Annotated in this window: 62 protein-coding genes and 1 pseudogene (1 of these 63 only partly in view); 46 read left to right on the top strand and 17 right to left on the bottom strand. The window is 68.9% G+C overall.

All coding sequences use genetic code 11. The features are described from left to right. On the bottom strand, positions 1-599 hold the start of the coding sequence (locus AB0L97_RS18105; RefSeq protein WP_364430750.1) for a M13 family metallopeptidase. Its footprint begins 1,450 nt before the window's first position; only the first 599 of its 2,049 coding nucleotides appear in the window; it begins with the start codon at positions 597-599; its stop codon lies off the left edge, out of view. A 347-nt stretch (positions 600-946) separates the two neighbouring features. Here AB0L97_RS18105 and rplN point away from each other — a divergent pair, with 347 nt between their 5' ends. From rplN to AB0L97_RS18130, 5 genes are all read left to right on the top strand, one after another. Then, positions 947-1,315 carry a 50S ribosomal protein L14 gene (rplN, locus tag AB0L97_RS18110; RefSeq protein ID WP_039795505.1) on the top strand — a complete coding sequence of 123 codons (369 nt, stop codon included), beginning with the start codon at positions 947-949 and terminating at the stop codon, positions 1,313-1,315. Position 1,316: 1 nt separating this feature from the next. Beyond that, positions 1,317-1,634 (top strand): 50S ribosomal protein L24, encoded by a 318-nt coding sequence (gene rplX / locus AB0L97_RS18115; RefSeq protein WP_039795507.1) that lies wholly within the window; start codon positions 1,317-1,319, stop codon positions 1,632-1,634. Between the two features lies 1 nt (position 1,635). Continuing rightward, complete coding sequence (gene rplE, locus AB0L97_RS18120; RefSeq protein ID WP_355076098.1) at positions 1,636-2,199, top strand: 50S ribosomal protein L5; 564 nt, start codon at positions 1,636-1,638, stop codon at positions 2,197-2,199. 4 nt (positions 2,200-2,203) lie between these two features. Continuing rightward, positions 2,204-2,389, top strand: a complete 186-nt coding sequence (locus tag AB0L97_RS18125) for a type Z 30S ribosomal protein S14 (protein ID WP_014981705.1) — start codon at positions 2,204-2,206, stop codon at positions 2,387-2,389. 147 nt (positions 2,390-2,536) lie between these two features. Further along, a complete protein-coding gene (locus AB0L97_RS18130) occupies positions 2,537-3,094 on the top strand; it encodes a Uma2 family endonuclease (protein ID WP_364430756.1) in 558 nt (185 codons plus the stop codon). Positions 3,095-3,363: 269 nt separating this feature from the next. On the opposite strand, the gene AB0L97_RS18135 is transcribed toward AB0L97_RS18130, so the two are convergent. Beyond that, on the bottom strand, positions 3,364-4,056 hold the full coding sequence (locus AB0L97_RS18135) for an NAD(P)H oxidoreductase (protein ID WP_364430759.1): 693 nt from the start codon (positions 4,054-4,056) through the stop codon (positions 3,364-3,366). Positions 4,057-4,188: 132 nt separating this feature from the next. Between AB0L97_RS18135 and AB0L97_RS18140 the strand changes: the two genes are divergently transcribed. Then, a complete protein-coding gene (locus AB0L97_RS18140; RefSeq protein WP_364430762.1) occupies positions 4,189-5,127 on the top strand; it encodes an AraC family transcriptional regulator in 939 nt (312 codons plus the stop codon). Positions 5,128-5,219: 92 nt separating this feature from the next. Next, on the top strand, positions 5,220-5,345 hold the full coding sequence (locus tag AB0L97_RS18145) for a hypothetical protein (protein ID WP_364430765.1): 126 nt from the start codon (positions 5,220-5,222) through the stop codon (positions 5,343-5,345). A gap of 97 nt (positions 5,346-5,442) precedes the next feature. On the opposite strand, the gene AB0L97_RS18150 is transcribed toward AB0L97_RS18145, so the two are convergent. Next, positions 5,443-6,261, bottom strand: coding sequence for an alpha/beta hydrolase (locus AB0L97_RS18150; RefSeq protein WP_364430768.1), 819 nt, complete (start codon positions 6,259-6,261; stop codon positions 5,443-5,445). A gap of 116 nt (positions 6,262-6,377) precedes the next feature. On the opposite strand from AB0L97_RS18150, the pseudogene rpsN reads away from it, so the two are divergent. The 6 genes and pseudogenes from rpsN to AB0L97_RS18180 all read left to right on the top strand — a co-directional run. Next, positions 6,378-6,479: pseudogene (gene rpsN, locus AB0L97_RS18155) on the top strand (30S ribosomal protein S14); the annotation flags it as partial. Between the two features lie 218 nt (positions 6,480-6,697). Further along, on the top strand, positions 6,698-7,012 hold the full coding sequence (locus AB0L97_RS18160; RefSeq protein ID WP_356964808.1) for a WXG100 family type VII secretion target: 315 nt from the start codon (positions 6,698-6,700) through the stop codon (positions 7,010-7,012). 10 nt (positions 7,013-7,022) lie between these two features. After that, positions 7,023-7,322, top strand: a complete 300-nt coding sequence (locus tag AB0L97_RS18165; RefSeq protein ID WP_364430772.1) for a WXG100 family type VII secretion target — start codon at positions 7,023-7,025, stop codon at positions 7,320-7,322. Further along, positions 7,319-8,605, top strand: a complete 1,287-nt coding sequence (locus AB0L97_RS18170) for a hypothetical protein (RefSeq protein WP_364430775.1) — start codon at positions 7,319-7,321, stop codon at positions 8,603-8,605. The genes AB0L97_RS18165 and AB0L97_RS18170 overlap by 4 nt, the downstream gene beginning before the upstream one ends. Further along, positions 8,602-8,985: a hypothetical protein gene (locus AB0L97_RS18175; RefSeq protein ID WP_364430778.1), complete on the top strand. Its 384-nt coding sequence runs from the start codon at positions 8,602-8,604 to the stop codon at positions 8,983-8,985. Before AB0L97_RS18170 ends, AB0L97_RS18175 begins: the two co-directional genes overlap by 4 nt. Before the next feature lie 65 nt (positions 8,986-9,050). Then, positions 9,051-9,464: a hypothetical protein gene (locus AB0L97_RS18180; protein ID WP_364430781.1), complete on the top strand. Its 414-nt coding sequence runs from the start codon at positions 9,051-9,053 to the stop codon at positions 9,462-9,464. 144 nt (positions 9,465-9,608) lie between these two features. Here AB0L97_RS18180 and AB0L97_RS18185 read toward each other — a convergent pair whose 3' ends face one another. The 5 genes from AB0L97_RS18185 to AB0L97_RS18205 all read right to left on the bottom strand — a co-directional run bounded on the left by AB0L97_RS18185 (position 9,609) and on the right by AB0L97_RS18205 (position 12,616). Then, complete coding sequence (locus AB0L97_RS18185) at positions 9,609-9,815, bottom strand: DUF397 domain-containing protein (protein WP_355076118.1); 207 nt, start codon at positions 9,813-9,815, stop codon at positions 9,609-9,611. Beyond that, complete coding sequence (locus AB0L97_RS18190; protein WP_364430785.1) at positions 9,805-10,704, bottom strand: helix-turn-helix transcriptional regulator; 900 nt, start codon at positions 10,702-10,704, stop codon at positions 9,805-9,807. Before AB0L97_RS18190 ends, AB0L97_RS18185 begins: the two co-directional genes overlap by 11 nt. Before the next feature lie 450 nt (positions 10,705-11,154). After that, entirely contained in the window at positions 11,155-11,358 is a 204-nt protein-coding gene (locus tag AB0L97_RS18195) for a hypothetical protein (RefSeq protein ID WP_364430788.1), read from the bottom strand. 151 nt (positions 11,359-11,509) lie between these two features. Next, complete coding sequence (locus AB0L97_RS18200; RefSeq protein ID WP_364430791.1) at positions 11,510-11,836, bottom strand: helix-turn-helix domain-containing protein; 327 nt, start codon at positions 11,834-11,836, stop codon at positions 11,510-11,512. Positions 11,837-11,959: 123 nt separating this feature from the next. Next, positions 11,960-12,616, bottom strand: coding sequence for a Uma2 family endonuclease (locus AB0L97_RS18205; protein ID WP_364430794.1), 657 nt, complete (start codon positions 12,614-12,616; stop codon positions 11,960-11,962). 283 nt (positions 12,617-12,899) lie between these two features. Between AB0L97_RS18205 and rpsH the strand changes: the two genes are divergently transcribed. The 9 genes from rpsH (at position 12,900) to map (ending at position 18,441) form a co-directional block, all read left to right on the top strand. Beyond that, positions 12,900-13,298, top strand: coding sequence for a 30S ribosomal protein S8 (gene rpsH / locus AB0L97_RS18210; RefSeq protein ID WP_039795549.1), 399 nt, complete (start codon positions 12,900-12,902; stop codon positions 13,296-13,298). A 14-nt stretch (positions 13,299-13,312) separates the two neighbouring features. Further along, complete coding sequence (rplF, locus tag AB0L97_RS18215) at positions 13,313-13,852, top strand: 50S ribosomal protein L6 (protein WP_356964784.1); 540 nt, start codon at positions 13,313-13,315, stop codon at positions 13,850-13,852. 2 nt (positions 13,853-13,854) lie between these two features. After that, positions 13,855-14,262 (top strand): 50S ribosomal protein L18, encoded by a 408-nt coding sequence (gene rplR, locus AB0L97_RS18220; RefSeq protein WP_355076134.1) that lies wholly within the window; start codon positions 13,855-13,857, stop codon positions 14,260-14,262. Positions 14,263-14,293: 31 nt separating this feature from the next. Next, positions 14,294-14,953, top strand: a complete 660-nt coding sequence (rpsE, locus tag AB0L97_RS18225) for a 30S ribosomal protein S5 (RefSeq protein ID WP_039795557.1) — start codon at positions 14,294-14,296, stop codon at positions 14,951-14,953. Beyond that, positions 14,953-15,132, top strand: a complete 180-nt coding sequence (gene rpmD / locus AB0L97_RS18230; RefSeq protein ID WP_039795559.1) for a 50S ribosomal protein L30 — start codon at positions 14,953-14,955, stop codon at positions 15,130-15,132. Before rpsE ends, rpmD begins: the two co-directional genes overlap by 1 nt. Position 15,133: 1 nt before the next feature. Next, positions 15,134-15,577, top strand: a complete 444-nt coding sequence (gene rplO / locus AB0L97_RS18235) for a 50S ribosomal protein L15 (protein WP_039795561.1) — start codon at positions 15,134-15,136, stop codon at positions 15,575-15,577. A 172-nt stretch (positions 15,578-15,749) separates the two neighbouring features. Next, positions 15,750-17,072: a preprotein translocase subunit SecY gene (gene secY, locus AB0L97_RS18240; protein WP_355076137.1), complete on the top strand. Its 1,323-nt coding sequence runs from the start codon at positions 15,750-15,752 to the stop codon at positions 17,070-17,072. Beyond that, positions 17,069-17,614 (top strand): adenylate kinase, encoded by a 546-nt coding sequence (locus AB0L97_RS18245; protein ID WP_355076139.1) that lies wholly within the window; start codon positions 17,069-17,071, stop codon positions 17,612-17,614. The genes secY and AB0L97_RS18245 overlap by 4 nt, the downstream gene beginning before the upstream one ends. A 29-nt stretch (positions 17,615-17,643) precedes the next feature. After that, positions 17,644-18,441 carry a type I methionyl aminopeptidase gene (map, locus tag AB0L97_RS18250; protein ID WP_355076141.1) on the top strand — a complete coding sequence of 266 codons (798 nt, stop codon included), beginning with the start codon at positions 17,644-17,646 and terminating at the stop codon, positions 18,439-18,441. Positions 18,442-18,874: 433 nt separating this feature from the next. On the opposite strand, the gene AB0L97_RS18255 is transcribed toward map, so the two are convergent. From AB0L97_RS18255 to AB0L97_RS18270, 4 genes are all read right to left on the bottom strand, one after another. Continuing rightward, on the bottom strand, positions 18,875-19,672 hold the full coding sequence (locus tag AB0L97_RS18255; RefSeq protein WP_364430804.1) for a class I SAM-dependent methyltransferase: 798 nt from the start codon (positions 19,670-19,672) through the stop codon (positions 18,875-18,877). A 36-nt stretch (positions 19,673-19,708) separates the two neighbouring features. Continuing rightward, entirely contained in the window at positions 19,709-20,140 is a 432-nt protein-coding gene (locus AB0L97_RS18260) for a DUF4254 domain-containing protein (protein WP_355076145.1), read from the bottom strand. Further along, the gene (locus AB0L97_RS18265; protein ID WP_356964781.1) at positions 20,137-20,595 is read right to left on the bottom strand and encodes a DNA-directed RNA polymerase subunit beta; all 459 of its coding nucleotides are present in this window, start codon (positions 20,593-20,595) and stop codon (positions 20,137-20,139) included. Before AB0L97_RS18265 ends, AB0L97_RS18260 begins: the two co-directional genes overlap by 4 nt. A gap of 347 nt (positions 20,596-20,942) precedes the next feature. After that, complete coding sequence (locus AB0L97_RS18270) at positions 20,943-22,466, bottom strand: hypothetical protein (RefSeq protein WP_355076149.1); 1,524 nt, start codon at positions 22,464-22,466, stop codon at positions 20,943-20,945. A 166-nt stretch (positions 22,467-22,632) separates the two neighbouring features. Between AB0L97_RS18270 and dtd the strand changes: the two genes are divergently transcribed. From dtd to AB0L97_RS18365, 19 genes are all read left to right on the top strand, one after another. Next, positions 22,633-23,076 (top strand): D-aminoacyl-tRNA deacylase, encoded by a 444-nt coding sequence (gene dtd / locus AB0L97_RS18275; RefSeq protein WP_355076151.1) that lies wholly within the window; start codon positions 22,633-22,635, stop codon positions 23,074-23,076. 184 nt (positions 23,077-23,260) lie between these two features. After that, a complete protein-coding gene (locus AB0L97_RS18280) occupies positions 23,261-23,584 on the top strand; it encodes a hypothetical protein (protein WP_356964778.1) in 324 nt (107 codons plus the stop codon). An 18-nt stretch (positions 23,585-23,602) separates the two neighbouring features. Then, positions 23,603-24,103 (top strand): YbaB/EbfC family nucleoid-associated protein, encoded by a 501-nt coding sequence (locus AB0L97_RS18285; protein ID WP_364430812.1) that lies wholly within the window; start codon positions 23,603-23,605, stop codon positions 24,101-24,103. A gap of 37 nt (positions 24,104-24,140) precedes the next feature. After that, complete coding sequence (locus AB0L97_RS18290) at positions 24,141-56,375, top strand: hypothetical protein (RefSeq protein ID WP_364430815.1); 32,235 nt, start codon at positions 24,141-24,143, stop codon at positions 56,373-56,375. A gap of 45 nt (positions 56,376-56,420) precedes the next feature. Continuing rightward, positions 56,421-56,705, top strand: coding sequence for a hypothetical protein (locus AB0L97_RS18295; RefSeq protein ID WP_364430818.1), 285 nt, complete (start codon positions 56,421-56,423; stop codon positions 56,703-56,705). A 29-nt stretch (positions 56,706-56,734) separates the two neighbouring features. Beyond that, a complete protein-coding gene (locus tag AB0L97_RS18300; RefSeq protein WP_364430821.1) occupies positions 56,735-57,226 on the top strand; it encodes a DUF6301 family protein in 492 nt (163 codons plus the stop codon). Further along, complete coding sequence (locus AB0L97_RS18305; RefSeq protein ID WP_355076160.1) at positions 57,223-57,666, top strand: hypothetical protein; 444 nt, start codon at positions 57,223-57,225, stop codon at positions 57,664-57,666. Before AB0L97_RS18300 ends, AB0L97_RS18305 begins: the two co-directional genes overlap by 4 nt. Positions 57,667-57,771: 105 nt before the next feature. Further along, positions 57,772-59,370: a hypothetical protein gene (locus AB0L97_RS18310; protein WP_364430825.1), complete on the top strand. Its 1,599-nt coding sequence runs from the start codon at positions 57,772-57,774 to the stop codon at positions 59,368-59,370. 473 nt (positions 59,371-59,843) lie between these two features. Next, entirely contained in the window at positions 59,844-61,694 is a 1,851-nt protein-coding gene (locus AB0L97_RS18315; RefSeq protein WP_364430828.1) for a hypothetical protein, read from the top strand. Next, positions 61,691-62,464 carry an ESX secretion-associated protein EspG gene (locus AB0L97_RS18320; RefSeq protein WP_364430831.1) on the top strand — a complete coding sequence of 258 codons (774 nt, stop codon included), beginning with the start codon at positions 61,691-61,693 and terminating at the stop codon, positions 62,462-62,464. The genes AB0L97_RS18315 and AB0L97_RS18320 overlap by 4 nt, the downstream gene beginning before the upstream one ends. 55 nt (positions 62,465-62,519) lie before the next feature. After that, on the top strand, positions 62,520-62,876 hold the full coding sequence (locus AB0L97_RS18325) for a hypothetical protein (RefSeq protein ID WP_364430834.1): 357 nt from the start codon (positions 62,520-62,522) through the stop codon (positions 62,874-62,876). A gap of 38 nt (positions 62,877-62,914) precedes the next feature. Further along, entirely contained in the window at positions 62,915-63,202 is a 288-nt protein-coding gene (locus tag AB0L97_RS18330) for a YbaB/EbfC family nucleoid-associated protein (protein ID WP_364430837.1), read from the top strand. Positions 63,203-63,301: 99 nt separating this feature from the next. Next, entirely contained in the window at positions 63,302-63,619 is a 318-nt protein-coding gene (locus AB0L97_RS18335) for a type VII secretion target (RefSeq protein WP_039795829.1), read from the top strand. Beyond that, a complete protein-coding gene (locus AB0L97_RS18340) occupies positions 63,616-65,001 on the top strand; it encodes a hypothetical protein (protein ID WP_364430841.1) in 1,386 nt (461 codons plus the stop codon). Before AB0L97_RS18335 ends, AB0L97_RS18340 begins: the two co-directional genes overlap by 4 nt. 32 nt (positions 65,002-65,033) lie before the next feature. Next, positions 65,034-65,375 (top strand): PE family protein, encoded by a 342-nt coding sequence (locus AB0L97_RS18345; RefSeq protein WP_355076176.1) that lies wholly within the window; start codon positions 65,034-65,036, stop codon positions 65,373-65,375. A 34-nt stretch (positions 65,376-65,409) separates the two neighbouring features. After that, positions 65,410-66,411 carry a PPE domain-containing protein gene (locus tag AB0L97_RS18350; protein ID WP_364430845.1) on the top strand — a complete coding sequence of 334 codons (1,002 nt, stop codon included), beginning with the start codon at positions 65,410-65,412 and terminating at the stop codon, positions 66,409-66,411. Then, the gene (locus tag AB0L97_RS18355; protein ID WP_364430848.1) at positions 66,408-67,199 is read left to right on the top strand and encodes an ESX secretion-associated protein EspG; all 792 of its coding nucleotides are present in this window, start codon (positions 66,408-66,410) and stop codon (positions 67,197-67,199) included. The genes AB0L97_RS18350 and AB0L97_RS18355 overlap by 4 nt, the downstream gene beginning before the upstream one ends. Positions 67,200-67,261: 62 nt before the next feature. Beyond that, on the top strand, positions 67,262-67,570 hold the full coding sequence (locus tag AB0L97_RS18360; protein ID WP_355076182.1) for a WXG100 family type VII secretion target: 309 nt from the start codon (positions 67,262-67,264) through the stop codon (positions 67,568-67,570). A 59-nt stretch (positions 67,571-67,629) separates the two neighbouring features. Further along, complete coding sequence (locus tag AB0L97_RS18365) at positions 67,630-67,923, top strand: type VII secretion protein EsxR (RefSeq protein WP_356964767.1); 294 nt, start codon at positions 67,630-67,632, stop codon at positions 67,921-67,923. Between the two features lie 68 nt (positions 67,924-67,991). On the opposite strand, the gene eccE is transcribed toward AB0L97_RS18365, so the two are convergent. Further along, the gene (eccE, locus tag AB0L97_RS18370; RefSeq protein ID WP_364430852.1) at positions 67,992-69,644 is read right to left on the bottom strand and encodes a type VII secretion protein EccE; all 1,653 of its coding nucleotides are present in this window, start codon (positions 69,642-69,644) and stop codon (positions 67,992-67,994) included. A 265-nt stretch (positions 69,645-69,909) separates the two neighbouring features. On the opposite strand from eccE, the gene eccB reads away from it, so the two are divergent. Continuing rightward, positions 69,910-71,418 carry a type VII secretion protein EccB gene (gene eccB, locus AB0L97_RS18375; RefSeq protein WP_364430855.1) on the top strand — a complete coding sequence of 503 codons (1,509 nt, stop codon included), beginning with the start codon at positions 69,910-69,912 and terminating at the stop codon, positions 71,416-71,418. 25 nt (positions 71,419-71,443) lie between these two features. On the opposite strand, the gene eccA is transcribed toward eccB, so the two are convergent. Next, on the bottom strand, positions 71,444-73,276 hold the full coding sequence (gene eccA, locus AB0L97_RS18380; RefSeq protein WP_364430858.1) for a type VII secretion AAA-ATPase EccA: 1,833 nt from the start codon (positions 73,274-73,276) through the stop codon (positions 71,444-71,446). A gap of 285 nt (positions 73,277-73,561) precedes the next feature. On the opposite strand from eccA, the gene eccD reads away from it, so the two are divergent. From eccD to eccCa, 3 genes are read left to right on the top strand one after another with little or no spacing between them, the layout of a single operon-like run. Continuing rightward, a complete protein-coding gene (gene eccD / locus AB0L97_RS18385) occupies positions 73,562-74,992 on the top strand; it encodes a type VII secretion integral membrane protein EccD (protein ID WP_364430861.1) in 1,431 nt (476 codons plus the stop codon). Positions 74,993-75,018: 26 nt separating this feature from the next. After that, on the top strand, positions 75,019-76,404 hold the full coding sequence (gene mycP / locus AB0L97_RS18390; RefSeq protein ID WP_364430992.1) for a type VII secretion-associated serine protease mycosin: 1,386 nt from the start codon (positions 75,019-75,021) through the stop codon (positions 76,402-76,404). 45 nt (positions 76,405-76,449) lie between these two features. Beyond that, complete coding sequence (eccCa, locus tag AB0L97_RS18395) at positions 76,450-80,529, top strand: type VII secretion protein EccCa (RefSeq protein ID WP_364430864.1); 4,080 nt, start codon at positions 76,450-76,452, stop codon at positions 80,527-80,529. 162 nt (positions 80,530-80,691) lie between these two features. Here eccCa and AB0L97_RS18400 read toward each other — a convergent pair whose 3' ends face one another. Beyond that, positions 80,692-81,297, bottom strand: a complete 606-nt coding sequence (locus AB0L97_RS18400) for a GNAT family N-acetyltransferase (protein ID WP_364430867.1) — start codon at positions 81,295-81,297, stop codon at positions 80,692-80,694. A 3-nt stretch (positions 81,298-81,300) separates the two neighbouring features. Continuing rightward, the gene (locus tag AB0L97_RS18405) at positions 81,301-82,104 is read right to left on the bottom strand and encodes a GntR family transcriptional regulator (RefSeq protein ID WP_355076198.1); all 804 of its coding nucleotides are present in this window, start codon (positions 82,102-82,104) and stop codon (positions 81,301-81,303) included. Between the two features lie 358 nt (positions 82,105-82,462). On the opposite strand from AB0L97_RS18405, the gene AB0L97_RS18410 reads away from it, so the two are divergent. Continuing rightward, complete coding sequence (locus tag AB0L97_RS18410) at positions 82,463-82,774, top strand: DUF4254 domain-containing protein (protein ID WP_355076200.1); 312 nt, start codon at positions 82,463-82,465, stop codon at positions 82,772-82,774. 50 nt (positions 82,775-82,824) lie between these two features. On the opposite strand, the gene AB0L97_RS18415 is transcribed toward AB0L97_RS18410, so the two are convergent. After that, positions 82,825-84,159 carry an AAA family ATPase gene (locus AB0L97_RS18415; RefSeq protein ID WP_364430872.1) on the bottom strand — a complete coding sequence of 445 codons (1,335 nt, stop codon included), beginning with the start codon at positions 84,157-84,159 and terminating at the stop codon, positions 82,825-82,827. Positions 84,160-85,061 lie beyond the last annotated feature (902 nt).

Raw genomic sequence — 85,061 nt, forward strand, 5'->3', positions numbered from 1 at the left:
GCGTATTCGGGCTTCCGGTAGTACTGCTCCCCGAGCCCGAGTCCGGACTGGCCGACCGAGGGGATGTAGGCGTTGGAATTCTTCCGGTCGACGCCGATGCCGAGCCCGATCAGCCCGCCGATCGGCAACTCGGCCATCACCTTGGCCAGCTCCGGCTTGGTGGCGGCGCCATCGATCTTGGCGAACAGCGGCGCCAGCGGCGTCATGCCGAGCCGCTCGATCTCGTCCCAGTCCACCCTGGCGTCGTAGAGATCCCTGATCTGCTGTTCTTCCGAGCCGGGCTTCGGGTCGTGGATACCGTCGATGATCTCGCGCAACTGCTGCTCGGTGCGCTCGCCCGCCTCGCTGCCCGAGCCGTAGCTGACCTTGTCCGGCGGCAGCTGGTACTCCCGCAGCCATTTCCCGTTGACGTGCCGGTACAGGTCGTCCTGCGGCCGTATCGTCTCGTCCGCTCCGCTGAGATCGACGCCGGTCAGCGTCCTGCTCGCGGGTTCGGTGTCGTCCGAACAGGCGACCAGCGCGGCGGCGGCCGGGACGGCTCCGAGGGCGATCAGGAAGGCACGACGATCCAGCTTCGCTGGCCGACCGGTAGATGTCACGAGAATCCTCTCCCCGACGCGGCGGTGCCGCTGGTGTACGAAGGCAGCCTTGCAGGACACGAGGCTACCGGCGCGGCGCCGGTCCGGCCCGGATTGGGGACGAGCGTCGTCGTGCGGGCCGGCGACCACCCCCGATTTGGGAACGACCTGCGGATTCCCATACACTAGACCGGTTGCCTGCGGGAGCTGTGCCCGCAATCCGGCAGTGAACCCCCAGTGGTTGGTTCCGCGTTTCTGGCTCGAACCGAGAAAACCGCTGGCAGGCGCGCGTCCGGAGGGCGACCGACCATGCCCGTCGGGTCGGCAATCCGGCGTGCACATACGTCCAGGTCAAGGAGGACGCTGAAGTGATTCAGCAGGAGTCGCGACTGCGCGTCGCCGACAACACGGGCGCGAAGGAGATCCTTTGCATCCGCGTTCTCGGCGGTTCGTCGCGTCGCTATGCCGGTATCGGCGACATCATCGTCGCTACCGTGAAGGACGCCATCCCCGGCGGCAACGTGAAGCGGGGTGACGTCGTCAAGGCCGTCGTCGTGCGCACCACCAAGGAGCGCCGTCGTCCGGACGGTTCCTACATCAAGTTCGACGAGAACGCGGCCGTGCTCATCAAGGCGGACAACGACCCGCGCGGCACCCGCATCTTCGGCCCGGTGGGCCGCGAGCTGCGCGACAAGAAGTTCATGAAGATCGTCTCGCTGGCCCCGGAGGTGCTCTGACATGAAGGTGCACAAGGGCGACACCGTGCTCGTCATCTCGGGCAAGGACAAGGGTGCCAAGGGCAAGGTCATCCAGGCCTACCCGAAGGAGAACCGGGTTCTCGTCGAGGGCGTGAACCGCATCAAGAAGCACGTCGCGAACTCCGCCAACCAGCGCGGCGCCTCCTCGGGCGGCATCGTGACCCAGGAAGCCCCCATCCACGTCTCCAACGTGATGGTCGTCGACTCCGACGGCAAGCCGGCCCGCGTCGGCTACCGGACCGACGAGGAGAGCGGCAAGCGGGTCCGGATCTCCCGTAAGAACGGGAAGGACATCTGACATGACCACGACCGAAAAAGTGCAGCCCCGGCTGAAGCAGCGCTACCGCGAAGAGATCAAGGACGCGCTGAACAAGGAATTCTCCTACGCCAACGTGATGCAGATCCCGGGCGTGGTGAAGGTCGTCGTCAACATGGGTGTCGGCGACGCCGCCCGCGACGCGAAGCTGATCAACGGCGCCGTCGAGGACCTGGCCCTGATCACCGGTCAGAAGCCGCAGATCCGCAAGGCGACCAAGTCCATCGCGCAGTTCAAGCTGCGTGAGGGCATGCCGATCGGCGCGAAGGTCACCCTGCGCGGCGACCGCATGTGGGAGTTCCTCGACCGCCTGGTCTCCATCGCGCTGCCGCGTATCCGCGACTTCCGCGGCCTGTCGCCGAAGCAGTTCGACGGCAACGGCAACTACACGTTCGGCCTGAGCGAGCAGTCAATGTTCCACGAGATCGACGTGGACCGGATCGACCGTCCGCGTGGTATGGACATCACCGTGGTGACCACCGCGACCAACAACGAAGAAGGCCGTGCCCTGCTCAAGCACCTCGGCTTCCCGTTCAAGGAGAACTGAGCACATGGCTAAGAAAGCACTGGTCAACAAGGCCAACGCCAAGCCGAAGTTCGCTGTCCGCGCCTACACCCGCTGCCAGCGCTGCGGCCGCCCCCACGCGGTCTACCGCAAGTTCGGCCTCTGCCGCGTGTGCCTGCGCGAGATGGCGCACCGCGGCGAGCTGCCGGGCGTGCACAAGAGCTCCTGGTGAGCTGACGCTCTGCGCGTCACCAACTGAACACTGAGCGAGGGCACGGACTCCATGCGAGTCCGTGCCCTCGCTCGCATCCTTGATCATGATTTCGCCACGGTTGACTAGGTAGGCTTCGGGCATGACGATCCAGTCACCGGAGACCACTTGCCGCACGAGATGACCGAGGAGCAGTACCGTCAACTGCCGGAAGGCGTCGCGCGTGAGATCGAGGTTGTGCACGGACACGTGATCGTCTGCGAGTCCCCGGTTCCTGAGCACAATCGCGTGGCACGCCGTTTGGCAGGCTCGATGGAGGAATTACCGAGCGCCGCACCGTGCATCCGCGTCGAGATGGATATCGATGTCGTCCTCTGGCGGATACCGAAGTTCACGTTCCGCCGACCGGATGTGACGGTGTACCGCTGCTTGCCCGAGCGCGGAGCGAAGCCGGAAGCCGCTGACGCACTGATCATCGTCGAGGTGTCTTCACCATCCACCGCGGCTGAAGACCTATTGGACAAGAAGGTTCAGTACGCGCGCGCGGGCATTCCGCTCTACTTGGTCGTTGTCCTCGACACCAAGTTCGACATCGAAGAGGTGCGGGAATTCCGCCTCGACGCCCACGCCGCCGAGTACCGTCTGCACCGTCTGCACCGTGACGGATTCGTCCGCCTGGAACACGTCGTGCTCGGCGACATCAGCTTCGCCGACCTGGTTCGGTAGTCGCCGGCTCATTTCGATGCCCTAGTCCCTCGAGCCCTATCAGGACCGTCCGGGTGGCAACACGCGGACAATCCCGTGGATCCACCGGCGACAGGGCGTTCGTGGAAGCCAGGCGTGCATCTTCCCTCCAGGGACCGCCGCCGGGACGCCGGAAAAGGCTCCCTCGGTCCGCGCGATTACCGACGGCGATCATCCGTTGGGTCGATAAGCCCGCCATTCGAAGCAGCGAGGGCGGATGTCGGCCTCCGCGTTTACGGACGGGCTCCGGATCAGGCCGAAACCCGGTCGGCGGCGAGGAATTCGTCGACGAAGCCCAGCGCCCGGTTCTCCAACTCCGCGTAGTGCGCTTCGCGCGCCGCGCCGGTGAGGGCTTCGTCGAGTAGCAGGTTGCCCGCGGCATCCAGGCGCTGCCGCTTCTCTTCCGCGCCGGGCAGCAATCCCACCGATGACCGCGCGAGCCCGCAGTAGTAGGCGATGCCGTCGTCGAGTTGCGCGCTGAGCGCATCCTGCATGGGTCCGACGAGCGCGTCGTCGTCTGCCACGCCCGCCAGTCCCAGCCACAGTATCCGCTTGCCCGCGAGCCGGGATTTGCTGCGTCCGTAGGCGAATCCGTAGTTCCACACCCGATCGATCCAGCCCTTCAGAATCGCCGGGACCTGCATCCAGTACACCGGGAACACTGCGACGATCACGTCGGCGCCGAGGATGCGCCCCATATGGCTCTCGACCTCGGGGGAGTAGGCCTTCTCCCGGTTGCCCCATTCCGGAAGGTCGGCGGCGGTCATCCGGGGATCGAAGTTCTCGGCGTGCAGGTCCAGCAGGTCGATCCGGTAGCCGTCCGTGGTGAGCCGCCGGATGGCCAGTTCGGCGATATGGGCGGTCAGCGAATCGGGCCGGGGATGGGCGACGACGACCAGCGCGGTGCGGGTGATCGCGGTGTCCACGGTCGGGTTGTGCGGCAAGGTGGCCTCCACTGTTGGTCCGGAGATTCGGACGATCGGTTGTTCGGTCCGGTTTCCATTCCATACCCTGAGCAGTGGACGATCTATGGGTGAAAATCTACATTTGATAGGAGTTCGTCTACACTCGACTGTGTGGATCCTCTGAGCAAACTGCTGGGCGGTATACGCGCCGAGGGAGCTGTGCTCACCACCGCGGTCTTGGAAGCACCGTGGAGCATCCGGTTCGCCGACGAGGCGCCGTTGACCATGGTCACCGTGCTACGCGGTGCGGGAACACTGCTGCTGCCGGGCGGTCTGGAACGTCGGATCACAATGGGGGACACCGCGATCGTGCGCGGCCCGCAACCGTTCGTTCTCGTCGACCGCGCCGATACTGTCGGCCTGCCGCACGAGGAATACGAGGTCGCCTGCTTCGCGCCGGACGCGAAATGCGATCCCGCGCTCGATGGCGGTCGGTGGGAGAACGACCTCACCGGTGAGACCGCTCTGATCGTCGGCGCCTATCGGGCTTCCGGCCGCCGCCACGAACGTCTGCTGCGTGCTCTACCGCCCGTCCTGGTGGTGACCGACGACGTGGAGGTGTGCGCGTGGATGGAGTCGATCGCCGCCGATGCCGCCCGGCGTCCGGCCGGAGCGCAGGCGATGATGGACCGGCTGCTCGACTGGGCGCTGGTCTGCACGCTGCGCGACTGGTTCGAAGAACTGGACGCCGACGCGCCGGGGTGGTACAGAGGGCCGGCCGATCCGGTGGTCGGGCCGGCGTTGGAGGCCATGCACGGAAAGCCCTCCGCCGGTTGGACAGTCGCGTCGCTGGCCGCCGAGGCGGGGGTATCCCGGGCGCTGTTCGCACGGCGGTTCTCCGAGGTCATGGGCCAGTCGCCCCTGGCGTACCTCACCGAATGCCGGATGGATGAGGCGGAGGAACTGCTGGCTGACCGGAGTCTCACCGTGGCGCAGGTGGCGAAGGCCGTCGGCTATGCGGACGCTTTCGGTTTCAGCGCGGCGTTCAAGCGACTTCGAGGTATCCGCCCCACTGATTTCCGCGCTGCCACCACCGGTCTCGGAGCGTGAACCGGTTCCGCCGCTTCGAGACCGACTCCAGCGCGTTCTGGATCGGCAGAGCCGAGTGAAGACTTCCGATATCGTCGACGCACATCGAAGAGGTGCGGGAATTTCGCCTCGACGCCCACGCCGCCGAGTACCGCCTGCACCGACTGCACCGCGACGGATTCGTCCGCCTGGAACACATGGCGCTCGGCGACATCAGCTTCGCCGACCTGGTTCGGTAGTCGCTGGCTCGGCCAACCTGCCGGTACCGAAAGCACTGGTCGGGGGTCGCGTGGTAGCGGCGGGGGTAGGACAAGTATCCGCCGCTACCGCACCGCCTCATGCCTTGATGAAATCGAGGATGTCGGCGTTGAGCTGCGTGGCGTGCGAGATCATGATGCCGTGTCCGGTCGCCGGGTATTCCTTGTAGGTGTTGCCGGGAATCAGATCCTTGATCACCCGACCGCAGAGGTCGATGGGAGCCGAGGCGTCGGCGTCACCGTGGATGACCAGCGTGGGCACAGTGAGTGCGCGCAACTCGTCGCGGAAGTCGGCGTGGTAGATCGTATTCATGATCTCGTCCGCGGCGAGAAGTGAACAGTCCATGCACTTCTGCACCATCCACGCGATCCGCGCCGAAGACACCTGGTTGCCCAGATGCGTCGCGAAGAATGCCTGCGCGTTCTGTTCCATCCACAGCGGCCGATCCGCGGCGCGGGCCGCGCCCACCGCATCGAAGACCGCCTTCGGCACGCCGTTCGGATTGTCCTCGGCCTGCGCGAAATACGGCATCGTCACCGATACCAGCGCGACCCGGCTGATCCGATCGCTGCCGTACCGGGTCAGATACCGGACGATCTCACCGCCCGCCATCGAATGCGCGACCACGGTGACGTCGCGCAGATCGAGATGGTCCAGGAATGCGGCCAGATCCGCGGCCAGCGTGTCGTAGTCGTACCCGTGCCCGACCCAGTCCGACTTGCCGTGTCCACGCCGGTCGTACGACAGGCACCGCAGGCCCTGCTTGGACAGCGGCAGCATTTGCAGCTCCCACGAAGTGCTGCTCAACCAGCCACCGGCCAGGAAGAGCACCGGCTGTCCGGTACCCCAGTCCTGGTAGTGCAGGGTGGTGCCGTCGTGCGATTCGAAGTAGGGCATCGTTTTCTCCAATCCTCGGTTGCCCCATCATCATCTCGGGTCTTGATAATGAAGTCGATTACCTCTCGGGTAAGTGCCCTGCTTCACGACGAGCAGCGCCGATTTCTCGATGTGGTCGCTGCCAGCGCTGCCGCCGCCCCCATACGGTCTACCGCAAGTTCGGCCTGTGCCACGTCTGCCGCGACGAGCTGCCGGGCGTGCACAAGAGCTCCTGGTGAGCTGGCGCTCGGCTGAGCGTCACCAACTGCATCGCGAGCGAGGGCACGGACTCCATACGAGTCCGTGCCCTCGCTCGCGTTTGGGGCAGCGGTCGTTCGGTGTTCCGACGCCGGGTGAGCGCCGTTTTCGCGTTCGGCATTGTCGGGCAGCGCTTTTCCCGTCGCTATGGCAGGAGTACTTTGTCGGTGGGACTGTTCGGTGACAGAGGGGCAGAGGGTTGGTCGGGGAGCAGCCATCGCTGTCGGTCGATACCGATGCAGTCAAAGCCTTGGGGCGCTTGGCCTTCGATGTCGCCACTCAGTGTCGGGACGGGTATTCGGCATTGGAGACCGATGTCCGCGACTTGCTGGAGAGCTGGACCGGTAGCAACGCAGGCGCTTTCACGGCCGGGTGGGAAGAGTTCCATCAAGGGGCGGTGCAGGTGTGGGATGCGCTGTTCGAGCTGGCGGAGAAGCTGGGAATTACCGCGGACACCGTGCGCGGCGCCGATCAATCATTCGCGGCGGGCGTCAGCTCGCTCGATCTGCCCTGAGGGGGACCGCATGTCCGACGCAGAGGCCTTCTCGGTCGAGCTCGACAAACTCGAGAACTTGGCCGCCCGGATCCGAGGCTTCGCGGGGTTGCTTGCCGATCAGCTGGCGGCGATCGACCAGAAAGTCAAGGAAGTCGACGCCGCGTCGGCCGGTGCGGCGATGGTGGCCTACCGGGAAGCGCACGACGAGTGGTTGGCGGGAGCCACCGACATCGCCGAAGGGCTCACGGCTTTGGAGGAGGCCGTGAAACTCGCCCACGACGGCTATGCCGGAGCTGTTGCCGAGGGCTTGAGGATCCTCGGGGTATGACGGCTCTGGCTGTCGATCCGAAGGCTTACTACCAAGCGGCCACCAACTGCTTCGACGCCGCATCCGCGCTGCGGGACAGCTTTCTGTACATCCTCGCGGAGCTGTCCGAATGCGGATCGATGGCGGGCGTGGACGAGAACGGCCAGGAGTGGGCACGCTCCTACAACACCTCCGCCTACGAAGCGGTGGGATTCTTCCAGGACGTCCACTCCACGCTGTACGCATACGGCAGCGCCCTCAACGACATCGGCTTCACGCACGCGCAAGCCAACGCAACCATGAAGGGCGCACCGCAGCCGGACCGGCCAACAGACCCGGGAATGCCTGTGTTCGGCCCGTTCTCGGTCCCGGCTTCCGCTGGTGGACCTGGCCAAGGGATCGTCGACAAGGGCATCAATATCATCAGCCACATCGGCATCCCCGTTCCCGACGGCGACACTGGAAAACTCGCCAAGGCCGCCGACGCCTGGGATCGCCTCGGCACGATCTACCAGAACACGAACGCCCGCGACAAGATCACGATCGCGGCGAGCCTGTTCGGCAGCGTTACCGCAGACGACGCGGGATACATCCGAGACGACCTCAAATCCCTGGCCGGTTCCATCGACCAACTACTGACCTCGTGCACCCAGATCAGCCAGTCCTGCATCGCCTATAAGGATGCGCTGACGGAACTCCGCGACGAGATCAAGGGCTTCTTGAATTCTCTCGTCCAGGAGCTCGCCATCGACGCCGCTATCACCATCGGCCTTTCGCTGATCAGCTTCGGGGCGGGAGCGGTCACCGCCGCCAAGTCTCTGGACACGGTGCGGAGATGGGCCGGGAAGATCAAAGACGGCATCATCGCCTGGCGAGCCCGCAAGGCGTTACAGATCGCGGGGATCCGCCAGGAGGCGAAGGACGCCGCAGTCAAGGCCAGGAAAGTCGTCACCGACCTGCGCGACCGGTTGCGTAAGAAGATTGATCGTCCGAGTGGCTCCTCGAGACCTCGCACTCTAGATGAGCTTTTCCGAAACAGGACTCCCAAAGCGAGCGAACTCGAGGACTATGCACAGAGTCAAGGATGGGTACGGTCGCGAACCGAGAATGGTCCTATCAAGTACACGGATGAGAATGGGATCGTGCGTATCACCATCAAGAGGGGGAGTGGCAGGACGCCGGGAAGTGAAAGTCCGCACGTCGAAATCCGAGACGCTACGGGCCAGCGGACCGATCCATATGGTAATCCTGTCACTCGTAAGAGTCCAGACAATCACACACCGATAGATATGGATTTGCCGTGACGCGAGACTACTCGGACTATCCAGTCCTTTCAAATCTGTACCTCGAGGATAGCTACGTCCTCGATGTCATCGAGCGGCCTACCGAAGTCGTGTTCGTCCTCGAGGCGGTGCTGACGCCCGAGCACCCGAGGTATCGCGCCCCCGGCGCCCGGGAGCAGCATTGCTACGTCCGTGGCAACCTCGTTTTCGTGAAAGTGAGCCGCGTCGAATGGCTAGAGCGATCTTTTCAGAAGTATAAGGATGCTTCAGGCTCGGAAGATTTGGGAAACGTGGATGTGTTGACCAGCACTGACGGGATGTATTACATGGAGGGCGATTGGGGAAAGGTGCGAATCTGGAGCAACGACGATCCACAGTTCGAGTTTTCGGAGAAGCCGTAGTCTACGTTCGCGTGGATAGACATGAAGTTCGGAGCTGGTGCTAAGGTATTGAAGGCATATTCTCCGTGATCGAGAAGTTGGAAAACTTTCTTCTCTGCAATGTCGCGGACGATTGGGCCCCGATCGGCGAGTTCGACGGGACGGTCGAGAAAATCGCAGCGGAAGAATATTCGCGCACATATGTGCTGCGTGTTGTCGAAGAATTGGCTAACGAGGGATATATCGAGTTCGGCGCCTTCCCTGGGGGCGGAAGGGGGTGGGAGCCCTGGAATGTCGGTACAAAGGAAGCGGTCAGGCGGATTTCGGATGGCTATAACGGGGTGCCTGGGTATCTGAGTATTGCTGATAGCGAGATCGGCTCCAGCGAGATCTTCAGGGCGCGGATAACCGAGAGCGGCAGACGGCGGTTGCGGGAGCTGGGCGATCCGTACGAGAACTACGGTGATCCTTGGGCGGACGATCCCTACTTGCATGCGTGAGGTGGTCCCCGTGAGTGGCACACCACCGAGAGGTCTACTCGCGTTTTGCCGCAGCCGTGTGCCACTCGCGGGTGTCGGCCGGGGAGTTGGTGGGGCGGGGAGGTGCTGAGTCCGGCGGCGGGGTGCCGCCGGGGTCGAAAGTCCTCAGCTGTGGGTGAATTCGCCGTGTTTGGTTGCGGACAGGAAGGTGTCCCAGGCGGTGGGGGTGAACGTCAGGGCGGGGCCGGTCGGGTTCTTGGAGTCACGCATGCCGATCGTGCCGTCGTTCAGGTGGGCGATCTCTACGCACTGGCCGTTGGAGGCGCTGTGGCTGCTCTTGAACCAGCGGGCTTCGGATAGGTCAGCGGTCACCGTCATAACTCCTTGCTACCCGGCGGAGCAGGTCTCGCGAGGTCTTCTCGTCCAGCGCCGTATGGCGGATGGCTTCGGCCATTTCAGTGTAACGCTCGACTATTTCTGGTCTTTCGAGATAGAGATCGCTACTCATCCCGCCGTCTAGATAGACGACTGGGGGTTCGATCGGCGATCCCTTGCTGTTGGTGCCGAAGTCCAAGAGAACAAACGAGCCATGCAGGATGCCGCGTGTGTATCCGGCCGAATATGGGTGGATGCGCAGCGTGACGTTGGGCCGAGTGCTGACATCGGCCAGGTAGCGATGTTGGTTGGCCATCACCTTCGGTCCGCCGACCATCCGGTACAACGCTGCTTCATCTAGAAGCACGTGAAGGTCGACGGGGCGGGTCTTTCGGGTGACAGCCACCTGCCTATTGAGGCGGACCCGCACGCGGTGTTCGATTTCCTCGGGAGAGCCGTCGTGCAGAAACGCGCCGATCAAGGCTCGGGCATAGTCAGCGGTCTGTAGCAGTCCAGGCACCTGGACCTCGTATGACGTCAACCGCTGGGCCGACCGCTCCATGCCGACGTACATGTTGAAGGCATCCGAGAACAGTCCGCCGAGCGGAGTGATGCCGTCCTCGTCGCGCGCCGTAGCCGCGCGCGACGCCAGCCCCACCGCCTGTTCGGTCTGCTCGGCCTTCACCTCGTACAGCATGCACAGTTCGCGTACGTCCTGGCGGCGCGGCTTCACCGCGCGTCCGGTCTCCAGGCGTTGTAACCCGTTGAAGCTGAGTTGAACTTCCTTCGCGGCGACGGCGATCGTCAGTCCGCAGCCCTCGCGCGCTTCGCGCAGAAATCTGCCGAGCTGGCGGCGCAGCAGCGTCGGCGACTCGACTTCGGTCATCGGCTTTCCCCCAGGTGAATGAATCCAGCACACGGTCTGAACTGCATCCATTGATACCGCAGAATTCCCTGCTGTCCAGGGCTTTCGGAGAAGTTGTCGGGAATACGCGAATCAGGCCGAAGCGGGCGGTGCCCGGCTGGTGTGCTGTGCCTGCGCCGGGCCGCTGAACAGGGCTTTGTCGGTTCGAAGTGGCGAGCAATTCGCTCTAGGCGCGCTTCCGACTCATTCGACGGCAGGGGAACACATGCAGGAAGGCTCCTTTCGAGACACTCCCACCACCAGGTGCGCGTTCTATCGCCGTATCGGCGGACTCGCCGCAGGTGTGGACCCGCACACCGGCCGCATCACGGTCCCGGCTCTCACCCCGTGCGACGGGGCCGCGAGTGGCACACCGTCGAGAGGCTTACTCGGCCGATGACGCAGTGGTGTGCCACTCGCGGACGCCGCGTGTCATCGGCGGTCCGGGTTGCAATCGAGGTCACCGGCGAGGATGTCGTCGACGCGTTCGGCGAGTGTGGGATCGCCGCTGGCGAAACGATTCAGGCGTAGCGGCCGCGATCGGCGGACCCGCATCGCGGCCAGGTGAATAGCGTCGCGAAGGATATCCGCACTGCTGACGCCCGTCCGCATTGCCGCGTCCTCGATGACGGCCAAGTCGGCAGTATCAGCGTGGACCGTGATTCGCTCGAGAGGCATATGCACACTGTGGCAGAGGTGTGCGCGAAGCTGTCGCGAGCCATATGGGAGGCGGTTCATTTCGGCTCTGTGCGAGGGGACGAACGCCGGAAGCCGGGCGCAGCGAGCGCTACGCCGCGCTGGTGTGCGGTGTGAAGCTGACGCGTGCGTCGTCGGCGTCGATGGTGATGTGCAGCGAAGCGTCCAGGGCTCGTGCCAGCTTTGTCAGCAGCGGAAGGGTGGGGACGGCGTCGGATCCCTCGATCCGGGAGATCTTCGCCTGCGTCAGTCCCGCCCGGTCGGCGAGTTCCGCTTGGGTGAGTCCGAGCTCCGTGCGACGGTTGCATACGGCGGCGGCGAGTTCCATGGCCAGTCTGATTTCATGAAGCACTTCGCTGACGGCCTCGGGCTCGGTCAGCCCTTGGTCGCTACCCGTCTGCCATCGACTGTGGGGCATCACAGCTCTTCCTTCTCGATAGTGCGAAGGAACTCGTCGTGGGTGGGGCCGTGTTCGGCCTCGCATATTCTTCGCATCTCGATAGCGGGTTTGCCCTCGGCCTCCTCGCGGTAGGCGGCGCGGTCAGAACTCCAGCTCCGACCAGGGGATGTGGATCGGGAACGGGAATTCGATGGTGATGGCATCGGAGTTCTTCGGGGACCACTCGTCCGTTACGAGGTAGTTGGCCGTGTGCAAGGGGTGCACGCCGGGCGGAAGCAGCTTGCCGTGGGTCGTCTCCAGCGCGAAAGCGCGGACCATCTCGATGGCACTCCTCTCGCGTTCCAGCGTCACCTCCCAGTACATGGGGATGCCTGCCCTGGCATAACGCGCCTGCTTGGCGTACATGTCGGTCTGGGTGTTCGACGGAGAAAGGACCTCGCCGACCAGCAGGACGTCGTCGGCTCGGATGTCTTGATAAGGAGCATCCAGGCAGCGATAGACGAGAAAATCGGGTGTCACGAAGTCGGATTTTCCGGCCTGGCCGAAGAACACATTGGTTTCGAAGTCGACGCGCCAGCAGCGCTCGGGCTGCTTCGCCATGCCTTCGCGAGCGCTTCGCTTCAGGGCGCTGGTCAGCGCGAATGTGAACGCCTGATGTTCGGCAGGCCCCCGTCGTAGCCAGACGACACGCCCATCCCACAGTTCGATCTGCCCGGCGATTTCTTCGGGCAGCTGCTCGAGCTCCTCCCACGTCATGTACTCGGGGAGGTCCGGTCGTTCGGTGCTCGGACTTGCCATGGCTTCATGTTAGCCCGGTCACGGGCTGTTTCCGCTGGTCATGAGTCCAGCGAAGCGGGCACCTCGCAGACCCCGATTTTGCCCAGGTGAACCCCTTGCCTACACTAGAGCGGTTGCCTGGGCACCTCCATGTCCGCATGCGTGCGCTCGGGCGATCGAACCTCCTCCGGTCGGCAAGGGTCGGCCGGACCATCCGAATTGTCGTAGGCCCACCGCTGGGCATGCCGATGTGCATGGCTGCGCTGTATGGGAACCGCGGCGAGAAAGGTGTCTAGGTCGAACCATGACCATGACTGATCCGATCGCAGACTTCCTGACACGTCTGCGCAACGCCAACTCGGCGTACCACGATCAGGTGAAGGCTCCGCACTCGAAGCTCAAGGCGAACATCGCCGAGATCCTCAAGCGCGAGGGTTACATCGCCGACTACCGGACCGAGGACGCACAGGTGGGCAAGACGCTCATCGTCGACCTCAAGTACGGCCCGAGCCGTGAGCGCAGCCTCGCAGGCGTGCGCCGCGTCTCCAAGCCCGGTCTGCGCGTGTACGCGAAATCCACCAACCTGCCCAAGGTGCTCGGCGGCCTCGGCGTGGCGATCATCTCCACGTCCTCCGGCCTGCTGACCGACAAGCAGGCGGCCAAGCAGGGCGTGGGCGGCGAAGTCCTCGCTTACGTCTGGTAAGGGAGGTCAGGACAATGTCGCGTATTGGTAAGAAGCCCATCGCAATCCCCGCTGGCGTCGACATCACCATCGACGGCCAGGACATCTCGGTGAAGGGGCCCAAGGGCACCCTGTCGCTCACCGTCGCCGAGCCGATCACCGTCGCCAAGGGCGAGGACGGCCAGCTCGAGGTCGCCCGTCCGGACGACGAGCGCCGCAGCCGCGCACTGCACGGCCTGACCCGCACTCTGGTGTCGAACATGGTCGTCGGCGTGACCCAGGGCTACGAGAAGAAGATGGAAATCTTCGGCGTCGGTTACCGCGTGGCGCTGAAGGGCCAGAACCTCGAGTTCGCCCTCGGCTACAGCCACCCGGTGCCGATCGAGGCCCCCGAGGGGATCACGTTCGCGGTGGAGTCGCCCACCAAGTTCTCCGTGTCCGGAATCGACAAGCAGAAGGTCGGCCAGATTTCGGCGGTCATCCACGGCCTGCGCAAGCCCGACCCGTACAAGGGCAAGGGCATCCGCTACGCCGGCGAGGTCGTTCGCCGCAAGGTCGGAAAGACGGGTAAGTGATCATGGCGCAAACCGAAAACCAGAAGGCCAAGCGCATCCCCCTGGGCAAGGACGTGTCGACGCAGCGCCGTCTGTCGAAGACGCGCCGTCACTTCCGCCTGCGCAAGAAGCTCGCGGGTACCACCGAGCGTCCGCGCCTGGTGGTCAACCGCTCCTCGCGCCACCTGCACGCGCAGCTGGTCGACGACTCGGTCGGCAAGACCATCGCCGCCGCCTCGACCATCGAGGCCGACGTGCGCGCGGTGGACGGCGACAAGTCGGCCAAGAGCAAGAAGGTCGGCGCCCTGCTGGCCGAGCGTGCCAAGGCCGCCGGTGTCGAGGCCGTCGTGTTCGACCGTGGTGGGCACGACTACCACGGCCGGATCGCCGCACTGGCCGATGCCGCTCGCGAAGGTGGGTTGAAATTCTGATGATCGATAACAAGAACGGAAGGAACGTCTGATGCCGGGACGTCAGAGGCGTGACGGCGGAAGCGGACCCGCCGGACAGAATGGCAGCGCCCCCGAGGGCGGCCGCGGCGATCGTCGCGGTGGCGGCGACCGTCGGGGCGGTGGCGACCGTCGCGACAACGCCGCGGAGAAGAACCAGCTCGAGCGGGTCGTCGCGATCAACCGCGTCTCCAAGGTCGTGAAGGGTGGTCGGCGCTTCAGCTTCACCGCCCTCGTGATCGTCGGTGACGGCAACGGCCTGGTCGGCGTCGGCTACGGCAAGGCCAAGGAAGTTCCCGCCGCCATCCAGAAGGGTGTCGAAGAGGCTCGCAAGAACTTCTTCCGCGTCCCGATGATCGGCTCCACCATCACGCACCCGGTTCAGGGTGAGGCGGCCGCCGGTGTGGTCATGCTGCGTCCGGCCTCGCCGGGTACCGGTGTGATCGCCGGTGGCGCGGCTCGTGCCGTGCTGGAGTGCGCCGGTATCCACGACATTCTGGCGAAGTCGCTCGGTAGCGACAACGCCATCAACGTCGTGCACGCGACTGTCACTGCCCTCAAGCAGCTGCAGCGTCCGGAAGAGGTCGCGGCTCGCCGTGGCCTGCCGCTCGAGGACGTCGCCCCTGCCGGCATGCTGCGTGCGCGCGCTCAGGCTGCCGGAGGTGTCAAGTAATGGCAGATCTCAAGGTGACCCAGATCAAGAGTTCGATCGGCGCCAAGAAGAATCAGCGGGACAGTCTTCGGACCCTCGGTCTGCGCGGTATCCGCAAGACCGTGGTCCGCGAGGACAACGCCCAGAACCGCGGGCTGATCAACGTCGTGCGCCACCTCGTGACCGTTGAGGAGGTCTGACATGACCATCAAGTTGCATCACCTGCGTCCGGCTCCCGGCGCCAAGACCGAGAAGATCCGTGTGGGTCGCGGTGAGGGCTCCAAGGGCAAGACGGCGGGCCGTGGTACCAAGGGCACCAAGGCGCGCAAGAACGTCCCGGCCGCCTTCGAGGGTGGGCAGATGCCGATCCACATGCGGCTGCCCAAGCTCAAGGGCTTCACGAACCCGTTCCGCACGGAATACCAGGTCGTGAACGTCGGCAAGATCGCGAAGCTGTTCCCCGAGGGCGGCGAGGTCGGCAAGGCCGAGCTCGTGGCGGCCGGTGCGGTTCGCAAGAACCAGCTGGTCAAGGTCCTGGGCGATGGTGAGATCGGCGTCGCGGTCCAGGTGACCGCGGACAAGGTCACCGGCGCGGCGAAGGAGAAGATCACCGCCGCCGGTGGCACCGTCACCGAGCTGGGCTGACGGTACTCTGCATTACAGCGGCGCCGGACGAGTGGAGAGCTCGTCCGGTGCCACTGTTAGAGTTCAATTGTTGTCTGCCAAGCCTCGTCGTGGTTTTCGGCGTCCCTTCTATGTCGAGCAGGGACATCGCTGAACATCCATGTCATGACCATGTCGTTCGCCAGGAGGATCAGTGCTTTCCGCCTTCGTATCGGCCTTCCGGACTCCGGACTTACGGCGGAAGATTCTCTTCACGCTGGGGTTGATCGCGTTGTACCGGCTGGGTGCCTCGCTGCCATCCCCCGGCGTCGACTACAAGGCGGTCCAGGAGTGCATCGACCTGGTCTCGGGCGGTGAGTCCGGCGGCATCTACCAGCTGATCAACCTGTTCTCCGGTGGTGCGCTGTTGCAGCTGTCGGTCTTCGCGATCGGCATCATGCCCTACATCACCGCGAGCATCATCATCCAGCTGCTCACGGTCGTCATCCCGCGGTTCGAGGAACTGCGCAAGGAAGGCCAATCCGGCCAGACCAAGATGACGCAGTACACCAGATACCTGTCGATCGCCCTCGCGATCCTGCAGGCCACCGGCCTGGTCGCGCTCGCGGCCCGCCGCCAGCTGCTGCAGGGCTGCCAGAAGGACATCCTGGCCGACACCAGCATCTTCGGCATGATCATCATCGTGCTCGTGATGACCGCGGGCGCGGCGCTGGTGATGTGGTTCGGCGAGCAGATCACCGAGCGCGGCATCGGCAACGGTATGTCCCTGCTGATCTTCTCGGGTATCGCCGCCCGCATCCCGAGCGAGGGCAAGGCGATCCTGGACAGCCGGGGCGGTCTGGTCTTCGGACTGGTGTGTGTCGCCGCGCTGGCGATCATCACCGCCGTGATCTTCGTCGAGCAGGGCCAGCGCCGGATCCCGGTCCAATACGCCAAGCGCGTGGTCGGCCGGAAGATGTACGGCGGCTCCTCGACCTACCTGCCGTTGAAGGTGAACCAGGCGGGCGTGATCCCGGTCATCTTCGCCTCGTCGCTGCTGTACCTGCCGAACCTGGTGGCGCAGCTGACGGGGTCGCAGAACAACCAGAATCCGAGCTGGTGGCAGGAGATCATCCAGAAATACCTGGTGAATCCCGGCAACCCGGTGTACATCGCGATCTACTTCAGCTTGATCGTGTTCTTCACCTACTTCTACGTCGCGATCACCTTCAACCCGGAGGAGCGCGCCGACGAGATGAAGAAGTTCGGCGGCTTCATCCCGGGCTACCGGCCCGGTAAGCCGACGGCCGACTACCTCAACTTCGTCCTGAGCCGTATCACCCTCCCCGGCTCGATCTATCTCGGTCTGGTAGCGGTGCTGCCGAACCTGTTCCTCGACATCGGCGCCTCCGGCGGTACCCAGAACCTTCCGTTCGGCGGTACCGCGGTGCTGATCATGGTGAGCGTCGGTTTGGACACCGTGAAGCAGATCGAGAGCCAGCTGATGAATCGAAATTACGAAGGGTTCCTCAAGTGAGAGTTGTACTGCTCGGTCCGCCGGGCGCCGGTAAAGGCACCCAGGCCGTCCTGCTGTCGGAGAAGCTGGGCGTTCCGCACATCTCCACCGGGGACCTGTTCCGCGCGAATATCAGCCAGCAGACCCCGCTGGGTCGCGAGGCGCAGAAGTACATGGACGCGGGCGACCTGGTGCCCAGCGACGTGACCAACCGCATGGTGGAGGCGCGGGTCAACGAGCCCGACGCCGCCAACGGCTTCGTCCTCGACGGCTACCCGCGCACGGTCGACCAGGCCGACGCGCTGGAGAAGATCCTCAAGCACATGAACACCACGCTCGACGCGGTGCTGCGCTTCGTCGTCCCCGAGGACACCGTTGTCGAGCGGATGCTCGCGCGCGGCCGCGCCGACGACAACGAGAGCGTGATCCGCAACCGGCTGCGGGTGTACCGCGAGGAGACCGAGCCGCTGCTGGACCACTACGACGGCCTGGTCGTCTCGGTGGACGGCGTCGGCGAGGTCGACGACGTCAACGCGCGGGCGCTGCGCGCGCTGGGCCACTGAGCCGACTCGCGATGGAGCGCTGAGGGCGGATGGTCTTCAACCGCAAGAAGAAGGTCGTGCCGTTCCGGACGGCAGGCGAACTGGACGCCATGGCGGCGGCGGGCGCGATCGTCGGCCGCGCTCTGGTGGCCGTGCGCGCGGCCGCCAAGCCCGGCGTGTCCACCGCGGAACTGGACGAGGTCGCCGAGCAGGTGATCCGGGACGCGGGCGCGGTGCCCTCCTTCAAGGGCTACCACGGCTTCCCGGCGTCCATCTGCGCATCGGTGAACGACCGCGTGGTGCACGGGATTCCGACGGCGGGGGAGATTCTCGCCGAGGGCGACCTGGTGTCCATCGACTGCGGCGCGATTCTCGACGGCTGGCACGGCGATTCGGCCTGGACCTTCGGCGTCGGCACCATCATCGAGGCCGATCGGTTGCTCAGCGAGGCGACCAAGTCGTCGATGGAGGCCGGTATCGCGGCGATGTTGCCCGGTAACCGGCTGACCGACGTCTCGCACGCCATCGAGCTGGGCACCCGTGCTGCCGAGAAGGAGCACGGGCGCGGCTACGGCATCGTCGACGGCTACGGTGGGCATGCCATCGGGCGCGAGATGCACCTCGATCCGTTCCTCGCCAACGAAGGCGAGCCCGGTAAGGGCCCGAAGCTCGTGGTGGGATCGGTGCTCGCGATCGAGCCGATGCTCACGCTCGGTACCACCCAGACGAAGGTGCTCGACGACGACTGGACCGTGGTCACCGTGGACGGCAGTCGTGCGGCACATTGGGAGCACACGGTCGCCGTCACGGAGGACGGACCCCGGATCTTGACGTTGCGTCCGGAGTAGTGCACGGCCGTCGGACGGGTCCGGTTCGGTGACACTGCGCGGCGAGGAAACGAGCCGCACCGACGCCAGGATTCCTGGTCGCTCTCGCCGCTTCTCCGCGTGCAGGCACCATGCGCCGACACGCCACCGGGCGATACCCAGCGTTCGCTGGATCGGTGACGTCGTTCCTTGCACCCGCGTCCTTCGCGTCGAGCCGAAGCGGTGGGCCGGTCGGTGCCCGTGCGGGGTGGAACGGTTACTTTCTCCTTGGTTTCGAACTGTTCTGAACGATGCCGTCAGCGTATGGCGGGGCAGTAGCCGGTGACCCGAGTAGACCGCTACTCGAATCGGCTTGGCGCACGCCGCAGTTCGCCGCTATCCGGCCTGCTCCGTGGACACCGCGACGGGGCGGGCAACGCTGTGGCCTGGCTATTTCGTGTGCGTAAGTAGCCGTTCAATCCGCGCGGCGCAGAGTCGTTCGCAGCACCAAAGTGACTATCGGCAGATCGAATTCGCCTTCGGCCGTCTCCGGCCTCGCCAGCAGATAGGCCCTGGTCCGGGCGAGCACCTCGGTCCGCTCGTCGGGGGAGATCACCACCGTGTGCGATTGCGTACCGATGGTCGCGGTCAGGGACTCTGCGGTGCGCCGATGTCGGTGCGGGAAGGTCGACCGCTCGAACACGTGCCGGCGGAACAGCGGGTGGTCGGGTAGCGCCACTTGTTCGCTCGGCGGCAGGGGCGTGGATACGCTGGACCCGGCCACCTTTTTCAGCCCCGCGACCCACTCCACGGAGCTGTCGTCGGTGTTCCACAAGGCAGCGAGAACGCCGCCGGGCCGCAGCACTCGGAGGAACTCCGGATAGGCACGGTCCAAGTCGAACCAGTGGAAAGCCTGCCCCGCGACGATCGCGTCCACCGAATCGTCCGCGAGCGGAATGGCTTCGGCCGTACCGGCGTGGGCGGCGACGTCCGGGAATCGGCGGGCGAGTTCGGCGCGCATGTGCTCGTCCGGTTCGACGGCGATCACGGTGGCGCCTACTTCGAGCAGACCCTCGGTCAGCTTGCCGGTTCCGGCGCCGAGATCGAGGACGGTCAACGGTCGCCGGTGGGCGACGGAGGCCAGCGCCCAGCGGATGGCCGCGGCGGGATAATCGGGACGGTGTTCGGCGTACGCGACGGCATGTGCGCCGAACGAACTCGCCCTTCTGGTGTGCAAGGCGAGCTTTTCTTCGTAGTCGTCCGGACTCCCCATCCGTTTCACTCTACGGATGGGGAGCCGCGACGGAACCTAAGATGCGCCGGGAAGTCTCCGGACGCCCGCGCAGACCTCGGCGGCCAGGTCGTCGTAGCCGACGGCCAGTTCGGCCAAGCGCTGCCAGGCGTCCCACAGATCCCATTCCGAACTGCTGGCCAGCGCCGCGTAGGCGTTCGCGGTGAACTGGGCCAGGCGATCGATCACGGCGCCGACGGTCTCGGTGTGCACGTGCGCCGCGCCGTGGGCGGGCGGCAATTGCGTGGTGATCCAGCGATCGATGTCGTGAATCAGGCTCGCACGCAACGCGTCTATCTCGCCGAGTGATTCGGGTCCCGCGCTGAGCCTGCGTTCGTGCAACGTGGTGAGTTCGTGTGCGCAGCGCAGCATCGGATTGCTCTCGTGCATCTCGCCTCGGCAGGCTTGCAGCACTTGATGTTTCGCCGGAAGAACCGCCCCGGTGGTCATCGCCCGGCCGTTCTCGTGCAGGACCGTACGGTGTCGATGATGGACGAGCCGGAGGGACGGAAACCGTTCTCGGGAGCCACGATCCAGTGCCGATAGTCGGCGTCGGCCACGGCGGGAGACGGCAGTGCGATCTCACCGCCGGAGGGCACGATGGAGACGTTGAGACGGAACAGTTCCGCGAACAGCCGGACGTCGTCGGGTAAGTCGGGGCGGGTGAGGAAGGTCCACCGTTTGGACCGAACGTGAGAGACGATCGGGCCCAACGCTATTCGGCGATGGGTGAGATCGTCGCGAACTTTCTGCCCCAACGCGGCGGGCATCGTGATCGCGCCGACGAATCCGGCGCGGAGGACGATTCGGCCTATCTCCGGATGGACTCCGGCGGGCAGGTCGCAGGTGTGTCGATAGTAGGCGCATCGGGCGGTCGGGGTATCCGCCAACGCCAGTTGGTCCATAGGGCCCTCGGGTAGCTTCGTGTGACTTTTTCCAAGCCGCCCGGACGGCGCTGCGGCACCAGTGCTGTGATCCGGTTCATCGTGCGGGCGTTGTCTCAGTAGAGCACTCCATGGAGCGGATCAAACATTCCGTTCAATTAGTTCTCGAGAAATTCGTTCGCCCGCCGGTTACCGGCGGGTGTGGTTACCGGTAGGGTGCGCGGGGATGCCCCGCGTTCAACTCGGCGTACGTAATTCCTGGTCAAGCGACCTGTGCAGATGCGGGGCGAGAACGCGGGTAGTTTTGTTCAGCGCCGTCGCTGACGGGTGCGCTACCTTGCCGCAAATCGATACCGCGGCAGCGCGCCTCAGGGTGTCGTGCGGAAGTACAGCACGCGGTCGCCGTGCTCGGACAATGGCGTGTCGACACTGATCTGGCGCAGGCCGCAGTCCGGCAGGTAGGTGAGGTTGGCGAACACCTTCGTGTTGCCGAAGGCCGCGCGCAGCTTGCTCTCCGTCGCCCGGTCGGGGTTGTACAACGCCAGCGTCTCGAAATCGAGTGGCGCGAGCGGTTTGTCGAGGGGGGCCTGCCCGGCAGGACGGCCGAGCGCGGCGTACTGGGTGGCCGTACCGCGCTCGTACCAGCACAACTCGTAGGCCACGTCCTCCGTGACCGTGATCGCCGCGACCGGCCAGTCCTGGGAGAGGCGCAGTGCCAGTGGATGTTTCGCCACCGGGGTGAGTTCCCAGTTCAGGCTCATGACCGTCACCCAGCCGCCGTAGGGCTGGTCGATCAGCACGATGTCGTCGCCGAGGGTGGCGGAGGTGTTCAGCTTCGGCTCGCGGATCTTCCACTTCGACTCGGTCGTACCGAGATAGCTGTCGCGGTCGAGGGGATAGGCGTCGTCGACGGCGTAGGCCGCGATGATCGCGGCGCGCACCTGGGCGATGGCGTCCCGTTCCGGCACGTAGACGCTGAGCGCGCCGAAGGTGGAGCCGATCTGGACCGGCGTCGACGGCTGATCCTGCTCGGTGCCCGGCGCGAGCGGTCGCAGGCCGACGAGAGCCAGCTTCCAGTTGATCTCCTCGACGGTCGACAGGTCGCCGGAGGATTTGAACATGATCTGCTGCTGGGTGAGCCGTCCGGCTCCCTCCAGGGTGCGGCAGCCCAGTTCGACCAGCGCCCGGTGCGACTTGGGAGTGAGATCCAGGTCCTGGATGCCGCAGGCGCGCAACCGGATCGACATGGTGGTGGAGGTGAACGCGGCGTACCGCTCCCGGTACATGGCGATGGCCTGCTTGCGCGACCGGCCGACCATGAGCGTGCGCAGCAGCGTGCTCAAGCTGGCCAGGTACTTGCCGGACAACTCCGGGTTCGCCGCGGCCAGGCCGGCGCGGATGCGGGCCGCCTCCTCGGTCGCGGCCACGGCGGCGTCCTGGTCCAGCCTGCCCAGCCAGACACCGCACTTGGACAGGCCGTCGGCGCACGGGCCCGCGACTTCCGGATGCGCCCGAGCCACTTGCCGGTAGACGTCACAGGCGCGCCGGATCGTCGTGGTGGCCAGTTCCCTGCGCCCGCTGTGCCGTGCCGCCTGCTCGAAGGAGCGCAGCGCGTCGTTCAATTCCCCGGCCAGACGGGCGGTGAGCACTTGGCCCCTGGACAGCAGGCGCAGGCGGATCGCCACCGCTTCTTCGGCGGGCGCCAGCGCTTCCCTTGTGCGGTCGCGCGTCGAGCCGTTGTTCTTGGTGGCGATCAGCCCCTTGGCGAGTTCGCCGAGCGAGGTGGCCAAGCGCAATTCGGATTCGACCGTCCGGTCGAGGGCCGCATACCGATCCGCCGCGATCTGACGCTCCATCGCGTCCAGATCCATCGCGCTCCTCGTTTCCAGCATGATCCTCCGCCAACGCGCGGCAACCGCGCAACACATTCTTCTGCGCACCGAGTTTGTCACGCTTGCCGCCCGCGCGCACCTGTATCCCGCCAGGCAGACCGGGTCGTTCGGCGGTCGGCGACCCGCGCGGCGGCCGACGCGATGGCGGAAGGCATGATCGAGGGTTGTGCGAGCCCTTCTACAGCGCGTGAGATCGGCCCGGGTGACGGTCGGCGAGCAGGTCGTCGGAAGGATCGATCCGGTGGTCGACGGCCTCCCGCACGGCCTGGTCGCCCTGGTCGGCGTGACGCACTCCGACACCGAGGCGACCGCGCGGGCATTGGCCGACAAGGTGTGGCGGTTGCGCATCCTCGACGGGGAGCGCTCGGCCGCGGACCTCGGCGCGCCGATTCTGGTGGTCAGCCAGTTCACGCTGTACGCGGACACGAAGAAGGGCAGGCGTCCGTCGTGGTCGGCGGCCGCGCCCGGCGCTGTCGCCGAACCACTCGTCGAGCACTTCGCGGAGGCGTTGCGCGAACTCGGCGCAACCGTGGCCACCGGGCGGTTCGGCGCGCACATGCACATCGACCTGGTGAACGACGGTCCGGTCACCCTTATGGTGGAGCTGTGAGCTGTTGTCTTGCCCCGAAAATTGGGGGCTCCGAGCGCATCTGGTGATCCGCGCCTCGCTCGACCTGGGCACGAAGTCTGCCCGCAAACATCGAGGAATTTCCCGTTCACGTTGACGTCACTGGTGATTAGTCATCCGCTGTTACCGTGGGTGGGAAGGACTCGAGGGTGGAGGAGCGGACGCGATGGCGGACAATGTCGAATTCGATGAGCATCTGTTCCGCAAGGCGGCCCAGAAGACGGGGCATGTCCAGGACCGGATCACCGGCATCATAGACAGATTGAGCACGTCGATCGCGGCGCGGGGGAACTGCTGGGGCAACGACAGTATCGGCCGTAACTTCGCCAACGGCCCGGACGGCTCGGGCGGTTACACCACGACCAGGGACAACCTGATCAAGGGCGCACGAAACATGGCGGGCACGTTCGAGAACTTCAGCAAAGGACAGACGAAGACCGCGAATCTGCTGCGCGACATGGAGCACGGCAACCGCGACGGCATCCGCTGACCCGGGGTTCACCGACCGATGACGAACGAGCAAGCCAAGGCGGACTTGGCCGACATCCTCGACGGCGTCCAAGAACAGATGCGGATCATCGCACGGTTGCAGCAGGAGCGCGCCGAACTGACCGGCCGCGCGACGGTGCGCGGCAAGCGGGTGACGGTGGTCGTGAACGCCGACAACACGGTGATCGATACCCAGTTCGGGCCCAATATCGAGGACCTCAGCCATGCCGAGATCGCCAAGGCGGTCACCGAGGCCGCGCAGCTGGCCAGTGCCGACGTGGCCCGCAAGACACGGGATCTGATGGCTCCCTTGGACACTCATCGGGCCCGGATGCCGAAGCTGTCCGATCTGGTCGAGGGCATGCCCGAGGTGCGCGCTCCGGAACCCGTCCCGGCTCCGACGGCGCCGCCGAACGCGCGGGAGCGCAGGGGGTTCTCCGACGGCAGCGGCATGCGCTTCACCGATACCGAGACGGTAGAACGCGATCGTGGTGGATCGGTCACCGATTCCAGCTGGTGACCTCGGTGGCCGCACCGGGCCGTCGAGGTAGCTGAGCATGGCCATCGAGCTGCCCGGCGCGCTGAAGTACCTCGAGCCGATCGTCGGCATGGAGTGGCCCGAGGGCAACGAGGACCAGATGTGGGCCTTGGGCGGGGACTGGCGGACCGCCGCGTCCGAGTTGCGCTCGGTCATCCCCGACATCGTGGCGGCCAAGAGCGCGTCGATGACCGCCTATCCCTCGGGCGACGGCTACGAGGAGATGGTCAAGGCCTTCGACAGCTTCCTGACATTCGGCGGCGGCAACCCGCAGGACGACCAGACGCTGTCGAAGCTGGCCGACTACTTCAAGGAGATCGGCGACTCCGCTTACGACGTCGGCACCGAGATCGAGTACGGCAAGCTGATGTACTGGTCGTCGCTGGCGTTGCTGGCGGGGGAGCTGGCGGCGTCGTTCGCGTCCGGCCCGTTCAAGCCCGCGGTGGACGCGGCGGCGATCGCGGCCACCCGGATCGCGGTCCGCATCATCGGTCAGCGGTTGGTGCAGGCGGTGATCCAGCGCGTGGGCCGGATCGTGGCGAACCGGTTCGTGAGCTTCCTGCTCCGGCACATCGCGATCGACACGATCCTCGGCACCATGCAGGAACTCGGCGTGCAGGCCTATCAGGTCGAGCAGGGGCACCGCAAGAACATCAACGTCGAACAGGTCGTCGTCACCGCCGTCAGCTCCGCGGCGGGCGGCGCCGCGGCGGGGCCGTTGGGCGAGAAGCTCGGCCACGCGCTGACCCGGCGGTTCGGCCCGGAGTTCAATCCGTTCCTGCACGGCATCATCACCGGGACGACGGCGGGATTGGTCGGCGCGGGAGCGGGTTTCGTCGGCGCGACCGCGACACAGTTCGGCTTCGATGTCGCGACCGACGGGTTGGACCAGGCGCTACAGAACCTGGGGAACACGCCGGTCGACTGGCGGATGTTCACCGCGGGCGCCTCCAACGGCGCGATGACCAGCGTCGCGAAGGTCGGTTCCGCGCACATGTGGAACAAGATGATGCCGACCACGATGAGTCGTCCCGACTTGGGAACCCGCCTGAACAATCTCTTCGCCGACGCGGGCGGGGCGCGGGTGGGCTACCGGCCCGATGGCGCGGGAACGACCGGCGCGGGCGACGGCAGTCTGGCTCCAGGCGCCGGGAACGCTTCCGGTGCGTCGGACACGTCCGGGGCGACGAACGGTGCGGGCGCTCCGCGCGCCGGAATGCCCGCGGCCGGCGGCAATAGTTCATCGAACTCCGGCGGCACGGATACGTCGCGCGCCACCGGTGCGTCCGGGGGAGATCGGGTTTCGAGCGCGGCCTCCGATGGCGCGAGGTCGGAGGGCAACGACGCCGGGCGGAGTGGTGAGTCCGGCACTCCGGCGCAGACCGGTGAGCAGGGCACGTCCGGCGAGCGCGCTTCGTCGGGTGAGCAGTCGTCGTCGGGTGAGCGCGCGTCGTCGGGCGAGCAGTCGTCGGCTGGTGAGCGGTCTACGTCGGGTGAGCAGTCGTCGTCTGGTGAGCGGTCCACATCGGGTGAGCAGTCGTCCGGCGAGCACTCGTCGTCGGGGGAACGGTCCACCGGTGAGCGGTCGGCGTCCGACACCGGCGCGGGGCTCGCCGACGAAGGAAGACAGGACCGCGGCGCCGGAGCCGGTCGGTCCGAAGAGCCGAATATCGCCGCGGGTCAGCATGATAGGGCTACCGAACCGGGGGCCGCCCAGCGCGGCACCGTCGACGGCGTGCAGAACACGGAGACGCGATCGGTATCGGACACGGCGCCGACGGGCGCGACGCCGGCCGTGGGCGCTCCGCTGACCGGCCACCCGGCGTCGCCACACGCCGGACCGAGTATCGCGAGCACGCCGCCGTCCACTGGTGTCGCGCCGGGCGCGACGCACGCGTCTCCTGCTTCGCCGGGATCGAGCGACGCACGGCCCGCGTCGTCCACCGATTCGCGCGCCCAGGCCGCCAACCCGGACAGCAGGGCGGCCGCCGACCGGGGCCGGGCCGGTGTGGCCGATCGCGCCGCCGGTTCCGGTCGCGACGAGGCCGGGGTGCGTGCGGGCAAGGCCGACTCCGAGGCGCCGCGAGCCGAATCCAGGCGGGAGGCGGGCGCGACCCGTCAGGTCGGGGAGACGCGCCAGGACGGCGGGGCGCGCCCGGCCGGAGAGACGCGTCAGGCGAATGCGGATCGACCGGGCGAGGCGTCGCGATCACGCGATACCTCGGAATCCGACGACGGCAGGCGCGATACCGCGGAACCGGTTGTGCTGCCGCTCGCCGGTGACGCAGGTGAGTCCAGACCGGCGCGCCGCCCCGGCGGGGATACCGATGGCCCGGCCCGCCGCCCGGGCGGGGATGCTGATGGCCCGGCCCGCCGCCGGAGTGCGGACACCGATGGCCAGGCTCGCCGGGACACCGACGAGACGACGCGGGACGATCCGGATTCCGATGCGCAACAGGATCATCCGAAGAATCGCGGGGAGTGCGCCAGGCTGTCGCTCGCGGAACTCCAGGAGGCCACCGGTAGCGATACCATCCGGCCGCCGGACGAGCCGGTCGGCGAGCGCGGCATGTCCCTGCGTGAAATCGAGGAGGCCGCGGGCGGGCGTCTCTGGGACTACCCGGATGGCGGGCCGGACGAGTCTCGTCACCAGGGCATCGCCGACGAATTGCTGCGGATGGCGGCGGGGATGGACCCGCGCGATGTCGCCGAAGGCCGTGGACCGCGCGCCCTCGTGGTGGACGAATACACCGGCCCGGTCGACGAGCACGGGGTCGGCGCGCACGCCTACACCTTGACCGTGCGCATGCATCCGGACACCGGCGAGTTCCGCCTCGAGGTGTCCGACCCGGGAGCGGAGAGCCGCAAGGGGTTCCCGCCGGACGTGCCGTCGGACCTCCGCTCGGTATCGGCGATCCTGTTCGACGGTGCGGGAAAGGTGGTGCCGCCGAGCGGCTCCGACCCGCGCGTGCGGCCGGCCGACGATCGGCCGATCTATGGTCCCGAGGGCGAGATCGCGGGTCGGCGCGATGGCGAGACGCCGAAGCAGTTCCGCGCGCGGTTGCGCGCCGAGATGGCCGACATGCACTCCAGGCGCGCCGCCGAGCAAGCGCGGCAGCTGCGTGACCTGATCGACCGAGCCGATGAGGCGGATCTGCCCGAAGGGGTGACGAAACGCTCGCTGCGGATCAAGGCGGGACAGGCCGAATGGCATGCCCGCGAGTTCCGCAAGAACGCCGACACCTGGTGGCGGGTCGCCGGTGGGCGTCCCGCAGACGATGCCCCGATACCGCCGCGTTCGCCGTCGGACCCGGTGCGTTCGCGCGATGACTCGAATGCACTTGACCCAGCACGGGTTGTGCCGGGCGACCGTGAACCGGGCGCTGCGGATGAAGCGAATCGGCCATTCGATCCGTCGTCCCCGCCGCGCGTCGGCGACGAGGTGCCGGAACCGGGTGATCGGAAGGTGGCGCCGCTGGACCGCGGCGATACGGAACCGGCGCGCTCGCGTGACGACTCGAATGCGTCCGATCCCGAACGTGTTCCGCCGGGTGACCGTGAACCGGGTGCCGCGGACCAGGCGAATCGGCCGTCTGATCCGGCGACGCCGCCGCGCCTCGGTGACGAGGTGCCGGAACCGGGCGATCGGAAGGGGGCGCCGCTGGACCGCGGCGGTGCGGAGGGCGATGGCGCGCGGCCCACACGCGACCGCACTCCGGCGCTCGACGAGTCGCCCGACTTCCTCGGTGAATCCGGCGACGCCGAGCACCGGTCGGAGCACGGCGACGACGATGTGCCCACCGGTATGTACCGCGACGCCGACGGGGTGCTGCACAAGTTCGGTGATCGGCCCGACTCCTACCGGGATCCGGACGGAACGTGGCATCACGAAGACGACGCCGCGGGCACCTACCGCGACGACAGCTTCCGGTTGCACGACGAGCTGACCAAGGAATATCTCAGCGATCCGCTGACGAGCCGCCCCTACCGGTTCATGGCCGATCCCGGCGACAAGCAGCCGTACACCGTGGTCGACGCGAAGATCGCAGCCCAGATCGCGGAAACGGTCACCGAGCGGGCGACGGTGGAGGCGCAGCGCAACAAGGCCAATGACGCGGTCAAGCGGCACATGGCGGAGTTCGAGATCAAGAAGATCAGCGATCTGGCCGAGGAGAAGCTCCCCGGGCGCGTGGAGAAACTCGAGATCGAGATTCTCGAATCCGACCTCTCCGACGAGGAGAAGCAGGCGAAGCTGGATCGCCTCGGCGAGATGGAGCGCAACGCCGCGGAGTTCAACCGGCTGGGTCCGTTGCTGGTGAAGGCGTCCAAGACGCTCGGCGAACTGGCGGGCAGGGCGTTCGGGCTCGACTCGGAAGCGCGGCCGGGGGCGATACTGCTGTCGCCGTTCGAGGGCGCGATCGATGGCGCCGATACCGTCGACATAGCGGTACTGGTTCCCGGCGCCGACGGTGGTCCGCCGAAACTGGTGGTGATCGAGGCCAAGGGTGTCCACTGGGACCTTGGCGGTTCGAAAGTAGCTGAAGCGCAACAGGGTTCGCCGGAGTATCTGCGCCGTACGGCCGCGATCGACAAGAACTTGCGGCGGATTCTGACCGAGACGCCCGAGGAGATGGCGGCGCGCGGCGTCGACCCGGACAGCGCTGCGGGGCGGGCGCTGTCGAAGGCGCGTGAGCAACTGCTGGAGGCGCACCGGAACGGGACGCTGGAGGTCGAGTACCACCTGGTGCACGCCACCAAGAATGGCGTTGTCACCTCGCGCGAGTTCAACCTTCATCGGGATGGCGCGCTGGTGCGGGTCGATGTCATCGGCGGCATCGAATCGCCCGCGCTGGCGCGAACACCGGCTCGAGCGCCGCTGGCCGACGCCTCGGTACCTGATGCCGACGCTCCGGTACGCGATACCGGCACCTCGGCGCGCGACACCGGCACTCCGGCGCGGGACGCCGACGATTCGTCGGTCCCGCCGCAGGACGGCGACAGCGACGTGGCCGCCGCCCGCGATGCGGAGCTGCTCGGCGTTCCGGGCGAGGACGAATGGTCGCACCTGAGTCCGGAGGAGGTCGGCGAGCGGCTGGAGGAGCACCTGCGCGACGCCATGCGGAACCCCGACTTCGAAGTCTTCGGGTTCGACCTCGACGGTCTGAACCCCGAGGTGGTGCGGGAATACGCCAGGGCAATGGTCGATCTGGTCGATCGGTTCCCGTCCGCCGACCTGCGCAGCATCGGTATCGGCGGGCTGCCGCCCGAGGTGATCGGCATGGCGCAGCCACGGCTGGACGCGTCCGGCCGCATGTTCACCGAATCGATCGTCCTCAGTTACGACCACGCGACCGGTGCGCAGACCTTCCGGGACCGGATGCGGATCGGTGTGGACAACGGCCGGTTCTCCGCGGAAGTTCTGGGCCGTCCGGTCCGTGCCGTCGTGGCGCACGAATACGGGCACGCGCTCGACCACGCGAGTCAGCAGAGCGCACGCCATCGCGCCGAGGAGCACCTGTACGAGCGCTATCTCGACGACGACACCCGCGACCCCGGTCTCGCTTTCGAGGATTGGCTGCACCAGCTGAGCGGCCACAGCTTCGACCTCGACGGCAACCTGCGGCCGGAAGAGGCGCTGCCCGAGGCGTTCGCCGATCACGTGCTCCGTGGCGACGACGAACCGGTCAGCGCGCCCGCCCGAGCGCTGCACGACCTGCTGACCCGGCTGGCCGCCGAGCCGCCGGAGAACAGCGACGCGCCGCTCTCGCTCGACGCCGACCACATCGACCTTCCGAACGACGGTTCGCGAGCGCGTGACCCCGACGACTCGTTCGGTCGCGACGGGGACGTCCTGTTCGAGGGCGACCTGCCGGAGGACGGGACGCCGCTGTATCGCGGTATCCCCCGGTTACTGCCCGACGGGTCGGTGAATCCGTCGTATCGCGAGGCGATTTCGGGACGCGCGGTGCCACGCGGAACCGTGGACTTGTCCGCCGAAGAGCACATCTCCCAGCGCCGCGCCGCCGAGAGCGACACCACGTCGTGGTCGCGTACGCGCAGCGCCGCCGAGGCATTCGCCGACGGCGACGGGGTGATCCTGGAATGGCGCACCGGGGCGCCGCCGGAGGGCGCGTCCTGGAAGTACAAGCCGATCTTCGATCTGCCGGACCAGTTCTCCCAGGTGCTGATCCAGGGGACGCTGCACGACGCGCGCGCGACCAGGTTCGTCGCCGCCGACGCGCATCCCGATCTCGCGGTCGGGGAGCACCCGGAGCAACCGGCGGGCGACCCGGCGCCGCCACGCACGCCGGATGACGAGCCCGCGGCGCATGCCCCCGACACCGAACTGCTCGGCGCACCGACCGATGACGAATGGTCGCGCCTGAGCCCGGCGGAGGTCGGCGAGAAACTACGCGACGACCTGCGCCGGATGACGGACAACCCGCAGTTCGAGGTGTTCGGCTTCGACCGCGACGGTCTCAACCCGGAGGCGGTGCGCGAGATCGCCCGCGCGATGGTCGACCTGCACTCGCGCTTCCCCCAGGTCGACATCCGCCGCATCGGCATCGGCGACCTACCGGACAAGGCGATCGCGGAGGCGCGTTCCGGGTACGAGGACGGGCACCACTACACCGAGTCGATCACGGTGAGCCCGAAATACGTCGCGAGCGCGCGGGACCTGCGGCAGACGATGACCGACCGGGTCGGCGACGGGTTGTACGACCGGGCGGTTCTGCGGCGGCCCGCGTATTCGATCGCCGTCCACGAGTTCGGGCACGCGCTGGAATCCGCGGGTGACAACGCCGCCAGGCGCGGAGCCGAGGACCAGCTGCTCGACCACTACATGGACAACCATCCGGACAACCGGACGATGGACGGTTTCACGGAATGGTTGCGCGACAACCTCAGCGGCTACAGCCTGACGTCCCAAGGGATCGAACCGTCGGAGGCGATGGCCGAGGCGTTGGTCCAGGTGGTCGCCCACGGTCGCGACAACGTGGCCGAGCCGGTCCGGATGCTGTACGACCGGTTGATCGATGCGGTCGAGGGCGATGCGAAGCTGCTCGGTGCGCCGTTCGACGACGAGTGGTCGCGGCTGGGTCCGGCGGAGGTCGGGGAGAAGCTGCGCGACACGATGCGGCGGATCACGGGCAATGCCGAGTTCGAGGTGACGGGCTTCGACCGGCCCGGCCTCAACGGGGAGGTGCTGCGGGAATACGCCCGGTCGATGGTCGAGATGTTCGAGCGGAACCCGCAGGCGAATCTGCGTCGATTCGTCGTCGGCGAGCTGCCGCGCGGCGTCTTCGCCGAAACCGGGCAGTTGATCGAGCACGGCACCCGGCGGGTGTACGCGGACGACCTGCTGATCAACGAGCACTATGCCGCGAGCGCGACGGAGTTCCGGAAGGCCGTCGAAGAGAGCGTCGAATCGGGATGGTTGCATTCGAGCGCCACCCGCAGGCCCGTCCATGCGCTGGCGGTCCACGAGTTCGGCCACATCCTCGACATCAGCAGCGGTGGCTACGCCCGGCGCAAGCTCGACGCCGCGTTGCTGAACCACTACATGTCCAAGCAGCTGGGCGAACCGACTACCGAGGGCTACCTGGCGTGGCTGAAGGACAACCTCAGCGGATACAGCTTCGACAAGTCCGGGCAGCTCAACCCGGCGGAGGCGCTGGCCGAGGCGTTCGCCGAAGTGCGGTCGCGCGGCCTGTTCCAGGTCAGCGAACCAACGCGGGTGGCCTACAGCCTGCTGCACGAAGCGGTCGACCGCGGTGGCCGCCGCGGGTGGCTCGGCCGGTTCATGGACGGGCTGCGGCTGGAGCGGTTCATCTCGCGCAATGAGCCGGGCGGGTTCGAACGCGACGCCGTCGAAGCGCCGCAGAACTCCGAGCGACACGCGGTTCGGGCAGAGGACCCCCGGGACGGGGATGAGCCGCGGCGCCGAACCGATGCACCGCCCGCCGACCTCACCGAACCCGTCACCACCGGTAGCGACGAGAACGGCGCGCGTGACCTGGTCCGCCCGGACGAGGCGCAACCCGCAGGCTGGCACCATCGCCCGACCGATGTGGCCGCGGCGGAAGTACGTGAAGTGCTGGTGCGCAGCGAGATCGGCAGGCAAGCGCTCACCCGGCTGCGCGACCTCGGCGCCGCCGTCCGGTTCGAGGAACCCGGCGACGGTCCCGGACAGCCGGACGGGTTCGACGGGCGGACGATGGAAGTGTTCATCGGCACCCGTGGCCGCGACCAGCTGGCTCAGGCGGCGGCGGTCGTGCGGGCGGCGGAGCTGGCCGGTGCGGTCGCCGAGGGCAGACTCGAGGTGAACCCGGCCCGGATCCGCGCGCTGGACCGCGCCGATCACGTCGCCGCGCGGGTGCGGGTGGAGGCCGAAGCGCTAGGCCGCCAAGCCGAATTCCACCGGGAGATGCGCGAGGCCGGTTACGACCCGTACGGCGGGCCGGTGCGCGATGTGATCGATGCCGCGCAGCGCAGCGCGCTGGAATCGGCCTATCTGGATGTCTTCGACCGGGCCGTCGAGCCGGATGGCCCTGTGGACGACCCGGCGCGCCGGGCGATCCGGGATGCGGAGGCGGTTCGGCTGACCGCCCGGCGTGACGCCGCGGCCGCGGCGGTCGACGCGGCGCGGGCGCTGCGTGCGGAGGCGGCTCGCGGCCTGTCGGACGACGGGCAACTGAGCACTCGCGCCGCACTGGCCGACACCATGGAGCAGTTGCACGGCCGGACGATCCGGATCGACCAGGCGAGCGCATGGCGGGACCGGTTGTCGGAACTGGAGCGGGCGTCGCTGCGGGTGATCGACCTCGAGGAGGTGCGCAACCGCGCCGACGCGGACCTGCGTCGGGTGCTGGACCTGGATGCCTGGGAACGGCAATCGGATTCGGGCGTGGACAGTGAGCGACGGCGCGCGGCGGGCGTGGCCGAGTTGCTGGTCGATCCGCGATTCGACGCACCGGAGGATCCACGCAAGGGCGTCAGCGGACGGCACGAGGCGGGCGAGGAGTGGGACGCCGCGCACCGCTCACCCGAGGGGGCGGCGGAATACGCTCCCTCCGATCTCGCGACGGCCCGCGAACTGGATCGGCTCCAGCGGGCGGAGGCGGCGGCCAGGCGCGAGCTGGCGCGCGTCGAGGCGGATTGGGATCGCGCGTTCCGGCGGCTGCAGGACGGATTCAACCTTCCCGACGACGAGATCCCGTCCACGCGGCAGGAAAAGTTCGACCTGGTCCGGGAACGGTCCGAGCGTATCGACATCTGGAACGGCACCAGCTACGTGCTGCTGCTGGCGGATCTGACCGCGCAGCACACGCGGGCGACCACGGAACATGCCCGCGTACTGGGCGAGATCACCGACATCGTGCGGCGGGACCTGTCAGACCGCGCCGCCCTGGCCGGAGAACCGCCACCCACCGACATCCGGGTGCGTTTCGACGAATCCGGTGACCTGCACGTCCTCCGAGACGCCGCCGACGCGCCCGCGCCGGCCGATCCGCCCCGGCACCGGGTGGGCGAGGGGACGCACCAGCGGACGATCACCGAGCACGCGGCCGCATTGCGGAACGAGGCACTGGTCGAACTCAGCGGCAGTCGACAGGGCAGATGGGCGGCGGCCGTGCTCGAGCGGCTCGGGGTGGACATCCGGTTCAGCGCCGAGTCCGAGGCGAGCATCCGTCGCATGGACAGTGGCCGCTACGGACTGCGGCCGGACGCGGGCTACAACCCGGTCACCAATACCGTCGTGCTGGAATCCGACGCCGGATCTCGGCGGCACGCAGCGGAATTGGTGCGCGCGGCGCGGCTGGCCGAGCAGATGAACGAGGCAGCGGGCGAACCGCTGGCGCGGCTGACCCTTTCCCGCGACGAATACGTCGACCTGATGCTGGACCGGATGGCCGAGGCGTACGCCCTGATGTACGCGGGCAACGCCGACGACACCGGCATGATCGATCCGAACCGGATCGGCGTCGACGACCTGGAACGCGCCTACGGCAAGGCCTACGACGACGCGCTGCGCTACGCCGAGAAGACGTACTGGAAGTCGGGCGTCGTCCGGTCCTTCCCGCTATACCACCGGGCCGCCTTCCGCGCCGGTGTGCGCGCCGTGCGTGAGCACCTGAACCACCTCGGGCCGCACGTCGACTGGCGCGACTACGGCGATCACTTCGGGGCGGCATGGGACCGGGCGCACGGCATCGCGCCGACCGAACGCGTCGTCGATGCCGACGCGCAGGCGCACGACAGCCGTGCCAGGGCCGGGGAGCGCGCCACGCATGTCGCGCTGGAGATCGAAAGCCTGCGCATGCTGCGCGATCTGGGCGAATACGTCCCGGTCAGCCCGGCCGAACGCGCGTACACCGAGGCCTACGACAAGGCGTACCCCAAGGCGGAGAAGGCGCATCGCCGCAACCCCGAGGCTCCGCCGCCGGAGCAGGCCGCCCACCGGGCGGGACGCGAGGCGGTACGGCGCTATCTCGACCGGGTCGGCTTGAACCGGGCCGAGATCGCCCTGGACGTCGTCCGCGCGGCGGGCAACGAGGACGAGTCGCGGTGGGGTCATCCACAGGCGCGTGAGGACGGGATCGCGCCGCGCTCCGAAGACCCCGCGACGCGCGAGATCGGGCGCGACGACGACGCCGAACTCGCCCGGCGCGTTCTGGATCAGGAATTCGACGGCGAGCCGCATCCGGAGCGGCTCACTGATCGCGTCGCGCGCTACCCGGCCGATTCCGAGCCGGGGAGGCGGCCGCGCCTGGTGGTCGTCGCCGAACCCGGACAGCACATCGACGCCCTGCGCGAACTGGCGGCGAACCACCCGGAACTCGCCGACGTGCTCTGGGACCGGTCGCACTACCTCGACTACCGCGAGGCGGTGCGCGGGGCAGGCGGCCTGCCGACCATGCGCCACATCACCGTCACGGCGGCGGAGGGGCCGTACCGTCACCCCAGCAGGACCGAAGCGCTCACGGAGATGCTGGCGCACTATCTGCGCTACCGGGCGGAGGGCCGCACGCATCTCGGATTCGAGGAGTGGCTGAGACAACTCGGACCCGACGCGTTCTACACCGCCGAAGACGCCGAGAAGGCCCGCGGTACCAGCCGCCAGGGTTTCCACGTGCCGGGCAGGCTGACCGAGGGCTTCCACGAGGCGGGGCACCGCACCGCTGCCGACGCCGATCCGCCGTTGACGCCGCCGCATCCGGCCGAGGTAGCGCACCGGTTGTACACCCGCCGGATAGCGCTGCCCAGCGACTCGGGAATACCACGCCCGTCGCATCACGAACTGGAAATCTTCCGAGTCGGGTCGACGGTGCTGAGCATCCACCTGGAACCCGATGGCAACGGTGGCTGGCGGGTGCCCGCTCCGCTGTCGAACCGATCGGAATCCGATGTCCTGTCCACGCATCTGCAGGGCCTGTCCGCGCCCGACCGGAAGAAGCTGGTCGCGCGGATCATCGAGCTGCTCGGCGACGGCTCCACCGACTTGGCGGATCGCGCCGCGCCGCGCAGCAGGTTCGGCCGCTTCATCGATCGGTTGACGCCGGGCAGGGCGAGCACGCCGGAAGGCGAACAGCCGCACCGCGTCGAGCGGTCCGGGAATGACGATCCGCACGTCGATCGGGACCGCGTGGCGGACGAGTCCCCGCGCGGTTCCCATCCGCCCGAGGACATCGCGGCGGACGTGCCCGATACGGAGGTGCTCGGCGCCGCGACCGCGGACGAGTGGTCGCAGCTGAGTCCGCACGAGGTCGGCGAGCTGTTGCGGGACCGGCTGCGCGAGGCCACGGGCAACCCAGGGTTCGAGGTGTTCGGCTTCGACCGGCCGGGCTTGAACCCCGAGGTGGTGCGCGAATACGCCAGGGCCATGGTCGAAATGCACCAGCGGTTCCCGCACGTCGACCTGCGTGGCGTCGGCATCGGCGAGTTGAAGCGGGGCGAGCTCGGGTGGGCCGACGGCCAGATCGACGACGTCACCAAAAAGGTCTTCACCAGGGCGATCGTCCTCAGTCACGAGCATGCCACGAGCGCGCGCGACTTCCGTGCGGCGGTGCACAACGCCGTAGGCAACGACCAACTGAAGCCGATGATGTTGCGGCGGCCCGTCTTCGCCGTCGCGGTGCACGAATACGGTCACGTGCTCGACCACGCCGGTGGTCTCGCCGCGCGGATGCGGGCGGAGCGCCATCTGCTCGAGCTGGCCGCCGCGGACCCCGACGGTGATTTCGGCGAGTGGCTGCGGGAACTCAGCGGGTACAGCCTCGACGAGGACGGCCTGCTCGACGATCACGAGGCGGTGGCCGAAGCTTTCGCCGAAGTCGTGCTGCGCGACCACTTCGGCGATCTCGGCCCGGCGAGCAAACCCATACGCGCGCTGCACGATCTGTTGCTGCACCACGCGGAGCAGGGCGGAATCGGCCGTGCCGTCGACGCGCCGACGAACGACCGCCTGGTTCTCGACACCCACGACGACCAGGTCCGCGCCCTGCTCCGGCAGACCGACTACGGCAAACAGATTCTGGCGAGCTTGGACAGCGGCCCGATCCGCACCGGCTACGAAGACACCGCGCCGGACGGGCGGACCGGCGAGTTCCGGCGTCGCGAACTGTCGGCGCTGGCGTTCACCGCGGGCAATTCGCACGTGCGCCAGGCGCTGGCTCTGGCGCACGAATCGCTGCACGCGCAACGTCATCTCCAGCGCACCACGGCGAACACACCCGAGCGCATCCGTGCGATGTCGCGCGATGAATTCGTCGACGCGATGGTCGACGAGGAAGCCGCCGCCAGCGGCAGGCACTTCCGGCTCGCGGCCGAACTGCGCGCGCTCGGCTACGAGATCGCCGAACATCCGCTCGAAGAGCACTACCGGGAAGCGTTCGACCGGGAGCTGTCCCGGCGGCGCTGGGACAACGCGGGAACCCGCACCGAGGCGCACGATCTCGGCGTCGCGGCGCTGCGCGAGCCGCTGCGCCGGACGGAATGGAACAACGGGCGCAACTACGCCGACTACTACGGAAGCATCTGGGACGAGGCCAATGTCGGCCGCGACGGCGCGGCGGAGGCGGGCAGGCACCATCCGTTCTCGCCGACCACCGCGGACGAACTATGGCACGGCGCGCTGACCCGCCAGGACGCCAGGCTGCGGGCGCGGGAGGCCGCCGCGGAATTCGCCCGCCGGGCGGAGGCGCTCTTCGGCACCCGCGACGTCTCCCGATCGACGGTCGATCGGGCGCTGCGGGAGGCGGAGGACGCGGCCACCCGGTCGGACCACGATGCCGAATCGCTGCGCAGGCAGCATGATCTGCGTGTGCTGAGCGACGCGGCGGATCTGCGGGACCAGGCCGGCACCCGGCTCGAAGGGCAACAGCACAGTCTCGCCGCATCGGCCGCGCGGGGCGTGCTCGGCGCGGCCATCCGCGGTGAGTCGGGCGCCCGGGTGCTCACCGATCACGTCGCTCATGTGCCGGGCGAGCCGGACCGGCTGGTGATCGCCGCGGAAGCCGGTGACCACGAGCGAGTCATGCGGGAAGCCGAGCGCGACCCGTTCGCGGCCGCGCTGCTCGGCCGCGACGATGTCGACCGCCGGTTCCTCGAAGTGGAGATCGACGACTTCGGCCGCGTGCGCGTCCGATCCGTCGACGAGCCAGGGCCGATCGCGCCGAGCGACCCGGTCGGTGCGGTCACGCCGCGCGATCTCGCCGGGACCGCGGCAGCGGAGCGGACCGCCCGTCTCCGTGCGGAACTGGCCCGGACCGAGATCGGCAGGCAGATCGATCGGGCGCTGACCGAGCACAAGGTGCGGGTCGAGTACGAATCGGGCGCGCCGGATCGCTACTACCCCGCGCAACGGCGATTGGTTCTCGATCCGGGCCTGACCGACACCCAGCAGATACTCGCCCTGGTGCGCGGCGGCACGCTCGCCGATCTGGCCCACGCGCCGGACATGCCCGACGCCGCCCGGCTCCGGACGCAGTCGTCGCGCCGCGCGTACGTCGGCGCGATGCTCGACCTGGAGACGGCCGCGCGCATCATGCAATTCGCGGCGATCGGCGAACTGCGCGCGGCGCGGCACGAGATCCCCGAGACCGAACTCGAGCGGGTGTACACCGAGGCGTACGACGCCGCGCACGCGGCCGCGCGGGCGGCGGAGCCGAACGCCTGGCCCGAGGATCTGCAGGACAAGGCCCGCGAGGCCGCGTTCGAGGCGCTGCGCCCGCTGATGGACGCCGAGACCGTCGGCCCGGACCGGACCCACGCCGATTTCTACGGCGACGCCTGGGACGCCGCGCACGGCACCCGCTCGTTCGACCAGGTCGTGGCGGATGCGCTGGCTTCCGGCGAGATCGGCGCGACGCTACTGCGCGAGGGCGATTCGGCGCACAGCGCCCGGAGCGTCGAGTTGGTCCGGTTCGCCAACGGCACCGAACTGATCCGCAAGATCGTCGTCAATCCGCGGCACGCCGTCGCCGAGGTACTCACCGGGGCGCTCGGCCGGGCCGTCGACGCCCCCGTGCCCGAGTCGGTACTGCACGAGCCCAACGTCGTCTACCAGCAGGTGATGCCAGGTGAACCGGCCGGGGACCGGCACCGCGATTTCGCCGATCCGCACGAACTCGGCTACGCCGATTCGATTCCCGGCCGCGCCCTCGGCCTGCTCGACACCGTGGTCCGGCCCCCGGACCGGGATCGTTTCGGCTGGCTCGCCGGGCCGGACCGGCAGCTCGCGGGCATCGACCACAGCCGCGCCTTCGAGAACAGCGCCGAGGCCCGCGACGCGGTGAGCCCGTTCGCCGAAGGATTCCTCGCCCGCGACGCCGACGGAAGCGTCCGCTACCGCGACAACGAGCTGACCCGCGAGGCCGTCGACATCCTCATCGAACGGGTCGCCGCGCTGCGGCCGCAGTTCGAGCGCTACGGCCGCACCGACTGGCACGACCTGGCCATGGAGCGGCTGGCGCGGGTACGCGAGCACGCGCGCGACATCGCCCCTGTGCCGCCGCCCGACGCCATCACGCCGGTCGGCGACGACCACACCGTGGTCCGCGAATACGACCGACGCAACACCTGGCTCTACCCCAACGGCAAAGGCGGCATCCACGTCAGCGTCGACACCGAGGGGGTGCTGCGCGTCCATATACAGCCCGCCACCAGAGCGGCCGACGGCGCGGGCCTTTTCCGCAGCGCGATGTCCGAATTCGGGCACCTGGTGACCGAGATCCGGGGCGAATGGCACCGGGACGGTGGTCCGGGCCACGACCCGGACCTCTACCGGACGCCCGAGGAAACGATGCGCGACTCCCTCCTCGGCGAGCTGGCGGCCGAGCACGGCTTCACCGAAATACGTGTCGAAGCAGGCGATCCCGCGCCGACAGTGCGTTTCAGCGAGCCGGAGTTCGCCGACGCGGACACGCACTCGACGCCGGACGCCACCGGATCGCGCGAGCGGGTCGACGACAACCAGCGGGAACCGGCGGCGGACGACGCGGCCGACCAGCCGGAGCGCGCCGACAGCGAAGTCCGCGCCGACGACCTGTGGCAGCTGAGCCGGGTCGACGCCGAATCGGCCCAAGTGTGGCAGGTGCTCGAACAGTCCGCCGTCGGTCGCGAGGCGGCGGAACTGCTCCGCGCGGAGGGCGCCCGAGTGCGGTTCGCCGACCTCGGCGACGAGATCGGCGCGGCCGACGTCTTCGACCGCCGCACCATGGACATCCGGATCGACACCCATGACCGCGGACAGGTGGAGCTGGCCGGCGAACTCGTGCGTGTGGCCGCGCTGACCGAGGCGATCCGGGCAGGGCAGGTGGAGGTCACGCCGTCCCGGATCCGGGGCATGTCACGGGAGGACTACGTCACGGCGCAATTGCGCGCCGATGCCGTCGCGACCGGCAGGCAGGCGGAATTCCTGCGCGAACTGGAGAACGCCGGGTATCCCGGCCGGCCCACCGCGCTGGCGCCGGTCGAGGTCGAGTACCAGCGCGCGGTACGCAGGCAGTACCTCGAGGCCTACGACGCGGCCGTGGCCCGGGCGCAAGAGGCCGACCCGGCGATGGATGCCGGCCGGTTGCGCGAACGGGGACGAGAGGCGGGCGTCGAGGCGCTGCTCGCCGGCGACCTGTTCGACCCGCCGTGGTCCGCCGAGGAGAGCGCCAGTGCCCGCAGCACGCACGGCCGGGACTGGGACGCCGCCCAGCACCACGAGCGCTCGGCCGCCGAATACCGGCCCGCGACAGCGGAGGCCGCGCGCGAGACTCAGGACCTCGTGCGCAGGCACGCGGCTCACACCAGGGAGATCGGCCGCATCGACGCGATGCGGGATGAACTGGTACGCAAACTCGACGGATTCGATCCCGAGCACAACGCGCTGGCACAGGATCGGGCGGATGTGCTCGCCCACCTGCGCGAACTCGCCCGCACGCGGCGCGAACTCGGCGACGACCAGCTGGCCGACTTCGACGCTCAGCTGCGGGTCCTCAGCGAACTCGCCGCCGATCGCGTGCGCGCGGTCGCGGCCCGGGACGACGTCGCCCTCGAACTCGCGGCGCGAGTCGGGCACGACCTGATGGATCGGCAGGTTCGCGAGGCCGGTGGCAGCTGGCTCACCGACCGGGTGGCGTGGCTGCCCGGACGGCCGCCGAAGGTGTTCGTCGCGGAGACCGGTGACCGGTTCACCCAGGTGACCGGCGACGAGGCGCCCGACACGTCACTGCGGCACACATTGGTGGTGGAGGATGTCGTCGCCGACCGGGTGTGGGTGGACGTCGACGACTCCGGCGCGGTGCGGTTGCGGCACGAGCAGACCGATCCTTCCGCGGTCCGGTCCGGGGACGACGGCCACTGGATGCGCGAGCGGACGCCGAATCCGCCCGACGATGTCGCTCGATCGGAGCGGCCCGCGGCCGAGGAGCCGGTACCGGCCGACCACCTGGCCAACCGGCTCGACCGCGTGATGCGCGAGCTGGACGGCGACAACCTGCGCGTCTACCAGAACATGCGCGGCGATCGGGTGCGCGGCGACGGCAATTCCGTCGGCCGGTGGGCCATGAGCACCGTCGACCGGCTCGGCGTCGATATCCGGTTCACGTTCGACGACCCACCGGCCGCGCGTGACGGCAGGCAGCAGCTGCGGTCCGACAGCGGCTACGTGCCGTCGGCCGACAGCATTGTGCTGCACTCGAATTCGTCGGCGCTCGAGCTCGCCGAAGCGTGGGTGCACGCCGCCGCCATGGCCGAGCAGACGCGGGTGGGCGACGGTCCGCTGGAACGGCTCACGCTGTCGCGTGACGAGTACGTCGGCACGATGCTCGACCGCCAGGCCGAGGCGCACGCCAGGGCCTTCGAGTTCGCTCGGGTCCGCGAGGAACGCGCGAAGTACCAGAGCGAGCGGGAACGGACCCCGGACGAACCGCGCACCGTCGAACACGACGACCGACTCCGCGAGACGTTCGACGAGGCGCGCAAGAAGGCACGCAAGATCGCCGCACGCGCGTATCGCGACAACTCGTCGGTCCGGCCATCGATGCTCGACGCCGCGGCCTACCGGGCGGCGGTGCGCGAGGTGCGCGCCGCGCTGGTCGAACGCGGGCCGCTGATCGACGGCGTCGACTACGCCACCCACTACGCCGCGGAATGGGACCGGGCCAACGGATTCACCGCCGCCGACCTCGACCACGCGCCCAGCCCGCACAAGGCGGACTCGCCCGAGTTGCGGCGGATGCGCACCGGTGACTTCGCTGTCGAGATCGAAACCCTGGGCGTGCTACGGGAATCGGGGCGCTTCGCGCCCGTCGGCCCCGCCGAGACCGCCTACACCCAGGCCTACGATCGGGCCTACCGGAAGGCGTCGCACGCCGACGACGGCGTGCCGCCCGAGCGTCGCGCGCTGGACGCCGGGCTGACGGCGCTGCGCAAGTACGTCGACAAGGTGGGGCTGCCCGAGGCCGAGATCACGATGGAAGTCGCCCGTTCCGCCGCGGACAACCACGGCCGCTACCAGCCGTGGCCGATGGCCGATGATGCGGCGGAGCCGGCGCGGCACGCTCCCGTCGAGGCCGACGACTCGGCGGTGGCGCGGCGCACGGTCAACGCCCTGCTCGACCGGGATCCCGCCGGTGTCCGCCTGACCGAACGCATCGCGCTGTTCACCGGTGAGCGGGGTGTGCACCGCCTGGTCATCGTGGCGCAGCCCGGCGGGCATATCGACGCGTTGCGTGAACTGGCGGTGCGGAATTCGGCATATGCCGAGGTGTTGTGGAGCGGAACGCATCGCCTCGACTACCTCGCCGTCTCGCCGGACGACGGTGGCACCCGCTGGCTGCCCGCGGGGGTGGCGGAGGGGCCGTATCGCGCGCCCGACCGCTACGAGACGATGCAACAGTTCTTGGCGCACTATCTGCGCTATCGCGAGGCAGGCCGCACCGGTCTCGGCTTCGAGGCGTGGCTGCGTCAGCTCGGTCCGGAAATGTTCCACACCAAGCAGGATCAGCGGGAAGCGGACGCACACGAAGCCTACGAGGGCCGCCAGAACAAGGGCTCGCTGCGCCACGACGCGCTGACGAACTTCCGTACGGAACCGGAGGTCGGCGAACCGCATCCGGCGGTGGTGGCCCACCGGCTGGCCACCAGGCAGGTGCCGCTGCCCGAGCCGGGGAGCGGACCGGGCGTGTCGTGGCCGCGGACCACGGTGGGCAGCATCGAGATCGCCGATTACTCGTTCGGCATCGTGCTGGAGGCCGATGGCAACGGCGGGTGGCGCGTGCCGGCCCCGACCGGCGACGGTGGTTTGGACGACGCCTTCGGCAGGCTCTTCCACGGCATGTCCGACGGCAGTGTCAAGAAGCTGGTCAAGCGGATCTCCCGGTTGCTCGGCGACGGCGGGTCCGATCTGGTCCGGCGCGAACCAAGGGGAGCGCTGCGGCGCATGGCCGATCGGCTGTCCTTCGGATCGCGCGACGACGCCCCGCGCTCGATCGACGCGGGCCAGACCGAGCACAACCCGCCGCAATTCGACCAGCCGCGCACCCCCGACCCGGATCAGGCCCGCCGCGCCGAGGCCGACCGGCGGCAGGCGGTGCTGGACCGGCTTGCCGCGCAGAACCACGACGCGGTGCGCGAACGCGACGCCGCACGCGCGGCGAAGGATCCGGAACGGCTCGCAAGGGCCGAGGAGCGCGTGGAGCGCCTGGACCGGGCGATGGCGACCGCCCTGGAACGCGACGCGTTGCTGCGCGCGGATGCCCGGCCGGTCACCGATCGCGTGGGCATCCTCGCGGGCGAGCCTCCGATGGTGCTGGTGGTGAATCTCGGCGGGACGGATCCGGCTCACGCGCTGGCCGATGCGGCCGCAGGGCATCCGGAGGTGGCGGACGCTTTGGCTCGAGGCGCACGGCCGCGCGAGCTGCGGGTCGACCCCGACGGCACCATCCGGGTCATGCCGATCGCCCCGCGCGCGGATGCGGCCGCAGGCGGAGAGTCGCGGCACACCGCGGCCGGGCGGCGATCCGATGACCCAGCCGAGCCGGGTGAATCCGGAACCGCGAAACCCGGTTTCGGCGAAAATGGATCCGATTCCGCGAAGCTCGGCGATGGCGATGGCGATGCCGAGACCGTGCGGCTCGGCTCCGGCGAGGGTGACGCCGATGTGAAGTCCGGCTCGGGCGAGGGTGAAGTCGATTCTGTGAAGCCCGGCCCGGGCGATGGCGATGCTGATTCCGTGAAGCCCGGCTCCGGCGAGGGTGAAGTCGATTCTGTGAAGCCCGGCCCGGGCGATGGCGATGCTGATTCCGTGAAGCCCGGCTCCGGCGAGGGTGAAGTCGATTCCGTGAAGCCCGGCCGGGGCGAGGGTGAAGTCGATTCCGTGAAGTCCGGCTCCGGCGACGGCGATGCCAATCCCGCGAAGCCCGCTTCGGGCGATGGCGGTGCCGAAAAGCCGCCGACCACACCGCGCTCCGCGGACGACCCCGGCGACGAGCCCGGCTCGCCCTCCGACTGGTACTTCCGGATGCGGATCGAGCAGGCCGACTGGGAGGCGGACATGGCCGCCGACCACGCCGCCTGGTTGCGCGAGCAGGCCGACGCGAACCCGGACGACCGCTGGGCACGGTTACGCGCCGAACAGGCGGAATGGAACGCCCGCATGGCCGCCGACCGCGCGGCCTGGTTGCGACTGGAGCAGGCGGAGAACGAGAGCTGGTCCGCCACGCTCGAAGCGGACCGGATGCGGCGCATCGCCGACGCCGATCCGGACGACCCATGGGCGGAACTCCGCGCGCAACAAGCGGAATGGAACGCCCGGATGGCGGAGGACCGGGCGCAGTGGTTGCGCAGGCTCTACGCGCCGATCGGGAGCGAACCACGCGCCGATTCGGCCACGCCGGACTCGGCGGCTTCGGCACGGACCGACTCCGCGCCGTCGTCCGCCGCCACTCCGGAGACGGACACACCCCCGCTCGGCGCGGACGGGTCGCGGACCGGTGGCGCCGATGACGACCCGCGCGCTCGGATGTCACCCGAGACGCGGACGGAATACGACCGGCTCGCAACCGAACTCGAGCAGGCGCAGGCCCGGCGCGACGAACTGCGCTCGCGGCGTGACGAACTGGCGGGACGGCTGCCGATCGATGACGCCGACGACTGGGCGGCCCTGCGACCCGGACCGGACGGCCTGGACCGGACGCTGGAGGAGCTGCGCGGACGGACCATGCCGGTCAGCGAGATGCCGGAACGTCTCGCCCGGATCGACGAACTGGAACAGAACGCGCGGGACTTCGCCGACGCCGACGCGGAAACCGCCCGCCTGGAAACGCAACTCGCGGATCTCGAACTGTCCACCACTCCGGTGGGCGAATACGACCGGCTCGTCCAGCAGCGCCAGGCCCTGACCCGTGAACGCGAGTTCTGGCGGGCCAAACGTGAGGACCGCGCCGCCCGCTGCGAATCCTGGGGTGACAGCGTCGTTCTGGACGAGTCGGCGTTGCGCGGGGATCAGCTGGAGACCACCGTGCTGCGGCTGTACGAGGCCGCGAACGTCAGGACGGTCGACGACGGCGGCGGCCCCGACGACGCGCCGCACACCGACCGGGTCGCGCCGGAGCCGCTGGAACTCGAGCATCGCAGGCGGACGATCGAGAAACTCGCCGCGGCCGCCGAGCAGGTCAACCAGCTCGACGAGCGGATCCAGCAGGTGGACCGTCGAATCGATGAGTTGCGCAGGGCAGGCGTCGGAGCGCAGCGGTCCCGGCCGCAGGACGTGATCGACGCGCTGGAAGGGCTGGCCCAACAGCGGGCCGACGCGCTGCGCGAGGTCAAGCCGCTGCGGCACGAGCGCGACGATCTGGCGGCGCGCCTGGGCCTGCTGGATCCCGAAGGCCGAGTCGATCAGGCGGCCTGCGAGCCGGAGCGGCTGGACCGGACCGTGGCCGACCTGCGCGCGGCGGTCCGGGACGGGCTCGCCGACGGCACGCTCTCCGAGGCGGAGGCCGACGCTCGCCGCCGGGACATCGACGCGCTCGATGCCGTCGCACGCGAGGTGAACGACGCGCACAACGCGATCGGCCGCATCCAGGACGACATGGCCAGGGTTGCGGGCGCGTATCGGGATTTCATCGAACGCATCGGCGGCCGGATGGTGACCGACCGGGTCGGCATCATCGACGGCGAGCGCCCGCGCATCATCGTGTTCGGTGCCCGGCCCGACCCGTCCGCCCCGCGCGCCGATCACGACGCCGCTCTGGCCGACGCCCTGCGCCGCAGTTCCGATGTGGCACAGGCGATCGTGCGCCCGGAGACCACGGTCGACTACCGTCACGTGCTCGCCGACCGCGAAGACAACGTGCGGACGCAGGACATGGACCCGCCCGAGATCGAACGGTTGAGTACCGGGTGGATCGGCGGTCGCCGCCTGGACATCACCTCGTGGCGCGACGCCGACGGCGTCTGGCACCGCGTCGATCCGACCCGTCCGGACTGGGAATTCGGGCGCGATCGCAGCGAACCGCCGAAGAAGTACTCGCGGAAGGAACTGCCGGACGGTGTCAGCGGGTGGGCGATGGAGGACGTCGTCAACGACATCACCCTGCCGACCGACGACGTCCCGCCGGGCATGATCCCGGAGAGCACCCTTCCGCTGCACATGCCGCAGGCGCCTTCGCGGTACGACACCTCGGGCGTCGACGAGCACGACGTGTACACCCAGCACTGGGGCGGCGATTCGTACAACGTGGTGCGCCTGCTGCTGATGGCGGCGCAGGTGCCCAAGCATCCGGCGGTGAAGGCGTGGATCCAGCGTCATCCGGAGATCGGCGAGTGGGTGCAGGCGCGGCCGTGGCTGCGACATGTGCCGCCGTTCGGCACGGTGTTCCGCAACTACGAATGGTTCGCCCCGCCGCAGCGCAACATCCAGCCGATGCACCGGCCGTGGAATGCGGCCGACCATGTGCCGCCGGGCGACCGGGTCGACATCCCGGAGGGCCTGCGGCGCGAGTGGGACCGTGACGTCGCTGCCTGGCAGCGGGTCCAGGACTGGGCGGACGGGGAATACGAGCGCTTCCTCGCCGACGACACCGACATCGACCGGATCGCCGACGGCCTGGACCGGCATCGGCGCGCCGAGCAGGAAACCCGGGCGCGCGAGGTGGTGGACGCCGTCGCACGGCTGGTCCGGCGGCAGCCGGGTATCGATCCGCTCGGCGACGTCGACGCGCAACTCGGGCGCATCCACGACGAGATCGACCGGATGGCGGCCGACCTCGCGGACCGGTTCGCCGCCGAAGACCCCGACGCGATTCGCGACACTGTGGAGGACATCCGCGAACTGGTGGCGGGCGGTGGCGATCCCGACGACATCGCCACCGCGCTCGCCGAGCACATGCGCGACGACGTTCCCGTGTTCACCCGCGAGGAACTGGCGCGCATCAAGGACCACCTGATGGTCGAGGAGCATCGAGTACGCGAACACAGCGATCCGGCCGGCCGGTACACCGACGAGAAGATGGACCGCCTCGCCGATGTAGCGGAGGCGTGGCAGCGACTGATCGACGGCGTCCCGCTGTCACAAGACTTCGTGCTGCTCGACGACATGCTGGCCGAAGCGCGATTCCTGGATGAAAATCCGCTTTCGACCTGGCAGCAGGCCAACGCGCACGCGATCACGCTCGGCTATCACTGGGACGCCGACCGCCCGCCGTTGACCGATTGGCGCGCGGGCATCCCGTACGCTCCCGCTCCGCTTGCACCGGACCCGGGCTACCTGCCGCCCGCATCGGGTGCGACGCCGTCGCGGCCCCATGGCCCGACCGATGGCCCCGGCGAAGGACCCCGCGGCGGCGATCGCCGCCCGCCCGCCGGAGAGGAGCCGTCGCGCCCACGCGAAGAGGACGAATCCTCGGCGCCGAACGCCGACGGCGGTGCGCAGAAGCCCCCGGAGGATCCACCCGCACCCGCGCGTCCGGACGAGCCCGACGAGCCCGACGACTCGGGTGACGGTGAGCAGGGTGCGCCGCGGACCGATCGTCTCGAGGACGAACCGGATGCGGCGTCGCCACGCACCGCTCGTCCGGACGAGTCCGATGATTCGGGTGACGGTGGGCAGGGTGTGCCGCGGACCGACCGTCCTGAGCGCGAACCGGATGCGGCGGAGGCGTCGCGCACCACGCGTCTGGGCGCGTCCGATGATTCGGGTGACGGTGAGCTAGCCGTGCCGTCGACCGACCGTCCCGGGAGCGAGCCGGATGCGGCGTCGCCGCGCACCGTGCGTCCGGATGAGTCCGGTGAAAGTGCGTCGGACGACCTGCGGAACGCCGCGCCGCACTCCCCATCCGTCACCGCGCGCGACGATGCGCACCGAGCGCTCGCCGACCTCGACGAGCTGCACCGCCGAATCGACCAGCAGCTCGACGACCTGTTGCGCCGCGCGAGTACGGATCTGGACCGGATCGAGCAGCGCGCTCTCGACCGCCTGGCCGACATCGAAGCCGAGATCGCCGCACGGTTCGACGAGCTGTCCGCTCGGCCCGACCAGGGCGTCCCGGCCGCAGCCGAGGTCCCGCCGCTCGCGGCGCCCACGGCCCGCCCGGGCGCGGAGAACTCGGCCGAGGCGGCGCTGGAGCGCATCCGCGCGGAGTTCGACGACGCGGCCCGGCGCACCGACGAACGATTCGACGAGCTGCTTCGCGACACCTTCGCCCAGCTCGACGGGATCGCGACGGACCTCGATCAGCACTTCGACGCCGCCGTCGCCCGGCTCGACCGGCTCGCAGGCGGGCCGGACGACGCGGCACACCCGTCTCCGGAGGCCCAGACGCTGGACGAGTTGCATGCTCGCCTGCTGGACGAACTGGACGAGATCCACCGCCGCGCCATGGACCGCCTCGACGCACTCGAACGCGAGCTCGACGGATTCCCCTCGGGCACAGAGCCAACGCCACCGCCCGCGCCGGGGGAACCAGTGGCGGGAACTACGCGCGTGGGCGATCCGGCTCCGGGTGACGGCGACCGGTCTCCCAGGAGACCCGTCGCGGGAAGTGCGCGCGTCGGCGACCCGGCTTCACCCGGAGAAGCTCGGGAAACCAGAGGGCCTGTCGCGGGGAAAACACGAGCCGACGACCTAGGTGCGACTGGCGGCGAAAGGCATCCGGGTGTTGACGCCGAGCATCTGTCGGCTGAGCGTGATGCGGCGGCACAGGAGTTGGCGGATGCGCGGGCCGACCTCGCGGACGCTCGCCGTGGGTTGCCGGTGAACGAGGAGGATCTGACGCGGGATGCGTTGGACGATGCGCTCGAAGCCCTGGGTGGCCGCACGATGCGGGTGGATGAGCAGGGCCCGTGGCAGGAGCGGGTTGCACGGCTCGAGGATGCGGCGCGGCGGGTGTTCGACGCGGAGGACGCGTTCGCGCGGGTGGACGACGCTCGCGACGAGGACGGCCAGGTGGCCCGTCCGATATCGGACAACCCCGGCGAAGAATCTGCTTCGCGTGGAGCGGACACCGTGGCCGGGGAATCGGTACGTGTCGACGCCGAACCGAGCCGCCCGACCGCCCGGCGTGATGCGGCGGAGCGGGAGTTGGCGGACGCGCGGGCCGACCTGGCGGATGCTCGCCGTGGGTTGCCGGTGAACGAGGAGGATCTGACGCGGGATGCGTTGGACGATGCGCTCGAAGCCTTGCGTGGCCGCACATCGCGGGTGGACGAGCAGGGGCCGTGGCACGAGCGGATTGCGGAGTTGGAGCGTGCCGCGCGGCGCGTGTTCGACGCCGAGGACGAATTGGCGCGGGCCGAATACGCTCGTGCACAAGCGGCTCGGGCTGCTGACACCGAATCGCCATCGGAAGATCCAGGCGCAGAGCCGGTTACACGTGAGGTCGAGGCCGAAGAACCGGTGCGTGCCGACGCCGACCAGGATCGCCCGGTCGCTGTGCTGCCTGACACCGCCGAACCGCGGGCGGAGGCCGCAGGTGCGGATGGTGAGCCGCCATCCGGGCCGCCGCCCACGAATGCCGAGCCACCGGCCGATGGCCGTCCGGATGGTGCTCGTCGCACCGGCAATCCCGTTCACGACGTGCTCGAATTCCTTCGCCAACAGCGCGATTGGACCGATCAGCGCGATGCCGACCCGCTCACCGATGCCGAGGCCGAGCACGTTCGCCTGCTCGCCGAGGCATTGGGTCTCGACGAGAGATTCGCCGCGCTGCGCGATCCGCTGGCCGCTCTGGCCGAACTCGCCGAAATCGCCAGGGCGCGAGGCTTCCTCGACGAAGCCGACGGCCCGCGCATGCGCTACCCGGACGATTTCGAGCCGCTCACCAGCGCGGAACGCTACGGAGACGAGCAGTTCTGGCTCGCCGAGGCGCCCGACGACGGCCTGCGCGACGTACAGGACGACTTGCGCCGCGCGGGCCTGCCGATCGAGCAACCGCGACCACCGCGACTGCCCGCGGCTGCCACGAGCCCGGATGCCCTGCCACCTGCCGACCCAGGCCGCACGGTCGCCGACTCGGAACGCCTGGCCGCGCAACGGGACGCGGCGGTCCGCGAATTGGCCGACGCGCGCGCCGGTCTCGCGGATGCGCGGCATGGTCTTCCGGTCGATGACGAGGATCTGACACGGGACGCATTGGATGACGCGCTCGACGGCATGCGCGGCCGCACGTTGCGTGTGGATGAGCAGCAACCATGGCAGGACCGGGTCACGCGACTCGAGGATGCGGCTCGGCGCGTGTTCGATGCCGAGGACGGGCTCGCGCGGGCCGAAGACGCAGCACGCGAAGCCGATCCCGCGGCCGAAATTCGTCCAGGGGCCGACACCGAGCGCCTGACCGCGCAGCGGGATGCGGCGGCGCGGGAGCTGGCCGACGCACGGGCCGATCTCGCCGATGCTCGCCGTAACTTGCCGGTGAACGACGAGGATCTCACCCAGGCTGCGTTGGACGATGCGCTCGAAGCCTTGCGTGGGCGCACATCGCGTGTCGACGGTCAGGGACCGTGGCAGGACCGCGTCACGGAGTTGGAGCGCGCCGCCCGGCGCGTCTTCGACGCCGACGCGGAACTCGCTCGGTCGGAACGCGCCCTCGAGCAAGCCGCGACCACCAATGAACGGACACAGCAATCGGATGCACGTGACGCGACTCACGGTGTGCAGTTGCCGCGTGTCGTTGCCGAGCGTCTGTCCGCGCAGCGGGACGCGGCGGTCCGCGAATTGGCCGATGCGCAGGCCGATCTCGTGGCGGCCCGCCGTGGGTTGCCGGTCGACGACGCGGACCTGACGCCGGGTGCGTTGGACGACGCGCTCGACGGACTGCGCGGACGCACGCTGCGGTTGGACGAACAAGGTCCGTGGCAGGACCGTGTCACGGAGTTGGAGCGCGCTGCCCGCCGTGTCTTCGATGCCGAAGCGGAAGTCGCTCGGCTGGACGATGCCCGCGCACAGGCCACTCGGGCAGCCGAGCCGCACTCGAATGATGCGAACCGAGAGCGTGCCGGGGATGCGCACGAGTCGTCCCGCGCTCCGCGTCCTGAACCGATCGACCGGACTCGCGATCGGCTCGCACGCCGATTCGCCCTCGACGAGGACGACCTGTCCCCGGAGCATCTCGGCGCCACCATCGCCGACCTGCGTTACCGAAACCTGTTGCAGGCGGGCATGGTCGAGGCGCTCGCGGCAGCGACCGAGCGGGCGCGCGGCACGCGTCATCCGGACTTGCGCGCGCAGGTGCGCGAGACCCGCGACGCCTGGGCACGGCGGCTCCGCATCGATCCGGCCGATCTCGATCGCGATCCGGCCGGGACGGTGGAGCAGGCCCGTGCCGCGGTGCGCCGCGACGCGCAAGCCATCGCAGACCTCGCCGACGCCGTCCAAGCGGCCCGCGGCCAGACCGGCGCCGAGCCCCAGCCGGGGGAGACCCGCCGGTACACCCTCGAGGTCGATGGTGAGCGCGTGCCGGCGCGGCTGGTCGCCGACGAGAACGGCGGCTGGCGGGTGGAGACGCCCGAACGTCTCGACGCACCCGAACCGGCGGATACCGACGTGCCCGCACCGCGGCAACCGGAGCGGCCGAAGTCGCGGCTGCGTCGCCTGTGGGAGGCACTGACGGCGGGATACCTCGGCGAGAGCCCGAAGTACCCGTCCGGCTCCGGCATCGATAGCGCGGGCCAATCGCTGATCGCGCACGAAGCGGGCCTGCCGCTCACCAAGCACTACGACCCGACTCCCGCGCCCGGCGACGAATACGAGGTGATGCAGACCAAGTTCAGTCCGGTCCGCATCCTCAAAGAAGCCGTCACCATGTGGCGCAAGCGGGAACTCGTCCCGTTCCTGAAGCGCCTGACCTCCCGGGTCGCCGACTCGGCGGCCGAGTACGGCACACCGGTCGCCCGCGACGGCGAGGAGTACCGGTACTGGCTGGAGGAGGCCGATCCGGAGCTGGTGCGCCGGGAACTCGGGGTGGAACTCGAGGAGCTGAAGCGACAGGCCGAGGACGCCGCCCGCGCGATCGCCGCGCCGGAGTCCAGGCCGGAGCCGACCGACGGCGAGACGCCCGACGCCACACCGGAACCGGCCCTGCGGTCGGGCGAGGAGCTGCCCGCGAGCACCGGTGAACTCGCCGACTGGCTGCGCGAGTTGTCCGAGGCGACGGTCCGGCGGCAGGAACTGGCCGACGCCCTGGTGGCCGCGGCCGCTGCGCTGGGCGTCGACCTCGGTGAACCGACCCTCGAGAACGTCCGTCGGGTCGTCGATCTGCTGCGGTATCAGCAGATCCGCCGGATCGGCGCGCTCACCGGCCTCGCCGAGGCGTCCCGCCGGTACAACGCCGAGCACGAGCGGATCCCGTACAGCTACGAGGTCGGCTTCTTCGACGCCAACCCGATGAACCGTTTCCTCGGTGAGGTAGTGCGCGCCTTCGGCGGCAACCCCACCCTGTTGGACTGGCAGGGCGTCAACAACGGCGGTGAGCCGAGCCGCGAGTGGGGCGACCTCTACGACACCGACCAGCCGGGCCAGGACCAGGGCCTGCGCTCCTTCTTCGAGAATGCGCTGCGCCGCGACCAGATCAAGGACGAGCGTTCCGTGTGGGCGCAGCTGCTCGGCACCGATCTGCACGCGCTCGACGCGCATCAGCTCGCGAACGCGCTCGCCGACGAGATGGACCGGATCCGCGAGCACGCGCGCGGCATGACCGCCTTCCGCACCGACGCCGACGAGTTCCTGCGGGCCGATGCCGCGGCCGACGAACTCACGGGCCTGATCGGCGACATGGCCGGGCGGGACCGGGTACTCGCTCGGGGCGGAGCGATGCTGGAAGACGGTACCGGTCTCGGTCTGGTCCCCGGCGAGCCCGGCGGGCCGATGCGGTTGGTGGTCGTGGACGGCACGCTCGGCCACGACCGCGTCCTCGCCGACGCGCTCGCGGCGCACCCCAGGCTCGCCGAGGCCGTCAACGAGGGCATCGTCGAGGTCCACTACCTGGTCACCGACGTGCGTCCGGACCGGATCGCGATCGCCGACGGCGGGGCGACGCAGGTGCGTCACTTCACCGGCGAGGTCGAGGGACGCAGCCTCGACGTCACCGTGGTGGACGACGGCGACGGCTGGCGTGTCGTGCCGGACGCTGTCGTGAACTCCGACACGCTTCCTGTCGCGGACGAGGCGCCGGAACCGTTGTCGCGACGGGAGATCGGCGACGCCATCAGTGAACTCGCGCAGCGCCTCGACATCACCGAAGCGGAGCTGGCTTCCCCGGAACTGCTCGCCGAGCGGCTCGCGGTGCTGCGCGACGAGAACGCCATTCGCGCGGGACAGATCGAGGCGATCATCGACTACGCGCGCACCGCCTGGGACATCGACACCTATCACGAGGTCGGCGACGCGCGGCATGTGCTGGCGCACCGGCTCGGCCTGGACGCCGCGGACATGACACCGCGGCGCCTGGCCGAGGCGATGGCGGACCCGGATATTCGCAACGCCTTGCGGCAGCAACGGGCCGAGGCGCTGGTCAAATACGCGAAGCTGTTGCGCGGCATCGACCCGGCCGCGATCGATGCGGCCAACGACCGGCTGGTCCGGCGCCTCGACGCCTTGCCGGGAACAGTGCGGATCACCGGTCTCGGGCAGCTGGGCGAGGTGATCGCCAACCAGTCACATCGGCCGAACCTGCACCCCGACCTGGTCGACGCGCTCACCGACTACGCCGACGCGCTCGCCGCGGTCGATGTGTTCGACCCGCGCGCCCACGGTGACCGAGCGCTCGATCCCCGCGTGTCCGATGTCGAGTTCCCCGTGCACGACAAAGCCGTTCGCCACCTGCTGGCGGTCATCGGCGACGTCGTCCACCTCACCGAGGCTCCTGGCCGGCTCGGCATGCTGGACGGCGACACCAGCGCCGCGCCCGGCCCCGATCGCGGGGCCGGGCGGGACTTCGCGCGCCTGGTCGGAGTGGACCTGACCGACGCGGGCCCGGAACGGTGGGCCGAGGTCTACGAGGTCTACCGCGACGGCAAGCTCGACCAGAACGAGCGACTGACCCCCGGTCAGCTCGCCGAAGTGCAGGCCGAGCTGCGCGCCGATGTCGTCGGGCGCGCCGACGACATCGCCGCCCTCTCCGATCTCGTTCAACGCGCCGCCCGCGCCGATGTGGAACGCCTGTCCGCGCAGCGCGCCGCGGTGGTTCGGGAGTTGGCGGACGCGCAGGCCGATCTTTCGGATGCCCGCCGCGGTCTTCCGGTGAATGACGAGGACCTGACGCGCGATGCGTTGGACGATGCGCTCGACAACCTGCGTGGGCGCACGTTGCGGGTCGAGGAGCAGGGCCCGTGGCAGGAGCGGGTCGGAGCGTTGGAGCACGCGGCACGCCGCGTATTCGACGCCGAAGACGGGCTCGCGCGGTTGGACGAGACACTCGAGCAGGCCGCTGGAGCCATCGAGCCGCTCTCGCCCGACGGACCGGAAGAATCGGTTTCGCGGGCAGCGGAAGAGTCCGCTCGTGCCGAGGCGGAAGCGGAGCGGGCGCGTCTGTCCGCGCAGCGTGCTACGGCGGAGCGGGAGTTGGCTGATGCGCAGGCCGATCTCACGGATGCGCGTCGTGGACTACCGGTGAATGACGAGGATCTGACGCGGGATGCGCTGGATGACGCGCTGGATGGTCTGCGTGGGCGCACGATGCGGGTGGATGAGCAAGGCCCGTGGCAGGAGCGGGTTGCGCGGCTCGAGGATGCGGCTCGGCGTGTGATCGATGCCGAGGACGAGCTCGCGCGGGCCGAAGACGCTGTGCGCGAGCATCCTTCGGGGCGCTCCGCGCATCGTTCCTCCCAGGAGGGCGCGTCCGGTTCCCGGACTGCTCGCGGTGGCGGGGAGACGTCACGCCGGGAGCGTGACGGTGGCGACGATTCGCCGGAGAGCGGAACTCGCGTTCATCGCGACGGTGCTGACGAGTCGTCGGGCGGTGCTCGCTCGAACCGCGACGGTGATTCGGAGCCGCCCGCGGGTCCGTCGGGCCCGGGGCCGGTGCGTTACCGCCGGATGCCGCCGAACTGGGCGCCGCGCTCGCACATTCCGCATCCGCCGAGGGACTACGAGTTCGAAATGCCGGGGCCGTTCCTGAACGAAGTGGAGCGGTGGCCCGTCCCTATGCCGCAACCGGAACCCCCGAAGCCGCCGAACCCACCCCAGCCACCCACGCCGCCGGTTCCGCCGCTCCCGCCGGTTCCGCCCACGCCGCCGCTCCCGCCGGTTCCGCCGACACCGCCGGTTCCGCCGACACCGCCGGTTCCGCCGACACCACCGCCGGTTCCGCCGACTCCGCCCACGCCGCCGCTCCCGCCGGTTCCGCCGACTCCACCGGTTCCGCCCACGCCGCCGACACCACCCGCGCCGCCGGTCCCGCCCACGCCGCCGGTTCCGCCGACACCCCCGGAGCCGCCGGTTCCGCCGACACCCCCGGAGCCGCCAGTTCCGCCGACACCCTCGGAGCCGCCCACACCTACGGTTCCGCCCACGCAACCTCCGTACCCGTCGACGCCTCCCTTCCCGCCCGGCGGGCCGACACCCGGCCAGCCGACGCCTCCGTATCCGTCGACGCCACCGGGAACACTGCCCCCATACCCGTCGACCCGACCCTCATACCCGACTATGCCGACCCCCGGACCGTCCGCACCGCCATACGCGGGACCGTCCGCACCGTATCCACCCACTTCACCGACCTGGCCTGGCAACACGAACGACCCAGGCCGGCCCGACGGCACGGTCCCGCCGGGTATGCCCATGCCCCCGATGCCGCCCGGCATGCCGATGACGCCAGCGGTGAACGGTGGCGCACGGACCAACGGCCGCGGGCCGCAGGGGAACGGGCGCCGCGGCCAGGACCCGGAACGGGGTATCTTCGTCCGCCCGTTCGCAGGCTTCGGTGTACCCGCGGAGTTCGACCCGATCACCGGCGCGCTGCGCGCCAACCCGTCCGAGGCGGCCACGCACGACGGCGTCTACGGTGAGCTCGGTGGAGTCTCGGTGGTGTTCTATCGACACGACGGCAGACTCGTCCTTCGTGTCGGTGACCGCACGGTCGAGCTCGACGGGCCCGTCGGCGTCGAATGGGGCACGGTGGGATGGCGCACCACCCGGTTCGCGGTGGCCGTCGGCGGTGCCGTCTTCTGCGAGCTGACCTATCGCTCGGTGCCGGAGGAGATGGATATCGGCGCGCTGGTCCGAGCCGTGGTCGACGACCCGGTGCGCCGCGCCGAGATCTTCGCCGGATGACCGGACGGCGATGCGACAAGGTAACCATCGACGTGAGGAGTAGTGATGCGGATCGACCATCCGACCGATGACGAACTGCGAGAGAACTTCGACGAGATGCTCCGCTCCGTGCTGACCGGCGGCGGCATCCGCACGGAGACGGGCCTCGACATGAAGACCGAGGACGCGCTGTGGGCGATCGCCCGCGCCTATCCCGACGTGCCGGACGCGCTGGTCGACGCGGCCCGCTCGGCGTTCGCGGGCCAGCTCGACGGCTCCAACGCTCGCGAGCGGAAGGAGGCGCTGGCCCGCAAGATCGAGGAGATCAATCGTTGGCGGTCGGCCCGGTGAGCACCGATGTCACGACCTAAGGTGGGCCCATGACCGAATGGCGCGCGCTGACCGACAGCGAGATCGTCGACCTGGCGACCGGCCTGCGGTCGCTGGACGGCTCCCAGCCGATGGACGCGGTGCCGCGGCTGGCCGAGGCGTTCGGCTGGAAAGTGCTGACCGCCCATCCGGACCGGGCGATGCTGGACGCCGGATTCGGGATGGCCAGCGGAAAGATTCACGGACGTGCCGGCCTGATCGTCGACATCAAGCTGCGCGTCACCGATTTCGCCCCGGACGACGCGGACGGAAGGGCACGGTCGAGGGACGCGTTCGTGGCGATGGTCGCGGCGCTGACCCGCGCACTGGGCGAACCGACCACCCGGGTTCCTGGCGCCACGGCGGAGGTCCGCTGGGCGGGGCCGGAAACGACACTGGTGGTGGCGGACCTGGGCCGCTCGGTTCAACTGTCCTCGACCGCCAATTCCTGGCTCGAACTGCACGATCAGGCCGTCGAGCTGGAGCAGCAGGAGCAGAGTTGACCGGGTGGGGAGATTTCGCCGCTGGTCTGGCCGTGGAACTGGCCGCGCTGCGCGCCGGTTCCATCGTGAAGCTGGTCGAGTCCGATACCGGACCGCGGCGGCGATACGCCCAGTTCCTCCAGCTCGATGACGCGCTCGAGGCCGAATTGGTCGATGACGAATGGCTCGACCCCGCCTTGCGCGCGGGTGCTGCGGGACGCGCGCTGATCGCCGAATCGGGTTGGCGCGAGCGGGACACGAGCCACAACAACTGGTGGACCGAGCTGCCGTGGCCGAGTCCCACGACCGAATACCGCCGCCTGGCGGACATGGTCGTCACCGGGTTGCGCGACGGGTTCGGCATCGACGCCCCCACTGCCCTGGCCTATACGGGGTGGAACGAGCGTTCGGGGAATCGCAAGCTCGACCTGCCGCTACTGGGCCTGCGGCAGGAGCCGTGACGAGCACCGCGCGGACCGGCGCTGTATGAGGATGGACGACGAGCAGAGCAGGCATCGCGGCGTGTACGCCGGCTCCGATGCGGTGGATGAGGGGATTTCCGCGACGTGACCAGACCAGGCGGCCAGGCGACCGGCGACGAGCTCGGTGCTGCTCCAGAACACGGCGCTGACGAGCCGCACCTGTCGCCGTCCGCGGTCGAGGTGCCGGCCGAAGCGGTAGCCCACCAGTCCACGGAGGGCTACGAGGTCGCTACGGAGGAGCCTGATGTCGGCTTCACCCTGTCCGAGGCGGCGCCGGTCGAAGATGTCGCCGAACGGGCCAAGGCGCTCATGCACCAGGTCGCCCGGGAGCTGGCCGCGGGCGGTCCGCAGGGCTGGCGGCGGGTCGACGCGGTGTTCGCGCTGACGGTGGCCGCGGAGGTCGCGCTGGCCGTCTACTCCGACGATCGAGAGCACACCGCGCGGGTGACTCCCGAACCCGGGATCGTGGCGCTGGTCCGCGAGCATCGGGAGCTGGCGGCCGGGCTCGAGGACGGGCCCTGGTGGCGTTTGCTCTTCACGCTGACCAGCGACGGCCGGATGGAGGTCGACTACGACTACGGCGACGAGCCGTTTCCGGACGAGCAGTTGTTCCCGCCGGAGGTCTATCTCGCTGATCTCGCGGCGTTTCCCCGGGATTCGCTGCCGGTCTGGCTCGGCGCCTACGTCGGTCACGGTGACCGTCAGTCGCGACCGCCGCAGGTTGCGGCGGCGCAGGCGCGGGCGGATCGGGAGGCGGGCGTGCGGGCCGTGCCGTCCGAGGACGAGCTGCCTCCGTTCCCCATCATGGCCGCCCGGTGGGCCGTGCTCGCCGCGGCGTTCGTCGCGGCCGAATCGCCCTGGGGCCCAAGGTTGCTGCCGTCCGTGAGCTGGTTCGAAGGCGCCAAGCGCAGCGGTTGTTCGCTGTACGCGCTGCCCGGGGGGCGGGCCGTGCTGTCCGGTGGGATGTGGAATGCCCCGGAACTGGCGGCGGCGTACAACGACGGGCTCCAGTTGCCCGATCTGTACGCGGGAGCGCCGGAATGGGTGGCGGGACAGGTGTTGAACCACCGCTGCACCAGCGGTCTGCTGTCGTTCTGCTACTGGTGGGAGAACGGCCGCTGGTACCGCGGTGCGTCACCGGGACCCGCCCGGTTCGCCGAGGCGATGCCGGGTGTGTGGAGCTCGGAGACGGTCGTGGACATCGTCGGCAGCCTGCTCGGCGACGACGCGAACGCGCGTCGGCGCGCGGCCGTCGGCGCGCTGGTGTCCGCCGCGGAGGCCGGTGTGGTCACGCGGGACACCCTCGCCGGTGTCTTCGATGACGACGAACGATTCGACGTGGACGGCGCTTTCTTCCAGCTGACCATGGCCGGGGTGACCATGACGGCGCCGGGGCCGATGTCGCGAGAGGACGCGCTCGCCCGGGTCGAGCGGTTCATCCGGGACAGCGGGGCCGATCTCGCGAACTATTCGGTGGAGGACCTGCGCGCCGATCGGATCAGCGTGGGGTGGATGGTGTACGTCCCGGTCGAGCCGGGTGAGATCGCGATCGGCCGGGCGATCTACTACATCGCCGATGACGGTGTGCTGGAACGGTCTTCGTCCTCGGTGGCGCCATCGGTCTACCGCGCGGAGTTCGAGCGGCGGTTTCGGAATCGGCACGGCGCGGTCGGAGCGTCCTGATCTTCGTGTCTCGTCTGCGCCGCAGTGGAAACCGGCTGGTCCGGGGCGGTGAGCGGCGCGGAGGGGCCACCAGGATTCGGGTCTGTACATGCGTCGGCGAACCGACTCACCATAGAATCGTTGGTGCGTCGTAAGACAATATTCGGTCTGCCGTAAGAACCGGCTGCCATATTGACGTGTGGCGCACAGCCGTTCACGGCACGCCAGCGATGAGGAGGGTCGTCAGCGTATGAGTTGCCGGGCGCAGGAGAGTGATCCCGTACGCGGGGGCGAACGGGACGCCGCGCCGTGGCGCGCATATCGTCGACGCCCACGTCGGGGAGGTATTCAGTTGTGCGGGTCGGAGTCTCTGCCTCCGGGATCGGACTTCGGCATCGTATCTTCCGGGGGCGTCGGCGCTCATCCAGTGCGCTTCCCAGCGATGACAACAGGTGCGGGAGCCTTCCGAATCGTCGAGACGGAAAGAGCGCGGCATGTCTGAGACGAATCCATGGAGCAGCCTGTCCCGCGAGGCACAGAACGGCACCTTGGAGCTGCGGCCCGGCACACTCGAAGCTCTGATCAACGCGGCGAACGGAGTTCGCGTCCGCGTCGCCTCGGTGAAAAAGGAGCTATCCAAGATCGATTCGCTGCCGCCGTTCGCCGATGTGTTGCTATCGGCCCAGGCGCTCGCCTCTCGCTTCTCGGAAAAGGGAAAAGAACTCGGCAGCATCCTGGACGACCACATCACCATCCTCGACGATCTGACCGATACCTTCTTCGCGGCGGCCAGGCACTACCGAGGCACCGAGGAAGACAACAGGGTCGATTTCGCCGCGCTGGAGCGCCGCGTGGGCGAACACAAGGGAATCACCGAAAACCTCTCGAAGCGCTGGGATCCCGCCGGTTTGACCACCGCGGGCGACGGCAGCGGAAACACCTACGCGCATCCGGATTGGAACGAGGTCGGGAACCGAAAGCCCGAGGAGAACCACGGATTGCCGACGAGCCTGGCCGATCCGGGCGATGTGAAATTCGAACCGCGGGGCGTGCGTGCGGACGACCCGGAGAACTTCACGTATTCCCAGTATCAGACGATCATTTCGTCGATCACCGGCGGCAGTCCGACCATGCCGATCAAGGTCGCGCAAGCCGCGTCGGATTGGCGGTGGCTGGCCGGAGAACTCAAGGAAACGTTCGACATCCTCACCAACCAGATGACGACCAGTAGGTCGAGCTGGACGAGTCCGAACAACAATGGCGGTGCGGACCGAGCGCGCCAAGCGATCACCGCCTATGGCACCGGCACGGATCAGCTGAATACGAATATGAAGCTGATCGGCGACAGCCTCGAATACGTGTCGGAATGGCTGTATACCACCGGGGTGCTGCTCCAGCAGGGTGACGACTATCCGCCCACACGAACCTCGGGTGAGACCGACGACGCGTACCGGCAGCGGAAGGAAGAGGCCGCGGTCCGGAATTACGTCAGGGCGATGCAAGCGGCCTACGTCCCCGGCGTAGAGGAGACCGACAAGGTCATCGCGGTACTGCCGGATCCGATCCCGCCGACCACCGGCCAAGTGCCGGGGCCGGGGCCAGGGCCGGGTGGTCCCGGGCCGGGCGCCGCACCGGGGCCGGGGACCAGCGCCGCACAACTGGCGTCGATGCAGAACGCGCAACGGCAGGCCGAACAGCAGCAGAAGGCACTGGAAGACGCGCAGCGTCAAGCGCAATTGGACGCTCAGCGCCGCGCCGCCGAACAGCAGCAACAGCAACAGCAGCAGCAACAACAACAGCAACAGCAGGCCGCGCAGCAAGCCGCCCAGCAGGCCGCCCAGCAGCTGGCGCAACAGGCGCAGCAGGCCGCCCAGCAGATCGCGCAACAGGCGCAGCAGATCGGGCAGCAGGCCGCCGGCGCCGCGCAGCAAGCGGCGCAACAGGCCGCGCAGCAGGCCGCGCTGGCGGGCCTGCCGGGCATGCCGAATCTGTCCGACGCGACGAAGAAACTCGAGTCGGCCCTGGCGAAGGGTGCGGGCGGCCCCGGTGGTTCGGCGGGAGGTCCCGGCGCACCGAAGTCGGCCGCGAACCAGAACCTGGAGAAGGCGTCGAAGTTGTTCCCGCGGGCGACGAACGCGGTCGCAGCGGCGGCCACCGGGCGCGCGGGTCTGGCGGCGGGCCAGGGCATGATGGGCGGCCCCGGCATGCCGATGGGCGGCCCCGGCGCCGCCCAGGGCGGCCAGCAGAAGGAGCACAAGCGCGCCGACTACCTGGATTCCTCCGAGCATCTGGAAGAGGCGCTCGGCGACGCGCCCGTGGTAGCGAAACCCGTTGTCGAGCAATGAACGACACGTGGGAGTTCTCCGGTCTCGAATTCGCCGCGGCATGGCACGCGGCGAAGGAGAGCCTGCCGGATCCGTTCTTCTACCTCAGCGGCACGACCTATTACGACGACGCGCGCAGGCAGAAAGCCGAAGCGTGGCAGCGGATCCAGGCCCGCTGGGGCCGGGCGCTGGAGGAGTTGATGGACGTGCTCACGGTTCCCGACATCCGGTTGGTGATCCGCGGGATCGACGGCCGGGACGCGCGGAACCCGAAGGGCGCCATCCGCATGCTCGCCAGCCGCAAGGGCGACCGCGCGTTCCTGGTGACCCAGAAGCCGGGAACGGAACGCCGAACCGAGGGATTCACGGTCGCCGAACACGACGTTCTGTCGCTCGGCCACAGCGTGGCCGAGGCATTGCCGAAGGTCGACGCCGGGCGCGGGTCCGCCTTCGATCTCATCGAGCCGGGCGGCGACGGGCTGGACTACTCCTATGGCCGCTCCCTGGTGAACGACGTCGAAGACCGCACGGCCGGCCGCAGCGAGTCCTTCGATCGCGCGCCCGCCGCCACGGTGGGCACCATCGTGGTGGAGCAAGGGCATTCGCGATTCGGTCCGCGCGGTATCACCCGGGCGCACCTGGCCTGGCGCGATCTCGTCGACGACGGGCGTTACGCGATCGTGCCGGGCAGCCCGCCGACAGTGCTCGCGGCGGACGTCCGGCGACTGACCGAATTGATCAACGCGCGGATCGCCGAAGTCGTCCAAGCCATCAAAGACGAGCGGATGTGATCGATCGTATGCGCGCCATTCCGTTTTCGATCTCGATTCTTCGAAGGGGTTTTCGATGACCGCATCGCAGCAGGGGAACCCTGGCGATTTTCCTGCCGAATTCGTGGCTACTTCGCTCACCGGCTCGATTTCGGTGCGCACCACCGAAATGGGTCTGCCGCTGGGCGTCAAGGTCGACGCCGACCAATTGCGCCGCGACCCGGAGGCGCTGGCGGGCGAGGTCCTGCGATTGTGCAAACAGGCGGCGAACCGCGCGGGCCTGGCGCGGCGGGCGCAATTGCGGCAACTGGGATTCACCTCGGAGATGCTGGCGCTGGCCGGGCTGCCCACCGAACAGCAGGTGGCGACGCAGGAGATCATCGACGAGCAAGAGTACGACATCGAACCGCAGAGCTGGCTGCGATCGGTCTGAGCGGCAACGGAATTCGTGAGGTCGGCATGGTCGAAACAATGGACGAGCTCATCGCTCGGGTACAGAATCAGCTCTACCGGATCACCGATCTAAATGACGCCATGAATGGGATCCGGGTAGCCGAGACATCGCCCGACGGCGCGGTGACCGCGGAGGTGGACGGCAACGCCGCGTTGGTCGGACTCAGCTTTTCCGCCGCGGTGTCGAAACTTTCACCGGACGAGTTCGAGAAAACGGTAGTCGACACCGCGCGAGCGGCCGCGCACAAGGCTTTTGCGGAGCGCGGCGCACTTATCACCGCATTCAACGAGGAGGCCACCGGGTAGTCACCGGATGTTAACCACGACGGGATCGCGATACGCGGTCTTCGCTAGGTAAAGTTGAATACGAAACGTCGGGGGATGTTTCGGGATTGGACGATGATCATGAGCCACATTGAAGTAGTCCCGGATGCGCTGCGTGTGTACGGAAGCGAATCGGCGGCCATGGCCGCCGGAGTAGGGGCGATCGCCGCGACCGACCAAGCCGCGACGGTCGCCGCAGTGGTCCCGGTGTTCGGCCTGATCGGCCAAGAGTTCCTTGCCTCGTACGCTTTCGCCCAGGCCAACCACCTGTCGTCGGTGGCGCAGCTCGCCGCCGTGCACGCGGGTACGGCGTTGACGGCGCATCAGGCCGCCGCCACCTACGAGGGCACGGACACCGCGTCGGGCGCGGCCATCGGAGCCATCCGCACGCGGTCATGACCACGCCGGGAGCCATTCCGCCACCCGGCGCCGATCCGCTGGATCCCACAATCCTGGAATTGCTGCGGGGCAGCGCTCTCGCGCCCATGCTCGACATGCCGGTGAACGACGTCTTGCGCAGCATGGGTTTACCGAATCTGCCGGAGATGCCTGCATTCGTGCAGCTGCCGGAGCTGCCGCCGCTGCCGACGATCGATCTCGGCGCGCTCATGCGCCCGTTGACCGATCTCGCCTCCGCGTTCGGCACCGGTCGACTCGGCGCGCCCGCGCCCGCGCCCGCGCCCGCACAGGCCGGTGCCACCGCCGCGCCCGCGCCTCCGGCCGACCCGACGCAGTTGCTGCAGAACGTGTCCACCGTGATGCAGACGGTGATGCAGGTCGGCTCGTCGCTGGTGCAGACCTTGATGTCGGTCTGGCAGGGCATGGCGGCGATGGAGGCGGCGAAGAAGGCCGGTGCGGCGCAGACCGACGCGAACGAGCTCGCGGCGCAGAGCACCCAGGAGAAGTCGGTGCTCGGCAGCGCGGCGGGCAGCGTCTTCACCGGCGCGGGCCTGATGTCGGCGGTGCTGGCGAAGTTCTCCACCACCATGGCCTTCGCGCCGCTGCTCGCGGCATCGCCGGGCGGGCAGGGTTTCCTCGTCGCGTCCGCGATCGAGGCGATGACCGAGGCGCTGGCGATCACCGCCAAGACCAAGGCGGAGATGGTCGGCCACAGTGCGAGCATGACGCAGGCCGGTCAGAAGGTGCCGATCACGAACGCGCCGACGGGAGTGAAGTCGACCGAACAGCTGACCCAGCTGATGAGCATGATCACGCCGCTGATCAGCACGGCCGGTCAGGTAGCGCAGTCGCTCGGGCAGTTGGCGGCCGCCAATCCTTCGCTGCCGGCGCCGAAACCGATCAGCGCCCTCGGCGCGCACGAAGGCGCGGGTGAGCCCGGGGAAGGCAAGGAAGGCGAGGAAGGCGAGCACGCAGGCGGCGCGGGTGGCGTCGGCGGTGGCGTCCCGGGTGCTATCGCCGCGGCTGCCGCCCCGCTGAACCCCTGGCCGGGGACCCGGGTGGCCGGTGGGTCGCTCGGCAGCATCGGCGGTGCGAGCGCCGCTGGTACCGGAACGTCGTCCGAGGTGTCGACCACCGTCGCGGGTACCGCCGCGGCGGGGACCGGAACCGGGGCCGGATACATGCCGATGGGCGGCGCGGGCATGGCGGGAGCGGGCCTGGCCCGCGACGGCGAATCGACCACCGACGCGCTGCGCGGCCAGATGGTCACCGGTCAGCACGGCGACGAAGTGGTCGGCCGGATCGAGGGGGTCTCGCTGCCGGTGGTCGGCGCGGCCGACGCGACATCGGAACCACCGCCGGATAAGGAACTCACGCTCTGACGCGAGTGCCGAGCAGTACACAGGAGGGTCTTATGAGTGACGGGCGGGGTCAGGTGTACGACAGCGTGCGATTCGACTCGGTCACGGCGGCCAAGGCGTCGTCCGGGCTGGACGCGCTGGCCGACCGGTTGGCGTCGGATCTGCGCTCCGCGGAGGAAGCGCTGACCGTCGTACCCGCCGGCGCCGACGAGGTGTCCGGCCGGGCCGCGCAGACCGCGAACGACGTGGCGTCGTCGTACCTGGCCGGCGCGCAGGCCAGCGTGCACGAACTGCGCAAGCTGGCGGCCACGTTGCGGCTGCACTCGAACCAGTTCGACGGCATGGAATCGGCCAACACGGCCGATTTCGACACCACGGGCGGCCGGTCGGCCTGACCGTCGCCGAGCAACCGAAAGGTCTTCCGCGGCAATGATCGAACCACCGCAGCCAGGTTTCACCGGCGTGGTGTGGACCGCGCGCCCGCCCGAGCGGCTCGCGCGCGACCTCACCACGGGGCCGGGCGCTGTGCCGATGGCCGAGGCCGTCGCCGCGTGGTCGCGCCTCGCCGCGTCGTTCGGCGCCGCTGTGGTCGAGTACGAGAAGGTTCTCGCGGACGTGCGCGGGGCCTGGCAGTCGGGACGCAGCGACGAAGTGCTGCAACAGATCACGACTCTGCGGGATTGGCTGGTCGACGCCGCCGCCGCTGCGGCGGCCAACGCCGCGCGGTTCCAGGCCCAGGTCGCCGCGTACGAGATCGCCCGGCTGGCGATGCCGAACACCGCCGATCTGGAAACCCTTCAGCAGGTGCAACGAATGCTGGAGTCGGTGACCGGGATGCTCGGTACGCCGATCCGCGCGATCGCGGCGGACACCGACGCCGAGCAGGACGCGGCGAGGGCGATGGCCTCGCGGGTCATGCGGAACTACGAGATGGCCACCGAACCACTGGCCTTGCCGTGGCAGCACCAGCAACCGCCCGTCGTGGCGCCGGAGCAGGCGCTGGCCGCCGAACAGGCCGCGGGATCGGCCGAGGCCGCGAATTCGGCCACGATGCCGCGCGGTGCGGCGCCGATCGGTGCGATGCCGATCGGGACGGTGCCCATCCCGGCGATGCCGCGGGTGCCCACCGCGTACCAGGCGCCGGTGTACGCGCAGTCGGCCGCCACGGCCGAGGTCGTCCCGCGCGCCGCCCCGGCCACGGTGAACGCGGGTGGGCAGCCCGCTCCGCTCGTTCCCGGTGCGCTGGGGCAAGCCGGGCCCGCACAAGACGCGGCACGATTCCCACGCGCCGGACTTCCCACGGAGACGAGCGATCAGATCGGCTTCGAAGGTGGCATCCAAGCCGCGCCCGCGGTGCTCGGCGGCGCCGAACCCGCGACGCACGCCGTCGCGCCGAGCGAGGCCGGTGCCCAGATGGGAGGTGCGCCGTGACGTCGCTGACGAACGACGCGCTGCTCGTCGTCGCCGAGCGGCTCGGTGTGCAAACCTTGCCACTGGTGCTTTCGGTCGGGCCGCAACAGGATTCGATCGAGGAGTATCGCGCCGCGCGGGAGCGTGCGCTGTGCGGCCTGATCGGTGACGGCCTGCTCGACGCCGAGGGGGAAGTCGAATCCGACCTCGCCGGTGCGCTGTTCGTCCTGGCGCAGCCGGACCGCGAACTCGTCGCCCGCGTATACACCGAGGAGGGCGCTCGCCGCTTCTGCCTGGCGCGCCGGGGCGAACAGCACGCGCTCGCCGTCCGCTCGGGCGACAGCTTCGAGGTGACGTCGATCTGGGCCGACGGCTCGGACGCCGCACTGACTCGTCCGCTGCTGGCCGCGCTCGGCTCGTGCGAACCCGCGCGGATCGCCGGATTCAGCGCGCTCGCGAGCGAATTGGCCGACCGGATGGACGCGGCCGGGGGCTCCGGCGACTACGCCGACGCGGTGTACGCCCTTGGCGTCGGTGAGCGCGACGCCGCCGTGCTCGGCCTCGCCTTCGGCTCCTGCCGCGCCTACGCCGAGATCGTGGCATACGCCCATCGAGACGGGCTGACCAGACGGGCGCCCGGCGCGGTGGTGGTGTACGACACCGGCCGCGGCCGCATCGTCGTCGCCCCGATGGTCGCGCCGGATCAGCAGCTCTGGTCGACGGTCACGACGGGCACCGACCACCGGGTGACTCAGGCGGTCGCCACGTTGCTGGAAGGGCTGCCCGGGGGGAGGTGGCTGCCTCAGTAGCTGCTCGGTGAGATCGTCCGGATCTCCGCACCCATACAAGTTCTGACGAAAGGATCAACGAAATGGCTTACACATCTCTCGGCGACGGCTCGGGGAACACCTACGGTGTCGAAGCAGGCGGCATCGACAGCGTCGTCAGCCGCATGGAGGACTCGATCTCGACGCTGCGCACCTCGATCAACCAGATCGACGAGTCGGTGCAGGCCGTCGCGCGCGGCTGGCAGGGCGACGCCCACCGCGAGTTCAACACCGCGGCCCACGACTGGCACGACGAGGTCACCGCGCTCAACGGCAAGCTGGACCGGCTCTCGCAGGCCGTGACCTCCGGCAAGAACACCATCGTCGGCTCCGACCAGGCCGGTCTGGCGTGACCGCTGGACGGTGATGCCGTCCAGCCGGATCCCCAACCTCTCAGCAGAAGGAGACAACCATGACCATCAAGTACAACTCCCCGGCCATCACCGAGATGGTCAGTGACCTGAACCAGTACGGTTCCAACATGAAGGCGCAGATCGACGAACTCAACGGCGCCGCCGCCGCGTTCCAGCAGAACCTGCAGGGTGAGCAGGCGGTCGCGAACTTCACCAAGGCGCACAAGGATCTGACCGGCGAGCTGGAGGACACTCTCCAGAAGCTGGACAACCTGGGCGTCAAGGTGGAGAACGCGCTGAACCGCGCCATCGAGGCCGACGGCAAGGTCGGCGACGGTTTCGCCGCCTTCTGATCGCGGGGTAGCGACGAACAGCGGCCGGCTGGAACGGTAAGGGTTCCAGCCGGCCGTTTCGTGTGCGGTCAGCGGGCCGCGAGCGACTCGCCGATGTAGTGCATCTCGTCCGGTGTGGTGACCATCAGCACGGTCGCGCTGCGCGCGGCGGTGCGCACCGTGATCCGATTGGGCGCGTCCGGATCCTGGATGAGCGTGACGTCCGCGTCGACCGACCTGCCGGTATCGTCCGGCCGCCGTACGTGCACGATCGTCGCGCCGCCCGCGTGGGCGATCGGCGGGATTCCGTCGAACACCAGCACCGTCGTGCTCGGATAGGGAGCGGCGGGAGGCGGCGGGGGAGCGGGGGGATGGTAGCTGGCGCCCGCGGCCCGCGGAGCGATCGAGAGCACATGCGGTGCACCGAGATTCGCCACCATGGTGTGCCACGCCTCGGGCCGGGCGGTGTGCACGATGGCATGCGCGCCGAGCGCGGTGGCGCGCAGGATCACCTGCTGAGCGAGATCCAGGTTGCCGATCACCTCCAGGTGCCTGGTGCCCTCGCCGATCAACGGCACCGCGATGCCCTGCCCGCGCTCGTCGGCGCCGATGAGCTGGCCGCAGCCCGCCGTCGGCACCGCGAACTCGGTGAGCGCGGCCAGCGTGCCGCGATAGGCGATGTCGCTGCCCCAACGGCCTGCGTAACCGATGGGCAAGGTGTCCAACAGGATCCGCAGCTGGTTGCCGATCAGCTCGCGCAACCCTGGCAGGGGTGGTTGCTCGGGCGGTGCGACGGTGTCGAAGCGGACGACGGCGTTGAGCACAACGGTGTCGGCGAAATCGGTGTGCCGATCGTGGCGGCCCGCTCCCGGCCGCAGGCGCAACGTAACCGTGGTGGACAAGCTGGGCACCGCCCAGATGTCGGCCAGTCCGCGTGGGCCGATCATGTCGGCCGCGATCTGGTACTGGGTGAGGTAACGGCCTTGGTACTCCAACGTTTTCGGGGACTCGGCGAGTTGGTCGACGTCGAAGCCGTGGGTGAGCTGGCGCACGGCTGTGTTCATCTCGGTGGCGGTCAGCACGGACGCGGCGATGTCGTGTGCGGCGAGCCGGTTGGCGACCCGGCGGGTGGCGATGATCGCGGTGCGCAGCGCGCCGCTGCCACCGCCGCCGCGATTGTCGACCGCCTCGGCGTTGGCCAGCGGATCCATCCGCAGCACCAGCCAGCAAGTGCGGTGCGCGATGGCGGGCAGGGGGCCGAGGATGCGGTCGTAGAGTTGCGCGGCCACGCCGGTGCCCGCCGTGCGCGCGCCCGTGCTCACCACGTCGATGCCGGCCAGGGTCAGATCGAATTGATCGAGGCAGCGGGCGATCTCGGCGAGCGGGAGCAGTTGGTCGGTGCTGAGCGAACCACGGTCCAGCAGCGTCAGCGTGTCCGGCGGCGGATCGATCCGGAGCATGGTGAGCAGCAGATCGCCGTCCCAGCGCACGCCGTAACCGCCGCCCTCGGCGAGCGCAACGTCGAGGGCGGGAGCCTGTGTGAGGCGTTCGGCCGGGCGCAGTCCGGGACGTCTGCGGGCGATCGCGCTACCGAGGCGTTCGGCGGGCGTGTGGCCGCGCAGCGGCGCGAGACCGGCCAGCGCGACCACCGCGCCCGCGGCGATCGCACCCCAGATCGAATGGCTGACGGCGAGAACGATCCACGCGACCGCGGCGGCCGATATCGAGACGGGAACTGTCACGCGCAAGGGAAAAATGCGAAACAACCAGAATTCCGGATCGCGCAGTGTGTCATAGTCCGATCGGCGTTGATTTGTCGGCGCAGGCGCATCCGTTATTTCACTATCGGTTGCCTCGCCGTTCATCGTTTCGTGCACAGTTGTTTGTCCCTGCTTCGCCTCGGTACGGCCGCCGTTGATCGGCTTCGGATTCCATCGGTTCAGGGCCGTCGGTGAATTACGGTACCGTGTCGAAGAGAATGGTGATCGATAGCTCGATGGAGACCATGTGCCTGCACAGCTGACCACCCGCGCTCAGGTCAATGGATACCGATTCCTGTTGCGCAGGCTCGATCACGCGCTGGTCCGTCGCGACGTGCGCATGTTGCACGATCCGATGCGTTCGCAGATCCGCTCGCTGCTCGTCGGCGCCGTGCTCGGCGTACTCGTGGTGGCGGGCGCCGCGATCCTGGCCTTCCTGCGTCCGCAGGGCGCGATCGGCGACGCCGTGATCGTCTCCGGGAAGCAGAGCGGCGCGCTGTACGTGGTGGTACAGGGCCAGGACGGCAACAAGACCCTGCACCCGGTGCTGAATCTCGCGTCCGCGCGGTTGATCACCGGCGCCGATGCCGAGCCGCACGCGGTGAAGGACGACAAGCTCGGCGATCTGCCGCGTGGGCCGCTGCTCGGCATTCCGGGAGCGCCGAGCGCGCTGCCCGGTTCCACGCAGGGCAAGAACTCGGAGTGGTCGCTGTGCGAGACCATTCCGTTGTCCGAAGGCGGTAGCGCCGCCACATCATCGGGCGGCACGACGACGGTGATCGCAGGCCACCCCGCGCTCGCGGACCGCATCCGGACCTCGAATCACGACGAGGCGCTGCTCGTCCGGCGCGACAACAAGACCTACCTGGTCTACGACGGCAAACGCGCCGAGGTGGACCCGGCCAATTCGGTGATGGCCAGGGCATTGGACCTGCGCGCCCAGCGGCCCCGTCCGGTCGGCACCGGGTTGCTCGGCGCGACGACGCAGGTTCCCGCGCTGGCTCCGCCGCAGATCCCCCGGGCGGGGGAGCGGGGGCCGGGCCCGCTGTCGGAGATCCCGGTCGGCGGCGTCATCTCGGTGTCCGGCGTGGGGCCGGACGGCGGTGCCGCGCTGTACGTCGTGCTCGCCGACGGTTTGCAGCCGGTGTCGCCGTTCACCGCGCAGGTGATCAGGTACGCCGATTCGCACGGCATGCGGGAGATCGCGACCATGCCTCCCGATGTGCTGGAACGGGTTCCAGTGGTCCGGCGACTGCCGGTCGACGACTTCCCGGTGCGTGCCCCGAGGATTCTGCCCGCCGAGGACGCGCCCGTCGCCTGTGTGGCCTGGGCGAAGTCGCCGGGCGCCGCTCCGGGGCAGGGCCAGGACAACACGGGTGACGGCCCCGGCGAGCGCGCGGCGGTCAGCCTGCTGGTCGGCACCCGCTTGCCGATCGCGGAGTCCGCGAAACCCGTCGAGGTGTCCACCTCCGACGGCGCGGGCGACCGGGTCGACGCGGCCTACATCCCGCCGGGTTCAGGGGAGTTCGTGCAGGTGACCGGCATGGAACCGGGTAGCCCGCGCCGCGACAGCCTGTTCTACATCGCCGATACCGGCGTGCGCTACGGCATTCCGGACGCGGCCACCGCGAACGTGCTCGGACTGGGCGGCCCCCCGCGCCTCGCGCCATGGGCGATCGTCGGCCAGATGGTCCCCGGGCCCACGCTGTCGGCGCGAGAAGCGCTGGTCAGCCACGATTCGCTGCCCGCGAAATAGCGCTCGCCGGGCCGCCCGACCGGACTCAGTCCGTCCAGCCGACGTTCAGCGAGGTGAGCAGGCTGGACAAGGCCAGTTCCATGTCCGACGCCTCGATGCGGCGCAGCACCGCCTCATCGATGTCGGTCAGGTCCAGCGATTCGTCGTTGGCCAGCCGGAATTCGCGCTCTTCCTCGGCCGCTTCGATCACGTTGCGGACGAACCGACCGTTGCCTGCGAGGTCGACGCCGCGGCGCGGCTGACCGCTCTGGTCGGTGCTCTGCATCGCGTACAGGCGCTCGCAGGCCCGGACCAGCTGCTCGAGCGCTTCTTCGGACAGATCCGAATCGCGTTTCCTGGCGATCACCTGGCCGATCTGCCCCAGTTCGTCCGCCGTGTAGGACGGGAACTGCAACCGCTTCGAAAAGCGCGAGGCCAGGCCGTCGTTGGCGGTGAGCAGCCGGTCGATCTCGCCGTCGTAGCCCGCGATGATCACCACGAGACGATCACGGTCGTTCTCCATGCGCGCCAGCAGCGTGTCCACCGCTTCCCGGCCGAACGCGTCGCCGCCTTGCAGACCGGTCTGGATCAGCGTGTACGCCTCGTCGATGAACAGCACGCCGTCCATGGCGGTGTCGATCAGCTTCTCGGTCTTGATCGCGGTGCCGCCCAGGTTCTGGCTGACGAAGTCGACGCGCTTGGCCTCGACCACCTTGTCGGTCTTCAACAGGCCGACGCCGCAGTAGATCTTCGCGACCACCCGCGCGATGGTCGTCTTACCGGTGCCGGGCGGTCCGGTGAAGGCCAGGTGCTGGCCGCGCGGCTGACTCGCCAAGCCCTTCTCGGCCCGGATCTTCGCCAGTTGCGCCGACGACTGGAGCTTCGCCACCTGGGTTTTCACCGAGGCCAAGCCGATCTGCGAGTCCAGTTCGGCTCTGGCCTCGACCAGGATCTTCTTCGCCCGGTCCTGGCTCTCGGCCTGTTCCATCTGCTCCATCGACGGCGAGGACGCCGGGTCCCACTTGTCGGTGCGCGCATCGATCACCTCGCGGCTGGTGACGGTGATCCGGTAGGTGCGGTCACGCATCGCGGCCGCGTTCGCCTCGAAATCCGGTGCCTGCGAGTACACCTTCTCGAACAGGGCTTGGGCTTCCTCCTCGTTGCCCGATTCCCGCAGGCACAAGCCGCGGCAGAACATCGCGGTCGACCGCGCCGCCGGGATCGGGCCCGCCTCGGCCTGCTGCATCCGCCGGATCGCCTCGCCGAACAAGCCGAGCTGGGCGCACGCGGTGCCGACCATGACGTGCGCGCCCGCCGCCAGGTACGGATCCTCCCAGTCCGCCGAACCGGCGAGCACCGCCATCACATCGGGCCAGCGCTGGGTGTTGTAGTGCAGTACGCCACGGACATACGCGCAGATGCGGCTGTCGATCTCGCCTTCGGGGTTGCTCAGCTGTCCACCGCGGAACGTGTCGAGTTCGTCGAGCACCCGCTCGGCCTCGTCGTACTCCTTGTCGGCGATCAGCTGTGCCGCCCAGGCCAGCGTGACCTCGGTGTGGTTGGCCAGCGGGTAGTCGATGTACAGACCTGGCAGGAAGCGGCCCGCGAGTTCGCGTGGACGCAATCCGAGCCTGCGCTGCTCGCGGTAGAGCGTGCTCGCGCTGGTCTTGTGCAGATTGAACAGAACGTCCTTGGTCAGCTCGCCCGCGGCGGCGCGCCCGAGCCACGCGTCGCACATCGTGGGATCCCACTCCGTGGCGCGTTGAAAAGCCAGTTTCGCGTAGTCGAGATCACGTGCGGATTCTTGCCCCTCGATGGACAATCCGAGCGACAGGATTCCGGCATCGAATGCGCGTTGTGCTTGACGGTTGCCGGTCATTGCTGTCGAACCCCGAAATCTTCGTTTCTCGTAGTAGAGACGTTCATCTGGATACCAGACTACCGATCGCGCGTGGCCCGGTTCGTCCGTTACATTAGGTTCAGCTGCCGGGAGGTCGCAACGCAAGAGTCGGCTATGTGTGCGAGTGCTCGATGTGGTGAAGTCGGGCACTCGGGACGGGTTCCAGCAAATGTTGTCGATGCGTGAATCATTGTTCCGGATGAGGGCTGGGGAAGGTTGCCGTTGATCGAGTCGGCGAGCGGTATACGTGCCACCGAACCCGTATTGAGTCGTGTTTCGGTCATCGGTGGGAACACTCAGGTCGATGTCGGATTGCCGGCCACCGTGCCGATCGCCACATTCATCGGTGATCTGGTGGCGCTCATCGAATCGCGTAACCCGGAGCGGACCGAGGCCGAGGAGGAGTCGGCGCCGCTGGACGCGCGGCACTGGACCCTGGCCCGGCTCGGCCGGGAGGCGATCGCGCCGAGTCGCACGCTCACCGAGGCCGAGGTCTACGACGGTGAGTTGCTGGTGTTGCGGTCGGTGGCCGCGAAGGAAGCGCCCGCGCTGTTCGACGACGTCATCGACGCGGTATCACGGCTGACCGCCGAGGAATTCCGGAGCTGGTCCGGGGTGGCCGCCCGCTGGATGGGTCTGGTCGTGTCGGCGCTCAGCGTGCTGGTCACGCTGGTCGTGCTGGTGATCTCGCGCGGGCACGGCGATCCGATCGCGCCCGCTCTCGCGCTGCTCGGCTGTGGCACAGCGGGATTCGTCGCTGCGGGCATCGCCGCGCACAGATACGCCGACACGGTGACCGCGACCTGGTTGTCCCTGGACGGACTGCTACTGCTGTTCGGCGGCGCCGCGCTGCTGGTGCCGGGCACGCTCGGCAGTCCCCATCTGCTGCTGGGCAGTTCGGTGCTGCTGATCGCGGCGCTGCTGGGCTACCGGATAACCGGCACCGGCGCGACGCTGTTCTCCTGCGCCGCCGCGCTCGCCGTGATCGCGGGCGTCGCCGCGGCGATCCACCTGATCTGGCATCCGGGCCTGCCGAAATTGTCGGCCGGTCTGCTGGTGGCCGGCATCGTGATCATCTCGGCGGTGCCGCGGTTGGCGGCCGTGCTCGCGCGGCTGCCGATTCCGCCGGTTCCCACCGCGGGCGGCGCGATCGACCCGGCCGACCACGAGCCGCGACCGACCATCGAGGGCATCGGCGCCATCGGCGCCAGCGCACTGCCCTCGGCCGCGGGACTAGGGGCACGGGCACGGACGGCCAACCGGTTCCAGTCCGGCCTGGTCGCGGCGTGCACCGCGAGCGCGGTCGTCGGCGCGTTCGGCGTGGCCGATCCGCTGGGTTCCGGACGCTGGCAGGGCATCACGCTGGCGGTCGTGACCGCGATCATCCTCGCGCTGCGCGGCCGCTCGTTCGCCGATCTCACCCAAGCCGCGACGATGATCGGCGGTGGGTGCCTGACTGTCGTGGCCCTGGCCGTCGGATTCGCCGTCGGGGATTCGGATTACACCTTGCTCGCGGCAGGCGTCCTGCTCGCGTTCGCCGCGGGTGTGGTCGGGTTCGGGGTGATCGGTCCGCACATCGAGGTCACCCCGGTGACCCGGCGGATGATCGAGATCTTCGAGTACTTGCTGATCGTGGCGGTGATTCCGCTCGTGCTGTGGGTGATGAACATCTACTCGATGGCCCGGAACATATGACCGGCAGCGCCTTCCGCCGGATCGTCATGCGGATGGCCTGCGCGGCAACGGTTGCCGGCGCCGGAATCGGCGTGCCGTGGCCGAGTGCCCAGGCGATCGCCCCACCCGGCATCGACCCCGGCGCGCTCGGCGCCGCACAAGGTTTGAGCGCGCGGCCCGCGCCGTTGGAGCCGACCGAACAGCGCGCCGTCTGCGCCGAACCCCTGCTCACCGGCGCGCCGCCGGGCGAGCCTCCGATGGCCCAGCGCGTGCTGGATCTGCCGTCGGCGTGGCAGTTCAGCCGCGGCGCAGGGCAGAAGGTGGCCGTCATCGATACCGGGGTGAATCCGCACCCGCGGTTACGGTCTTTGCAACCTGGCGGTGACTTCGTCTCCGACAGCGACGGCACAGTCGATTGCGACGGCCACGGCACCCTGGTCGCCGGAATCATCGCGGCCCAGCCCAGCCCCGGCGACGCCTTCGCAGGCGTCGCGCCCGACGCGGACCTGCTCACCATCCGGCAGCTGAGCCTGGCCTACGAGCCGAAGGACCGCGGCGGCCGTGGCGATCCGCCGGGCAAGATCAGCAGCGACGGCTACGGCAGCGTGCTCACCCTGGCGGCGGCCGTGGTCCGCGCCGTCGATCTCGGCGCCACCGTCATCAATATCTCCGAAGTAGCTTGCACCGCAGCCGGTTCGGACACCGCCGACGCCTCGCTCGGCGCGGCGGTGAAGTACGCCTACGACCGCAATGTCGTCGTGGTCGCGGCCGCGGGCAATCTGCAGCCCGACGGCGCCTGCTCGAAACAGAACGAGGGTTCCGGCTGGAGTTCGGTGGCCACGGTCGCGAGTCCGGCCTGGTTCACGCCCTACGTGCTCTCGGTGGGCTCGGTGGACTCGACGGGCCAGGTGTCGGAGCTGTCGCTGCACGGCCCATGGGTGGGCGTCGCCGCGATCGGCCGCAATATCGTGTCGCTGGACAGCAAACCGGGCGCCACCGGCCTGGTCGACGGCGTCCAGACCACCGATGGAATCCGGGCCGTGGAGGGCACCAGCTTCGCGGCCCCCTACGTGGCCGGGCTGGCCGCGCTGGTGCGGGCCCGCTTTCCGGAACTCACCGCGCAGCAGGTGATGGACCGCATCATCCGCACCGCGCACGGACCGGGCACCGGCCGCGACGACCGGATCGGCCACGGCTTGATCGATCCGCTCGCCGCGCTCACCGCGCAGCTGCCGGAGAAACCCGTGAGCGCGGGCGCCGACGCCGCACGAGCCGTCGCCGCGCCGGTGATCCCGCCGGGCCCCGACCCGCGGCCGCGCCGGATCGCGGTGATCGGCTCCATCGTCTCCCTGGCCTGCCTCGCCATCGGTGTGGTCGTGGCGTTCCCGTTCCGGCGGACCAGGCAGGACCTGAACGCGGAATTCGATCCGTAGCGCGGGCGCAGCTCGACCGCTCGCCGCCGACCGAACGAAGGAATCATGGCTACCGAAGGCTTTGTGCGCCGCCCCCGTATCGCGCCGCCCCGGGCGCCCGGTGGTGAGGTGGCGCTGACCGCTCCGCCGGAGATCGCGCGCGCCCTGCCCGCGCCGCTGATGATGAAGCTGATGCCGGTCGTCATGGTGGTCGCGGTGGTCGGCATGATCGCCATGATGGCGATGATGGGCCGCAACCTGCTGGCCAATCCGTTCATGATGATGTTCCCGATGATGATGCTCATGTCGATGGTCGGCATGATGGCGGGCTTCCGTGGCGGCGGGCCCAAGCGCGCGGTGGAACTCAACGAGGAGCGCAAGGACTACTTCCGCTATCTGGACCAGGTCCGCAAGGAGGTGCGCCGCACCGGCGGCAAGCAGCTGGAGACGCTCCGGTGGAGTCACCCCGAACCCGCCGACCTGCCGTCCCTGATCGGGACGAGGCGAATGTGGGAGCGCAGGCCCAACGACCCGGACTTCGGACACGTGCGCGTCGGGGTCGGCAGCCACCGGCTGGCCACCAAACTGGCGCGCCCCGAGACGGGGCCGCTGGAGGATCTGGAACCGGTGTCCACCGTGGCCCTGCGCCGATTCGTGCGCACCCATTCGGTGGTGCACCGCCTGCCGACCGCCGTGTCGCTGCGCGCGTTCCCCGCGATCAACATCGGCGGCCCGGTCGAGGACGCGCGCATGCTGGCGCGGGCGATGCTGATGGAGCTGGCCGCATTCCACGGACCCGACCATCTCGCCATCGCGATCGTCTGCTCGGACCCGGACGGCCCGGCCTGGTCCTGGGCGAAATGGCTACCGCAACTGCAGCATCCGACCCAGCGCGACGGCATGGGCTCGACGCGGATGATGTACCACTCGCTCGGTGAACTGGAAACAGCGCTGGCGGCCGAGCTGCTCGAGCGCGGCCGGTTCATGCGCAACCCACAGCCGACCCAGGGGCGACTACATCTGGTCGTCGTCATCGATGACGGCTACGTCAGCGGCAGCGAACGGCTGGTCAGCGAATCGGGCCTGGATTCGGTGACGGTGCTCGACCTCACCGCGCCGGAAGGCGGGCTCGCGGCGCGGCGCGGACTGCAACTGGTCGTCGGCGACGGCGAGGTGGCCGCGCGCAGTGCGGCCGGCGTGGAGAAGTTCGCCACCGCCGACGAGGTGAGCACGGCGGAGTCCGAGTCCTTCGCTCGCGCGCTGGCCAGATACCGGCTCGCGACGGCCGCGCAGATCGTGAGTCTCGGTGAGGGAACCACGGCCGATCCGGGACTGATGGCGCTACTGAAGATCCCGGACGCGGCCCAGATCGATCCGGCGCGGGTGTGGCGTCCGCGAACCGGCAGGGAGCGGCTGCGGGTGCCGATCGGCATCACCCCCGACGGCACTCCGGTGGAGATCGACATCAAGGAGTCGGCCGAGAACGGCATGGGCCCGCACGGCCTGTGCATCGGCGCCACCGGCTCCGGAAAGTCGGAATTCCTGCGCACTCTGGTGCTCTCGCTGGTCACCACGCATTCGCCGGACGCGCTGAACCTGGTGCTCGTCGACTTCAAGGGCGGCGCGACCTTCCTCGGCCTGGACTCGCTGCCGCACGTCGCCGCCGTGATCACCAACCTGGAAGAGGAACTCTCGCTGGTCGATCGCATGAAGGACGCGCTCGCGGGCGAGATGAACCGCCGCCAGGAGCTGCTGCGTTCGGCGGGCAACTACGCCAACGTCACCGACTACGAGAAGGCGCGCGCCGCGGGAGTGCCGCTCGATCCGCTGCCCGCGTTGTTCATCGTGGTCGACGAGTTTTCCGAACTGCTCTCGCAGAAGCCGGATTTCGCGGAGCTGTTCGTGATGATCGGCCGCCTCGGCCGGTCGCTGCACGTGCACCTGCTGCTGGCGTCGCAGCGCCTGGAGGAGAACAAGCTGCGCGGACTGGAATCGCATCTGTCCTATCGCATCGGCCTGCGCACGTTCTCGGCGAACGAGTCGCGTGCGGTGCTCGGCATCACCGACGCCTACCATCTGCCCAGCGTGCCCGGATCGGGATATCTGAAGAGCGACGCGTCGGATCCGTTGCGGTTCAACGCCAGTTACGTGTCCGGTCCGTACGTCGCGCCGCAGGGCACGGTGACCGGCGAGGACGGCAGCCCGGTCGCGGGCAGGCGGCCCGCGTTGTTCACCGCCGTGCCGGTGGAGATACCCGACCCGATCGATGCGGAGACCGAAGCGGAACCGGTCGCGCCGTCGAACCCGCTGCTGGAGCTGCCGCCGCCACCGTCGGCCGCTGGGGCCGTGCCCAGCGCCGACGAGGGCATCCCGGACACGTTGCTCGACGTGGTCGTCAAGCGGCTCACCGGGCACGGCCGCCCGGCGCACGAGGTGTGGTTGCCGCCGCTGGACGAATCCCCGACGGTGGACATGCTGCTGCCGGACCCGGACTGGCGTTCGCCGGTCAACCGGCACGGCCAACTGTGGATGCCGATCGGCGTCATCGACAAGCCCTACGAGCAGCGCCGCGATGTGCTCACCATCAATCTGGCTGGCGCCCAGGGCAATGTCGCGGTCGTCGGCGGCCCGCAGTCGGGCAAGTCGACGACCCTGCGCACCATCATCATGGCGACCGCGGCCACGCACACTCCCGAACAGGCGCAGTTCTACTGCCTCGACTTCGGCGGCGGCAGCATGGCGGGCTTGTCCGGCGTGCCGCACGTGGGCTCGGTGGCCGGTCGCCTCGACGGCGATCGGGTGCGCCGCACCGTCGCCGAGCTCACCACGCTGATGCGTCAGCGCGAGGAGCGGTTCGCCGCGCTGGGCATCGAATCGATGGCCGAGTTCCGGCGCCGCAAGTTCGGCGAGGGCCGTCGCGTTCCGGATGGCACAGCCGGGCCCGCCGATCCGTTGGCCGACGACAAGTTCGGCGACGTGTTCCTGGTGATCGACGGCTGGGCCGCGATCCGCGAAGAGTTCGACCTGCTGGAGCCGCAGATCAACGCCATCGCGGCCCAGGGCTTGTCGTTCGGCATCCACCTGATGATCGGCGCCGCGCGCTGGGCCGAGATCCGCCCGGTGGTCAAGGACCAGATCGGCACCCGGGTCGAGCTGCGGCTCGGCGATCCGTCCGACTCGGAGATGGGCAGGCGCACCGCGCACCAGGTTCCGGTCGGACGCCCGGGGCGCGGTCTGACCGCGGACCAGCTGCACATGCTGATCGCCTTGCCGCGCCTGGACTCCGACTCCGACCAGGGCAGCCTGGCCGACGGTGTCGCGCAGGCGCGGGCCGGACTCGAACAGCAGTACCCGAACCGCCGCGCGCCCGAAGTGCGCATGTTGCCGCTGCGCTTCGGCAGGGACGAGCTGATGGCCTCGGCGAAGGCGGAAGGCGTCGAGCTCGGCCCCACCCGCGTGGTCGTCGGTCGCGGCGAGTCCGAATTGCAGCCGCTGGTGCTGGATTTCGGCGTAGAACCGCACTTCATGGCCTTCGCGGACGTGGAATGCGGCAAGACCACCCTGTTGCGCAACATCGTGATGGGCGTGGTGGAACAGTCGACCACCGAGCAGGCCAGGATCATCATGGTGGACTACCGCCGGACCATGCTCGGCGTGGTCGAGGGCGACCACCTGGCCGGATACTCGACGTCGTCGCAGACCTGCGGTCCGATGATCCAAGAGGTGGCCGGGTATCTCGCCAAGCGGATTCCCGGCTCGGATATCACACCGCAGCAACTGCGCGAACGCAGTTGGTGGAGCGGCCCGGAGATCTACATCGTGGTCGACGACTACGACATGGTGGCGGCCGGTACCGGCATGAACCCGTTCGCGCCGCTGTTGGAATACCTGCCCCAAGCGCGGGACATCGGCATGCATTTCGTGGTAACCCGCCGCAGCGGCGGTGTGTCCCGCGCGCTGTACGACCCGATTCTGGGCACCATGAAGAACCTTTCGGTGGAGACGCTGATCATGAGCGGGTCGCGTGACGAGGGCAAGCTGATCGGCGACGTGCGGCCGAGCAAGCTGCCGCCCGGCCGTGGAACACTGGTCTCGCGCAGCAGGGGTATCGAGATGGTGCACATCGCGCACTTGCCGCCCATCTGATCGGTTCACCGTCGTGCGCCGGATATTCCGGCGTGCGCGGAGCGGCTCGTGAGTGCGCGGCACGATCGCGCACAAGGCCTGCGATATTCGGTTACGCCGTGCCCGTCGCGCGCGGCGGGCAGCCCCGGACAGCGCGGATCGTTCAGTTGTCGCCGCGTGCGATCAGTTGTTCGGCGGCGGTGGGCGCAAAAGCGCAGGCGCGGCCACTCGCCCGACAGCGGGGACCGGCACGGGAAGTGCGGGATCCCAGCTATCGGTTCTTCGCTCGAACAGCGCGCGTGACGGGCCCAGCGCGAGCGGGCCCGCGATGCGCACCAAACGGAATCCCGCCGAACGGTAGTAGGCGTGCAGGTCGGTATTGGTGGTCCACGCGTCGAGCCGGACCCAGGCGCGGCCCTGCGAGCGGGCGAGTAGTCCCGCGTGCGCCAGCAGGTGATGGCCCACGCGCCGGCCCGCGAAACGCAGATCCACGATCATGTAATGGGCGATCACCGCATCGTCGAGCTCCCACGCCGACCATAGACCGGCGTCGGCGCGGTCGTTGACCGTGATCGTTCCCGCCGGTTCGCCCGCGACCTCGGCGATCCAGGTCTCGCCCGCGTCCAGCGACCGTCCCACGGCGCGAGCGAAGATCTCGATGGGCAGGCCGCGTCCGGCGACCGTCCACTGATCGGAGCCGCGCGCGGTGAGCCACGCCGTGCGCTGCACGCGCAGGCGGCAGATCATGCCGAGATCGCCCCATGTCGCCTGGCGCAGCGCGATCGTCATGGGCTAGGCCCGGCCGGTCCCGTGCGAATCGGCAAGCGTGGTCCGGATGACTGCGGTGCCTTCGGCGTCGCCGAGCTCGTAGGCGAGCCGATTGCCGGAGGCGAGCGAACGTTGCCGCGTGGCACGGGTGACGCGCTCGTGGTTGGCGCCGATGCGCAGGTGGTCGAGCAGGATGGTGCCGGTGGCGACGCCGAGCACCAAGGCTTCCTCCGCGGTGGCAGGCCGGGCGACGAGCGTGTCGCGGTGCGCGGTCTCGGCATGACCCCGGTCGGCGAGGCGGCGGGTGGTGCCCTCCGGAATATCGTGCGGTGAGTCGATTCCGGTGGCCTCGGCCAGATCACGGGGATAGAAGCTGACCTCCCACGACCACGGCTCATGGTCGAGATACTGGACCACCGTCCTGGCCAGCACCCACGAATCCGGCGGTATCCCCAACCAAGACGCGACTTCGGGGCTGGCGGGCTCCATCTTCGCGCTGAACTCCTTCGACGGCTCCCGGTGCGCGGCCCGCGCGATCTCCTCGAAGATGTCGTGCGGGGTCTGCGGCCGGTCGGGGCGGATGGAATCGGTGACAACGGATTCCAGGATTTCCTGGTTTCGAACGATCGTTCCGCGGGAAGTAGCTGTATAGACGAGATTTTCGGTCACCAGCACCTGGATCGCGTTGCGGGCCGTGGTAATCGAGACCTGCATTTGATCGGCAAGCTCCGAGTGACTGGGCAGTCGATCGCCCGGTTTCCACTTGGCTGCGCGGATCTCCTCGCGGAGGAGGTCTGCGATCCGGTGATACGTCGGACCGTCCGCCATCTTGCTCCTCGGTTGGTCATGCAGGTAACGAAGTGTACTCTCCGTGACTCCCTACGGCCCGTTAACGCTTGACAGGTGCCTTCAGAGGTTTATTGTAATGAAGTCCTGATCCGGTGTTGTGCGGCGATGACGGCGAGGCAACGTGGCAGGTTCGGATACAACGGTCGTAATGGCCCTCCCTGGCACACCTAGGTGTGTCGATCCTTCGGTGCGCTCTTCGGCACCGGGATTGCTTCCCACGTCCGACCTATTGGTTCGGGCGTGTCGCGGACACCGCGTGGTCGGTGGTCCGCTCTTGTGGTTCGCTCGTGATCTGGCAGTGCTACATGAGCGCCGCCTGGTCGGCCGCGGTGGTTCGGTGGACACCTCCGTGGCGGTGGTTCGCGAAATCGAGCGTCGCAGAGTCGAATTGGTGATGGCCATCGACGACTGGGTGATGCGAAGTGTGCCGCAGCATCGGCTCGGCGCCACTCTGCACACCGAAACGGTGGGTGCGGTGATCGATCGCCTCGCCGAGTCGTCGGTGCGCGCGCACCACGCGTTGATGACTCTGAACGCGCACGACGATTTGCTGCACAACGCGTGGCATCATCTCGCCGAACTCGCGGACGCCTATGACGATCTGGTGCGCGACGTCATGGCGGGCAGGCGGCGTCTGCCCGAGTGGTGAGCGGCTGATCCGTTCGCCCTTCGCCCCGCCGGGCCACCGCCCGGCGGGTGTCACGGGTGGTAACGACGATGATCGGTGGCGAAGTCGTCCGCGACGGTCGCGGCCAGCTCGACGTAGGCCCGCTTGGTCTGCTTGTGCAAGCGGTGCAAATCGATTTCGGCGCCCTCGGACATGTGCGCGTCGAACGGGATGATGTGCACGGCGCGGCACCGGGACAGGAAGTACTCCCGTAGCTGCTGGATACCGACGTTCGGTGATCCGGCCCGCGGGGAGTTGATCACCACCACCGCGTTGCGCACCAAATGGTCGTGGCCGTGCAGCGACAACCAGTCCAATGTGGCTGCGGCACTGCGGGCTCCGTCGATCGCGGGGGAGGAGATCAGGACCAGCGAGTGCGCCAGGTCGAGCACACCGGACATGGCCGAATGCATGAGCCCGGTACCGCAGTCGGTGAGGATGATGTTGTAGAACCGTTGCAGGATTCGGGCGACCGCGCGGTACTCCTCTTCGCTGAACGCCTCCGACGCGGCCGGATCACGTTCGCTGGCGAGCACTTCCAGGCGGCTCGTCGCCTGCGAGGTGTGCCTGCGCACATCCGAATAGCGCTGGATGGTCGAATCGAGGAGCAGGTCGCGCACGGTGGACCTGGTCTGCAGGGGCACCCGCTGCGACAGCGTGCCGAAGTCAGGATTGGCGTCGACGGCGATCACCCGGTCGCCCCGGATCGAGGCGAAGGTGGAGCCGAGACCCATTGTGGTGGTGGTCTTTCCGACACCGCCCTTGAGCGACAGCACCGCGATCCGGTAGTCGCCGCGGACGGGCTGCCTGATCCGCGCGACCAGTTCCTGCAACCTGCGTTCCTCGGCGGACATACCGGGGTTGATCGCGCCGCCGGACACGTGGTGCACGGCCTTGCGCCACCCGGTTCCCGGAGCTTTCTTGGCCCGGCGCAGCGGCACGTCGTCGAGTGAAGGCTGCTGGAACGGGGCGCCCTGCTGCCGGGCGGGCGGCTGTGGGTAGCCGGGAGGCGTGCCCCACTGCGGGGCGGGGTGACCAGTGGCTTGGTGCGGCGGCACGGAATGCGGTGATGCCGGACCGGATTCGGGCGCGGCAGCATTGCGCCACTGGTCGACGGGGACCTGCGGTGCGCTGCCCGCTGCCTGATCGCCCGCGAACTGCGTCGGGTGACCGGCGGGTACGCCGCTCGAGGCGTTGGGGTGCGGCTGTGGCGCGCCCGCGTCGTAAGCCGCATCCGGACGGGGCTGAGGCGCAGGCTGCTGGTCGGAGTTCGGCGCTTGTCCGACCGGCGGCTGGGACGCCGAAGGTTCGTTCGGCTCCGCCGACAGCCGGTGGCGTCCGCCACCGGCGACAGGTCGCGCCGCCACCGGGCCGATGTCGGTCGCGCCGGCGCGGTTCGACGCCGGTGCGCTCGAGTCCCTTTGTGCGCGAGTCGCATCGACCGACCCCGCCGAGTCGGGCGGCACGGGGGCCTCCGGCGCGGTACCGGATGCACTGTTGTGCGGCCTCTCGTGCGGCGCGGGCGGGTCGGGCAGCGGTGGGAGTCGGCGCGGCGCGTCGGTCGCGGGCGCGGCGGCCTGCTCGGGCCGAGGAGCCGCGAGCCACGGCGGCGGACCATCGGGAATCACCGCCGTGGGAGCGGGTGCGGCGGTCTGCGGGGCTTGCGCCGGATGCTCGGTAATGGGCGGTGTCCGGTGGGCATCGCTCGACGGCGTGATGTCCCCGGCGCCCAGTGTGGAGCCATGCTCGGATCCCGCACCTGCCGACGTTGTCGGGGCCTGAGCCGCTGCCGCGCTCCGGTTCACCCCGGCAGTGGTGTTCGCGCTGTGCGGTTCGGTCGGGCTTGCGCCGGTGGATGAGGTGGCGGTCTCGGCGCCGGTCGGCGTCGCTTCTCGGCTCTCGGCCTGCCGAACAGCGTCCGCTCTGCCGGAAACGGGATCCTCAGCGGAACCTGCCGCTGTCGGAGCGCCGTGCGGCCCTGCGTGCTCGTCCGTTGACGGCCCGGATTGCTCGCCGTGCGGTGACTGCGCATTTTCGCTCAGCGGGTCGGGGGCCTGCCACGCGCTGGATACTGGCGTGGCGGTCGGGGCCGACGGGTCTCCGCCCTGCCGTGCCGCGTCCTCCGGGCCGGTTACGGGCGAGGTCCCGCCGCTGGTCGGGTCTGCTGACGGTGGAGCGGATGGCACGCCGGTCGGTGCCTGAGCGTTCTGCCGCGCGGTGTGGTCGGCCGTGCTTCGGTCGGGAGTCGACGTCGCCGGGTCGATGGGGT

Origin of the sequence: Nocardia sp. NPDC051911 (genome assembly GCF_040681035.1) — a bacterium.
GTDB classification, from domain to species: Bacteria; Actinomycetota; Actinomycetes; order Mycobacteriales; family Mycobacteriaceae; genus Nocardia; species Nocardia sichangensis.

Excerpts from the sequence above, each read along its gene's own strand:
- AB0L97_RS18330 (WP_364430837.1), top strand. The coding sequence starts at position 62,915 with ATGGACGAGCTCATCGCTCGGGTACAGAATCAGCTCTACCGGATCACC.
- rplR (WP_355076134.1), top strand. The coding sequence starts at position 13,855 with ATGGCGCAAACCGAAAACCAGAAGGCCAAGCGCATCCCCCTGGGCAAG.
- AB0L97_RS18265 (WP_356964781.1), bottom strand. The coding sequence starts at position 20,595 with ATGGACCAACTGGCGTTGGCGGATACCCCGACCGCCCGATGCGCCTAC.
- rpsE (WP_039795557.1), top strand. The coding sequence starts at position 14,294 with ATGCCGGGACGTCAGAGGCGTGACGGCGGAAGCGGACCCGCCGGACAG.
- AB0L97_RS18285 (WP_364430812.1), top strand. The coding sequence starts at position 23,603 with ATGACGAACGAGCAAGCCAAGGCGGACTTGGCCGACATCCTCGACGGC.
- map (WP_355076141.1), top strand. The coding sequence starts at position 17,644 with ATGGTCTTCAACCGCAAGAAGAAGGTCGTGCCGTTCCGGACGGCAGGC.
- rplX (WP_039795507.1), top strand. The coding sequence starts at position 1,317 with ATGAAGGTGCACAAGGGCGACACCGTGCTCGTCATCTCGGGCAAGGAC.
- AB0L97_RS18320 (WP_364430831.1), top strand. The coding sequence starts at position 61,691 with ATGAACGACACGTGGGAGTTCTCCGGTCTCGAATTCGCCGCGGCATGG.
- AB0L97_RS18325 (WP_364430834.1), top strand. The coding sequence starts at position 62,520 with ATGACCGCATCGCAGCAGGGGAACCCTGGCGATTTTCCTGCCGAATTC.
- AB0L97_RS18340 (WP_364430841.1), top strand. The coding sequence starts at position 63,616 with ATGACCACGCCGGGAGCCATTCCGCCACCCGGCGCCGATCCGCTGGAT.
- eccCa (WP_364430864.1), top strand. The coding sequence starts at position 76,450 with ATGGCTACCGAAGGCTTTGTGCGCCGCCCCCGTATCGCGCCGCCCCGG.
- AB0L97_RS18405 (WP_355076198.1), bottom strand. The coding sequence starts at position 82,104 with ATGGCGGACGGTCCGACGTATCACCGGATCGCAGACCTCCTCCGCGAG.
- AB0L97_RS18290 (WP_364430815.1), top strand. The coding sequence starts at position 24,141 with ATGGCCATCGAGCTGCCCGGCGCGCTGAAGTACCTCGAGCCGATCGTC.
- AB0L97_RS18255 (WP_364430804.1), bottom strand. The coding sequence starts at position 19,672 with ATGGGGAGTCCGGACGACTACGAAGAAAAGCTCGCCTTGCACACCAGA.
- rplE (WP_355076098.1), top strand. The coding sequence starts at position 1,636 with ATGACCACGACCGAAAAAGTGCAGCCCCGGCTGAAGCAGCGCTACCGC.
- AB0L97_RS18125 (WP_014981705.1), top strand. The coding sequence starts at position 2,204 with ATGGCTAAGAAAGCACTGGTCAACAAGGCCAACGCCAAGCCGAAGTTC.
- AB0L97_RS18150 (WP_364430768.1), bottom strand. The coding sequence starts at position 6,261 with ATGCCCTACTTCGAATCGCACGACGGCACCACCCTGCACTACCAGGAC.
- AB0L97_RS18200 (WP_364430791.1), bottom strand. The coding sequence starts at position 11,836 with ATGCCCCACAGTCGATGGCAGACGGGTAGCGACCAAGGGCTGACCGAG.
- AB0L97_RS18295 (WP_364430818.1), top strand. The coding sequence starts at position 56,421 with ATGCGGATCGACCATCCGACCGATGACGAACTGCGAGAGAACTTCGAC.
- AB0L97_RS18400 (WP_364430867.1), bottom strand. The coding sequence starts at position 81,297 with ATGACGATCGCGCTGCGCCAGGCGACATGGGGCGATCTCGGCATGATC.
- eccA (WP_364430858.1), bottom strand. The coding sequence starts at position 73,276 with ATGACCGGCAACCGTCAAGCACAACGCGCATTCGATGCCGGAATCCTG.
- AB0L97_RS18260 (WP_355076145.1), bottom strand. The coding sequence starts at position 20,140 with ATGACCACCGGGGCGGTTCTTCCGGCGAAACATCAAGTGCTGCAAGCC.
- AB0L97_RS18365 (WP_356964767.1), top strand. The coding sequence starts at position 67,630 with ATGACCATCAAGTACAACTCCCCGGCCATCACCGAGATGGTCAGTGAC.
- rplO (WP_039795561.1), top strand. The coding sequence starts at position 15,134 with ATGACCATCAAGTTGCATCACCTGCGTCCGGCTCCCGGCGCCAAGACC.
- AB0L97_RS18335 (WP_039795829.1), top strand. The coding sequence starts at position 63,302 with ATGAGCCACATTGAAGTAGTCCCGGATGCGCTGCGTGTGTACGGAAGC.
- AB0L97_RS18315 (WP_364430828.1), top strand. The coding sequence starts at position 59,844 with ATGTCTGAGACGAATCCATGGAGCAGCCTGTCCCGCGAGGCACAGAAC.
- AB0L97_RS18165 (WP_364430772.1), top strand. The coding sequence starts at position 7,023 with ATGTCCGACGCAGAGGCCTTCTCGGTCGAGCTCGACAAACTCGAGAAC.
- AB0L97_RS18350 (WP_364430845.1), top strand. The coding sequence starts at position 65,410 with ATGATCGAACCACCGCAGCCAGGTTTCACCGGCGTGGTGTGGACCGCG.
- AB0L97_RS18280 (WP_356964778.1), top strand. The coding sequence starts at position 23,261 with ATGGCGGACAATGTCGAATTCGATGAGCATCTGTTCCGCAAGGCGGCC.
- AB0L97_RS18270 (WP_355076149.1), bottom strand. The coding sequence starts at position 22,466 with ATGCTGGAAACGAGGAGCGCGATGGATCTGGACGCGATGGAGCGTCAG.
- AB0L97_RS18170 (WP_364430775.1), top strand. The coding sequence starts at position 7,319 with ATGACGGCTCTGGCTGTCGATCCGAAGGCTTACTACCAAGCGGCCACC.
- AB0L97_RS18300 (WP_364430821.1), top strand. The coding sequence starts at position 56,735 with ATGACCGAATGGCGCGCGCTGACCGACAGCGAGATCGTCGACCTGGCG.
- AB0L97_RS18190 (WP_364430785.1), bottom strand. The coding sequence starts at position 10,704 with ATGACCGAAGTCGAGTCGCCGACGCTGCTGCGCCGCCAGCTCGGCAGA.
- AB0L97_RS18360 (WP_355076182.1), top strand. The coding sequence starts at position 67,262 with ATGGCTTACACATCTCTCGGCGACGGCTCGGGGAACACCTACGGTGTC.
- rpsH (WP_039795549.1), top strand. The coding sequence starts at position 12,900 with ATGACCATGACTGATCCGATCGCAGACTTCCTGACACGTCTGCGCAAC.
- AB0L97_RS18345 (WP_355076176.1), top strand. The coding sequence starts at position 65,034 with ATGAGTGACGGGCGGGGTCAGGTGTACGACAGCGTGCGATTCGACTCG.
- rplF (WP_356964784.1), top strand. The coding sequence starts at position 13,313 with ATGTCGCGTATTGGTAAGAAGCCCATCGCAATCCCCGCTGGCGTCGAC.
- AB0L97_RS18205 (WP_364430794.1), bottom strand. The coding sequence starts at position 12,616 with ATGGCAAGTCCGAGCACCGAACGACCGGACCTCCCCGAGTACATGACG.
- rpmD (WP_039795559.1), top strand. The coding sequence starts at position 14,953 with ATGGCAGATCTCAAGGTGACCCAGATCAAGAGTTCGATCGGCGCCAAG.
- mycP (WP_364430992.1), top strand. The coding sequence starts at position 75,019 with ATGCGGATGGCCTGCGCGGCAACGGTTGCCGGCGCCGGAATCGGCGTG.